This window comes from Lysinibacillus sp. RC46, from assembly GCF_041262385.1.
In the GTDB taxonomy this organism is placed as follows: domain Bacteria; phylum Bacillota; class Bacilli; order Bacillales_A; family Planococcaceae; genus Lysinibacillus.
The window spans coordinates 1-115343 of record NZ_JBGCCF010000002.1; the positions used below are offsets into that span (position 1 = coordinate 1).

The 115343-nt window shown below is 38.1% G+C and carries 108 protein-coding genes, 1 other RNA gene, 2 pseudogenes, 2 riboswitches and 4 other annotated features (1 of these 117 running past the window's edge); of the genes and pseudogenes, 15 read left to right on the forward strand and 96 right to left on the reverse strand.

Annotation, left to right across the window (positions count from 1 at the left end; genetic code table 11):
• Positions 1-806 (forward strand): IS3 family transposase (locus ABH966_RS01910; protein ID WP_370075345.1); only part of this gene is annotated, 806 nt, incomplete at its 5' end.
• 292 nt (positions 807-1098) lie between these two features.
• Here the strand turns inward: ABH966_RS01910 and mtnN are convergent.
• The 15 genes from mtnN to ABH966_RS01985 form a co-directional block, all read right to left on the reverse strand.
• Positions 1099-1791 (reverse strand): 5'-methylthioadenosine/S-adenosylhomocysteine nucleosidase, encoded by a 693-nt coding sequence (gene mtnN, locus ABH966_RS01915; protein WP_370075346.1) that lies wholly within the window; start codon positions 1789-1791, stop codon positions 1099-1101.
• A gap of 61 nt (positions 1792-1852) precedes the next feature.
• A complete protein-coding gene (locus tag ABH966_RS01920; RefSeq protein ID WP_370075347.1) occupies positions 1853-2506 on the reverse strand; it encodes a YrrS family protein in 654 nt (217 codons plus the stop codon).
• Positions 2507-3123: 617 nt separating this feature from the next.
• Complete coding sequence (greA, locus tag ABH966_RS01925) at positions 3124-3612, reverse strand: transcription elongation factor GreA (protein WP_049667741.1); 489 nt, start codon at positions 3610-3612, stop codon at positions 3124-3126.
• Positions 3613-3800: 188 nt separating this feature from the next.
• Positions 3801-4439 carry a uridine kinase gene (gene udk, locus ABH966_RS01930; RefSeq protein ID WP_370075348.1) on the reverse strand — a complete coding sequence of 213 codons (639 nt, stop codon included), beginning with the start codon at positions 4437-4439 and terminating at the stop codon, positions 3801-3803.
• Positions 4439-5719, reverse strand: a complete 1281-nt coding sequence (locus ABH966_RS01935; RefSeq protein ID WP_370075349.1) for a peptidase U32 family protein — start codon at positions 5717-5719, stop codon at positions 4439-4441. Before ABH966_RS01935 ends, udk begins: the two co-directional genes overlap by 1 nt.
• A gap of 14 nt (positions 5720-5733) precedes the next feature.
• Positions 5734-6666, reverse strand: a complete 933-nt coding sequence (locus ABH966_RS01940; RefSeq protein ID WP_370075350.1) for a peptidase U32 family protein — start codon at positions 6664-6666, stop codon at positions 5734-5736.
• 5 nt (positions 6667-6671) lie between these two features.
• Complete coding sequence (locus ABH966_RS01945) at positions 6672-7304, reverse strand: O-methyltransferase (protein ID WP_370075351.1); 633 nt, start codon at positions 7302-7304, stop codon at positions 6672-6674.
• Positions 7305-8049: 745 nt separating this feature from the next.
• The gene (mltG, locus tag ABH966_RS01950) at positions 8050-9177 is read right to left on the reverse strand and encodes an endolytic transglycosylase MltG (RefSeq protein WP_370075352.1); all 1128 of its coding nucleotides are present in this window, start codon (positions 9175-9177) and stop codon (positions 8050-8052) included.
• Positions 9178-9653: 476 nt separating this feature from the next.
• Positions 9654-10841: an acyl-CoA dehydrogenase family protein gene (locus ABH966_RS01955; protein ID WP_370075353.1), complete on the reverse strand. Its 1188-nt coding sequence runs from the start codon at positions 10839-10841 to the stop codon at positions 9654-9656.
• On the reverse strand, positions 10841-12184 hold the full coding sequence (locus ABH966_RS01960; RefSeq protein WP_370075354.1) for an LLM class flavin-dependent oxidoreductase: 1344 nt from the start codon (positions 12182-12184) through the stop codon (positions 10841-10843). Before ABH966_RS01960 ends, ABH966_RS01955 begins: the two co-directional genes overlap by 1 nt.
• 79 nt (positions 12185-12263) lie before the next feature.
• Entirely contained in the window at positions 12264-13100 is an 837-nt protein-coding gene (locus ABH966_RS01965; RefSeq protein ID WP_370075355.1) for a MetQ/NlpA family ABC transporter substrate-binding protein, read from the reverse strand.
• 14 nt (positions 13101-13114) lie between these two features.
• Positions 13115-13768: a methionine ABC transporter permease gene (locus ABH966_RS01970; protein ID WP_049667732.1), complete on the reverse strand. Its 654-nt coding sequence runs from the start codon at positions 13766-13768 to the stop codon at positions 13115-13117.
• On the reverse strand, positions 13710-14789 hold the full coding sequence (locus ABH966_RS01975) for a methionine ABC transporter ATP-binding protein (RefSeq protein WP_370075356.1): 1080 nt from the start codon (positions 14787-14789) through the stop codon (positions 13710-13712). Before ABH966_RS01975 ends, ABH966_RS01970 begins: the two co-directional genes overlap by 59 nt.
• 55 nt (positions 14790-14844) lie before the next feature.
• Complete coding sequence (locus tag ABH966_RS01980) at positions 14845-15654, reverse strand: MetQ/NlpA family ABC transporter substrate-binding protein (RefSeq protein WP_370075357.1); 810 nt, start codon at positions 15652-15654, stop codon at positions 14845-14847.
• Positions 15655-15954: 300 nt separating this feature from the next.
• The gene (locus ABH966_RS01985) at positions 15955-16482 is read right to left on the reverse strand and encodes a DUF1292 domain-containing protein (RefSeq protein WP_370075358.1); all 528 of its coding nucleotides are present in this window, start codon (positions 16480-16482) and stop codon (positions 15955-15957) included.
• Between the two features lie 264 nt (positions 16483-16746).
• On the opposite strand from ABH966_RS01985, the gene ABH966_RS01990 reads away from it, so the two are divergent.
• Positions 16747-16887, forward strand: coding sequence for a hypothetical protein (locus ABH966_RS01990; RefSeq protein WP_370075359.1), 141 nt, complete (start codon positions 16747-16749; stop codon positions 16885-16887).
• Between the two features lie 342 nt (positions 16888-17229).
• On the opposite strand, the gene ABH966_RS01995 is transcribed toward ABH966_RS01990, so the two are convergent.
• From ABH966_RS01995 to ABH966_RS02030, 8 genes are all read right to left on the reverse strand, one after another.
• Positions 17230-17538, reverse strand: coding sequence for a DUF1292 domain-containing protein (locus ABH966_RS01995; protein ID WP_370075360.1), 309 nt, complete (start codon positions 17536-17538; stop codon positions 17230-17232).
• A 19-nt stretch (positions 17539-17557) separates the two neighbouring features.
• Positions 17558-17974 carry a Holliday junction resolvase RuvX gene (gene ruvX, locus ABH966_RS02000; RefSeq protein ID WP_370075361.1) on the reverse strand — a complete coding sequence of 139 codons (417 nt, stop codon included), beginning with the start codon at positions 17972-17974 and terminating at the stop codon, positions 17558-17560.
• 2 nt (positions 17975-17976) lie between these two features.
• Complete coding sequence (locus ABH966_RS02005) at positions 17977-18243, reverse strand: IreB family regulatory phosphoprotein (protein WP_004226839.1); 267 nt, start codon at positions 18241-18243, stop codon at positions 17977-17979.
• 86 nt (positions 18244-18329) lie between these two features.
• Positions 18330-20990 (reverse strand): alanine--tRNA ligase, encoded by a 2661-nt coding sequence (gene alaS / locus ABH966_RS02010; RefSeq protein WP_370075362.1) that lies wholly within the window; start codon positions 20988-20990, stop codon positions 18330-18332.
• Between the two features lie 113 nt (positions 20991-21103).
• Positions 21104-21318: a binding site (T-box leader), on the reverse strand.
• Between the two features lie 89 nt (positions 21319-21407).
• Positions 21408-22361, reverse strand: coding sequence for a magnesium transporter CorA family protein (locus ABH966_RS02015; RefSeq protein WP_370075363.1), 954 nt, complete (start codon positions 22359-22361; stop codon positions 21408-21410).
• Positions 22362-22401: 40 nt separating this feature from the next.
• Positions 22402-23352, reverse strand: a complete 951-nt coding sequence (locus tag ABH966_RS02020; RefSeq protein WP_370075364.1) for a magnesium transporter CorA family protein — start codon at positions 23350-23352, stop codon at positions 22402-22404.
• A 21-nt stretch (positions 23353-23373) separates the two neighbouring features.
• Positions 23374-24297 carry a magnesium transporter CorA family protein gene (locus ABH966_RS02025; protein WP_370075365.1) on the reverse strand — a complete coding sequence of 308 codons (924 nt, stop codon included), beginning with the start codon at positions 24295-24297 and terminating at the stop codon, positions 23374-23376.
• Positions 24298-24550: 253 nt separating this feature from the next.
• A riboswitch (M-box (ykoK) riboswitch) is annotated at positions 24551-24725 on the reverse strand.
• Between the two features lie 60 nt (positions 24726-24785).
• Positions 24786-25031, reverse strand: coding sequence for a hypothetical protein (locus tag ABH966_RS02030; protein ID WP_370075366.1), 246 nt, complete (start codon positions 25029-25031; stop codon positions 24786-24788).
• 451 nt (positions 25032-25482) lie between these two features.
• Positions 25483-25657, forward strand: a riboswitch (M-box (ykoK) riboswitch).
• 368 nt (positions 25658-26025) lie between these two features.
• Between ABH966_RS02030 and ABH966_RS02035 the strand changes: the two genes are divergently transcribed.
• The gene (locus ABH966_RS02035) at positions 26026-26730 is read left to right on the forward strand and encodes an MgtC/SapB family protein (protein ID WP_370075819.1); all 705 of its coding nucleotides are present in this window, start codon (positions 26026-26028) and stop codon (positions 26728-26730) included.
• Positions 26731-26748: 18 nt separating this feature from the next.
• A complete protein-coding gene (locus ABH966_RS02040) occupies positions 26749-27522 on the forward strand; it encodes a magnesium transporter (protein ID WP_370075367.1) in 774 nt (257 codons plus the stop codon).
• 343 nt (positions 27523-27865) lie between these two features.
• On the opposite strand, the gene hpaB is transcribed toward ABH966_RS02040, so the two are convergent.
• On the reverse strand, positions 27866-29302 hold the full coding sequence (gene hpaB, locus ABH966_RS02045; protein WP_370075368.1) for a 4-hydroxyphenylacetate 3-monooxygenase, oxygenase component: 1437 nt from the start codon (positions 29300-29302) through the stop codon (positions 27866-27868).
• 344 nt (positions 29303-29646) lie between these two features.
• Here hpaB and ABH966_RS02050 point away from each other — a divergent pair, with 344 nt between their 5' ends.
• A complete protein-coding gene (locus ABH966_RS02050) occupies positions 29647-29835 on the forward strand; it encodes a hypothetical protein (RefSeq protein ID WP_370075369.1) in 189 nt (62 codons plus the stop codon).
• A gap of 163 nt (positions 29836-29998) precedes the next feature.
• On the opposite strand, the gene ABH966_RS02055 is transcribed toward ABH966_RS02050, so the two are convergent.
• Complete coding sequence (locus ABH966_RS02055; RefSeq protein ID WP_370075370.1) at positions 29999-31807, reverse strand: polysaccharide deacetylase family protein; 1809 nt, start codon at positions 31805-31807, stop codon at positions 29999-30001.
• 38 nt (positions 31808-31845) lie between these two features.
• Positions 31846-34278, reverse strand: coding sequence for an SF1B family DNA helicase RecD2 (recD2, locus tag ABH966_RS02060; RefSeq protein WP_370075371.1), 2433 nt, complete (start codon positions 34276-34278; stop codon positions 31846-31848).
• 563 nt (positions 34279-34841) lie between these two features.
• Here recD2 and hisA point away from each other — a divergent pair.
• From hisA to ABH966_RS02075, 3 genes are all read left to right on the forward strand, one after another.
• Positions 34842-35609 (forward strand): phosphoribosylformimino-5-aminoimidazole carboxamide ribotide isomerase, encoded by a 768-nt coding sequence (gene hisA, locus ABH966_RS02065; RefSeq protein ID WP_370075372.1) that lies wholly within the window; start codon positions 34842-34844, stop codon positions 35607-35609.
• A complete protein-coding gene (locus ABH966_RS02070; RefSeq protein WP_370075373.1) occupies positions 35606-35893 on the forward strand; it encodes a hypothetical protein in 288 nt (95 codons plus the stop codon). Before hisA ends, ABH966_RS02070 begins: the two co-directional genes overlap by 4 nt.
• Positions 35894-36064: 171 nt before the next feature.
• Entirely contained in the window at positions 36065-36808 is a 744-nt protein-coding gene (locus ABH966_RS02075) for a GTP pyrophosphokinase (protein ID WP_370075374.1), read from the forward strand.
• 682 nt (positions 36809-37490) lie between these two features.
• On the opposite strand, the gene ABH966_RS02080 is transcribed toward ABH966_RS02075, so the two are convergent.
• From ABH966_RS02080 to cymR, 4 genes are all read right to left on the reverse strand, one after another.
• Entirely contained in the window at positions 37491-38150 is a 660-nt protein-coding gene (locus ABH966_RS02080) for a tetratricopeptide repeat protein (protein WP_370075375.1), read from the reverse strand.
• An 82-nt stretch (positions 38151-38232) separates the two neighbouring features.
• Complete coding sequence (mnmA, locus tag ABH966_RS02085) at positions 38233-39357, reverse strand: tRNA 2-thiouridine(34) synthase MnmA (protein WP_370075376.1); 1125 nt, start codon at positions 39355-39357, stop codon at positions 38233-38235.
• Positions 39358-39409: 52 nt separating this feature from the next.
• The gene (locus tag ABH966_RS02090) at positions 39410-40558 is read right to left on the reverse strand and encodes a cysteine desulfurase family protein (RefSeq protein WP_370075377.1); all 1149 of its coding nucleotides are present in this window, start codon (positions 40556-40558) and stop codon (positions 39410-39412) included.
• Between the two features lie 79 nt (positions 40559-40637).
• Positions 40638-41057: a cysteine metabolism transcriptional regulator CymR gene (gene cymR / locus ABH966_RS02095; RefSeq protein WP_132356936.1), complete on the reverse strand. Its 420-nt coding sequence runs from the start codon at positions 41055-41057 to the stop codon at positions 40638-40640.
• 196 nt (positions 41058-41253) lie between these two features.
• On the opposite strand from cymR, the gene ABH966_RS02100 reads away from it, so the two are divergent.
• Complete coding sequence (locus ABH966_RS02100; RefSeq protein WP_370075378.1) at positions 41254-42543, forward strand: replication-associated recombination protein A; 1290 nt, start codon at positions 41254-41256, stop codon at positions 42541-42543.
• A gap of 136 nt (positions 42544-42679) precedes the next feature.
• Here the strand turns inward: ABH966_RS02100 and ABH966_RS02105 are convergent, their stop codons facing one another.
• The 18 genes from ABH966_RS02105 to hisS all read right to left on the reverse strand — a co-directional run bounded on the left by ABH966_RS02105 (position 42680) and on the right by hisS (position 60982).
• Entirely contained in the window at positions 42680-43396 is a 717-nt protein-coding gene (locus ABH966_RS02105; RefSeq protein WP_370075379.1) for a hypothetical protein, read from the reverse strand.
• Positions 43397-43796: 400 nt separating this feature from the next.
• Positions 43797-44357 (reverse strand): hypothetical protein, encoded by a 561-nt coding sequence (locus ABH966_RS02110; protein WP_370075380.1) that lies wholly within the window; start codon positions 44355-44357, stop codon positions 43797-43799.
• 170 nt (positions 44358-44527) lie between these two features.
• Positions 44528-44914, reverse strand: a complete 387-nt coding sequence (locus ABH966_RS02115; RefSeq protein ID WP_370075381.1) for a hypothetical protein — start codon at positions 44912-44914, stop codon at positions 44528-44530.
• Positions 44915-45256: 342 nt separating this feature from the next.
• Positions 45257-46018: a tRNA threonylcarbamoyladenosine dehydratase gene (locus ABH966_RS02120; protein ID WP_370075382.1), complete on the reverse strand. Its 762-nt coding sequence runs from the start codon at positions 46016-46018 to the stop codon at positions 45257-45259.
• A gap of 324 nt (positions 46019-46342) precedes the next feature.
• Complete coding sequence (locus ABH966_RS02125; RefSeq protein WP_370075383.1) at positions 46343-47320, reverse strand: N-acetylglucosamine kinase; 978 nt, start codon at positions 47318-47320, stop codon at positions 46343-46345.
• Positions 47321-47477: 157 nt separating this feature from the next.
• Positions 47478-48560: a DUF871 domain-containing protein gene (locus ABH966_RS02130; protein WP_370075384.1), complete on the reverse strand. Its 1083-nt coding sequence runs from the start codon at positions 48558-48560 to the stop codon at positions 47478-47480.
• Positions 48561-48585: 25 nt separating this feature from the next.
• Positions 48586-49914: a PTS sugar transporter subunit IIC gene (locus ABH966_RS02135; RefSeq protein WP_370075385.1), complete on the reverse strand. Its 1329-nt coding sequence runs from the start codon at positions 49912-49914 to the stop codon at positions 48586-48588.
• A 45-nt stretch (positions 49915-49959) separates the two neighbouring features.
• Entirely contained in the window at positions 49960-50280 is a 321-nt protein-coding gene (locus ABH966_RS02140; protein ID WP_049667708.1) for a PTS lactose/cellobiose transporter subunit IIA, read from the reverse strand.
• 13 nt (positions 50281-50293) lie between these two features.
• Complete coding sequence (locus tag ABH966_RS02145) at positions 50294-50605, reverse strand: PTS sugar transporter subunit IIB (RefSeq protein ID WP_370075386.1); 312 nt, start codon at positions 50603-50605, stop codon at positions 50294-50296.
• A gap of 488 nt (positions 50606-51093) precedes the next feature.
• The gene (locus ABH966_RS02150) at positions 51094-52269 is read right to left on the reverse strand and encodes a GNAT family N-acetyltransferase (RefSeq protein ID WP_370075387.1); all 1176 of its coding nucleotides are present in this window, start codon (positions 52267-52269) and stop codon (positions 51094-51096) included.
• Between the two features lie 41 nt (positions 52270-52310).
• Positions 52311-54029, reverse strand: coding sequence for a phosphoenolpyruvate--protein phosphotransferase (ptsP, locus tag ABH966_RS02155; protein ID WP_370075388.1), 1719 nt, complete (start codon positions 54027-54029; stop codon positions 52311-52313).
• Complete coding sequence (locus ABH966_RS02160; protein ID WP_370075389.1) at positions 54023-54292, reverse strand: HPr family phosphocarrier protein; 270 nt, start codon at positions 54290-54292, stop codon at positions 54023-54025. The genes ptsP and ABH966_RS02160 overlap by 7 nt, the downstream gene beginning before the upstream one ends.
• Positions 54293-54309: 17 nt before the next feature.
• Positions 54310-55029 (reverse strand): sugar isomerase domain-containing protein, encoded by a 720-nt coding sequence (locus ABH966_RS02165; protein WP_483308134.1) that lies wholly within the window; start codon positions 55027-55029, stop codon positions 54310-54312.
• Between the two features lie 4 nt (positions 55030-55033).
• Positions 55034-55756 (reverse strand): GntR family transcriptional regulator, encoded by a 723-nt coding sequence (locus ABH966_RS02170; RefSeq protein ID WP_370075821.1) that lies wholly within the window; start codon positions 55754-55756, stop codon positions 55034-55036.
• A gap of 31 nt (positions 55757-55787) precedes the next feature.
• Positions 55788-56945 carry an N-acetylglucosamine-6-phosphate deacetylase gene (gene nagA, locus ABH966_RS02175; RefSeq protein ID WP_370075391.1) on the reverse strand — a complete coding sequence of 386 codons (1158 nt, stop codon included), beginning with the start codon at positions 56943-56945 and terminating at the stop codon, positions 55788-55790.
• Positions 56946-57334: 389 nt separating this feature from the next.
• Positions 57335-57534, reverse strand: a non-coding RNA gene (gene ssrS / locus ABH966_RS02180) — 6S RNA.
• A gap of 139 nt (positions 57535-57673) precedes the next feature.
• Positions 57674-59443, reverse strand: coding sequence for an aspartate--tRNA ligase (aspS, locus tag ABH966_RS02185; protein ID WP_370075392.1), 1770 nt, complete (start codon positions 59441-59443; stop codon positions 57674-57676).
• Positions 59444-59716: 273 nt separating this feature from the next.
• Positions 59717-60982, reverse strand: coding sequence for a histidine--tRNA ligase (gene hisS, locus ABH966_RS02190; protein ID WP_370075393.1), 1266 nt, complete (start codon positions 60980-60982; stop codon positions 59717-59719).
• A 96-nt stretch (positions 60983-61078) separates the two neighbouring features.
• Positions 61079-61321, reverse strand: a binding site (T-box leader).
• Between the two features lie 162 nt (positions 61322-61483).
• Between hisS and ABH966_RS02195 the strand changes: the two genes are divergently transcribed.
• Positions 61484-63073 (forward strand): N-acetylmuramoyl-L-alanine amidase family protein, encoded by a 1590-nt coding sequence (locus ABH966_RS02195; protein ID WP_370075394.1) that lies wholly within the window; start codon positions 61484-61486, stop codon positions 63071-63073.
• Positions 63074-63291: 218 nt separating this feature from the next.
• Here ABH966_RS02195 and ABH966_RS02200 read toward each other — a convergent pair whose 3' ends face one another.
• The 6 genes from ABH966_RS02200 to ABH966_RS02225 form a co-directional block, all read right to left on the reverse strand.
• Positions 63292-63507, reverse strand: coding sequence for a DUF2642 domain-containing protein (locus ABH966_RS02200; protein WP_370075395.1), 216 nt, complete (start codon positions 63505-63507; stop codon positions 63292-63294).
• Positions 63508-63580: 73 nt separating this feature from the next.
• Positions 63581-64021, reverse strand: a complete 441-nt coding sequence (gene dtd / locus ABH966_RS02205) for a D-aminoacyl-tRNA deacylase (RefSeq protein ID WP_370075396.1) — start codon at positions 64019-64021, stop codon at positions 63581-63583.
• A gap of 85 nt (positions 64022-64106) precedes the next feature.
• Complete coding sequence (locus ABH966_RS02210) at positions 64107-66302, reverse strand: RelA/SpoT family protein (protein WP_370075397.1); 2196 nt, start codon at positions 66300-66302, stop codon at positions 64107-64109.
• Positions 66303-66517: 215 nt separating this feature from the next.
• Entirely contained in the window at positions 66518-67426 is a 909-nt protein-coding gene (locus ABH966_RS02215; RefSeq protein WP_370075398.1) for a pseudouridine-5'-phosphate glycosidase, read from the reverse strand.
• Between the two features lie 4 nt (positions 67427-67430).
• Positions 67431-68522: a carbohydrate kinase gene (locus tag ABH966_RS02220; protein WP_370075399.1), complete on the reverse strand. Its 1092-nt coding sequence runs from the start codon at positions 68520-68522 to the stop codon at positions 67431-67433.
• A 636-nt stretch (positions 68523-69158) separates the two neighbouring features.
• Positions 69159-70415, reverse strand: coding sequence for an MFS transporter (locus ABH966_RS02225; RefSeq protein ID WP_370075400.1), 1257 nt, complete (start codon positions 70413-70415; stop codon positions 69159-69161).
• Between the two features lie 217 nt (positions 70416-70632).
• Here ABH966_RS02225 and ABH966_RS02230 point away from each other — a divergent pair, with 217 nt between their 5' ends.
• Positions 70633-71079, forward strand: a complete 447-nt coding sequence (locus ABH966_RS02230) for a MarR family winged helix-turn-helix transcriptional regulator (RefSeq protein ID WP_370075401.1) — start codon at positions 70633-70635, stop codon at positions 71077-71079.
• Between the two features lie 73 nt (positions 71080-71152).
• On the opposite strand, the gene ABH966_RS02235 is transcribed toward ABH966_RS02230, so the two are convergent.
• The 9 genes from ABH966_RS02235 to ABH966_RS02275 all read right to left on the reverse strand — a co-directional run bounded on the left by ABH966_RS02235 (position 71153) and on the right by ABH966_RS02275 (position 80561).
• On the reverse strand, positions 71153-71287 hold the full coding sequence (locus tag ABH966_RS02235) for a hypothetical protein (protein ID WP_370075402.1): 135 nt from the start codon (positions 71285-71287) through the stop codon (positions 71153-71155).
• 201 nt (positions 71288-71488) lie between these two features.
• The gene (locus tag ABH966_RS02240; RefSeq protein ID WP_370075403.1) at positions 71489-72001 is read right to left on the reverse strand and encodes an adenine phosphoribosyltransferase; all 513 of its coding nucleotides are present in this window, start codon (positions 71999-72001) and stop codon (positions 71489-71491) included.
• Between the two features lie 33 nt (positions 72002-72034).
• Positions 72035-74353 carry a single-stranded-DNA-specific exonuclease RecJ gene (recJ, locus tag ABH966_RS02245; protein ID WP_370075404.1) on the reverse strand — a complete coding sequence of 773 codons (2319 nt, stop codon included), beginning with the start codon at positions 74351-74353 and terminating at the stop codon, positions 72035-72037.
• 405 nt (positions 74354-74758) lie between these two features.
• A complete protein-coding gene (gene trpA / locus ABH966_RS02250; protein ID WP_370075405.1) occupies positions 74759-75550 on the reverse strand; it encodes a tryptophan synthase subunit alpha in 792 nt (263 codons plus the stop codon).
• A complete protein-coding gene (gene trpB / locus ABH966_RS02255) occupies positions 75550-76758 on the reverse strand; it encodes a tryptophan synthase subunit beta (RefSeq protein ID WP_370075406.1) in 1209 nt (402 codons plus the stop codon). The genes trpA and trpB overlap by 1 nt, the downstream gene beginning before the upstream one ends.
• Positions 76758-77372: a phosphoribosylanthranilate isomerase gene (locus ABH966_RS02260; protein WP_370075407.1), complete on the reverse strand. Its 615-nt coding sequence runs from the start codon at positions 77370-77372 to the stop codon at positions 76758-76760. The genes trpB and ABH966_RS02260 overlap by 1 nt, the downstream gene beginning before the upstream one ends.
• Positions 77369-78160 (reverse strand): indole-3-glycerol phosphate synthase TrpC, encoded by a 792-nt coding sequence (gene trpC / locus ABH966_RS02265; RefSeq protein WP_370075408.1) that lies wholly within the window; start codon positions 78158-78160, stop codon positions 77369-77371. Before trpC ends, ABH966_RS02260 begins: the two co-directional genes overlap by 4 nt.
• Positions 78157-79188 carry an anthranilate phosphoribosyltransferase gene (gene trpD, locus ABH966_RS02270; protein WP_370075409.1) on the reverse strand — a complete coding sequence of 344 codons (1032 nt, stop codon included), beginning with the start codon at positions 79186-79188 and terminating at the stop codon, positions 78157-78159. Before trpD ends, trpC begins: the two co-directional genes overlap by 4 nt.
• On the reverse strand, positions 79188-80561 hold the full coding sequence (locus tag ABH966_RS02275) for a chorismate-binding protein (RefSeq protein ID WP_370075410.1): 1374 nt from the start codon (positions 80559-80561) through the stop codon (positions 79188-79190). Before ABH966_RS02275 ends, trpD begins: the two co-directional genes overlap by 1 nt.
• Before the next feature lie 344 nt (positions 80562-80905).
• Positions 80906-81250: a binding site (T-box leader), on the reverse strand.
• A gap of 320 nt (positions 81251-81570) precedes the next feature.
• Between ABH966_RS02275 and ABH966_RS02280 the strand changes: the two genes are divergently transcribed.
• The gene (locus ABH966_RS02280) at positions 81571-83259 is read left to right on the forward strand and encodes a methyl-accepting chemotaxis protein (RefSeq protein ID WP_370075411.1); all 1689 of its coding nucleotides are present in this window, start codon (positions 81571-81573) and stop codon (positions 83257-83259) included.
• Between the two features lie 283 nt (positions 83260-83542).
• Here ABH966_RS02280 and secDF read toward each other — a convergent pair whose 3' ends face one another.
• Both secDF and ABH966_RS02290 read right to left on the reverse strand, forming a co-directional pair.
• Positions 83543-85810, reverse strand: a complete 2268-nt coding sequence (gene secDF, locus ABH966_RS02285; protein ID WP_370075412.1) for a protein translocase subunit SecDF — start codon at positions 85808-85810, stop codon at positions 83543-83545.
• 348 nt (positions 85811-86158) lie between these two features.
• Positions 86159-86467, reverse strand: coding sequence for a post-transcriptional regulator (locus tag ABH966_RS02290; protein ID WP_370075413.1), 309 nt, complete (start codon positions 86465-86467; stop codon positions 86159-86161).
• 93 nt (positions 86468-86560) lie between these two features.
• On the opposite strand from ABH966_RS02290, the gene ABH966_RS02295 reads away from it, so the two are divergent.
• On the forward strand, positions 86561-88078 hold the full coding sequence (locus tag ABH966_RS02295) for a putative polysaccharide biosynthesis protein (RefSeq protein WP_370075414.1): 1518 nt from the start codon (positions 86561-86563) through the stop codon (positions 88076-88078).
• On the opposite strand, the gene ABH966_RS02300 is transcribed toward ABH966_RS02295, so the two are convergent.
• The 8 genes from ABH966_RS02300 to ABH966_RS02335 all read right to left on the reverse strand — a co-directional run bounded on the left by ABH966_RS02300 (position 88075) and on the right by ABH966_RS02335 (position 95203).
• Entirely contained in the window at positions 88075-88710 is a 636-nt protein-coding gene (locus ABH966_RS02300; protein WP_370075415.1) for a DUF421 domain-containing protein, read from the reverse strand. The two genes, ABH966_RS02295 and ABH966_RS02300, sit on opposite strands and share 4 nt — an antisense overlap.
• A gap of 149 nt (positions 88711-88859) precedes the next feature.
• A complete protein-coding gene (gene yajC, locus ABH966_RS02305; RefSeq protein ID WP_370075823.1) occupies positions 88860-89120 on the reverse strand; it encodes a preprotein translocase subunit YajC in 261 nt (86 codons plus the stop codon).
• Positions 89121-89293: 173 nt separating this feature from the next.
• Entirely contained in the window at positions 89294-90439 is a 1146-nt protein-coding gene (gene tgt, locus ABH966_RS02310) for a tRNA guanosine(34) transglycosylase Tgt (protein ID WP_370075416.1), read from the reverse strand.
• A 54-nt stretch (positions 90440-90493) separates the two neighbouring features.
• Positions 90494-91537, reverse strand: coding sequence for a tRNA preQ1(34) S-adenosylmethionine ribosyltransferase-isomerase QueA (gene queA / locus ABH966_RS02315; RefSeq protein ID WP_370075417.1), 1044 nt, complete (start codon positions 91535-91537; stop codon positions 90494-90496).
• Between the two features lie 17 nt (positions 91538-91554).
• Positions 91555-92559: a Holliday junction branch migration DNA helicase RuvB gene (gene ruvB, locus ABH966_RS02320; protein ID WP_370075418.1), complete on the reverse strand. Its 1005-nt coding sequence runs from the start codon at positions 92557-92559 to the stop codon at positions 91555-91557.
• Positions 92560-92577: 18 nt separating this feature from the next.
• Positions 92578-93198, reverse strand: coding sequence for a Holliday junction branch migration protein RuvA (gene ruvA, locus ABH966_RS02325; RefSeq protein WP_370075419.1), 621 nt, complete (start codon positions 93196-93198; stop codon positions 92578-92580).
• 114 nt (positions 93199-93312) lie between these two features.
• Positions 93313-94110, reverse strand: a complete 798-nt coding sequence (locus ABH966_RS02330; protein WP_370075420.1) for a phosphotransferase — start codon at positions 94108-94110, stop codon at positions 93313-93315.
• A 70-nt stretch (positions 94111-94180) separates the two neighbouring features.
• On the reverse strand, positions 94181-95203 hold the full coding sequence (locus ABH966_RS02335; RefSeq protein WP_370075421.1) for a LysM peptidoglycan-binding domain-containing protein: 1023 nt from the start codon (positions 95201-95203) through the stop codon (positions 94181-94183).
• A 141-nt stretch (positions 95204-95344) separates the two neighbouring features.
• Between ABH966_RS02335 and ABH966_RS02340 the strand changes: the two genes are divergently transcribed.
• The gene (locus ABH966_RS02340) at positions 95345-95878 is read left to right on the forward strand and encodes a transcription repressor NadR (RefSeq protein WP_370075422.1); all 534 of its coding nucleotides are present in this window, start codon (positions 95345-95347) and stop codon (positions 95876-95878) included.
• A gap of 339 nt (positions 95879-96217) precedes the next feature.
• On the opposite strand, the gene ABH966_RS02345 is transcribed toward ABH966_RS02340, so the two are convergent.
• The gene (locus ABH966_RS02345) at positions 96218-96607 is read right to left on the reverse strand and encodes a thiol-disulfide oxidoreductase DCC family protein (protein WP_370075423.1); all 390 of its coding nucleotides are present in this window, start codon (positions 96605-96607) and stop codon (positions 96218-96220) included.
• 30 nt (positions 96608-96637) lie between these two features.
• Positions 96638-97513 (reverse strand): prephenate dehydratase, encoded by an 876-nt coding sequence (pheA, locus tag ABH966_RS02350; RefSeq protein WP_370075424.1) that lies wholly within the window; start codon positions 97511-97513, stop codon positions 96638-96640.
• 169 nt (positions 97514-97682) lie between these two features.
• On the opposite strand from pheA, the gene ABH966_RS02355 reads away from it, so the two are divergent.
• Positions 97683-97832 carry a hypothetical protein gene (locus ABH966_RS02355; protein WP_370075425.1) on the forward strand — a complete coding sequence of 50 codons (150 nt, stop codon included), beginning with the start codon at positions 97683-97685 and terminating at the stop codon, positions 97830-97832.
• Positions 97833-98094: 262 nt separating this feature from the next.
• Here ABH966_RS02355 and ABH966_RS02360 read toward each other — a convergent pair whose 3' ends face one another.
• From ABH966_RS02360 to ABH966_RS02460, 21 genes and pseudogenes are all read right to left on the reverse strand, one after another.
• The gene (locus ABH966_RS02360) at positions 98095-98550 is read right to left on the reverse strand and encodes an ACT domain-containing protein (protein WP_053484814.1); all 456 of its coding nucleotides are present in this window, start codon (positions 98548-98550) and stop codon (positions 98095-98097) included.
• A 23-nt stretch (positions 98551-98573) separates the two neighbouring features.
• Positions 98574-99863 (reverse strand): GTPase ObgE, encoded by a 1290-nt coding sequence (gene obgE / locus ABH966_RS02365; RefSeq protein ID WP_370075426.1) that lies wholly within the window; start codon positions 99861-99863, stop codon positions 98574-98576.
• Positions 99864-99868: 5 nt separating this feature from the next.
• On the reverse strand, positions 99869-100396 hold the full coding sequence (locus ABH966_RS02370) for a Spo0B domain-containing protein (protein ID WP_370075427.1): 528 nt from the start codon (positions 100394-100396) through the stop codon (positions 99869-99871).
• A gap of 67 nt (positions 100397-100463) precedes the next feature.
• Complete coding sequence (locus ABH966_RS02375) at positions 100464-100745, reverse strand: hypothetical protein (protein ID WP_370075428.1); 282 nt, start codon at positions 100743-100745, stop codon at positions 100464-100466.
• A 39-nt stretch (positions 100746-100784) separates the two neighbouring features.
• The gene (rpmA, locus tag ABH966_RS02380) at positions 100785-101084 is read right to left on the reverse strand and encodes a 50S ribosomal protein L27 (RefSeq protein ID WP_132356986.1); all 300 of its coding nucleotides are present in this window, start codon (positions 101082-101084) and stop codon (positions 100785-100787) included.
• Complete coding sequence (locus ABH966_RS02385) at positions 101081-101437, reverse strand: ribosomal-processing cysteine protease Prp (protein ID WP_132356987.1); 357 nt, start codon at positions 101435-101437, stop codon at positions 101081-101083. Before ABH966_RS02385 ends, rpmA begins: the two co-directional genes overlap by 4 nt.
• Before the next feature lie 16 nt (positions 101438-101453).
• Positions 101454-101762 carry a 50S ribosomal protein L21 gene (gene rplU / locus ABH966_RS02390; protein ID WP_323647589.1) on the reverse strand — a complete coding sequence of 103 codons (309 nt, stop codon included), beginning with the start codon at positions 101760-101762 and terminating at the stop codon, positions 101454-101456.
• Between the two features lie 14 nt (positions 101763-101776).
• Positions 101777-101852 (reverse strand) — a sequence feature (ribosomal protein L21 leader region).
• 45 nt (positions 101853-101897) lie between these two features.
• Positions 101898-102509 carry a zinc metalloprotease gene (locus ABH966_RS02395; protein WP_370075429.1) on the reverse strand — a complete coding sequence of 204 codons (612 nt, stop codon included), beginning with the start codon at positions 102507-102509 and terminating at the stop codon, positions 101898-101900.
• A complete protein-coding gene (locus tag ABH966_RS02400) occupies positions 102499-103053 on the reverse strand; it encodes a peptidoglycan DD-metalloendopeptidase family protein (RefSeq protein ID WP_132356989.1) in 555 nt (184 codons plus the stop codon). The genes ABH966_RS02395 and ABH966_RS02400 overlap by 11 nt, the downstream gene beginning before the upstream one ends.
• Before the next feature lie 93 nt (positions 103054-103146).
• The gene (minD, locus tag ABH966_RS02405) at positions 103147-103944 is read right to left on the reverse strand and encodes a septum site-determining protein MinD (RefSeq protein ID WP_370075430.1); all 798 of its coding nucleotides are present in this window, start codon (positions 103942-103944) and stop codon (positions 103147-103149) included.
• A gap of 1 nt (position 103945) precedes the next feature.
• On the reverse strand, positions 103946-104614 hold the full coding sequence (minC, locus tag ABH966_RS02410; RefSeq protein WP_370075431.1) for a septum site-determining protein MinC: 669 nt from the start codon (positions 104612-104614) through the stop codon (positions 103946-103948).
• Positions 104615-104641: 27 nt separating this feature from the next.
• Positions 104642-105166, reverse strand: coding sequence for a rod shape-determining protein MreD (gene mreD, locus ABH966_RS02415; RefSeq protein WP_370075432.1), 525 nt, complete (start codon positions 105164-105166; stop codon positions 104642-104644).
• Positions 105166-106077 (reverse strand): rod shape-determining protein MreC, encoded by a 912-nt coding sequence (gene mreC / locus ABH966_RS02420; RefSeq protein ID WP_370075433.1) that lies wholly within the window; start codon positions 106075-106077, stop codon positions 105166-105168. Before mreC ends, mreD begins: the two co-directional genes overlap by 1 nt.
• Before the next feature lie 13 nt (positions 106078-106090).
• Complete coding sequence (locus tag ABH966_RS02425) at positions 106091-107110, reverse strand: rod shape-determining protein (protein ID WP_132356994.1); 1020 nt, start codon at positions 107108-107110, stop codon at positions 106091-106093.
• Positions 107111-107977: 867 nt separating this feature from the next.
• Positions 107978-108124, reverse strand: a pseudogene (locus ABH966_RS02430) (JAB domain-containing protein); the annotation flags it as partial.
• Positions 108125-108995: 871 nt separating this feature from the next.
• Positions 108996-109517: pseudogene (radC, locus tag ABH966_RS02435) on the reverse strand (RadC family protein); the annotation flags it as partial.
• 34 nt (positions 109518-109551) lie between these two features.
• Positions 109552-110145: a Maf family protein gene (locus ABH966_RS02440; RefSeq protein ID WP_370075435.1), complete on the reverse strand. Its 594-nt coding sequence runs from the start codon at positions 110143-110145 to the stop codon at positions 109552-109554.
• 99 nt (positions 110146-110244) lie between these two features.
• On the reverse strand, positions 110245-110892 hold the full coding sequence (locus ABH966_RS02445) for a hypothetical protein (protein ID WP_370075436.1): 648 nt from the start codon (positions 110890-110892) through the stop codon (positions 110245-110247).
• A 618-nt stretch (positions 110893-111510) separates the two neighbouring features.
• Entirely contained in the window at positions 111511-112764 is a 1254-nt protein-coding gene (locus tag ABH966_RS02450; protein WP_370075437.1) for a bifunctional folylpolyglutamate synthase/dihydrofolate synthase, read from the reverse strand.
• Entirely contained in the window at positions 112761-114053 is a 1293-nt protein-coding gene (locus ABH966_RS02455) for a bifunctional folylpolyglutamate synthase/dihydrofolate synthase (protein ID WP_370075438.1), read from the reverse strand. Before ABH966_RS02455 ends, ABH966_RS02450 begins: the two co-directional genes overlap by 4 nt.
• Before the next feature lie 269 nt (positions 114054-114322).
• Positions 114323-115343: the end of a valine--tRNA ligase gene (locus ABH966_RS02460; RefSeq protein ID WP_370075439.1), read on the reverse strand. The gene runs 1625 nt beyond the window's last position; only the last 1021 of its 2646 coding nucleotides appear in the window; its start codon lies off the right edge, out of view; it ends in the stop codon at positions 114323-114325.

A 115343-nucleotide genomic window follows, 5' to 3' on the forward strand; every position in this document is an offset into this window, starting at 1 on the left:
GCTACTATCGTTACTTCACAGAAGAGGCAGAAATGAAAAGACAAACACTCCATCAAGCAGATGAGAAAGTCAAAGAAATCATTTTAAAAGCTTTCTATTTCCGTCGACGTCCAAAAGGAGCTCGTCAAATTAAAATGACGTTAGAACAACAGTATCAAATCACCTATAACTTGAAACGTATTCGTCGTATTATGAAGAAGTTTCAAATCGTTTGCCCCATTCGAAAAGCCAATCTATATCGACGAATGGCCAAAGCGACAAAGGAACATCGGACATTACCGAACCTGCTAAACCGCCAATTTAAGCAAGGGGTAGCTGGGAAAGTATTATTAACAGACATCACCTATTTGAGTTATGGAAAAGGTAAACGCGCCTACTTGTCTACAATTAAAGATGCGGAAACCAATGAAATTCTGGCATATGAAGTATCTGATAAAATAACGCTAGATATCGCCCTAAATACACTAAGGAATTTGAAGAAGAATGGTATCAAACTAGCAGAAAATGCATTCATCCACTCGGATCAAGGCTTCCACTATACCAATCCCCAATTCCAAAAGCTTGTAAAGGAAATGGGACTAAATCAATCCATGTCACGTCGAGGTAACTGTTGGGATAACGCTCCTCAAGAATCGTTCTTTGGGCATTTTAAAGATGAAACAGATTTAAAATCATGTGAAACACTAGAAGATGTCATACGAGAAATCAAAAGTTATATGACCTATTACAATCATTATCGGGGTCAATGGAACTTAAAAAAGATGACGCCTGCACAATACAGACTTCATCTTCTTCAAGTTGCCTAGAGCTTTTTTTAAAATGTCCTTTACAAAGGGTACACTTTAATTTTCAATCGCAAGAGAGTTTTTTATTCTGCAGATTCTGATAGTTCTACTGAAATAAGTGTACCGAGTAACATTGTTATAATGACTACACCTGCTGTTAAAAATAGCATTATGAATGCCTCCCATCTAAATATGAAGAGATTTATTTAACATCAGTTTAGCATTAGTGAGACCTTTAAACTGTGATTTTTCTCACACTAAAAGCCACTCATTTTGACTATTTTGTGTAGTTTATTTCACAGATTTTTAGACTTTATAATGATTCGATAGCTTTTAGTACGATTTGTGTGGAATGCTTAGCAGCTACTGGTAAAAACTCATCGAAGCTAAGATTCGATTCTTTTCCAGCAATATCTGATAAAGCACGAATAACAACAAACGGAGTACCAAATTGATAACATACTTGTGCAACAGCAGCTGCTTCCATCTCCACTGCCTTCATTTGTGGGAAATGACGACGAACAGCTTCTACACGAACAGGATCATTCATAAAGGCATCACCTGAGCAAATTAAGCCAATACCATATTGGTGCTCTCCTACAGCCTCTACTGCCTCTTCAGCGACTTTCATAAGTTTTTCATCCGATTTATAAGCTGCTGGCATACCTGCCATCTGCCCCATTTCATAACCGAAAATTGTTACATCTACATCATGATGACGAACTTCATCTGAAATAACAACTGCGCCAACTTCAAGAGTTTCATCATAGCCTCCGGCAGAGCCCGTATTAATGACTACGTCAGGCTTGAATTCATGTAATAGAATAGTAGTTGACATTGCGGCATTTACTTTACCAATACCACTTTTTAATAAAACTACCTCTTTCCCTTTATAAGTTCCTGTTGTATACTCACTGCCTGCGATTGTTGTGCTTTTTGCTTGCTCTAATGATGCTCGTAAAAGCTCTACTTCCTCTTCCATTGCGCCGATTACTGCAATTTTCATCTCTCTGTTACTTCCCTTCTTTATTCAACTCTATTAAAAATAATAAAACGAGTTATTTTCGTCAATAGGCTCCGTTTAATGTATTTAGTTGCTCAAGTTTTACTGGTGTCCAGCCTTCGTTGTCGACCCATTCCATGCTAACACGATACATTTTTGTCTTATCACTCGTTGAAACTGTTGCAATAGCCGAATTAGCGCTACCGTTATTTCCCATACGCCAGATAATCATATTGTCCTTTTCGATGCCTGTAACTGCCGCAACTGTTGCTACCTTCTCAGCCCAGTCTACTGATCCATCATCGTAAGAAGACACATGCTGACCTGTTTGTGTTGTAGGTGTAGGTTCCCAATTTTTATTTGTTATGACCTTGTCAACAATTGGGTTATCTGAAGTAGTTTCAGTAGTAGTGTCCTGTTCAGATGTTTGAGATTCTTCTGTAGGCTCTTCCTTTGCTGGTTTTTCCTCCTGAGCTGATTCATCATTATTTTGCTCTTTAGAAGGCTCTTCCTTCACATCTTTTTTATCGTTCTTCTGCTCTTGTATTGGCTCGTCTTTCTCAGCCTTTCCTGCATCATCCTGCCATTTAAACACAAATGTTGCTGTTATAATAATTAATATCACGACAATACCAATTAAAACATTCAATAGTTTATCTAGCTTTTTATTACGAGATGGCTGCAAATGACGACTGCTTCGAGTTTTTCGTTCACTCATGAAGTCTCCCCCTCTCTAGCCAATATTCTATCAAGTTCAACAGTACTTGCAAAATAATTGTGCTCATATATTTTTTCATAGAGAAAAATATAGACATCTCGACGTATATTCTAATAGATTTTTGTATTATCACCAAAACGTGTGGTTGATTTCCGTTCCGACTGGGCGCTTTGTTGTTGCTGACGCTTCGCTTTCGCACAGAGCAAAGCTTCCTGGGGGCGTCCGATGAGCCGCTTGGGGCAACAGATGTTTTTTTGCGCGAAAGCGTAGTGCTAACGTAGCGGCAGCAGCAGGATGTTGGTCACGAAGGCGTTATAACAGGACGTGATGGTTTTAGCCTTCGTTCCCCTATTGCTAATCCCCAAGGAGCCGCCCAGCCTCCACTCCAATCAACTTATTTACATAGTATACGTTTTAACAAAAGTCCTACAACTTTTGGTGATGAACCAGATTTTTACCATCGATGTAAAAGCTTACATAGAAAGTGTAGATTCAAGAATCCATATCTCATTGGCGTTGTTGTTGCTGTCGCTTCGCTTTGCGCACAGACAATGCTAAATGAAGATAAAAGCAGCTAGCTCTCTTTTGAAAAGATTAGCTAACTGCTTGTACCAAAATTATTTTATTGAAATAATTTTAACTTTCATTTCACCACCAGGTGTTTGAACGACAACCTCTTCGCCTTCAGCACGGCCTAGCAAGCCTTTAGCAATTGGTGATTCATTTGAAATACGGAATTCCATTGGATCTGCCTCAGCCGAACCAACAATTGTATACGATTCCTCATCTGTTGATGGTTTCCCATTAATAACTTCTACAAATGTAACCGTTTTCCCTAGTGATACAACACTGTTGTCTGTTTCGTCCTCAGAAATAATAACTGCGTTACGAATCATAGATTTTAATGTAGAAATTCGACCTTCTAAAAAGGCTTGTTCTTCTTTTGCAGAATCATACTCAGCGTTTTCAGAAAGATCCCCGAAATCACGCGCAATTTTAATACGTTCTACGATTTCCTTACGTGTTTCCGTTTCTAATTTCACTAATTCTTCTTCTAATTTTCTTTTACCTTCAGCTGTCATTGGGTACTGTTTTTCGTTTGCCAAAGTTCTTCACTCCTTGTTTTCGTCAATATAAAAACATAAAACTCGATTAAGTGGCTTAGTAGGATGCACTTAATCGAATTTTATTATTTTTAAACGGTTTCAAATTACTCTTTGACCTAATAGTATGCATGCCTTTCTGAAATATGTACAGATATGCATGTAAATATTGTCAATACCACTCTATCTTATTACAATACGTTGTCGGTTTCAAGGATAGTTTTAATCTTAGTTACCATTAAATCAATCGCAACCTCATTATCCCCGCCCTCTGGAATAATAATATCAGCATAACGTTTCGTCGGTTCAATAAATAGATTATGCATTGGACGCACTGCCGATAAATATTGATCGATTACAGAATCTGTTGTACGTCCGCGCTCTTTAATATCACGCATTATACGACGAATAATACGTAAATCTGAGTCCGTATCTACAAATAATTTAATGTCCATTAAATCACGCAAATCTGCATCTTCTAACACTAAAATACCTTCTAGTATAATAACATCAACAGGCTCTACATGAATAACTTCTTTAGCTCTTGTATGCTGCACATAATCATATACTGGCTTTTCGATTGGTTGACGGACCAATAATTTTTTTATGTGTTCAATTAACAAATCATTATCAAACGCTAACGGATGGTCATAGTTTGTACCTAAACGCTCCTCAAACGTTAAATGACTTTGATCTTTATAATAAAAATCTTGTTCAATTACAACTACTGAATGATCGCGGAAAACATCATAAATAGCACGGGTCACACTCGTTTTTCCCGAGCATGAACCACCAGCGATTCCGATGACGACTGGACGCTTTGCTGCCATTAATTATTCTCCTTTCGCATCATGTTATGTGGTTTTAATGGTGTATCGCATTTAAATTTAACAATTTGTAGTGGATGACGTGCAGCATCTAAGCTATTGCCATCCTCATCCCAAATTTCACCCATTGTAAGACGGAAATTTTCGATTTCTGGTCCAAAGAACTCTACCTCATCACCAGGTTTAAAATAGTTGCGTTGTTGCATTGTAACTATTTTCGTTTCTGGGTCATGCTCTAAAATTAAACCTGCAAACTCATAAGTCGTTTTGCGGCCATGTACACCAAACATTTGCTCCTCGTGGCCAGGGGCATCATGGAAGAATGCTTCAGCAGTATCACGGTTAGCACATTTGTCTAGTTCCTCGAGCCATTCACGTTTAATTTTGAAATTTTCAGGGTCAGCACAATAAGCGTCAATCACTTTGCGGTACACTGAAACAACTGTAGCCACATAATGAATGGATTTCATACGACCTTCTACTTTTAATGAATCAATACCAAGCTCAATCATATGTGGAATTGCTTCAATCAGCTTTAAGTCTTTCGGACTCATTGCAAAAGGTGCATGATTATCATCGAAAAGTGCCTTTTCTTCGCCATCTTCTAGCTCATATAAATCATAGTCCCAGCGGCAAGATTGACAGCAACCACCACGGTTAGAGTCACGAGCAGTCATGTGATTTGAAAGTACACAACGACCAGAATAGGCTATACACATTGCTCCATGAACGAATGCCTCAATTTCAATATCGACTTTTTCCTTCATCAGCTTCATTTCTTCGCCGCCCACTTCACGTGCTAATACTACACGATGTAAGCCTTCTTCTTTCCAATACTGTACTGCCTTCCAGTTCGATAAAGATTGCTGTGTAGAAAGGTGAATTTCAAGCTTTGGTGCAGCTGTACGGCATGTTTCAATGATTAGTGGATCCGCTACAATAATGCCTGTAACACCTGCAGATTCAATATCTTGTAAATATTGCTCTAAGCCGTCCATATTTTCATTATGGGCGAAAATATTTGTCGTAACATATATTTTTGCACCGTATTTATTGGCGAATTCAACACCTTCGCGCATTTCTTCAATTGAGAAGTTATCTGCGTTTGAACGTAGACCGAACTCTCGTCCACCGATAAATACAGCATCTGCTCCATAATGAACTGCTACTTTTAATTTTTCTAAACTACCTGCAGGGGCAAGTAGCTCTGGTTTTTTTGTAATGACACGTTTACCGTCTACAATCTCACGGATTTTGTCATTTTGTTCTAATACTAATGCCATGTTCTTGCCACCTCCTAGTAAACTGTTTCCTTGAAGATAAAGCCAGTATCAAGAGGTCTGATGGCAGGCTGAATATCTTCAATTTTAGCTAATAAATCATCTTTAATATCTTCATACGCATCTTCTGATTCGTCAAAATATGTGTCAATTGCTTGACGATAAGCTTCTGTTACTGTGTTCACATATTCTGGCGTTTGAAGAACACCTTCAATTTTCAATGCATCAATGCCACCTTCGAATAATTCGCCAAGCTCATCAATAATGCACATATCGTTTGGACTGAAAATATGAGTACCATTAGCGTCCTCATAAATTGGATATTTATTATTACGTTCATCATCGTGAATGAACATATTGCGATTTTCCTTACGATTTTCAATTTCCATTACTTTATCTTGATATAAGAAATAATGGCCTAGTAATGGACGTTTTGATTGGAACATACATGTCATTCCATGTACTTGAACCTCAATCTCTACTTCTGTATTTTCTTTAATTTCTAGCACTTCATCTAAAGAAAGTTCACGTGAAAGCACTGCACGAGTTGCCCCGCGTTTTCCCCAATAATTTGCAGTAAACCAGTTCGTTGCAGTCGTTTCCGGATTCCAGTGTAGCGGTATTGTTACACCTTGCTCACGGCGGATGATTAATACTGCTGGATCACCATAAATTAAACGGTCGACACCAATACGTTGCATTTCTTTTAAATATTCGGCAAGCGCATCCAATTTTTCATTATGGAATAACGCATTTACCGCAACATAAACCTTTTTACCCGCTGCATGAATTAGCTTTGTAGCCTCTTCCACTTCACTTACAGAAAATTCTCCTGCTAGGCGCAGACCAAATTGTTGTTCGCCAATGACAAAAGCATCTGCTCCAGCCTGTAAAAGGTCTTTTACATGGTCCACTGATTGCGGTGTAACAAGCAATTCAGGTTTTTTCATAATAGTCACCTCTTCAAACATAATAATAAACCATCACCAACTGGTAAAAATGCACTTGTATAATCAGGGTGCTGCATAATCCATTCGGTGAAGTTTTTTAAATTGCGAATCATTGTACGCTTACGACGCGGAACATCTTTTAAATCCAAATCTGATAAGCCATGCATATACATATTATCGATATACAGAACTCCGCCAGATTTTACAAGAGGCGCATACTTTTCAAAAAAGCGTTGATATTGTCCCTTTGCAGCATCGATAAAAACTGCATCGAAGGTCGTTTGAATTGCTTCATCATTCACTTCTAAGGCGTCACCCTCAATGACTGTAATACGATCTGATACTGTAGAACGTTCAATATAAGCCCTTGCTCTTGTAACACGCTCTGCATCACGTTCGATTGTAACGATTTGCACATTTGGTAAAGCCTCTGCCATTCTTATTGCAGAATAACCAATTGCTGTACCAATCTCTAAAATTTTCGACGGATTTTGAATACGTAGCAGTTGATTTAGTGCATCAATGCCTGAAAGTTGCATAATCGGTACATGATTCTCCTCCGCAAATGCTTCCATTTCTAAAAGCAATTCATTACGTGGTTGAATAAATGATTGTATATATGCATCTGATAATTCCATTTTTTTAGTTCACCCTCATATCAATTATGCCTCGGCATAATTGTGTCTGGAATCGGCTTTGTGTTTAGGCCTGCACGAGGGCCGACACGATGTCGGTCATTTCGGTAATGCCACAGGACGTGGCGCTTTTACCGAGGGCCAACACGATGTTGGTCATTTCGATAATGCCACAGGACGTGGCGCTTTTACCGATGCAGGTCAGTTAGCCGTTATCGCATGGATGCGATGATTTTAGGCTAACATCCTCTAAGAATTCCTTTCCGATTTCCGTGACATCCGCCGGAGGCTTTAACTTCTTTCAGCGGATATTTGTACACAGCTGAAAAGTGACTTAAAATCGCATTCATCTCCCCGCCAATAGAGGCGGGAGACACTTGTACCTGTCGCTTCGCTTTCGCTCATATGACATTTGTAGCTGACGCTTCACTTTCGCTACATAAGACATTTGCTGAAGAAGTTAAAAGGCAACGAGCAATACTCGTTGTCTGTAGTTCATCATTTAGCAACAAAAAGAAAAAGACCAAACGTGATGTCTTGGTACTTCGTCATACAAAAATGAGCAATTGTTTTATAAGCTCCAAACAATTGCCACCACGTATATTATTCCGCATTAACGGACTGATTGAATTTTTTCCATGCGGATAGATTAAAAATCACAATTTATAATAGCACGAAAATAGAAGGAAAGCTATTTTTCTTTCCTTCTATCCACATTATTGCTATTTATTTTTTCTATTTAAAGTACTTACTCTGCTTTTTTTATATATTTATCTACTTTCAGTAAATGTTCATCATACGTTTTCGAGAAGTGGTTGACACCTTTTTTATCCGCTAAGAAGTATTTATAGTCCGTTTTACTTGGATTAAGCACTGCTTCAATCGAAGTTTTCCCTGCACCCGCAATAGGACCTGGTGGTAAGCCTTTATTTTTGTAAGTATTATAGGCATTATCTACTTCTAAATCTTTATATAGGACACGATCTTTATGGGAACCAAGTGCATATAAAACAGTTGGATCTGTTTGTAATGGCATCCCTTGATCGATACGGTTATAGAATACGCTCGCAATCGTTTCTCGATCTGTTTGGGCAGTGGCTTCTCTTTCCAATAATGAAGCAAATGTTAATAATTGATGTACTGACATTTTCTTTTCAGTTAGAGCATCGTTGTAATTTTTCACAACCTTGTTCATTGCTCCTACCATTTCGTCTACAATCGATTCTAATGATGGTTTTTCTTCGAAATAAGAATAAGTTGCAGGGAATAAATAGCCCTCTAAATCATATCGAATATTATCAGCTAAAACCGCATCTGTCACAAGCTCAGGGTATTTAGCCTTCATTTGTTGTACAAACGCATCGCTTGTTACTAAGTCCATAAATTCTTTTTGAGTGTAAGGCGTTTTCTTTTCCACAATATCACCAATTTGTTCAAGTGTTAAACCTTCAGGAATTGTCATTGTAAAGACTGGCGTACGATAAACCTTCCCTGTTTTTAAACTTTCGATTAGCTCATCCAATGTCATTGCTTGTGTTAAATCATAGTTCCCTGCTTGGAACTGGGATTCATTTTTAAATTTAGCATAATATTTAAAAACACGAGCATCTTTAATAACCCCTTTCTTCTCTAATAGAGTTGAAATAGAGCTTAAAGTTGAGCCTATTGGTACTTCAACTGCTATTGTTTTAGTTGCATCTGGATCCACTGGTTTTAAAGCACTCTTCACATAACTATAACCAAGTATACCGACAATCCCTGATATTAGAACAAAAGCAATTGCTACAATAGCAACGATTTTTCTCACAATTTTTACCTCGGATTTTCTTTCTTGCATTTTTGCAAACATTTCTTGTTTTTTCGAACCGTTATTCACGGGTTTCCCCCCTATCACTCCATTATCATACTAGAAATCAACTTTCACGACAAACAGAAATAGAAAATCAGTAAAAATAGATCACTTAAAAATAGATTGCGACAAAAAGATAAATATAATAAATCAAAGTTGATTTACAGTCAACAAACTAAAACAATATAGAAATCTAGATGGATAGGTTGGCAAATTAGGAACGGAAAGCCCTTCAGTAGAAAAGCAAAAATCTGCCAACTATATCGTTAGCAGATTCAATAATATTCTCCTCACGTCAACGGTTGGAAAACTTACTATATCAAAATCAATTTTGCCTCGGCATAAGTGCGTTCAGAATCGGCTTTGTGCTTTTGCCTGCACGAGGGCAGACACGATGTCGGTCACTCAGTCGTGTGTTGTTGTTGCTTTGCTTTGCTTTGATTTGCTTCGCTTTCGCTACAGAAAATAATTGCTGTATGAAATTAAAGTGATCCAAGTGATCCCTATAATTGAAAAGCTTCTTGTTTGACATCGATTAACAAACCCTTTGCAAGCTGTGCAATAACTACATCATCAGCTGGAGGATTAAAACGACTACATTGAACATCTCGAAAAAGTCGCTGTAATTTATTAGCTTTAGATAGACTTCGTCCCCCAACAACTTGCATTGCTTTTGTTACGATGTCAATCGCATTGTTACAAATAACATACTTTGCAATACTAACATCTTCAGAAAGCTGATCCTTAATCGCTGGATTTTGTTCTACTTGCGCTGCAATACTATACAATGTTCGGCGTGCTGTGCGATATAGCACTTCTATTTCACCCATTTTTTGTTGGACATGACTAGCGTGTGCGATTGTATTTTCTAAGCTGTATGAATAGGTATTTTTAGCAAAATCAATTACATAATCCCGAGCTGCACCCGCAACTCCTAAGTAAACAGCTGGAATTTCTAACGAGTAGACGCGACCATCAGCTAAAAAACGATTCACTTCATTTGGACGATGTTTGTATAGCAATGCCTCCTCTGGAACAAACGTTTCATGAAAAATAATGTCATGACTACCCGTTGCCCGCATTCCCATCGCATCCCATGTATTAATAACCTCTACCTGATCATTTTTGGTTATTAAAAATTCCGCTGTTAAATTTTCTTCTTCAATATAGGCGATAATCGTAAATTGTTTTAATATTGGGGCTAAGGAAGCAAAAGCCTTTTCACCTGTAATGATATAGCCTCCAGGCACTTTTTTAGCAATTGTTCCAGGTAAACTTCCACGAGAAATATTTCCCTTCCCTCGCTCGCTATTTATAATATTTAAGAGAGAACCTTCTTTAACTGCTTTATGGCACAATTCCGTAAATATAGGCTCAGGCCATGTCTTCGCCTCACGAACATTTAAAAAAGTTAATAAGTGCCACCCAACAGACAATGCAGTAGAAGCATCTCCTTTTGCTAATTGTTCCTGTACTAATAACATTTCATAAAGGGAAATTTCCTCACCGCCGTATTTTTTTGGCACCGTTAATTTAAAATAGCCAGCTTCCTCTAAAATTTTAAAGTGCTCAAACGGAAACTCTCCACTTTCATCATATTTACCAGCTGTCTCGTCAATTTGTTGTGCCAATTTAGAAGCATATTGAACTAACTGCTGCTCACGTTCATTTCGAATAAAAACATCACTCATCAATGAGTCACCTTGCTTTTAGTAAATCTATTTTGTGGTTTTTTCAGTCCTAAATGTTCCCTAAGTGTGGATCCTGTATATTCTTTACGATAAATACCACGCTCTTGTAAAATTGGCACAACCTTGTTCACAAAATCCTCTAAATCGCGTGGCAATAAAGGAAACTGTAACATAAAGCCATCTGCCGCTTCTTCTGTAATCCAACGTTCCATCTCATCGGCAATTTGCGTTGCTGTCCCAACAAAGGCATCACGCTTTGCAGGGCCAAAAAGGCGCGCATATAATTCACCGACTTTTAAATTTTCTTTTTTGATAATCTCCAAATGCTCATAAAAATGACTTTGAATACTATTGACCTCAGGAAAATCCACTTCGATTGCAGGTGTATCTAACGAGTATTTTGAGAAATCAACATTCCCCATATAACCCGAAACAAATTTTAAGCTCTCATATGGGTCAATCAACGCTTGTAATTCATTATACTTACGAATGGCCTCTTCCTCCGTATCCCCCACAATTGGCGATATCCCTTGTAACACAAGTAACTCCTCATCGGTGCGCCCAAAGAGAGCAAGCTGTGCCTTTAAGTGGCGATAATGCTCCTTGGACTTCCCTATATCGTCCCAATGAACAAAAACGACCTCCGCTGTTCGCGCTGCTAATGTTTGCCCTGGTTTTGAAGCACCAGCCTGCACAATAACAGGCTGACCCTGAACGGAACGTGCAATATTCAACGGACCTTTCACTGATAAATATTTACCTTTAAAAGCGGTCTCATGTACTTTATTGCGATCATAAAAAATATTATGATCACGGTCGTAGACAAAAGCATCGTCCTCCCATGAATCCCATAATGACTGCACTACATCGATGAATTCCTCCGCACGTTCATAGCGATGATCGTGCTCCCAATGCTTGTCACGGCTAAAGTTTAAAGCCGTATGCCCTGTAGCATCTGCTGTTGTCACTAGATTCCAACCGACTCTACCATTACTAATATGATCTACGGACATTAGCTGCCTTGCTAACACATATGGCTCACTATATGTGGTTGATGCAGTTGCCCCAAGTCCGATTTTGGTTGTCGCAGCTGCTAAAGCTGTAATCTGTATAAGAGGATCAAAGCGATTTAAAATATGTGGATGTGATTCATGATTGATCGCTAAACTATCCGCAACAAAAGCAATATCAAACTTGCCCTTTTCAGCAATTTGCGCCGCCTTTTGTAATGCATTAATATCGATGCTTGCATTAACTTTTGCAGACGGATGTTTCCAAGCTGCCACATGCATTCCTGCCCCAATTAAATATAACGCAAGCTTTAACTCCTTTTTCTTAGTCATTTTCTCGTCATCTCCCTTAATATGAATCAATTTCGCTGTCGCACAAATAAACAGAGGCAATAGGCCAATACAGTGTTGATCAATGAAGATAAAAGTCTTTCCATGTAGCTAATTCATCTAATGGCATTTTTATAGGAATATAATTGCCATTAGAAATATCTTTAATGAAATTGGCAGTTTCTTCACGCTGATAGATGTCAACAATTTTTAAAAATGTCTTATTGTCCTTATCTTCAGGCCTTGCCACGATAACATTAATAAATGGCTTCGCCGTTTCATTCTCATGAATAATGGCATCTTTCAATAGTAAGCCTGCTTCGACGGCAACCCCATTATTAATGACCGCAAAATCGGCATCTTCCATAACCCTCGGTGTCGTCGCACCATCTACTGGTAAAATGTTTAATTTTTTCGGATTATCTTTAATTCGGTCCTCTCCACCATTACCATCAAAATTATCCGTAACCGTCAATAAGCCATATTCTTGTAGCAGCAATAAAGCTCTACCCCAGTTAGAAGGATCATTTGGTACAGCAATTTTCGCTCCCTCTTTCATATCATCCAAAGATTTATATTTGTTTGAATATAAGCCTATCGGAGCCATAATTGTTGTGCCAATCGCCTGTAAATCTGTTCTGTTATTTGTATTAAATAAATTTAAGTAAGCGACATGCTGAAACGCATTGATATCAACCTCTCTCTCCGCCAATGCTTGGTTCGGGTCGTATTGTGCTGAGAATGTCACTAAATCGAGGTTAATATCTTCCTTTGCAGCCTGTTCTTTTATATACTCCCATGTTTTCAATTCCGAGCTACGGATACCAACCTTCACAGTATCTTTTTCATCTGCTTTTGCACAAGCAACTAGTAGGAACAGTAATGCAATTAAACTTAATAGATAATTTAGTTTCCTCATATCAAAATTCTCCTTTATGACACTCTGCGTAATTTTCGCTCAAGACTATTTCCAATACTTTGAATGATTTGTACTAGTACTACTAAAATCACCACTGTTACTAAAATCGTTACATTGTCAAAGCGTTGATAGCCGTAAGTAATGGCTACATCACCAAGGCCACCGCCTCCAACTGCCCCTGCCATTGCAGTCGCTCCAATAAGCCCAATTGTTGCAGTCGTGACACTTAATATTAAAGAGGGGAAGGCTTCTGGTAGCAAAAACTTTTGAATAATTTGAAGTGGAGAGGCACCCATCGCCTTCGCTGCTTCAATAATGCCTTCATCCACTTCCAATAATGAATTTTCTATTAATCTTGATATATATGGCCCTATATGCAAGACAAGCGGTACAATAGCAGCTGTTGTTCCTATTGCTGTTCCAACGAGTAAACGTGTAAATGGAATGATAGCAACTAGCAAAATAATGAACGGAATGGAGCGCAGGGTGTTGACGATTGGATTAATGATTGAAAAGATTATTTTATTTTCAAGAATATGCCCTTTTCTCGTCACAACTAAAGTTATCCCTAAAATAAAGCCCAAAATAGCTCCAAAAAATAACGAAATACTAACCATGTACAGCGTATCTAGCACTGCGTCGATAATGATTTGCGAGCTCACCTTCATGTGCAATAACCTCCTCTATTTGAATATCTTTCGTTTGAATAAATTGATGTGCCTTGTCTATTTCTTTATTTGTACCAACTAGTTCAACGATTAAATTACCAAAGGGAATCCCTTGTAGCTCTGTAATATTGCCAAACAGTACATTGACATCGACATCAAATTTTTTCGCTACTTGAGAGACAACTGGTTGCCCAACGTCTACACCTATAAATTTCAGGTTATAAATCTTTTTAGATTGATCTATCGTTTTTAATTGCTCGTAGACAGATTGTGGAATGTCATCTCGAACTACCGATTGTACAAAGCTTTTAGTCGTCTCCTCTTGTGGTGCAGAAAAAATTTCAAGTACATTGCCTGTTTCAATAACTCGTCCGTTTTCCATAACAGCTACACGATTGCAAATATCTCTTATGACTTCCATTTCATGCGTAATCATTAAAATGGTAATGCCATACTCGATATTTACTCGCTTTAGTAGCTTTAATATAGATTTAGTCGTTTGCGGGTCAAGAGCAGACGTCGCCTCATCACATAATAAAATTGTTGGCTTTGTGACAAGTGCACGAGCAATGCCCACTCTCTGCTTTTGTCCACCTGACAGCTCATCGATGTAGCGCTCGGCTTTGTCCTGTAAACCGACAAACGACAAAACCTCCCTTACTTGACCTTCAATGTTTGATTTTTTTACGCCACTTAATACTAAAGGCATCGCAATATTTTCAAAGACAGTCTTTGAACGAAGAAGATTGAAGTGTTGAAAAATCATACCAATATTTTTCTTTTCCTCGCGAAGCTGCTTTTTGTTTAATGTTGTCAGCTCTTTGCCATTCACAAGAACGCGACCAGATGTTGGTTCCTCCAATAAATTCACTGTCCGTATTAATGTACTTTTACCAGCACCGCTAAAGCCGATAACACCAAAAATATCACCCTTTTGAATCGTTAAATTAATGTTATTTAATGCCGTTACAACGGTTGTTCCTACCTGAAATTCCTTTGTCATTTCGATAAATTCAATCATTTCACGTCTACCTCCTTAGCATTTCATTTCGACTACTCTCGACTTTTAAAAGAAGTTAAAATGCTGGAACGACAGCCCCCTTATACTGATCTTCAAAAAAGGTACGCGCCTTTTCGCTTGTCAGCCATTTAACGACTTTTTGAATCGCTGGATCATTTTGTTTTTCTTTTGTCGTCGCAACAATATTGACATATGGCGATTCTGGACCTTCTATAATAAGAGCATCCTTCATAGGGTTGTAGCCCCCTTCTAAGGCGTAGTTCGTATTAATAGCCGCTGCATCTACATCATCTAATGAACGAGTCAATAACTGAGAATCGACACCGATAAATTGAATATTTTTTTCGTTTTTTGTAATATCCTCAACTGTATAATCATTTTCCTTTGTTTTATCTAATTCAATTAGTCCATTATTTTGAAATAGTAGTAAAGCTCGAGAAAAATTGACGACATCATTTGGGACGGAAACTTTTGCATTTTGCGGTATATCATTAATATTTTTAATTTTTTTAGAGTACACACCAAATGGTTCAATATGAATTCCTTTTACACTCACTAAATATAAATGGCTTTCTTTATTCGTTTGTTCTAAAAAGGGAATGTGTTGAAAATAGTTAAAATCTAGTTCACCATCTGCTGTTTGCTGATTTGTTTGAACAGCATCTTTTAAAATAGTAATGTCTAATTTCACACCATCTTTTTCAAGATCCTTTGCTAAATACTCTAGTACTTCAGCGTGTGGCACATTGGCTGCCCCCACCTTTAACGTTACTGTTTCATCTTTGCTCGCTTCCCCTTTGTTTGTGCAACCTACCAGCAAACCTATTATTAATACACCAACTAGTAGTCCCCATATAGTCCTCATTTAATTTCCTCCTTTTCGAATTAATTTACTTGGTTTTAATTTAAAATAAATCTTATCTGTTTACTTATGTTTGGTCAACGCTCGATATTACATTTTATCTGTAAATATTTAAAAATTCAGACAAAACAACAAGTTGAAAATTCCGTTTTGTCTAGAAAAATAACTAAATTAGCTCGAAAATATGCAAATTTAATTTTAGAATAGAATATTTTTACATACGAGATAGAAATATTCTATTAATACTCTACAAGCTACGAAATAAAAAAAATCCGAGTAGCATTTAACCACTCGGAGTTCTAATTATAATTCATTTAATACATCTTCAACAAATGCCCATTCTTCATCTGTTTCAATCGGTAATAATTCATCAATCGTTCCGTCATTTCCAGATACGAATTGTGAAGCAAAAATATCTCGCTCCTCTATTGGCTCGTCCGTTGCCAGAACATAAAGTACATAGGATTTGCCAAATTGTTCTGATGAAAATGTATGAATAACCTCACAGACCTGATCTGCCCCATCCTCATCTGTTATTGTAAATAGTTGCGGCTCTTCTTCAAATTCGTCTAGAAGTGTCAGGACTACCTCATTAATCATTTCCCACTCTGCATCTGTTTCTACAGGCTGTAGATTTGTCATTTCTCCATTGTTATCATCATAATCAAATGTCATAGCAGAAATGTCTCCAGGAATTTCATTACCGCCTTCGTCGATTAACGAAAACAATACATATGATTTTTCATCTGCATCGAAAGTGAAGACAACACGACACTTTTGCTCCTTGCCATTTTCCCCTACTATAAGAAATTCTTGCGTTTCTTCGTTCATATAATTTCCTCCTTAATTAGACTTAATTATGTTTCCAACTTTGATACGAGTCATTTTTTGGGTAACACAAAAATATCATCTTAAATTCATTGGATTCGTCATAGTCTCACATAACCTCACAGCTATATGGCTCAACACCATAACGTATGGTTGATTTCCGTTCCGGCTGGGCGCTTTGTAGCTGACGCTTTGCTTTCGCGCAGATAAAACAATTGTTGCTGTCGCTTCGCTTTCGCACAGAGCAAAGCTTCCTGGGGGCGTCCGATGAGCCGCTTGGGCCAACACGATGTTGGTCACGAAGGCGTTATCACTGGACGTGATGGTTTTAGCCTTTGTTCCTCTATCGCTGATCCCCAAGGAGTCGCCCAGCCTCCACTCCAATCAACTAATATACAGGGTATATAATCAATTATGCCTCAGCATAATTGCGTCCGGAGTCTTTAGGCCAACATGATGTTGGTCACTCAGTCGTTGCCACAGGACGTGGCGTTCTTAGACTGAGTTCCTCTATCTCAGCGGGTTTGGACACCAGCTGAAAAATAACTTAAATACACATTCATTTCACCATCTATATAGGTGGAGACTTCTGTACCTGTCGCTACGCTTTCGATACAAAAAACATTTGAAAGAAGTTAAAAAAATGTCATCCACAACTTTCGGTGATGAAACAGCTTTATTCTTTCTAAAGTAAAAAAGGAACAAGGAGTGCTTGTGCCATCCTTGTTCCACACTTATAAAGAACGATGATTATTCTTCGTCTTCATCCTCTAAAGCGTTTAATACGTCTTCTACCATATCCCACTCTGCTTCAGTTTCGATTGGTGTTAATTCACCATCTTCACCATTTTCAGATGGAACGAATGAAGATACGAAGATTTCTACAGAGCCATCTTCATCTTCTTCTGCGCCTACCATAGAGTAAAATACGTATGATTTGCCAAATTCAGCTGATTCATGTACGTGAATTACTTCACAAAGCTGTTCATTTCCGTTCTCGTCAATCACTGTAATGTGTTGTACATGTAATTCTTCTTCATGGTTATGCTCTTGTGCCATGTAGTTGTCACCTCATCAATTAATTTTTGCTATCCAAGTAGCCTTGTAAAATCATCACAGCAGCCATTTTATCAATGACTTGCTTACGCTTTTTGCGACTCACGTCTGCTTCGATTAGCATACGCTCAGCAGCCATCGTTGTTAAACGCTCATCCCAAAGCTTGACCGGTAGTGAAAATGTTTCTTCTAAAAGCTTTTTATAGTTTTCAGAAGCTTCTCCACGTGGTCCCACCGTATTATTCATGTTTTTCGGATATCCTACAACAAATTCTGTTATAACATACTCCTTCACTAGCTCGGCTATTCGGTCAATGCCGAACTCGCCGTTAGCTTCATCAATTTTTACGGTTTCAATCCCTTGGGCCGTCCACCCTAAAGCATCACTAACAGCAACGCCAACAGTTTTTGACCCAACGTCTAATCCCATAATTCTCATTTCTAGTCCTCGTTGTTCTTTTTAATATAAAACTTAACAAGCTCTTCTAGAATTTCGTCACGCTCAAGCTTGCGAATTAAATTACGAGCATCCTGATGGCGAGGAATATACGCCGGATCACCAGAAAGTAAATAACCGACAATCTGATTGATAGGGTTATATCCCTTTTCCTCTAATGAAGAATGTACTTTCAACATTACCTGCTTGACTTCCTGTTCCATTGATTCTTCTGGAAAATTAAATTTCATAGTTTGATCAAATGAACTCATGACCAGCACCTCGCTTTCAGAAATAAGGAGATGTGCAAAAGCTCATCTCCAATTTCTCTTTATTATAACATGTTTTGGCGTATTAATTAAATGGATTTAACATAATCATACACAGAAAGTAGTGCTTCATCAAGTTTTGACGCTTCTTTCGCACCTGCCATCGCCATATCTGGACGACCGCCACCTTTACCACCACATGCTTCTGCTACCATTTTTACGATATTTCCTGCGTGGTAATTACCACCAACTAAATCTTTTGTTACACCAGCACATAGCATAACTTTTTCGCCATCGACTGCACCAAGAACGATAACAGCTTTAGGCATTTTTGCTTTCAAGTCATCCATCATTTGACGCAGTTGATTATTGTCCTTCGCCTCAACTTTCGTAGATAAAACAGTTACATCCCCAAAAGTTTGCGCTGCGTCCACAATTGCGCCTGCTTGTGCATTCGCGATTTTTTGTGATAATGCCTCATTTTCACGTTGCAAATCTTTGTAGTCGGCTTGTAACGCATGTACTTTTGTCACAAGATCTTTTGAATTTGCTTTTAATAATGCTGCAGCTTCGTTTAATAGAGCTTCTTCCTCTTTTACCGCTTCATAAGCAACTTTACCTGTCACAGCCTCGATACGACGAGTACCTGCACCTATACCACCTTCTGAAACAATTTTGAAGAAGCCAATTTCAGAAGAACGTTTTACGTGAATACCACCGCAAAGCTCAATAGAGTAGTCACCAATTGAAACAACGCGAACGATATCGCCATATTTTTCACCGAATAACGCCATTGCTCCCATAGCTTTCGCTTCATCGATTCCTTTTTCTTCAATAACGACCTCTATATCATCCCACACTTTTTCATTTACAATACGTTCAATTTGTTGTAATTCCTCTTTTGTCACTTGTCCGAAGTGAGAGAAGTCAAAGCGTAAGCGATCAGGTCCTACATATGATCCCGCTTGGCTAACATGGTCGCCCAGTACATCTTTTAGCGCACGTTGCATAATATGTGTTGCTGTATGGTTTTTAATAATTAAATTACGTTCTTCACGGTTAACTACTGCTTTCACTGCATCTTCAACTTGCATTTCGCCAGATTGTACAAGTACAGTATGAAGCGGTTGACCATTTGGAGCTTTTTGTACATCTTTTACAATAGCAGTGAAGCTATCATTTGAAATAACACCGCTATCCGCAATTTGACCACCCATTTCAGCATAGAATGGTGTTTTAGCTAAAATAACTAATGCTTCTTGCCCTTCAGATGCTACCTTTGACACTTGTCCGTTGACAATGATCGCTGCAATTTCTGTATTTGTCGTTAATGTATCATAACCAACAAATTCACTCGCAACCGTCAAGTTTGTTAGTACTTCATTTTGTACTTGCATAGAATCCACATCTTGACGAGCTGCACGTGCGCGTTCACGTTGTTCTTCCATTGCTGCTTCAAAGCCTTCATGATCTACCTTCATGCTTACTTCTTCCGCATACTCTTCAGTTAATTCGATTGGGAAACCATAAGTATCATATAAACGGAATGCATCTGCACCTGGAATATAGTCATGGCCAGCTGCTTTTTGAGCTTCTACTACTTCGTTAAAGATAGCAAGACCACCGTCTAATGTTTCATGGAAGCGAATTTCTTCATTTTTAATAACACGTTGGATAAACTCGCATTTTTCCGTTACTTCTGGGTAGAAATCATTCATGATTTCACCAACAGTTGGTACTAATTCAAACATAAATGGCTTTTCAATGCCGATTTGTTTTGCATAGCGCACTGCACGACGTAGTAAACGACGTAATACATAACCACGACCTTCATTTGAAGGAAGAGCACCATCACCAATGGCAAACGCTACTGTACGAATATGGTCCGCGATAACTTTAAATGGTGTATTGATATCTTCTTCTGAACCGAAGATTTCACTTAACGCTACTTCACCTGGACGTTTGTATTTGCGATTTGCTAATTGCTCGATTTTTTCAATAATAGGCATGAATAAATCAGTATCAAAGTTCGTTGGAACATTTTGAACAACTGATACAATACGCTCAAGACCCATACCAGTATCAATATTTTGTTTTGGAAGCGGCGTATATGTGCCATCAGGATTATGGTTGAATTGAGAGAACACCAAGTTCCAAATTTCAAGATAGCGTTCATTTTCACCACCTGGATACATTTCTGGATCATTTTCATCTGAACCGTATTCTTCCCCACGGTCATAGAAAATTTCTGAGTTAGGACCAGATGGGCCTTCACCGATATCCCAGAAGTTCCCCTCAAGTCGGATTAAACGCTCTTCAGGAATACCAATTTCGTTATGCCAAACGTCATACGCCTCTTGATCTTCAGGATGGATCGTAATAGATAAAAGCTCTGGATCAAAGTCCATCCATTTTTTATCCGTTAAGAATTCCCAAGCGAAATGAATAGCTTCTTTTTTGAAGTAATCCCCAATTGAGAAGTTTCCTAGCATTTCGAAAAATGTATGATGTCGAGCCGTTTTACCTACGTTTTCAATATCATTTGTACGAATTGATTTTTGGGCATTTGTAATACGTGGATTTTCTGGAATGATACGACCATCGAAATATGGTTTAAGTGTTGCAACACCTGAGTTAATCCAAAGTAATGATGGGTCATTGATTGGCACAAGTGGTGCTGATGGTTCATGATGATGACTTTTTTCTTTAAAGAATTCTAAATACATGCGACGAATTTCTACTGCTTTCATTTGAAAAGTTCCTCCCTATATGTTTTGTAAAAATCACGAAATGAATCCGCAAATCAATTTTGCCTTGGCGTAAGCTTTCACGCAGATAAACATAAAAAAGCCCCCATCCCCAAAAAAGGGACGAGGACTTGTGATTTGTCTCGCGGTACCACCCTAGTTGTAAGTAAAAGTATACTTACCTCTTTAGCACTTGTAACGTAAGTGAACGGCAGGGATTAACTGCACTCTGGAGTAGCTTTCGGTACTTGCTATTGTGAGGATTTTTCCAGCCAAGAAATCCCTTTCTTTTACACGCACAAATACGTACTTTTTCCATCATCGTTTTTTACAATTTTCTAACGAGAATTATAAAAAAAATATTTCCTTCTGTCAAATTCGCACTATAATTGCTAATCCTAACTAAGCTCACTTTTTATGCTATCGCGAGAAATAATTTTTTTTGTAAAAAACGAAGGTAGACATTCCTGTTAACAAGACCATTACGACGATTACTACCCAAAATGCATTAGATGCATTTTGATAAGGTAGAGGCACATTCATCCCATAAATACTGGCAATTAACATCGGCACCGATATTATGATTGTAAATGAAGCAAGTAATTTAAGTACTTGACTTACGTTGTTTTGAATTACGTTACCATATGCATCCATAATATTATTTAAATTCGTTTGATTAATTTCCGTCACTTCATATGCTTGATCGATTTCAATAAGCACATCGTCTAAAATACTTGCATCATCATCATCTAATTTGATATTACTACCCTGTAATGTTTTTTGCATCGTAAATTTCATCTGTTTAAGTGATGTTACCATGTATATAAGACTTTCATTCAAGTAAAGTAGTGTGTATAGCTCACTATTACAATATGATTTGGCAAGTTCTTTTTCTGCTAATGTGATTTCCCGTTCAATTGTAGCTAAAAAATGAATATATGCCCGAGCTGTTATGCTTAATATATTTAAAGTGTTGCGCGTTTTCAAATGTGTCTCAAAAAGAGTCATCCCGCCATTAAACAAATCTTTCATGAAAGGCAGCTCTCCATTACATATCGTAATCATATGATTTTTTGTGTGAATAATCCCCAGAGGAATAGTTCGATATTTCACGTCTTGAGAAGAACTCTCGACATCTAACTGATCGTACGGGACATGAATAACCATCAAGACCGCTCCGTTGCGCTCTTCAATTCGCGGGCGTTCTTCGATATCAAGTGAATCAGTTAAAAAATCTCTTGAAACGGCAAGAGCTGCCACTACACGTTCAATTTCACTAGATGTTGGCGCTTCAAGATGAAGCCAACTGTTATATCCAATATTTGATGTTTGCTCAAATTTACCTTCGGAATTACTTTTGTATATTAAAAGCATTTTGCAACATCCTTTCTATCTACGGTATTGTATGAAAATATTAGAAACGTAAAAATTTTGTTTTGTAAAATACGTAGACAAGACCTCCACTGACCCCTAGCATTAGTCCAATAACTACTAAAAACATAATTGGCTGATCTTCATAGGGCAATGGAACGTTCATCGAGAACACACTTCCAATTATTGTCGGAATCATTAGCACAAGCGTAAGAGTAGTCAATATTTTCAAAACGCTATTTAAGTTATTGTGAGTAATTGCCGCGTACGCATCCATTAGATTGCTTAAACTAAGACTACGCATTTCCGTTACTTCCGCTGCTTGTTCAAGATCTACTAATGCATTATGCAGCATCTCCTCATCTTCACTATATAGTTTTATATCTTGTCCTTTGGAAAGGTGTAAAAAAACATTGCGCATAGCTCGTAAAGATGTCGAAAAATATACCAAACTTTTATTAATATGAATCAGACCGAACAACTCTCGGTTATTATGCGATTCTTTTAATTCTTGCTGTAATCGTCCAACCTGCGCTTTTATGCGCTTGAGAATATCAAGATACGATTGAGCAATCGCTTCAAATAGTAGCAATGTTATTCGAGTCTTCATATGCGTTTGAAAAGTTCCATACTTTCCTGAAAATATGTCTCTACATAATGGATTGTCTTGTTTTGTGACAATCACCAAATGATCTTTTACATGGATGATGCCGATTGGTATTGTTCGATAAGGAATCTCTTCGTACAAACGCTCCTCATTCATCGCCACGGGGGAATTGAGAATGATGCCCATTGACGAATCATCCTTTTCAATCCGAGGCCGTTCATTGATATCTAAAGAATCACGAATAAAATTTTCCGAAATATTAAGTTTGTTTGAAATTTGAGATATTTCAGCATCTGTCGGATCCACAAGATAAAGCAACGTGTTGTGAACAATATTAGATACCTGCTGTAATTGACCTATTGAATTACTTTGATATATTGTAAGCATCTTTTCTCCTCGCTTTCTCTACTAAAATAGTCGTTTTTTGTAAAACACCCAACCTGTTAACACGCTAATGACTATAGAGAGGGACATAAGTACTAATAATGCGTATTCTTCATCCTGCCTTGGCAACGGGAAATTCATCCCATATATCGTTGCGACCATCGTCGGAAACGTCAAGATAATCGTAAATGCAGTTAAAACTTTCACTACAATACTAAGGTTAATTTCAATCACCGCAGAATATGCGTCCATCATGCTGCTCAAATTTTCATTGTAAATTTTTGATGTATCAAGAGCTTGTTGCATCTCATTAAGAGTGACTTGTAGCCGTTTTTCATCTTCTTTATTCATTTCTAGTACTCTTGAAAATTTCCCCATCATCACAAGATTGACTTTTAGTGCCTTTATGAAATAAACAAGGCTCTTATTAATATTGAGTAAAGTATACACTTCACTGTTCTTGATTGATTTTTGTATTATTTTTTCAGATACAATAACTTTTTGATTAAGATCATCAAGGCATCGTAAACAATAACGAGCCGCAACAAGCAATAACTGTAAAATAAAAGATACGTTTATATGATTATTCTTATCGAGAATTTTGCTAAATTCCTGTAAAATTGGATGACTAACGCGACAAACTATTACAATTACTTCACTTGTTTGAATAATACCGATTGGAATTGTCCTATATGGTATAGTTTCATCATTTGGCATTTTTAAGGGTACATTGACAATCAGCAATGAATTATTTCCACTTTTTTCAATTCTTGATCGTTCATCAATATCAAGGGAGTCACTGATAAAGTCAGTTGGTTCTCCAAGGCGATTAGCAACATACTGTATATCCTCTTCTGATGGTTCAATAAGATATACACAGCTACCTTGAACGATCTTAGGCTGTTCTTCCAGTAGCCCTTCTTTGCTTCTTTTATAGATTTTAAGCATTGAATCGTCCTCCTAATCTGCTGAATTAAAACAGATTTAAGTTTTTTACTCCTACTATCTCCATCGGTCGGACTCGGACTCGGACTCTCCATTTTGACCCCCTCCTTTCTAAAAATGAACTCTTTTACCCCTGCTAAAAGGATTTAATCGATATGGCATTATGCAATAAGGATCTTTTTGGAAATTAAAAAACCCTCTAGGAGTCCTAGAGGGTATAAAAAGTGCACAAAAATAAGCAGCACAAAAAAGCACTTTCGATTCCCCCTAGTCGAGTTTTAGCACTATACACCGTAAAGAGACGAATTTATCTCTTAGCCACCTTATGAAAAGCCTTAATCCGGCAATTCCTGTTCTACCCATGGGCATCTTTCGATATTTCTGGGCAGTGGCCTATGTTTGTATAGGAGCCTCACCTAACGAGGTTTTATTTAATTTCACCGCAATCGTAAGCCGTATTTTTTAATTTGTCAAGAGTAAAAAAATATTTTTTAGGTTTTTTTATTACGAATTTCCGCATGAAATGAGAAATAAACAGAGTAGTCTTCAACAAAATTTTTGCGGTTGTTTACGAAGAAATTTTTCTCTATTAAACTATTTCTCTGTTCTTTTAAGCTGTTTATTTCAAGTGAAAAATTGATAAGAAACTTTAGTAAATATTCCGGTAGACTTTGCTCCGCAACGAAAACAGAGCGACAAAAAGCACTTGCCTCTCTCCAATCTCTATGTACTTTCATAGGCACTTTCTTTTTAATCAAGAATAGATTTTTTGTTCAGCAGTTTTAACACAAAAAAACATACACAGACTTAACAACAGTTACAGAAGCTATCGATACAAATTTATTAATTTTTAATTCAAAAAACCACTTCCCTAAGATTGGATTTGAAGTCCTTTGTTAGCATAAAAATAAGCCACATCAACAACGGTTAGGCATATATGTTGTAAAAAAATTTATTGGAACGGAGATTGGATAAGAGGCTAAAGGCATTCCTTCCTGTGGTACGCCTTCGTGGCCAATATCATTTCACCCCAAGCTGCTCATCGTCCCCCCAGACGTTACGGAAATCCTCCCACTTTATGATGATACGTCGAAAATACACTATTCCCCTGATACCATTTTAAGATTTTAATTTTTGAAACAGTTATTGACAACCAAAATTATTCGGAGTACAATTCACCTGAAAACAATAAATCCTCGTTAGGTGAGGCTCCTATGTAAACATAGGCCACTGCCCAGAAATATCGAAAGATACCCATGGGTAGAACAGGAATTGCCGAATTAAGGCTTTTCATAAGGTGGCTAAGAAATGATGTCATTTCTTTACGGTGCATAGTGCTAAAACTCGATTAAGGGGAATCGAACGTACTTTTTTATTTTTTCGTGCGCTTTTCATCCCCTCTAAATCGTTAGAGGGGTTTTTATTTTATTTGACTATAAAAGGGGGAACATGTGATGGATAGTTATTCGATATGGCATTTCATATTTTTAAATAATTCGAATATGGTAAAAGGCAGCGTTTTTGCGTTCAGTCCGCATATGTCCCTTTCTTCAAAAATCCAATTATGAATTTTTTCGCAAATTGGCGTTTACCAAGATAGGTTTATTTGATGTGTACGTCGAACAAGATACATTCTAAGCAAGAAGCTCCCTTTTTACGGGAGCTTTTTTATATTATTTTTATTTTAGTGGCATTCTATAAAAAGAACTGAAGAGGTGATTGACGATGATAATGACAGTAGAAATGATAATCAAGTTAAGCCTAGCTTTACTATTCGGATTATTGATTGGGATTGATAGACAGATTAAACAAAAACAACTTGGCATGAGACCTAGTATGGTCATCTGTATTGCCAGCTGTTTATTAACAATTGTCTCCATAGAAGCATTCGGAAAATTTGGAGGTGCCAATCATCCGAATATGGATCCGATGAGACTTGCTGCGCAGATTGTAAGTGGAGTTGGTTTCATTGGTGCTGGTGTTATTTTACGAAGAAGTAACGAGGTGATTTCTGGTCTTACTTCCGCTGCGCTAATCTGGTCAGCTTCTGCCCTTGGAATTTCTATCGGGGCGGGGTTTTATATAGAGGCAACATGTGCTGTTATCCTTTTGATAGTGGCAGTCAACATTGTGCCCTTTTTCATTAAAACATTAGGTCTATCAACACTTAACCGACAGGATATTTCATTAAAAATTATCGTGGAATCGAATTATCGTATGACAGAATTAATTAAAATGATTAAGCATAGTGGGCAAAATGGATCTTCAAAAAAATATGAATATAAAATTCGGCACTTCAAGCTTAAAGATATTGATAACGATCACCAATTAATTGACTTAGTTCTTTCGGTACCAGAAGATCAATATACGACGGAGATTTATTATTATGTTAAAAAGATTGATCACGTCCTGAGTGTCGAAATTGAGAATTTGTAATAGAAAGGAGCGTCAATAATGATTAGACTACATCAATATAAATATAAAGAAGAGTACACATACTACATGTTGCAATCTTTAAAGTCTGGAAAAAAAGATTCTTTTCGAAAGGATTTTCTAGATTTACACCCTATGGATCAAGCAACATTTTTTATAGAACTTAGTGAGGAAAGACGTTTCACGATTTATTCTTTTTTAACTCCTTGTGAATTTGGAGAAATTTTTAGCGAGCTAGAACCATCTATGCAGAAAAAATGTATTATAGAGCTTGACCGTCGATTTGCAGTGGAGATGTTAAATGAATTACCTCCAGATGACGCCACAGATTTCTTGGGACTACTATCATATAAAGAAGCCGATTTTTATTTGGAACGTATGGAAAAAGATGAAGCCGATGATATTAAGCAATTACTTCAATATAAAAAAGGGTCAGTCGGAGCCTTGATGACAACAGACGTAGTAATAGTTGCAAAAGATGACTTAGTAATTGATGTGTTTGAACGCCTAAAGCATAGTGAAGGAGATGCAGAAACTTTTTATTACTTATATGTAACAGATACCAATAAACAATTGCTTGGAGTCGTATCATTACGAGAGCTAATAATTTCCCCACCAGAGTGTCGAATGGGTGAAATTATGAACTCTGGGATCATTTCAGTGTCTGCCCATACAAATCAGTCCGAGGTAACCCAAATCATACGTAAATATGGTCTTTTAGCAGTCCCTGTTGTAACAGAGAATTATGAACTGCTTGGAATCGTTACTTTTGATGATGCGCTGACTTATCTATAAAGATAGTGATATTTTCACAGCAATTATACTCAATGAGAAGTAATTGTATCAATTATACCTCGGATAAATGCGTCCGGAATCGACTTTGTGCTTAGGTCTGTAAATATTTTTTTGCGCGAGAGCGGAGCAGCAGCGGCAACAACATGACGTTGGTCACTCAGCCTTGTGTTGTTGCTGCCGCTGCGCTTTCGCACAGATAAATTGCCACAGGACGTAGCGTTCATAGACTGAGTTCCTCTATTTCAGCGGATGTTTTTTGTACCGAAAGCGCAGCGGCAGGTACAGATGTTTGGACACCCGCTGAAAGAAGTTAAATTAATTTTAAACAGTTACTTCCTCAAAACTAATTATTATTTTTCAAAAAGTTTTCTACCCGATTAACTAATTCTTCCCTATTATAAGAATTATAAAGCGCGCTGGCTAAACGAACTGGGTCTCCAAAGAAAAAGCGCTCATACAGTGTTTGTCTTGTACCAAAGCTGCTCATCGTTAAATCCCAAGCTAGACGGAATTTTTTGACGCGCTCCTTTCCACCATCCTGAAAAGACTGTAAATAATGCTCAAGGTCGCCGTCATCCGCAGTAAATGCTTTTTCACTTGGAATGGACATTAATCCGCTTGCGCCAAGTAACTGGATAATTTCTGTAAAGGTCGGATATACTTTAGGGAACATCTGAATAGCTACTTGTACTGTTGGGAGATCAGGTCTTATAAAACCAAATTCATCTATTTTTGCTTCTACTTCAGACTTTAACAGTAAGGCCTTCATCGTTTCTAATGTCACGATGATATCCACGACCTTTTGCTGCACATGTTGATATCCGCCGATATTTATCGTATCTACAATTGACTGTACAACACCTAAGACAAATTCTGTTTTGGCAATTTGACGTGTTAGAACTTGATGTAAACCATATGTTTGAAAACCACTTACGTTCAAAAAGTTATTGGCAACTTCCACATTCTCATAATAAAAGACGCGTTCCCACGGCACTACAACATTATCAAACACAACGATTGCATCCATTTCCTCGTAACGACTACTTAATGGATAATCAAAAACCGATTCCCCTCCGACAAATGATTGCCTACATAAAAACTTTAAACCTTTTGTATTACTTGGGATAGAGAAAGCAAAGCCTTTTCCTTCATCAAAACCATTTGTTGATATAACAAGGAGTTCATCTGTAATTCCTCCCTGTGTCGCTAGTAATCTCGCACCTTTAATTACTAACCCTTCGCTCGTTTTATCTACAATTTTAGCAGCAATTGTAACATCTTCATCTTCAAAATAAAACTTTTGACGGTTTACTTGTGGCTCGATAAATGTATGTGTCATCGTCAAATCGTTCTCACGAGCATACTCATAAAATCTTAATAAATGCTGAGGGAAACAATTTGGCTTATCTTTCAAATATTCTGCTACGGATGCTAGAGCCATTAATGTCGTATTCATGTAATCTGGGCTTCTCCCCATAAGGCCATTATTGGATAATGCCCACTCTCGTATTGCATTACGTCTTTTCACGAGATCATCGACTGTCACCGCTTGAAGGAAAGACATACCTACACGCTTATTACTTGTTGGTGAAACATATGTCATCTTTTCAAGCAATGCCTCTTCATTTTGTAAATCAAAAAGCCTTGCCTGACTCTGCATTACTCCCTTAAATGCTGGATGCTCCGACACCTTCCCTGTGACAACTTTCCCATCAATCGAAATATAAGTTTGTAAAGCGTCAATACGGTCAATATATTGTTTTCCTGTAATTACTGGCATACAGTCACCCCTAAACGTTACAAATGTTTTTATACTTGATTAGTATATGATTTTTCCCAATATTAGGTTCCGGATACGCCAACTGTATTATAGCAAACCCTATTTTTTCTTAACTGTATTACTTTTTAAATACAGTTTAAAGCCTGCAATTATTGCACGATTTTTCAGTTACTTTAGATAAAAACGGTTTCAATTAGCACTTTTTTAACGAGTTCAATTTTGCGACATATTCACAAAAAAGTCATTTTCGACTAGTACAGAATTGCTAGATTTTTTGTATATGCAGGTGTAAGATAGCTTCGTAACCAAAACAAAATACATCTTTTTATTAAGGGAGAATATATATGAATAAACAAATCGTCTCGTACGTGGCGGAAATGGAAGCTGCTTTAATGAATAAAATGGAGGATCATAATGAAGAGAATCTTTTATTTTCTATTGCTTCAGATATGATTGCCAAAGAAAAAGATCAATTTAAAAATGTTTGCCAAGCATATGAAGTCGTTAAACATCACCTAGTTGGCATCCATTAAAAATCAATAATGCCTCGGTATAATTGCGTCCGGAATCAGTTTCAGTGAATGTTTTTTGTACCGAAAACACGCGACAGGTACAGATGTTTGGACACCCGTTGAAAGAAGTTAAAAAAAATCGCACAAAAAACCCGATCAATTCGATTTGATCGGGTTTTTTATTTTACTTCGTGTACGGAAGAACCATTTTTTGGAAATTGTCAAATGTTGTATTTTGATGAGTTGCTAAGCGTTTAATTTGATATACATCATCGTACGGATTGTTATAGCCAACCTTCGTTGAAAATGCCATTGTGAATCCAGCTTCCTTTACAGCATTAATGTTATTCGAATTATATTGCCCAAACGGATAAGCAAAAGCCTTAGCATTCGGAATAATTGCTATACTACGCTGTAAATCCTGAACAACCTCACGGTAAGGGATTAGAAGCATTTTGCCTTTATTTCCTTCTAAAACATGTAAATTGTAAGTGTGTGATTCAAACGCAAAAACATCTTGCATATTTGTTATATCCTGACGTGAAAGGGGCTGTAAATCATTATAATTAAAAATTTGCCCATCTTTCGCACTTTCATTACGGGACGTAATTAAAAATTGTGTAGCTTTAAAGCCATTGTTTTTAAGTACAGGATACGCATATTCACGTGTCGACAATAGACCATCATCAAAAGTCAAAACAATTGAATAGGCAGGCAGTGTAATTTCATTGCGCATGAAACGCCATAATTCATCTACAGTAATGGCTTCGTAGTTTTTACTTTTTAAATACTGCATTTCTTTTGTAAATTGAACATCTGTCACCGTAGTACTTAAATTTTTGAAACGCCCAAGCTCATGCTCTTTTAATATATGATGATACATCATTACAGGGACGCCACGATCAATCGCTACTTTAGAGCTATGGATATAACCTTCACGACCACCAAGTACTGTTACGTACCAAGCTCCCTCTTTCCGCAATATCGGATAACGGCGATTTGTATCTAGCTTAGCAAATGGTTGTAATGTTGTTGTTTTGGTATCATAAATCTCACTGTTTGCAGAAACAGGGATGAAATACTCATTTTTCATGGCATTGTCCTTACCAACATTTTTATATGAAGGCGTATTTAAAAATTTCATCTTTGATTTTTCTGCATAAACATATGATTTCCCCCAACGAACTTGAACATATGTTGGGTCCATTGAATCTACAACCTCTAGCTGTTGGCCTTTCATTAACGTAGCAATAGCCATCTCTTTATCACGGCGAAAATCATACAGAATTACGTTTTCTAACGCCTCTATATAGCCATTTTGTTTACTAGGAGGAGTTGTAGTTGGTTTTTCAACAGGCTTTGAGGTATTTGTATTTGTATTTGGATTTGTATTTGTATTTGTTGAATTTTGACCTTTTTCTTTTTCTACAAAATTACTATGTACAAATCCTAAGCGTCCGTTCACAGCAATTCCATACCAATTACCCATTCCGCTATATATAGGGAAGCGAACTCCCTCTGACAATGTAGCAAATTGAACAAGTTTATTGCCAGTATTATCGTAAATCGGTGCAACCTTTGTTGCGACTATATAATCAGTTATTTTAGCAACAGTTGGGACTGTGTTTTTATAAGTTGTTGCTGGAACAACGGTTGTATAACGTTTTTCAACATAACCATAATAACCACCCCAACGGATTTGCCACCAATTGGCTCCATAATCTTTTGTTACTTCAAAAGTTTGCCCTGCTGATAATGTCCCCACCTGCACTAGTGAGCCTGAACGATTATCAAAGACAGTTGCTTCCTCATTCACTTGGATGACAGTATTTTTTGCATATGCTTTTTCTGCAAAAGGTATTAGCATCATGAATAGAAGCAATAATAATAAGCGTTTCACTTTATTCACCTCAAAAAAATTTTTATTATCTTTTACTTCAATCATTAGACGATTTTCCAACCAATAAAAGTTTATTGGTTGAATTAATTTCATAAATCATATTTTCCTTCAGAACCCTTGATACTAAAGGATCACTTATCTAAATAATCATACGGCGAGACACCATCCATTCCAATCAATGGATGGATATATGGTTCTGTTTCTACCGTTAGTTTGAAATCAATGGATTGTTTTTCATTTTTTAATTCTTCGTTTAATGGAATCGTTTCTACTTCTACAATTTCCTCTGCAATTTCCATTGGATTGAGTCTTGCACGTAAAGACGTAAAGCGCTGTAAATCATCCGTACGCTGTAAGCCATCTGCTAGCACATCAGGCTCGCCACATAGAATTAAGAAATTTTTAGCACGCGTAATACCTGTATATAACAAATTACGACGCAGCATCTTAGAATAACCTCGTACAACCGGCATAATAACTGTTTGGAACTCAGAGCCTTGCGATTTATGAATAGAACAACAGTAGGCAAGTGTCAATTGATTAAGATCACTTCGTTGATAAGTTACTTCAATACCGTCGAATGATACAACAAGCAAATCTTGTTTCTCAATTGTTTCCTTTGCCTTAATAATGCTAATTACCTCACCCATATCACCATTAAAAACGTTGCTTTCTGGTTGATTGACAAGCTGTAAAACTTTGTCCTTTATGCGATATGTGACATCACCAAAAACGAGCTCTTTTCTAGTACCAGTATCGTTTGGATTAATAAGTTCTTGAATCATTTTATTTAAATTATCTATTCCCGCTGGACCTTTGTACATGGGTGCTAACACTTGGATATTACGAATTTCTTGACCTTTCACAACCGCACTTTTCACAACCTGTGTGACAACGCTTGCTACCTGATCTGAGGAGGCTTTTATAAATGAACGGTCAGTTGTTTTTAATGTTAGGTCATTTGTGATATTACCACGTTTAATTTGATGAGCAAGTTCAATAATTGTTGAGCCTTCAGCTTGTCGATAAACATCTGTCAATTCCACAGTAGGTATTTGCCCAGAAGCCAACAAATCTTTTAACACCTGTCCTGGTCCTACTGGTGGAAGTTGATCTTGATCTCCTACAAAAACGACTTGTACATCCTCATGTAAGGATTTTAATAGTTGATGCGCGAGCCAAGTATCGACCATCGACATTTCGTCTACAATAATGAGTTTCCCTGTTACCTCACGCTCAGTTTCTTCCTCTTTTTCCTGACCTGTAAAGCCTAGCAATCGATGAATTGTCATTGCTGGAAGTTCTGTCGATTCCGAGAGGCGCTTGGCAGCACGTCCTGTTGGAGCACATAAAATAATCGGAAAGGGTTCTTCTTTTTGTGCATATTCCTTCGGGTTCAATGATAGTCCGTGTAGCTTTGCATACACTTCTACTACACCCCGAACAACAGTTGTTTTACCTGTCCCAGGTCCACCAGTTAAAATCATAACGGCGGAATTTAGTGCTTGTTCAATCGCATTCGCTTGCGTTTCAGCATACGTGACATTAAGAAACTCTTCTGTTTCACCAATCACTTTTCGTATTTCGTCCTTACTAAAATGTTCAGCCTTATTGTTACGTTCGATTAAAGCTAATATTTTTGATGCAATTCCTACTTCTGAAAAATATAGGGATGGTAAATATAGTCTTGTTTCTTCCCCACAAATTTTACTTTCCTCGCGCAATTCGATGCAAGCTTTAGAAATGATTTCAAAGGGAATTTCCTCTCGTTGGCTTTGCTCAAGCATATCTTTTACTAGTGGTAAAACATTTTCTGCATCTAAATACACATGACCATCCGATAAAGCTGCTGTATTTAGAGTATGTAAAATCGCCGCCTTAATACGGTCTGGATGATTGCCAGTAATCCCTAATTTTGCACCTAGCTCGTCTGCACGAAAGAAACCAACACCCTCTACATCTTCAATCAGACGGTATGGATTTTCAGTTAATAATTCAACAGCCTCTGTTCGATATGTTTGGTAAATTTTCATGCCGAGCTGTGGTCCGAAACCCCATTCATTAAGTTGAATCATCACTCGTTCTAAGCCTAAATTTTGTTCAATTGTACGATGGATAACCTCTTTTTTTTCAGCAGATAAACGAGGCACAGCATCAAGAGCATTTGGGTCCTCTAAAATAAGACGCAACGCATTTGCTCCTAATTTCTCTACGATTGTTTCAGCAGTTTTTTTTCCGATTCCAACAAACAAATCACTCGATAAGTAATGAATAATTCCTTGCTCTGTTGCTGGCACTTCCTTGGTAAATGTCTCAATTTGAAATTGCACACCATATTTTGGATGCTGTTTCAATACACCAGTAAAACGATATTGTTCATCCATCTGTAACGGCGGAAAATATCCAACAACTATTATTTCCTTATCTTCGTACTGTAAGTTGGTCTCTTGAATTTTCACACGAACTATCGAATACATATTTTGTGCATTATGGAAGATAGAGACAATCGGGCGTCCGAGTATAAAAAATTTATTTAGTTCAAATAAATCAAGGTTCTCTGCCATTCTCGGTTCGTCCTTTCGTGTTCATTTCAACCATTATATTTTACCACACCATAATGTGTAAAATCGCTTAAAAAGAGAATTCAATAAATTTTATTCCATTTTAATCAATTATGCCTATGTATAATTCCGTGACATCCGCCAGAGGCTTTAGGCCAACAAATATTTTTTGTGCGAAAGCGTAGCGACAACAACAACAACAACAACAACAACAACAACAACAACACGATATTGCTCACTTAGGTATTTTCACAAGATGTGAAGTTCTAAACCTGAGTTCATCTATTTCAACGAGGCAACACCAGCTGTAAAGAGATTAAAACCCGTATTTCACCACTTATAGAGGTGGGAGACTTCTGTTAGCAGACATCGCTACAAGAATATTTGTAACAGCCGTTTCACTTTTCGCTACAGTAAACATTTGTAGCTGTCGCGTTGCTTTTGCTACATAAAATAATTGCTGAAAGAAGTTGAAATTAGTGTGATAAATAACATTTCACGGTTTTTATCAACCTTTCCATGCTATGATAAAGGTGAATTTGTCGCACGGAAGGATTGTGAAACTATTGGAATTTAGACCTTGCATTGATTTACACGATGGCAAAGTAAAACAAATTGTTGGCAGCACACTAGGTCATAAAAATCAAGAAGTTATCGAGAACTTTATTTCAAATCATGACTCTAGTTATTATGCAAAAATGTTTGCCCATGATCAATTAACAGGTGGTCACGTCATTATGCTAGGTGATGGAAACGAAGAAGCCGCATTAGCAGCATTAGCAGCATATCCTCAAGGGTTGCAGGTTGGTGGCGGCATCACCACGGAAAATGCAAAAAAGTATATTGATGCGGGAGCTACCCATGTTATTGTCACATCATTTATTTTCTATGATGGCAAGCTCCATTTAGATCGACTAAAGCAACTAGTACAGATTATTGGTAAACAACATCTTGTTATCGATTTAAGCTGCCGTCTGCGCGATGGAAAATGGTTTGTTGTTACTGATAAATGGACAAAGTTTAGTGATTTTGAAGTAAATGCTGAGTCTATTGCATTTATCGAAAATTTCTGTGATGAACTACTTATTCACGCTGTTGATGTGGAAGGAAAAAAAGGTGGTATGCAGGAAAGCTTAGTGCATGATTTAGCCACTTGGACAACAATTCCAACAACATATGCTGGCGGAGTTCGTTCTTTGGACGACTTGAAGAATTTTAAAAAAATCGCAAATGGTAAACTTCATGTTACAATCGGTAGCGCTCTTTCAATTTTCGGTGGAGATTTACCTTATACAGACGTGGTGAATTATTGCAAAAAAGGCGGGTTATTGTGAAGTTAATATATAAGGATTATGTTTTTCCTTTTCAAGAAACAAATTTAGAACGGATTATAGATGGCAAATATTTTAAGGTAAATACAAAAGACAACTCTCTTTCGTTGCATATACAGCTAGATGATGAACAAATGCTACTTGAGTTTTCAAAATCTTTAAAGACAACATGCGGCTTCTTATGTGATCAAGAAACAGAGCCTTATATTGGTATTTATGTCGATTTACAAATATTTGTTGATGAATTTAATAAACGATACAACCTAAATGCCGAAATTGTCGTTTAATTACTAAGGGGACTCGACACCCCTTTTTTTATTTTTACAAAATAAATTTATGAAACAAGAATATTATACATAGATTCGGAGCCCTTATTTCTATTTAGTAGCTATTTTTGTTAAGCTAATATTGAATATTAAATAATTTAGTTACTACTAAAAGAAAGGATTTTATGAAGTATGAAAAATGAACTTGAAGCAACTACTATACAAACTTTACAAACAGAATTAACACGCTTCTTTTTAGTCTATAAATTTGCCTTGCAGGAAATTGAAACGAAAATAACTATTTTACAAGAAGAGTTTAAGCTAATCCATGAATATAACCCGATAGAGCATTTATCCACTCGCGTAAAATCACCGAAAAGTATATTATTAAAGGTCAAGAAAAAGAACCTTGAGCCATCTATTGAAGCGATTCGTGAAGATATTCGTGATATTGCAGGTGTTCGAATCACTTGCTCCTTTGTTGAAGATATATATAAAGTGAGTGCGATGCTGCAGGCACAAAATGATATTGAAGTTGTGGATGTAAAGGATTATATTGCATATCCAAAGGGAAATGGCTATCAAAGCTTGCATCTTATTATAAAAATTCCTATTTTTATGTCCGATCGTATGGAGAAGGTATATGTCGAAATTCAAATTCGTACAATTGCAATGGATTTCTGGGCCAGCCTTGAACATAAAATCTATTATAAATACAACAAGGAAGTACCTGAACATATCCGTTTTGAATTGAAGGAGGCTGCTATTCAAGTAGCTGAGCTGGATCGAAAAATGGAGCGGCTTAATAAAGAAATCAATATTTTAAAAGCGAACGAAACAGAATCATCAATTTTAGAAACTACTCCAATTGCACATTTAGCACAATATATATATCAACTACCATTTGATAATCCTTCAGATGATGATGTAGACTAAAATAACTAAGGATGCTGAACTAGTTTCGGCATCCTTTTAGTTTGTTGAAAAACTATTACATTAGTAAATTAAACTCCCATTTAAATAAAGTATTACACTTCGGCAAAACGAGGGGTTGATTTCCGTTCCGGCTGGGCGCTTTGTTGTTGCTGTCGCTACGCTTTCGCACAGATAAAACAATTGCTGACGCTTCGCTTTCGCACAGAGCAGAGCTTCAGAGCTTCCTGGGGGCGTCCGATGAGCCGCTTCGCTTCGCTCCAGGGTCTCGGGCCAACACAATGTTGGTCACGAAGGCGTTATCACAGGACGTGATGGTTTTAGCCTTCGTTCCTCTATTACTGATCCCCAAGGAGTCGCCCAGCCTCCACTCCAATCAACCAATTCACCTAGCTTGTATTATTTAGCATAGGATGTTATTTATAATAATAATACTTTTGCTGAGGAGTTGTTGATTTTTCACGGAGAGTGGCGACTCCTGCGGGATGAGCTTGCGCTGAAAGCCCCGTAGGAACGTAGTGACGAGGAGATTGAAGCCAAGCCCGCGGAAAGCGCCAACTCGGAGTGAAAATAAACCTTTGCTTATTGATACACTTTAATATATTTTTGTTCTCTTGTAGACAATTTGAAAGGATGCCAACATAATTTTGGCATCCTTTCAGTGTTTGTGAGCTTTTATATTATTTTAGTTAAATCGCTGAGCAATCATATCATAAATATAACGTGCTTGGTCGTATTCTGGCTGTAATGTAAAGGCTTGTTTTAGGTGGTACATAGCATCTTCTGTTTGTTCAGTTGATACCGCATATAGTACACCTAAATTATAATGTGCATCTGCGTTATTCCAGTCCTGTTCGATCAAATAGTCTAATTCCTTTTTACCTTCTTCGAACATTTCTAGCGCACATAGCACGATGGCATATGCTAGACGAATTTGTGCGTCTTCTGGTGCAAGCTCTGTAGCTCGTTGTAAATATGGCAGTGCAAGCTTCGGATTTTCCATTCGCTCAAAACATTTGCCCATCATATAATACACATCTGCGCCTTCAATTTTATGTTTTAGTGCTTGCTCATAAAGCTTTGCTGCTTCCGCATATCGTTCTGCATTATAATATAAATTTGCTAAACCATAATAAGCAGTTGCCGCCGTTTCATCAACTGTGATTGCTTTTTGAAAAAAACGCTCTGCACGTTCAGTATCCTCTAAGACCGCTAAAAGATTTCCGAAGTTCACATAACCAATTGGGTTTTCAGGCTCTGCTTCAATTGCTTGTGTGAAAAGTTGTGCAGCATCCTCGTAGCGCTTTTCTTGAAACGCTTGAATGCCCTGCTTGTTAAAATCCATTGTTTTTCCTCATCTCTATGTAGCGAAAGACTGCCTAAACTCTATACGCTTTAGGAAAGAGTATGAGCAATCTTTTCGCAAATCAACCTACATATGTTAGTTTTTCATTATTTTTAAAGACTTCGTCGATTGTACCGCCACCTAAACATTCTTCACCGTCGTATAGTACCACAGCTTGTCCAGGTGTAATCGCACGTACTGGCTCAGCAAACGTAATATGTGTACGTCCATCCTCTAAAATTTCCACTTCTACTGGTGTATCTGTTTGACGATAACGGAATTTTGCTGTGCATGAAAATTTCCCGGGCAATTTTTTTGTCGAAGTATAGCTCATTTTCACAGCAGTCAGTGAAGTTGAAAATAGCGAATCATTATTGAAGCCTTGTCCAACTAGTAACACATTACGCTCTAAATCTTTCCCTAACACGAACCAAGGTTCACCGTCGCCACCAATTCCAAGACCATGACGTTGACCAAGGGTATAGTACATTAATCCGTCATGTTGACCCATTACAACACCATCCATTGTCTCCATCTTACCAGGTTGCGCCGGTAAATATTGACTTAAAAATTCTTTGAAATTACGCTCTCCAATAAAGCAAATTCCTGTTGAATCTTTTTTCTTCGCTGTTGCTAACCCAGCTTCCTCCGCAATTTTACGGACTTCTTTTTTCTCAATATGTCCAATTGGGAACATTACATGCGACAATTGTTCCTGTGATAATTGGTTTAAGAAATAAGTTTGATCTTTATTATTGTCAATGCCTCGAAGCATTTTAACTTCGCCATCGCTACTACGATCAACTCGAGCATAGTGACCTGTCGCTAAATAATCAGCTCCAAGATCCATCGCATGCTCTAAAAACGCTTTAAATTTAATTTCCTTATTACACATAACATCAGGATTTGGCGTACGTCCTGCTTTATACTCTTCTAAAAAGTATGTGAAAACCTTATCCCAATATTGCTTTTCAAAATTCACTGCATAGTATGGAATCCCGATTTGATTACATACTTTAATCACATCATCATAGTCTTCTGTAGCTGTACAAACGCCATTTTCGTCTGTATCATCCCAGTTTTTCATAAATATCCCGATTACTTCATATCCTTGTTGTTTTAGCAAATATGCAGCAACCGAAGAATCTACCCCACCCGACATGCCGACTACAACACGAATTTGTGAGGGGTCACGTGTTTCTTTCATATTGGTCACCTTTTCTTTTATTCAAATTCCATTAAATGTATATTTTTAACAATTATTTTTTTGCCAGTCTTTTTACAATCGCCGCTGTTTTTTCAGCTGCATGTTGTACATCATCTTCTGTTAAACCTTGACCGAAGCTAAAGCGGATCGAGTTACGTAATTCTTCTGCCTCTTGTCCAAACATCGCAACTAAAACGTGTGATGGGTCAATGGAACCAGCAGTACAAGCAGAACCACTCGATACACAAATACCCGCCATATCAAGATTTACTAGGAATGACTCTACTTCCATACAAGAAAAACTTACATTTAAAACGTGTGGGAGCGTATTGTCTAAATCTCCATTCATATGAAAAGCTAGATTTTCTTTCGTGAAAACATCCAGCATAATTTGCTTAAAGCGATTGTATAGCACGCGCTTTTCTTCTCGCAACTCATTTGCAATTTGCACTGCAGTCGCAAAACCAATCACTGCAGGAACATTTTCAGTACCTGCACGACGTTTTTTCTCGTGTGCTCCCCCTAATGCATAACTAGTGAATGGTGTTCCTGTTTTTTGGTATAGGAAACCAATACCTTTAGGGCCATTAATCTTATGTGCTGAAACACTTAGTAAATCAACATGTAGATCAGTAACATTAATTGACTCTAAACCATATGCCTGAACAGCATCTGTATGGAAAATAGCCTTATGTTCACGTAACAAGTCACCAATTTCAGCAATCGGTTGAATCGAACCAACTTCATTATTGCCGTACATAATCGTTACTAAAATTGTATCCTCTCTTAATGCATTTCGCACATCTTCTACAGAAACACGTCCATTCCCATCAACTGGCAAATATGTCACATCAAAGCCATCTCGCTCAAGCTTTTCACAAGTATGTAACACCGCGTGATGTTCAATTTGTGTGGTAATGATATGCTTCCCTTCAGCAGCCCGTGCATAAACAGTGCCAAAAATAGCCGTATTATCCGCCTCTGTTCCACCACTTGTTATAATAATTTCTCCAGGTTCAGCACCAATTGATTGGGCAAGTATTTCACGTGCATTATCTAAATATTTACGTGCCTCTCGACCTATCCCATGAATACTTGATGCATTCCCATAAACCTGTTGCATTGCTGTAGTCATAGCGTCTATTACTTTGTCATTCATTGGTGATGACGCTGCATGATCGAGATAAATATATGAATTCATGTTGAAAACTCCTTTGTACGAAAAGCGCTAAAGACTCATCTCCCTTCCTCAGGATAGAGAGATGTGCTTTAGCCTAATTTTAAATATAGAACATATAGCCTTCCGCTACATTTTCCTCAGTATATTGAGCTAAATCCTCAATCGTCGTTGTATCTAATACATTTTTCACAGCATCACGAATACGGAGCCATAACTCTCGCTGAGGTGCCTCTTCATTTTCAATACCTTCTACAGGTTGAATTGGACCCTCTAACACGCTAATAACATTAGCTGCTGAAATTTCACTTGGTGGATTTGCTAGCATATACCCACCATATGCACCGCGTACACTTTTCACTAAGCCTGAATTACGTAATGGTGACACTAACTGCTCTAAGTATGCCTCAGAAAGATCCTTTTCAGCAGCAATTTTGCGTAGCGGAATAGGTCCTTCTCCATAATGCTTTGCTAATTCAATCATAATCGTTAGACCATAACGGCCCTTTGTAGAAATTTTCATTTTATCACCCTCAAATAGTCTAGTCAAAAATACTACCAACAGTATATCATAATCTCCTCTCGAAGAACTCGGAAATACTCTCGGAAGGTTATGATATACTATTAATTGCGCTTTAGTATAGTTAGGCAAAATATTGTGTAACGCTTCATTCTAAGCACAAAAAATCATTGAAAACAGTTGAAAGGGGGAATTTTTAATGCATAATGAACCACTCGCTTTTCGCATGCGTCCTTTAACCCTTGATGAAATTGTAGGACACCAAGATTTTATCGGTCCTAACACCGCTCTTTATAAAATGATTCAAAATGAACATGTTCCATCCATGCTGCTATACGGTGAGCCAGGTATCGGCAAAACGTCAATAGCGAATGCCATATCAGGAAGCTCGAAGCTCCCCTTTTTCGCACTTAATGCTACTCGTGCTGGTAAAAAGGACGTCGAGGATATTGTACAGGAAGCTAGAATCTCAGGAAAAGTCCTTCTTTTTTTGGATGAGATTCATCGTTTTAATAAATTACAGCAGGATGCTTTGTTGCCACATGTTGAAAACGGCTCCATCGTGTTAATTGGAGCTACAACGGAAAATCCGTACCATGATGTCAATCCCGCTATCCGCTCACGTTGTGGAGAAATATATCAACTAAAACGTTTAACGAAAGAAAATATAATCGAGCTTATAAAAAAAGCACTTTCTGATGAAAGGCGCGGGCTTGGTAAATATCACTTTGTATTAACAGATCATCAAATTAATCAAATTGCTGAAGCAGCTAATGGTGACGCACGGAAGGCATTAACTTTGCTTGAATCAATTTATTATGCTAGTGATGAAGTAGACGGTCAAACAATCGCTGCTGATCATATCATTGAGCATCTTGTAGGCAGAATTGGCGTTTATGGTGATAAAAAAGGATCCAATTTTTATAATTTGCTATCTGCATTACAAAAATCAGTTCGTGGAAGTGATACGAATGCAGCAATGTATTATTTAGCTCATTTATTGGAAACAGGTGATTTAGTAGCTGTTAGTCGACGCTTACTTGTCATGGCTTATGAAGATATAGGCCTTGCCAACCCTGAAGTAGGACCGCATATGCTTGCGGCTGTGCAAGCGGCAGAGCGTTTAGGGCTACCAGAGGCGCGTATTCCGCTTGCAAGTGCTGTTATTGAAATGTGCCTTGCATCCAAATCTAATTCTGCAATTGGTGCGATTGATGCCGCCATTGCCAGCATTCATGCGGGAAAAACAGGCGATATTCCACATCATCTACGCGATGCTCACTATGAAGGGGCAAAAGATTTAGGTCATGTAGGCTATCAATATCCCCACAATAGCCCTATCGGAACATTTGGTGGATGGGTAGACCAGCAATATTTACCGGATGAGCTTGTAGGCACAGAATATTATAAACCTGTTATTGCGGGTGAAGAAAAACGAATGGCAGGAATCTATGAAAAGCTTAAATCTTTTCATAAGGATAAAAAGTAATAAGGTTACTGAAAAACATATAATAATGTTTTTCATGAAAATAGGGCACTTCAATCGCACTTCAATTTTAACAAGAAGCGCCTTATTTTTTTATCTTATTACTTTCTCTAAAAAAACAGGACAGACTGCTAAACAATCATCCTGTAAAGATTGCCTTATTTGTTGTATAGCGTGTTTTGTAAAATTGGTTAAATGCATCTTCTACATTTTTCATCGATGGCAGTCTCGTCGTTTCTTTCTCCTCTTTGTCCTTTTCGATATCATGTAAATAATGAAGAAAATTGTAGGTTTGATAAAGTAGACTAGCAAATTCCTGGGTGTTCTCCCGTACTTCAGAACGTATTGCTTTTACAGCAATTGCTTGACCAATTGATTGCTCCCTTGATGGAGAGGATTGATCATCTATATTATCATCAGTTGTTCTATATAATAATTTTAATGACTCATAAACTTCCTTGTTATCACTAAAACGTTCCTTTATCCACCGTAAGACAAATTGTAATAGGACAATGGCATAAATAAGTGACAAACACTCATCTCCAAAAGATTTTTTCGACAAACGTTTAAAGGAATCGTCTTGTGTCACAAGTTCGAATATGATTAAACGAATTGGATACAGGAGCGCATGTCCACTGTTGATATATAATTTTTCTCGATCTTTATACATAGCGAACCAGAAATCCCTTACTAATGAGATAGATTTTCTTGTCGAGAGGGCTAATTGGCATTGGGTAAGCTCATGTTCAGGTGTTTCTTGTATTAACTGTCGAAATAGAAGTTCCCCATCCTCACTTACTAATAAGAGCGGTTTTTCTAATTTCGCCAAATCGATTTCGATACCGTTTACTAACATTGAACGGCCCCTTTCCTATAAATTCATACAGCATGGAATAAACCTTCATCACCACCATAACGTATGGTTAATTTCCGTTACTATTGATACTGAGCCATAAAGCTTGCAAATAGATTTGCAATTTTTAACTATATTTCGACAAAAATTTATAAATACCTTTTAAGAAAAAAGTCCTTTTTTTATTTTCGCACAACAAAATTTTAACACTACAATAACGGACTTCACGGTCTTCTCACTATAATCTATTAACATTCACAAAAAAATCTGCAATACTTTAAGAACTTGAAACCCAATCACCCTCACAAAGCAGAGTACTGTAAGGATTGGTGGATCAACCTCAAAAAGTAAGCAGATTCTAGTTGTTATATTATTTTAAAAAAATGATTCAATCACTCTTAAATTATTTCGTCATTTCATTATCAACAAATACTTTAAATTGTTGTAAGCATTGTTTGATTGAACCTTTTTGTTCAAGCACCGCATTTCGTAATGATGATGTTTTCTCTTCATCCCCTACTACTTCACGATAAAGTGCAAAAATTGCTACTAATAATTGTTCATTCTCTTCCTGGTCAATGCTAGGTAAAGAATAGGCAGCAATCGTTAATAATTGCTCAACTTTTTCGGGTGTTTTTTGTAACTCATTGGTTGAATAATACGTTGATGCCGCTAAAAAGTAACACAGCTTTGCACAGCAATCTATAAACAAATGCCAATATGTATTGGCACTTGGTAATTCACCCGCTCTATTGTCTAAATACTCTTTATAAAATGTTGTAGCTTGTGTATATAAAGGATTTAGTTCTCTCATAGCCTTTGGATAATTATTAGATGTATCCAAATAGTCAAATACAATATCATTCATTTTCTCTTGAAGTTTTACAATGTCTAAATGATCACGAATTACTTGAATTTCCATTTTCCCACTCTCCCATGTTGTCATTTGTTTTCTAAACGTCATTCCTACTCCCCTAGGCAGTCCTGCACATCCAAACAAACTTTTTTATTATCTATTGGAATTATTAAAATTATAGCAATAAACCAAATAGAGAAGTGGGTACATGAAAAAAATAAGGCAATTTAGTGAATTAATAGCATTTTTAGCACCTTATGCGAACAATTTTGGTAGAATTATATTCTTTGTACATAATCAGCAAATAAAGATTGCTCTTTCGTTCGATCAACTATTTCTATAATACTTCCTTGAGCATATTTTTTTATTCTTTTTTGTGGCATATAAAAATAGGCAGTATTTGTAATTAACCACTCGCTAAGCGTTAATTCATTACCTGGCTGTTGATTTGTCAATATACGTTTATGTCGAAGTATATCCGCCATTTTATAAAAACCATCTGATAGCTCGTAGGCCGAAACATCAAAATTAAAAATAGGGCTAACAACTTGTCCAACATCAAAAATGTGAATTGTTTGCCCTTCTTCATCAATAGCTAATTCTACTGTACTAATTTCATCGAATAGATTTAAGCCTCTATATTCCATTTGATAGATTTGCCCCATAATAAAACGCCTCCTTTTGTAGGTTCTACAGCAAATGTTGGAGGAGTCGTAATATAAAGCCGTCCAAACATCTCAAATTGTATAGATACCCTAGCAAATATCGTAGATCCCTTTTTTTACAACGCTCCTATTGTAGCATAGAAAAAGCAGCTGTCTTCAATTGAGACAGCTACTTCCATAAAATGGCCCATCACCATTACTAAGGGTGATTTCGTTCCACTTTTATTTTATCGAGAAATTATTTGAGTTTATCGATAGATATTGTTAATTTATCGATGAAAGTTTTGAATTTATCGACTAACTTTTTATATTTATCGACATAACAGATTTTTCGAGGTTGTATTAACCTTGTACACGTGTAATTTTTACATCTTTTAAGATTGTATTCACTACCCAGCTGGCAGCGATTAAGCCTGCCACTGAGGGAACAAAGGCATTGGAAGATGGAGGCATTTTTGCTTTACGGATAGCTGCATCCGGTTTTCCGACATGCTCTACAACATCTGGACGAACAACAATAGGACTCTCATCTGAGAACACAACCGTTACTCCTTTATGAATACCATCCTTACGTAATTTTGTACGGATTACTTTAGCCAATGGGTCCGTATGCGTTTTAGAAATATCTGCAATTTTGAACCGTGTTGGATCCATTTTATTGGCTGCACCCATGCTAGATATCATTGGAATTTTACGCTTTAAACATTCCTTCATAATATGAATTTTATACATCACTGTATCACTTGCATCAATGACATAATCTATGCCTTGCGCGAAAAATTCCTCATATGTTTCCTCTGTGTAAAACATATGCATATCGATTACTTCACATTCTGGATTAATATCAGCAATACGCTCTTTCATGACACCTGACTTAGATTGTCCGACCGTTGAAAGATAGGCAACTAATTGACGATTCACATTCGTAATATCAACATTATCCTTATCTACCAAAATAATGCGGCCAATACCACTTCGCGCACATGCCTCAGCTGCAAATGAACCTACACCGCCTACACCAAGAATGGCTACCGTTGTATTTTTTAATTTTTCGAGTCCCTCTGTTCCTATTGCGAGCTCATTACGTGAAAATTGATGTAACATCCTTACACTCTCCGTCTATTGAATTTTTAGCACGCTTTAATGGGCAGTAATTTACATTGCCCGTTAAAGCCCGATTGGTGATCAGCGTTGGATAAAGCACCCAGCTAATCACTTTATTAGTAAACCTAGTTAAATACTAAGATAAAATCAAACTTATCTTACATTTTATCACGATATTCATCAAGTAAAAATTATAACTAAAAAAATTAAGTATTCCTAATCAAATACTTTTTAAGTATGTAAAGTTTGAATTGAGCCCATAAAAATCTATAAAAAATTTAGGCAATTGAATAAATCATAATCCAATTGCCTTTAGTCTCATCACTATAATTCCTGTTCATAATTTTCGGAGAAACATTCCACAAAATCTGAGCCGAGCTGAGCGTTTATTTGCTTGAAAGCTGCAATTACCGCCCCGCCGATTGGTTGTAAAACTGGTGCCATAAATTGCAATGGTATCTCGTCAGCCTGTGCGAATTGCTGTAATTTCGGTAAAAAATATGCTTCATTATTAAAAACGCCACCCACTAATACAACAGGTACTTTCCCTTCCTCCCAAGTCATATGAGCGTAACATGCTTTAATCGCCACATAATATTTCTTACTTGCATCCTCAATGATTTTAATAGCAACAGGATCACCTTTTTCTGCCACGTCAAAAACATATTTACTTAACGGTGCAATCACTGTCCGAGGATGCTCTTCTCCATATATACGCTCTATTAATTGTGGTACATTTTCTACAGAAAAATAACGTAATACTACATCTGTCAATGCTGTCGGGTCTCCTCGCCCATCATAGCTTTGAAAAATAGCCTTCAGCACTTGAACACCTAAATCATAGCCACTGCCTTCATCATCAAAAAGATAACCCCAGCCCCCAACTCTATGAAAATGTTGCTCACGATCGTAGCCCATCGTAATAGCGCCTGTCCCTGCAATTTGCACAATACCAGCCTGCCCAAGTGTGCCTGCATAAAGTGCAATTAGAGCATCATTATCAACAATCACAGGTGCTGTTTTAGGAACGTATTGACGTACTATCGATTCTACAACTTCCTCTGCCTGTAGCTCCTTAACTCCAGCCATGCCAGCAAAACAACTATCTATAGCTGCAAATACTTGCAGATTTTGTTGTTGCAAATTTTGTAGTATATCATGAATTGTTGACTTAAAAAATTGAATACCCATAGCTGTTGGGTTACTGCGAGTCGTTACTACTTTAGCATAAACATTGCCCAGTTCATCACAAATCACTGCTGACGTTTTCGTTCCCCCACCGTCAATCGCTAATACATACATATCTTTACTCCTTTCATCTAGATTTTGCCTTAGCTTGGCTGTCGCTATAGCAATCACTTGGAGCTGCCGCTTCGCTTTCGCTCAGAAAATATCTGCTTACTAAAGATAAAAAGGGATTAAGCACTATCTACTAATGGCTTAATCCCTTCTTCTGTAATCATTTCGTAAAGCCAAATGATGCCCAAGGCTGAATATGTGCTAATAAAAATTGCTCTTCTACTACTACTCTTGCCACAACATTTGTTGATCCGGCATTCGGCATCTCCTTTAAAACAATTTGGAGCTCACCTTTATAACGTACATCTAAATTATTATCGATTGTCACATCGCCCAATGTTAATGGGTGGCTATCATGTACAGGGAAGTCACCATTTTTATATTTAACACGAGATTGCGTACTACGGATCACATAATCCGAAACATCGCCACGATTAAAATGTGGCTCCTTAAAAAGGATGGCTTCTTCTAAAATAGACGTTTCAATAGACTGCTCAACTTTCAGCTCTAGCTTATGGCGATTTAATTGACCTAACGCACGTATTTCTTCCTCAGAAGCATACATATTGCCGATAATGCAATCATCTATTAAACCAGTGTGCCATAAATCCTTTGCTTGCACAGTAATTGGCAGATGACGATGCTCTTCTAATGTAGGTAATCCATGCTCGGTTTCTTCCCAAGGTCCGAACATAGCATGCTGTGATGAAATCATGGCTGCTGTACGAATATGATTTGCTTTAAATTGTTGAGATGTTTGTAAAAAATGTTGACGTGATAAACCTGTGAAACGTCTCGGATAAAAATTATGGCAGCCAATAATATTATCTTTATTCGGTTGATAGGATAATATATTTTCTACATATTTAGTACCGTTACTAATATTTAATTCTATTTTTAAATTACTTGCATCGAGCGACATAAACGCTTCTTCCTGACCAGAAAAGCCCATATCTAAGCGCAATGCCGCTAAATGATAATGCTCCTTAAAGTAACCGATATCTTTATACGTTAAGTCTAAATCTTCAAAAACAGCTGGGGCAATATCAGCTGAAATTTCAAAGTCAAGCTGCTGCGCAAATTTATTGATTTGTTGTAATTTTTGTCGTTCCTGATCATTATTTAATGACATAAGACATGTAAATATTCGATCAAAACCATTGTCATGAGCGAGCTGAACATATCGCTTCATATCGTCTAGTGTACTATGCTGAGGATATAGTGAAATCCCTAATCTTTTCAATTTAAATACCTCCGTTAGCTCACAATTACACTTCTACTTTTTGACTCTCTAATTTTGTAACATGCTGATCTTTTTGAGACTCTGCTTCAGCAGCCCGTAGTTCATTCTGCTTTGCCATGCGGTTTGCCATTGATAAGAATGGTAGGTAAATACATATCGCAACTACGATTAAGACGATACTGAGCACAGCACCACGCCATGATTGCGTTACCAAGAGACCATTAAGTATTGGAGGCGTATTCCATGGAACTGCAATCGTTGCTGCAGGTACTAATCCCCATTTCGTTGCAAAAAAGGCGATTGTGACATTAACCATTGGCGTTAAGATAAAAGGCATAAATAAAATCGGATTAAGCACAATTGGTAAACCGAACAGTAACGGTTCATTAATGTTAAATAGTCCTGGCGCTGCTGATAGCTTACCGACCGTATTATACTGCTTATTCTTTCTTGCAATGATGAATATAGCAATAATTAAGGCAATTGTTGTACCTGAACCACCCATATTGATAAAAGCATCAAAGAATGGTTTATTAATGATATAAGGCGCAGCTTTTCCAGCTGAAATAGCTGCAACGTTAGCATCTATTGCTTGTAAGTTAATAGATTGCATAAATGGCTCAATAATATTTGCACCATGAATACCGAAAGACCATAAGAAGGTTGGAATAAACGCTAAAATAAGACCTGCTACCCATGTATTTGTTAATCCCATAAACGGCTCTTGAATCGATGAATAAAACGTTCCAATAATATCTGGAATATTAAATCCGGCTGAAACGATTGTACGTACTAATGCTAGTAAGCCAATCGTAATAATCGCTGGTAGTAATGCAGCAAATGATTTTGAAACAGCAGCTGGCACACCAGCTGGCATTTTAATTAACAGCTTAGGGTTCCCAGATAAACGTGAGAATATTTCTGCAGAAATCAAAGCTGCAATGAGCGCAACAAATATTCCTCCAGTACCCGTTGTTAACCCTGTTAAACCACCTTCTCCAAACGTGCCAAATGTCATATAACTCGCAAGACCTATAACACCACCAGATAACGCATCCTTGTCATAGCTTTTTGTCAAATGGTAGGCTACGGAAAAGGCTAATAACAGAGAGATGATTCCAAATGTCGCTCCCCAAACATTGCCGCCCCACTGTGTCCAAGTTTCATGCTTCCAGATGGCATCGAGCGCATTTTGATAGAATTTGATAGGCAAAGTATTAACAAGAATCGCAAGTGACCCAACAATTGTCAATGGCATGATTGTAATAAATCCATCTCGAATGGCAACTAAATGACGCTGATTCCCTACTCTAGCTGCGACTGGCACAAATTTTTCTTCTAAAAAACGGAACATTTCACACACTCCCTTTACTTTTTATTGTGACATCAAGGCTTGATGCTATTCCCCTTTGATTCGTTCATACAACTCAATCATTTCAGTTGCTAAATCACGAAACGTAATGGCATTCATTAAATGATCCTGCGCGTGAATTAACAGCATTGACACTTCTACTTTTTCTCCCCTTGCTTCTTGTGAAAGTAGAGCCGTCTGAGAATGATGCGCTTCAATCAATGCATCGTTAGCTAACTGTATTTTTTCCTTCGCTTCCTGAATCTGACCATTTTTCGCTAGCTGGATAGCCTCCATACATTCACTTCTCGTATTACCACTGTGCACAATCAGTCCCATAATAGATTCCATCAAAACTGTTTCTTCCATTGTCGCTGCCCCCTTAACCAATCAACTGTAACGCTTGCTTTAAAACATTTTCGCCATTCATCATGCCGTAATCCGCCATGTTAATGACTTCAATCGGAAAATTCATTGCCTTGTATTTTTTTTCATATGTCCCTTTTAAGTAACGGACTTGAGGACCCAATAGCATCACATCCGCCATTTTAGTAGCTAATACTTTGTCAACCTCACCTTCAGCAATCGCATAAATATCTGCCTCAATGTTTTGATCTTGTGCGGCTTTTTGCATCTTTGACACTAGCAAACTAGTACTCATTCCCGCTACGCACACTAGCATAATGTTTTTCATAAAAACACTCCTTTTCATGATTAAGTTCGTCTTTTTAACTTTTATTTTTATGATTTTTCAACTATGAAATCGCTTTCTTATGATGAGAATAGCATCAATTGGTATATACCACAATATACTTTTTACACCATTTCCTCCCTTGTGGAGAGACTTTAAAAATTGGGCTATAACTCTGTTACAGACTACAGAATGGATTCACCTAACTGGTATAGTCCAGAAAAAAGTTCAAAAAAATTTAATTTTTCAGAATCAACTACATTCATATCCACTTTTCACCACATGACACGACATCGATACATCAATTATACTTCGGCATAATTGCGTCTCGAGGCTTTTGGCCAACAAATGTTTTTTGCGCAAAAGCGTAGTGTTAGCGTAGCGTAGTAGCACGATGTTGGTCACCCTTGTTGCTGTCGCTACGCTTTCAGCACAAAAGACATATGTTACTGACGCTTAACTTTCGCTACAAAAACATTTGCTGAAAGAAGTTAAAAGTATTCATAGAATGCTGGTTTATTAGAGGGTAACGCTTGCTGCCATCGATCTATAATGTCATCAGCCATTTCTTCATTTGCATACAAGGCAGCATCCTTTACAGAAAGATAGCCTACCATCATCGCTGAAAAAAGATTGATTGGTAATGTTAACATATGCACATTTGGGATAGAATTTGTCTCAATTATCGAGACATCTCCACTTTTATTTATTTTATATGCGTGCTCATTCCAACTACAAAATGGATCTTCAATTTGAATATATAACGGCTCCTGAATATCGCCCCACGGATAATGTTGCATGAACATCAAAGCATCTACTATTCTTACCATCACATCTTGAACGACTTCCTTTTTAAACTGTGGTTCTTTAAAATAAAAGCCAAATTGATGATCGTTAGAAGTAACTCCTTTAATGTTACTTACACTCGCAGCATGAGACGTGATAAAACGCCAAATCGCTTGTTCTGCTGGTAAATCTTCAGCTATAAAATCATGAATCTCAAACGTTCCATCCTGAATGATATAGCGAATATAACCCGCAATTTTATCTTCCTTAAAATATGCCGCAAAATGACTATCAGGCATCCTTCTTTCTATCCTTTTCCACCAAGCATCATCTCGCAGCATACTCCCATTACTAAAAATCGATTGTGCATTATGAAAATCCTTAATTGCCTGAAAAAGATAATGATCTGGCCATTCAAAGCTCATACGTTTTACTACGTCCAGCTGCTTTCCGAAAGAAGGAAACAGCAATTGCGGAATGGTATAACATAACTTCTCAAAAAATAATTCCCAGCCAAAGTAACGATAAAAGGATACGGAGAATGGTGCTAACACAGAAGTGCTCTGCCCATTTTCTCGCATTTTCTTCAGTGCCTCGGTCATAAGCTTTTTGATAATACCTTGTTGCCGATATTCAGGATATGTTGCAACAAAGCTAATTCCACCCATCTTGTAATTTTCACCATGAATTGTCATATTAAGTGGCAATATTAATAGCTGTCCAACTACTTTATGTTCATCGTAAGCACCTAATGTTGTGCTATGCTCAATCCAATAGTGAAAATCATCGCGTCGCGCACCCGTATACTTATTAGGAAAACAATAATCTCTTAATTGATGTACCTGTAAATAATCTTTTGGAGGGATTATTTTTATTTCCATACGCTAGAGCACCCCTTTCAGGTACTGAATATTCGTACAATTCAAGATAAACTTAATAGATTATTTTTCACATATTCCTCGACTTCTGAGGCCGTGGATAATAGTAAGATGCGCTCATTATGTGGTGTTAGCTGTTGTTTAGAAAGCTTAGCGAGATGTGCACGAGTCTTTAAAATAGAGGAAGCACTCATGGAAAACTCATTTAATCCAAATCCCAGTAAAATCGGTAACGCTATTTCATCTGCAGCCATTTCACCACACATACCTACCCATTTTCCATGATGCTGTGCTGCATCAATGACATTTTTTATAAGTCTTAAAACAGCAGGATGATACGGTTGATATAAATAAGAAACATTTTCGTTCATGCGATCCGCTGCTAACGTGTATTGGATTAAATCATTTGTACCAATTGAGAAAAAATCTACTTCCTTTGCAAATACATCTGCAATGATCGCTGCCGACGGAATTTCAATCATCATCCCCACTTCTAGTGTTTCAGATATAAGATATCCATCACTCTTCAAACTTTGTTTTTCTTCAAGCAATATTGCCTTCGCCATTTTAAATTCATCCAATGTAGCAATCATCGGAAACATAATTTTTAAATTGCCGTAAGCGCTTGATTTTAGTAATGCGCGAATCTGTACACGAAACATTTCTTGTTGGGTTAAACTAATTCGAATTGCTCGATAGCCAAGAAAAGGGTTCATCTCTTCAGCAAGTTTTAAATATGGTAGATTTTTATCGCCACCAATATCTAATGTCCGAACAATCGTTGGCTTGCCTTGCATTTTCTCAAGTACGCTTTTATATGCTTGAAACTGCTCCTCCTCAGTTGGTAGCTCCTGTCGTTCCATATATAAAAACTCTGTACGAAACAAGCCAATACCATCTCCACCAGCATTAATGACCATATCCGCATCTTCAGGGTTTCCTATATTCCCTGCAATTTCTACTGAAAATCCATCCGCACTCAAACTTGGTAATGAACGATATCGAAGAAGTTCTTCCTTCTCTTCATTGTGTAAACGTTGTTGCTGCAAATAAAAGCTAGTTATTTCCGATGAAGCGTTGACAAAAATCTTGCCATTTGTCCCATCTAAAACAATTGATGCTCCATGTTGAATACCTTCCGTGGCATTTTTCGTCCCAACTACTGCTGGAATCTCTAACGTTCTTGCGAGAATAGCAGAATGAGATGTTTTGCCACCAATATCCGTTATAAACCCTTTTACATACGTTGTATCTAACATCGCAGTCATGGACGGTGTTAAGTCTTTAGCAACGATAATAACTTCAGAGGTTAAACGATTCATATCCACCATTTCAACCCCTAATAAATGGGCTAATACCCGTTTAGATACATCTCGAATATCTGCGACTCGCTCCTGCATATAGACATTATCTAGCCCTTCAAACATTGCAATGAACATATTCGATACTTTATCTAATGCAAATTCAGCATTCACCCCAGATTGAATTTTCGCTTCAATAGACGTAAGCATTTCAGGATCCTCTAGCACTAATAGATGTGCCTCGAAAATAGCCGCCTTTTCAGCACCAAATTTCTCCTGAGCTATTTCATGAATTTCTTGAAGTTCCGCTTTCGTTTTAACAATAGCCGCCTTGAACCTTTCTAGTTCAGCATGTACATCAGTAATCTTAACTTCTTCAAAAGTTAGATCTGGTTCCTTTAAACAATACGCATTTGCAAAGGCGATGCCTCGAGAAACAGCAATTCCTTGTATTTCTAACATTCCTCACCAATTCCTTTTGAAACCATAACTTCTGTTATTGTTTCAAAAAGCTTCTCGGCATCAGATCCCTCTGCTGAAATTTCTACAATGCTTCCAGGTGCTACCCCTTGTGACATAACGCCCATAATTGATTTTAAATTGACCGATTTCTCTTTATACGTTAACTGAACGTCACACTCAAACGGTGTTACAGCCGTTACAAGTAATGCTGCCGGTCTAGCATGTAGTCCCTCTGGCGCTGTTATTTTATACATTTTCTTCATCGATATCCCTCCGCATGTCATTTAAAGTTAATACGATGTTGATAATTGGTAATCATAGCCTCATTATGAGACAAATCAGAGTCAACATTATTACTTTTAAAAACTGGTAATATTTCGTCAGATAAAGCCATGTTCTCAATGATTTCACTGAATAATGCATTTAAAATAAATGAGCCAATCACTGTAGAGGATGGTGCATACTGTATTTCATGGTGATGCAGCAAACCATCTCCTATTGGTATATGCGTATCGATCACTACATCTACTACATCCTCTAATCGCTGTCCACTTTGATGACGGGTCGGTTGTTCGCAATAAGCAAGAGATTGCAAAGACATGACCAACACTCCTGTTTCTTTCGCTAAAAAGGCCACATCTAACGGTGCTTGATTTCTTCCGGATGTAGAAATAACAATGCAAATATCATTTTCATGAAAATCAAAATGATATTTATACCGTTCAATGATAGTCGGGTCCTTCTCGTTTTTAGATGATGTCATTGCTCCTGCATGTAAAGTTAAAGGTTCAATAATGATAGGACGAACAGGTACAAGTCCTCCCGCACGATAAAATGCGTCCTGTGCTAAAAGATGAGAATGTCCACAACCAAATAATTGGACAATTCCTCCGCATTGAAGCCTTTGGACAATTAATTGTGCGGCCTCTTTTATTTGGGCATATTCTTGCTCTCTCACGACCTGCATTAACTTTTGAATTTCTAAAAAATATGCATCCATAGGATCACCTTTTAATTTCACTAATGAATTTGTATCGATCAGCTCGATAAGTACTTCGCACAAGCTCGAACGGAACTCCATCAGATAAATAACTTGTACGTTTAATAATTAACACAGGCGCAGTATGATTAATTTGCAAAAATTTACTATCTTCTTTTGGAACAATAGCTGCCTCCATTTGCTGAATAGCATTTCCAATTTTTTGATGGAATTTTGCTTCGATTAACGCATACAATGACCCCATTATTTTCTTTTCATCTAATTCTGGATATACTTTCACGGGAATATACGTTCTTTCGATTGCCATTGGCTTGGAATCTGCACTACGGATTCGAACAACGAAGAATACCTCTTCGCTCGGCTCTATCATTAAATCTCTAGCAATATCAATTGGTGGTACGATTTTTTCAAAGCGTAAAACTTTACTGCTTGGTTCCATTCCTCTAGCCCGCATATCCTCTGTGAAACTTGTTAATCCTTTTAGCGGTTGTTCTAATTTTGGATTAGCGACATATGTACCTTTCCCTTTTTCACGATACAGTAAACCGCTATTGACTAAATTTGTGATTGATTGACGAACAGTCATTCTACTAACATCAAACTGCGTAGAAAGCTCTCGTTCTGAAGGTATATTTTCTCCAATTCTGTATTCTTCTATATAAATACGTTGTTTAATGATCTCTTCTATTTGTATATAGATAGGTATATGAGAATTTTTATCTAACAAGTGTTGCACCATCCTTATCGCCTCTTTACTTTCACTTCTCAAATACAACTTTACCCCGACAAATAGTTTTTTGTACATTTAAATGTTCATCTAGTAATACAAAATCTGCATCATATCCTTCTGCAATACGACCTTTAGTTGCAAGCTGTAATTGTTTAGCAGCATTCGTAGAGGACATTGCGACAATTTCCTGCAATGAGCAATCGGTAACTGCTTTCATATTTTTTACTGCCTGCTCCATCGTTAGCACACTACCCGCTAAAGCCCCATTAGATAAATGAGCCCCATCCTTAGAAACATGAACGGTTTGACCACCTAAATCATAATTACCATAATGTAAGCCTTTTGCCCGCATCGCATCTGTAATTAAGATAATACCATTCGCTCCTTTTATTCGATATGCTAGCTTTACAGCTTGAGGATGGCTATGCACGAAATCAGCTATAATTTCAGTCTTCACCTGATCTTCTAAAAGCACTGCACCAACGACACCTGGTTGGCGATGATGGAAAGGGCGCATTTGGTTATATAAATGTGTAGCCTGCCTTACTCCCAATGCTATTGCCTTATCCACTTCCTCAATTGATGCGTCAGAATGGCCAATGGAAGCAATAACATTTAAATCTTTTAGCGCTTCAATAAACGTAAAGCCTCCCTCTACCTCAGGTGCAATTGTGACTTGTTTAATGCGTTGCTTACTTATGTTCTGCCAGGATGTAAATTGCTCAGCAGACGGTAAAATAATGTATTCTATTGGCTGAGCACCTGCCCGTTTTTTCGATACATATGGCCCCTCTACATGTATCCCTAATAAGCTTGCCTCATCATCATTATTTTCAAATTGAGCAACGTTGGATAAAGCGCTTTCAATTGCTTCTATAGATTGCGTCATTGTAGTAGCAAGGAAGCCCGTAACGCCTTCTTGTACTAAAGAACGCGCCATTTGATGTAATGCTAATTGTGTAGCATCCATCACATCATGCCCAGCAGAGCCATGTATGTGCATATCAATATAGCCAGGTAGTAGTAGCCAATTTTTATTTTTGCCATCTATATAGCATTCGGCCTGATCAGATAGGTTATGACTTATTTTAATAATCCTACCATTATCAATGAATAAGTCACCCTTAATCGGTGCCTCATCATGATTGACTATCGTAACATTGGAAATTAAAAGTGTATTCTTCAATAGATCACCCCCTAATCATTTTTTGAGGAGCTTTGCTGAAGTTAACAAGCTATCATTTAATTTGGTATAGTTGTCTATACCAATTATATGACACTTTTACAAAAATAAAAAGTATTTTTTATATTTTCTAATTTTTTCACTAAATCATCATCACGTGGGGTTGATCTCCGTTCCGGCTGGGCACTTTGCCGCTGACGCTTCGCTTTCGCGCAGAGCATAGCTTCCTGGGGGCGTCCAGCCTTCTTTTTAAGCCAAGAATCATCGTCATTTCTCCTCTACAAATAACTATTATAAATCTTGCTATGCAGTTGTCTTTTTGAATAACCATTTATTCGCACTAAAAAAGGAGCTAATTTTATGCTCCTCTTTGTGGTTATTTACTATGTATGACGAATCCCGATTGTGCCGTTATGCCAAGAAACATTCGTTTTGAACCCGCAATTCGCAGGGGGGTGCCTGCTTTGCAGCTTTAAACGTCCCGCTCCGCATGGGGCTTGTTTGCGACTACAAAATGAAGGCTCCCGATTCTAATGTGTTCGGTCAAAACTGTTAAGTAGAGCTAGCAATTAGACAAACACATCAGGATTCGTATTACAGTTATAATAACACGATATTTCTGACAATTCAAACTATTTTCTTTAAAAAAATCTTCATTCTTTCGAAAACGCAAAAAATACCTAGATTCTCAACAAATTTTGCTAGAGAATCCAGGTATTTAGGAGTATTAATTATCTTTTAAATGTTTTAATTGCTAAATTTAACTCATTCAATTGTTCTAGAGAAACTTCACTTGGTGCATTCGTTAATAAGCAGCTTGCACTTGCTGTTTTCGGGAATGCAATTGTGTCACGTAAGTTAGTGCGGCCTGCAAGTAGCATTACGAAGCGGTCAAGACCAAATGCAAGACCTCCATGTGGTGGTACTCCGTATTCAAATGCTTCTAATAAGTAGCCAAATTGAGCTCTTGCTTCTTCTTCTGTGAAACCAAGTAAATTAAACATTTTTTCTTGTAATTCACGTTCATAAATACGTAGCGAACCTCCACCAAGCTCATATCCGTTTAATACGATATCGTATGCTTGCGCGCGGACAGCTGAAGGATCAGTTTCCATTAACGGAATATCTTCGTCAAATGGACTTGTGAATGGATGGTGCGCTGCATAATAGCGACCGTCTTCTTCAGAGTACTCTAATAATGGCCAATCTGTGATCCATAGGAATGCAAATTCTGATTCGTCGATTAAGCCCAAATCTTGACCTAATTTCGTACGAAGTGCACCTAAAGATGCTGCTACAACAGACGCTTTATCAGCAACGAATACTAAAATATCGCCCACTTCAGCTTTCATACGTTCGATTAATGAAGCTGCTAATGCTTCGTCAAAGAATTTTGCAATCGGTCCGTTTAAGCCTTCTTCCGTTACTTTTAACCAAGCCAGACCTTTTGCTCCATAAATACCAACGAATTTTGTTAGCTCGTCCATGTCTTTACGAGAGTATTTGTCTGCCGCACCTTTAATGTTGATACTCTTTACTTGCTTACCTTGTGCTACTGTATCAGCAAACACTTTGAAATTACAGCCATCAAAAATATCATTTAAAGCAACTAGCTCTAAGCCGAAACGTACATCAGGTTTATCTGAGCCGTAACGATCCATAGCTTCTTGATATTTCATACGTTGGAATGGTGCAGGGATATCAATGCCTTTTACTTCTTTCATAACTGCTTGGATTAAGCGTTCGTTCATTTCAATAATTTCTTCTTGCGTTAAAAAGCTTGTTTCAATATCAACTTGTGTAAACTCTGGTTGACGGTCAGCACGTAAGTCTTCATCACGGAAACAACGTGCGATTTGGAAGTATTTTTCGAAACCAGACACCATTAATAATTGCTTAAATAGCTGAGGTGATTGTGGTAGTGCATAAAATTCGCCTTCATGAACACGTGATGGTACTAAATAGTCACGAGCTCCTTCTGGAGATGATTTTGTTAAAATTGGCGTCTCTACTTCTAAGAAGCCTTCGTTTTGTAAGAAGTTACGAATTGTACGAGTAACGTCTGAACGCATTTTAAATGTGTCAAACATAACAGGACGACGCAGGTCAAGATAACGATATTTTAAACGCAAATCTTCAGATACATCAGTACGATCTTCGATTTGGAATGGTGTTGTTTTTGCCGTATTAATAACGACTAATTTTGTTGCTTCTACTTCAATTTTGCCGTTTGGTACATTTGGGTTGATTTGATCTTCTGCACGAAGAATAACTGTCCCCTCTACTTCAATTACGTACTCACTACGCACTTTATCGGCTAGAGCATGTGCTTCTGCAACATCAGGGCTAAACACTACCTGAGTGATTCCAGTACGGTCACGTAAATCAATGAAGATTAAACCGCCTAAGTCGCGACGACGTTGTACCCAACCTTTTAATACGACTTTTTCGCCTTTTAATACTTCTGAAAGTTCATTACTAGCATGTGTTCTTGTTGCCATTATTTAATTCCTCCAAAATTTATTTGGCTCATCTCCATAACTTTGGGTTGATTTATCCACTTGACATACGTTTTCACAAAATGTCATCCCCAACTTTCGTTGATGAACCGTTTATTTTACTTATGTAGCATACCGTTCCTACTAGTAGTGAATGGATGCCAAGGAAAATTAGCAGTTCATTAGATGAATTATCTGTCCAAATGACGTAGATATTTGAATTGGACAGATAATCCTGTATTGATCTATAAACGATTTATATTTTAACAGATTCGCTTATTGTTTTAATAGGTAGTTCACTAATTCCGAGAACGCTACTTTTTGTTGTTCACCTGATTCCATATGTTTAACAGTAGCTACTTGCTCTTCAAGTTCCGTTTCGCCTAAAACAATCGTATATTTCGCACCTAAACGGTCTGCTGATTTCATTTGAGCTTTCATTTTGCGATCTAAATAATCCATCTCTGCAGAAATGCCCTTAGCACGGAAGGTACTTGTTAATTCTACAGTTTTTAGCTTCGCTTCTTCGCCCATAGCGATCATATAAACATCGAGTCCCGATGCTGTGTCTAATTCAACACCTTCAGCTTCAAGTGCAAGCAACAGACGCTCAATACTTAATGCGAAACCAATACCTGGTACTTCTGGTCCACCAATTTCTTGCACAAGGCCATTATAGCGACCCCCACCACAAAGTGTAGTAATTGATCCAAATCCTGAAGCCGTTGACATAATTTCAAAAGTCGTATGATTGTAATAATCAAGACCTCTTACAAGATTTGGATCGACCTCATACGAAATTCCCAGTGTATCTAAGTACGTTTTAACTTGAGCGAAATATGCTGCTGACTCCTCAGTTAGGAAATCAGTTAATGCAGGTGCAGATTGCATTAATGGGTGCTCGCGGTCTACCTTACAGTCTAAAATACGTAGTGGGTTTTTTTGCAAACGATTTTGGCAGTCTGAACAAAACTCATGAATATGTGGTTCGAAATGTTGTAGCAGTGCTGTACGGTGTGTATCACGTGTATCTTTGTCACCAAGTGAGTTAATGACTAATTTTAAATCTTTTAAACCTGCTGATTCATAGACATCCATTGCTAGTGCAATAACTTCTGCATCAATGGCTGGATCAGCTGAACCAATTGCTTCTACTCCAAATTGAACAAATTGACGGTAGCGCCCTGCTTGTTGACGTTCATAACGGAACATTGGTCCTAAATATGAAAGCTTTACTGGTTGATCAGGTGCACCAAACATTTTATGCTCAACATAAGCACGAACTACACCAGCTGTATTCTCCGGACGTAATGTTAACGAACGGCCACCGCGATCTTCAAATGTATACATTTCTTTTTGAACAACATCTGTTGTTTCACCGACACCACGTGCAAATAAATCTGTTTGCTCAAAAATTGGTGTACGAATTTCATTGTAGCGATAGACACGACAGATATCACGGATAACCGCTTCTATCTTTTGCCATTTTTCTGATTGACCAGGCAAAATATCTTGTGTCCCTCGTGGCACTTTAAAACTCATAGAAAAACCTCCTTTATTAATTGCTTATGAGCAAGCTGTCTTCTGGACTTCTCTTATTTTTTGTCCACTAAAAAAGCCCTCGCCTCCTTGCGTTATGCAAGGGACGAGAGCTGTACAAGCTTCCGCGGTTCCACCCTAGTTGACGCATCAAATACATGCGTCCTCCTCCAAATCGGATAACGGCCGATTCCGTTTTTTCCTACTAAGCGTTACCTTTTCAGAAAAAAGCCTCTCAAGTGTTGTTCACAATATACATTTTTGTAGGAAAGATTTCAGCCTAGGTCTTTCCCTCTCTTCTCCAATAGAGGTATATGCTACTCGCTTGGTCATAAGCGGTTAATCATTTTTTGATTACCCTTTATGTTAGTCACAACAAAAGGCAATGTCAACTGTTTTTATTTTTTTTACAATACATTCGATAAAATAACAAATTCCATTACCTTTTTCCCACGAATTCTATTACTAAAGCATGGTAAAATAGCACAAGATAGGAGGAGTCTGATGAGGACAAAACTTTTAAATATTAGTATCATCTTCGTACTAGTGCTAATAATTGCGATTCCAAATATGAATAATATTCAAAGAGCACTAGCAGACACCAGTGATTTAAAAGTAACTGGAACGATTCTTCATTTACGTGAGGGACCTGGACTGTCTTATCCAATCATTACAACATTAGATGAGGGTGATTCGCTAACTTCTATTAGTCGTGAAGGTGACTGGATTCAAGTAAAAGCAGGCAATTACGAAGGTTGGGTAGCATCTTGGCTAACAACTTCAATAAACGATAAACAAACGGTTGATCAAACGTTGATATCACAAGTTGATCGTCTAAATATTCGTACTGAACCTGACATATCTTCAGCAGTTCTAGGACAATTATCAATAGGCAGCCAATCTAAACTTATTGAAAAAAATGGTGAATGGGCAAAAATAGATTGGAACGGACTAGTTGGGTGGGTATCTACTGACTATGTTACAATCAATGACCTACCTGAAAAAAAGGTTAAGGCTGAGGCTGATGAACCTAAAGTTGAAGTATCTACTACAAAAAAAACCAACAAAGATACAACATTTACAGTTTTAGTAGATGCACTTAATGTGCGCCAAAATCCCGACTTAAATGCTAAAAAAATAGGAACAGCTTCAAATGGACAAGCCTTTAAAGTGCTGGCTCAAGAGCATAACTGGGTAAAAATTCAATATAACGATAATAAAGCAGGTTGGGTTTATAGCTTTTATGGTACTTTTTCAAATAAAGGAAAAACGACATCAAAATCTGCTTCTTCTTCCTCAGAGCTTGAATCTGTCACAATCATTTATAATGGGACAAACCTACGGACAGATGCATCAACGACTGCTGATGTTGTTGTACGTGTAGATGCCGGTGAAACCTACCCTATTGTAGGCGCTAAAAATGACTTTTATGAAATACAAGTAGATGACAAAACTGCATTTGTGGCGAACTGGGTCGTTACTACTACTTCGTCGAGCAAAACAACTACTGCTATAAAAAAAGATAAATCTACACCACGCAAGAAAGGCACTTTAAATGGGCTAACAATTGTCGTAGATGCTGGACATGGCGGTAATGATCACGGCACTACCGGACAACGTGGAACAAATGAGAAGGAAATTACATTGAAAACAGCTTCTCTTCTAGCTTCAAAGTTGAGTGCTGCTGGAGCAAATGTTGTCATGACAAGAGAATCAGATGAATATGTTGCACTCCGTAAACGCGTCTCAATTGCGCACCAGTATGAGGCAGATGCTTTTATCAGTATTCATTATGATGCAACAGACGATAGCTCCGTTAATGGCTTCACCTCATATTATATGAACAGTAATCAACAAGGTCTTGCAGAGGCAATAAATAATGGACTTTCCAATAAAATCGATTTAAAGAATCGTGGTACCCAACAAGGAAATTATTTAGTTCTACGAGAAAATCGTCAACAAGCTGCACTCATTGAGCTAGGCTACTTAAGTAATGGTAGTGAGGAACGTGTTATTACAAACGCTAAATTCCGTGAACAAGCTACTCTCGGTATCTACCAAGGTATTTTAAAATACTTTAACGAAGATCGATAAAGTGAAACTTGTATCAGCGGAGATTATTAATAAGCTGCAAAGGAAAGTAGAATTGTACTTCCCTTGCAGCTTATTTATTTTGTTTTAAATGACTCTTTGTTATAGACGTTATAAGTTATGGTGTTTGCCTTTCAGTACTCACTGTCAAATATTATGTACACTCAAACGAAAAAAGGCCTCCAACTCACATTACATGAGTATAGAGGTCCTTTATGCGCTTATTTTTTCATTGTTGCTAGCGTAACCCATACAATCTCCTTCATACTAATGAAAAATGGCGTATGGCTAACCTCTAAAACAATATCATCAGGTAATACAGAGATTAATTTTCCTTGCTGAATATTTTTCTTAGTTTGCACTACAATTGCCTGACCAATCATCATGTTAAGAGTCTCGTATAAATATGGATTTGATATGCTTCCTACCTGCGTCATCTTTAATACACTTCCTTCCTACAAAACTAACCATACTATTTAATGTATGAAGGAATCATAGGAAATGTACCAATTATTTAGACTCAAGAAGTATTGTAATAGGGCCATCATTTGTCAGTGCAACATCCATCATTGCACCAAATATTCCTGTTTCCACATGTAAACCGTGTTCACGTAAGGAATTATTAAAAGCCTCCCATAACGGTTCCGCAACTTCTGGTCTTGCTGCACTTGTAAAACTTGGACGATTCCCCTTTTTTGCATCTCCATACAATGTAAATTGTGAAACGGATAGAATAGCCCCTCCATGCTCTAAAATGGAATGATTCATTTTTCCATCAGCATCTTCCCAAAGGCGGAGATTCGCTACTTTTTTCGCTAAATATTCAACATCCTCCTGCGTATCCCCGTGTGTAATGCCAACCAGAAGAACATAACCGCTATCAATAGCACCCGTTACTTTTCCGTCAACCGTAACAGAGGCTGCTTTACTACGTTGTAAAACTACTTTCATTTTTTAAAACCTCAATTCTCCTATTGTATGCACCAGAAGTTCCATTTTCGGTACATAACAAAGTTGCTACTGCCTAACATCCCAATTAGTTAATAACACGTTGTACTGAATATATATCAGGTGTTTGCTTAATACGTTCCACTACTTTATGCAAATGCGAAATATTTGAAATCGAAATCGTTAAATGAATCGTTGCCATTTTATCACGATCTGCACGACCACTCACTGCTAAAATATTCGTTTTCGTTTCGCTAACAATTTGCATGATTTCATTTAAAATTCCTGGTCTATCGAAGGCCGAAACTTCAATATCGACAGGGTATTCTTTTTTTTCTGGAGTAAGTCCATGTTCCCATTCAACTTCTATTAAGCGCTCCTGCTCATCATCAACTTGAATATTTGGACAGTCCGCACGGTGCACTGAAACACCTCTTCCTTTCGTAATGAAGCCTACAATTTCATCTCCAGGAACTGGCGTACAACAACGTGAAAGTCGAATAAGCATATTGTCGATATCTTTTACGATAACACCCGATTCCGTACGTTTTTGCGGAATAGGGTTTTTCATTTTTTGTTCAATTTTCTCTAGCGCTTCTTCCTGTTCACGCTCTTTGCGACGTTTTTCCGCTAGACGATTAACAACTTGCTGAGCTGTAATTCCATTCATGCCAACAGCTGCATATAAATCTTCTTCATTTGTATAGTTGAATTTTTCGCATACTCGCTTCAAATTGTCCGCTGACATTGTTTCTTTTACGTCAAAACCTTGTGCGCGGATTTCCTTTTCTATCATCTCTTTACCTTTGATGATATTTTCCTCACGAAGATGACGTTTGAAAAACTGCTTTATTTTATTTTTCGCCTGTGAGGATTGGGCAATTTTTAGCCAATCGCGACTCGGACCAAATGATTGCTTAGACGTTAAAATTTCAATAATATCTCCCGTTTTTAACGGTGTATCAAGTGGCACCATTTTACCATTGATTTTCGCGCCAATTGTACGATTCCCAACTTCTGAATGCACACGATATGCGAAGTCGATCGGTACAGAGCCTGCTGGTAATTCAATGACATCTCCTTCAGGTGTGAATACATAGACCATATCAGAGAATAAATCAAATTTTAAAGATTCCATAAATTCTTCAGCATTAGAAGATTCGTTTTGGAATTCTAAAATTTCTCGGAACCACGTTAATTTTTGGTCGACATTTTGTTTTTCATTATCAACTTTTTTACCTTCTTTATACGCCCAATGCGCTGCAATCCCGTACTCGGCAATTTTATGCATTTCCTTCGTACGAATTTGAACTTCTAATGGGTCACCATAAGGACCAATTACTGTTGTATGCAGGGATTGATATAGGTTTTGTTTTGGCATCGCAATATAATCTTTAAAACGTCCAGGCATTGGCTTCCATAATGTATGCACAATCCCAAGCACGGCATAGCAATCTTTAATACTATCGACAAGTACACGAATGGCTAATAAATCATAAATCTCGTTGAATTGTTTCTTTTGTAACACCATTTTACGATAAATACTGTAAATATGTTTTGGGCGACCATATATATCTGCTTCAATTTCAACATCTGTAAGCTGTGACTTCATCTCACCCATTACATTATCTAAATAGGCCTCACGCTCATCACGTTTTTTCTTCATAAGACTGACAATGCGATAATATTGCTGTGGATTTAAATAACGAAGTGCTGTATCCTCAAGCTCCCATTTAACAGTCGAAATCCCAAGACGATGCGCGAGTGGTGCAAAAATTTCAAGCGTTTCTTTAGAAATACGGCGTTGTTTTTCTGCAGGTAAATGCTTTAACGTGCGCATATTATGTAGACGGTCTGCCAGTTTAATCAAAATGACACGAATATCCTGCGCCATAGCTACAAACATTTTTCGATGATTTTCTGCTTGCTGCGCTTCTTTAGATAAATATTTAATTTTCCCCAGCTTTGTTACACCATCTACAAGCATCGCAACCTCTTCGCCGAATTCACGAACCAAATCGTCGCGCGTAAAATCCGTATCCTCGACAACATCATGTAAAAAACCAGCTGCAACTGTTTCAGGATCCATTTGTAATTCAGCTAAAATTCCAGCTACTTGCACAGGGTGAATAATATACGGTTCACCTGAGCTTCGGAATTGCTCAATATGGGCATCCCTTGCTAATTCATATGCTTTTTTCACGAATGCGACATTTTCATCATTCATGTAGGATTTGACTAACTCAAAAACGTCCTCGGGAGTCAAAATTTGCTCTTTCGCCATAACATGTCCACCTTGCTCGTCAAATTTTTCAGATTAGATATAAACTTAATTGTATAAAATTTTATGGGCTATTGTAAAGTAACTGTGTCATTTTGTTTAGTTATTCTCGTGAACAATGTGAAAAATGGAAAAATATTCTCCTGAATGAATAAAAAGACCCTTTGCGAATGCAATATTTCGCAAAGAGTCTCTCTTATCGTATCATAGTTGTCGGCTTATTTATTATACGCTACAGCAATTTTTGTACCAACTACTGCATTATTTTTTACTAATGCAATATTGGCAACAAGGCTTTTACCTTCTGTTAATTCTTTCACTTTTCCAAGTAAGAATGGTGTCACGTTTTTACCTTGAATACCGTTTTCTTCTGCTTCTACTAGAGCTTTTTCAATGATTTCAGTAATGAATGAATGCTCAAGCGCGTCAGACTCTGGAATTGGGTTAGCAATAACAGCTCCGCCTTTTAAGCCTAATTGCCATTTTGCACGTAGCATTTCGGCCACTTCCTCTGGTGTATCAATCTTGAAGTTGACATCAAAACCACTTTGACGTGTATAGAATGCTGGTAGTTCATCTGTACCATATCCAACGACTGGCACACCTTTTGTTTCAAGATATTCTAAAGTTAAACCAATATCTAAAATAGACTTAGCGCCCGCACAAATTACGGCAACATTTGTTTGTGCTAGTTCTTCTAAATCTGCTGAAATATCCATTGTTGTTTCAGCACCACGGTGTACCCCGCCGATACCACCAGTTACAAAAATTTCAATACCAGCTAGCTCAGCACAAATCATTGTTGCAGCTACAGTTGTAGCTCCTAATTTTTTTGATGCTAAAAGATAGCCTAAGTCGCGACGAGATGCTTTTGCTACACCTTGTGCATTACCGAACATTTCAAGTTCTTCATCTGATAAACCAATTTTAATTTTACCGTCGATTAAAGCAATTGTTGCTGGCACTCCACCATTATCACGAACAATTTGTTCCACTTCACGTGCTGTTTGTACATTTTGTGGATATGGCATTCCGTGAGAAATAATTGTTGATTCTAATGCTACGATTGGTAAGCCTTTTGCTTGTCCTGCTTTTACTTCTTCTGATAATACGATGAATTCTTTCATGTTGTTATTCCTCCATTTCATTGTTTAACAAATCAACTGATAGCTCAGGTCTTACGGTATATGGAGATGCAAGTGTATTTTTGGCATTCGTTAAGCCTGCATCAATACATGTTGCAAATGATTGCCCAGTAAGCCAGCTATGGATTACAGCACTGACAAAGGCGTCTCCTGCACCTGTTACATCTTCAATTTTTTCTACAGCTTTAGCTGTAAAATGACTTGGCTTCGTTGTAGTGGAAGCTGCATACACACCCTTGCTACCCGCTGTAATAATTACATGTTCAGCACCTAATGTAAGAAGTTGCTGTAAAGCCTTTTCGTAGTGTGCTGAGTTTTCGATTTTATGACCTACAATCGTCTCAGCTTCATCTGTGTTACAAATAAACCATGTTACCCCTTGTAACGTATCCGGTAATCGATTCATTTTGGGCGAAGATACCGGTACGATAACAAATGGAATGTCACGGGCAATCGCAACCTGCTGTATGTAAGCAACTGTTTCTTTTGGACAGTTTAAGTCCATAATAAAGCAGCCCGCATTCATCAGCATTGCCTCATGTTTTTTTAGCAAACTTGGCAATAAAAGATCATATACTTCCATATTTGCTACTGCTAGTGCTAGCTCGCCCTGCTCATCCATAACCGCAGTATAGGAACCCGTCGAAGCGTCAGGTAGCTGCTCCACATAACGTAAATTCATAAATGGCTCTGAAGCTTCTTGGATCACTTGCCAATCAGCATCTTTGCCGGCAGTAGTCAGCAATGTTACTTGATGATTTAATCTACCTAAATTTTCAGCAATGTTTCGGCCAACACCACCTACACTAAATGAAGAGCTAGCAGGATTAGAAGTACCGAATTGGACATTCCCTTTTACATGAAATTTTCGGTCAAGATTGGCTCCACCGATACAAATAATTTCATTTTCCTCAGGCAAAATATATGCACGACCTACAATTTTCCCTTGCTTCGTTAAGCTCGACACTAAATTAGCAAGGACTGGTCGAGATAGCTTCATCTTATCTGCCATCTCTTGCTGAGACATAAACGGATTCTGGCGAATTAATGCAAGGACCGCCTGTTCTCTTTCATTCATAGCATCACCTTTTATTATATTTGTTTACATTATAAACTTTTGTTTGGTTGATGTCAAAAAATTTTTTAATAAAAAAAGTTGAAACCGATATGATACTGGCTTCAACTTTTTGTTGTGATAACTATTGCTTCAATGAAATTAAGGTGTCGTGTTAAATAAAGTATGGCTTTTCGGTATAACGAGGGGGGTGATTTCCGTTCCAACTGGGCGCTTTCCTGTGGGCGCCCAATGAGCCGCTTCACTTCGCTTCAGGGTCTCATCTGCGTGAAAGCGATAGCGGCGGAAATTCAGGGTTTTGCGGCGTTCTTTACTTGGTAGGCGGCGCAATTTCGGGGGTTTGCGGCGTTCTTTGCTTGGTTAGCGGAGCAATTTCGGGGGTTTGCGGCGTTCTTTGCTTGGTTAGCGGCGCAATTTCGGGGGTTTGCGGCGTTCTTTGCTTGGTTAGCGGCGCAACTTACACTTTTAGCGGCGAATTCCAATATAACCTGGACAAATATTTTCTGTGCGAAAGCGTAGCGCAGCAACAACAAATTCGGAGGAACGGCTCACTGCTGTAAAATGCCAATCGTTGATAAAATTTTAAGAAACGACGATAGCAACAAGAGTCTCACCTTAAGCAAAGCGAGTAGCTAATTATCAAGTATTGGCATGATAAGGTGTTTGTTTTTTCACGATGATGACAAATAAACTTGCCAATGCACAGAACATCCCAGCAAGGAAAAAGGCCCAAGTATATGAATTGAAAAACTTATAGATGAGGCCTCCACCAAAGGCAGCAACTGCAGCTCCTGCTTGATGAGATGCGAAAATCCACCCATAAATAATGCCACTTTTATTTGTACCAAAAATTTGTCTAGAAATACTGATCGTTGGAGGTACTGTTGCAATCCAATCTAATCCATAAAATATTGTAAAGATTGTCAGTAAAGTGAACGACCCTTGCATTAATGCATATGGAAGTAAAAGGAGAGACGTTCCTCTTAAAAGGTAATACCAAAACAATAACCATCGATTATCAAAACGATCAGACAGCCACCCTGATAAAGTAGTGCCTACAAGATTAAACACTCCCATAAAAGAAAGAAAGGATGCAGCGGTTACGAAAGGGACACCAAAGCTAATACAGTATGAAACAAAATGAGTACCCACTAATCCACTAGTTGAAAGTCCACAAATAAAAAAACTTCCCGCTAATAACCAAAATTCTTTCTTCTTTATTGCCTCAAATAAACCATTAAAAGCATTACTAATCGGATTTTTCTTATGATCCTCTTGTTGCATTTCTAAATCTTCTTCCATTCCATAAGGAAGAATCCCAATATCCTGTGGCTTATTTTTAATAAATATTGAAATAGTGATGAACATAACAATACTTAAAATGAGAATTAATCCAATCGCCCATCGCCAAGAATAATGTTCAATAATAATCGCCAATAAGGGTAAGAGAATTAACTGCCCTGTTGCAGTACTCGCCGTTAAAATCCCAACTGCCAACCCTCTACTTTTCACAAACCAATGATTGGCTACATACGGACTTAACACCGTTAAAAAAAGACTTGCTCCTAAACCAATAATACCGCCCCATATAACGATTAACTGCCATGATTGAGTCATGAAAAGCGTAAGCATCATGCCAATGAATAATGTAGCCATCGCACCTAGCATCATTTTCTTTAAACCCGCTATTTCTAGTAATGCCGCCATAAAAGGACCCGAAAAACCATATAAAAATAGACTCACTGCAAAAGCTAAGGCAATTAAAGATCGATCCCAATTAAATTCTTTTTCAAAGGAGTCTATAAATACCCCTGATGATGACATTGTAATCCCTGCAACAATAATTGAGAAAAAGGTTACGACTAAAATAAACCAGCTATAATGAATACGTTTCATCTTGACACCTTCATTTCTTAAAAAAATTTTTAAAAGATTGCAGCTCAATACATGTATATGCATATATTACTGGAGTAAATGCCTTTCGGAAACATGTATATACATATATAATCTTAGTAATCACTTTTATTACTGTCAAGAAACATTTTCCAACTTAACAAAATAAATCAATAGGGCTACTATAATATTGAACCAACTCGAAAAGGGGTACGGAGCAATGAATAATATAGATTACACACAAATATGTGTATGTGCAAACCTTCGAAAAAAAACACGAGTCGTGACACAATTGTATGATAAATTACTACAGCCCACTGGCTTAAAAGTTACTCAATACTCAATGCTAGCAAATATCGATCATCAACAATCAGTTTCCATAAGTCGACTAGGTGAAATTTTGCTACTCGATCAAACAACCATTACACGTAATATTAACTTGTTAAAGCAAAATGGCTATGTAGATTTAACAAGAGATCCGCAAGATGCTCGAGCAAAGGTCATTACACTAACTGATAAAGGGGTTAAAAAATTAAACGAGGCTGCTCCAATTTGGCAAGATATCCAAGAAAGAATTATCAATGATATTGGCATAGAGAAGTACGAGGATTTTTATGAAACATTGAAAACTATGCAAAAAATAATTCAATCTTATGATGAAGAATAAATAAACGAACCTAAACAAAAGAATCCATTTTGAAAATGATTGATCAAAATGGATTCTTAAAGTTGTTGTAGAACTAATATGCCAATGAAATTAAAGTGCCAATTAAGTATAGTTCTTCGGCAAAACGTGGGGTTGCATGAATCACTACACCTGCTGGATTACCACCTAATTTTGTTTCTGTAAAAGCATCAATTACATAATATGACAAAGCTAACTCTCCCTTACTTTTAAATTTATAAATTTTTAATACTTACTATATCTATTAATCTCTTTATAAATAAAAAAACGCCACAAAATGTGACGCTTTTCATATTATTGTATGACTCGTCTGCAAAACGAGGGGTTGATTTCCGTTCCGGCTGGGCGCTTTCCTAGGGGCGTCCAGCCTTCACTCTAATCAACTAAAACATTAATATTCAATAAGTGTTTTTATGTTTAAGTCGCCAATTTTTGCACGACCATTCAGCTCTTTTAACTCGATTAGGAAGGCACAGCCAACAACTTGACCACCTAGTTGTTCAACTAAACGCACTGTCGCTTCAACTGTACCACCAGTCGCAAGTAAGTCATCACAGATTAATACTTTTTGACCTGGTTTAATCGCATCTTTATGCATTGTTAGTGTATCTTTACCGTATTCAAGACCGTAGTCAGCACTGATCACTTCACGTGGTAATTTTCCTGGCTTACGAACAGGCGCAAAACCTATTTCAAGCGCATAAGCAACTGGACATCCGATAATGAAGCCACGAGCCTCAGGACCTACCACAATTTCAGCACCTAATTCTTTTGCGTAACTTACAATTTGGTCTGTTGCATATTTGTATGCAGCACCGTTATCCATAATTGTTGTAATATCTTTGAAGCTAATGCCCTCTTTCGGCCAGTTTTCAACCGTTGTTACGTATTGCTTTAAATCCATGTTATTGCTCCTCCTACGAAACTTATTCGTATATTAATGTAATCGTTCATCAAACCATTGTTTTAATTCTATATAAGGGGCATATACTAGCTTCTGCTCCATTTCAATCTGTTCTGAACGCTGTTTGTAAGACGGTGCCTCTGTAAGTGCCTGTTTTGGTGCATTCACGTTGACAGTCGTCAGTCCACTCTCCATTTTAACAAAATCAAGTTCAAAAAACACCTGTGTCATAAATTTTAATGCATCTAACGGCCAACCTGTATGTTTAGCTAATTCAGCCAAATGCATATTTAATGGAAAGGCAGGGCGATTTTTCAAAAACTTATAATACCAGGAGAATTGCTCACGTGTAGGCAATCCATTGAAGTACTGAGAATCAGGCATGTAAAAATGTGCATATATACGGGAAGGAGCTGTTTTCCGTAAGACATTTTCTAACATTTGAACATTTTGTGGCAAATCCAGTAGGACGATATAATTGCTTTGTTCTACATTTGAAAGCGTAGGATCTACTGCTAGGATTGGTACACCAATTAGCGACTGGTAATAGGTAATCGTCTCTGAACGGAAGGCGATAAATGTTGCCTCCTCTTTTGGGACCGTATTTAACCAGCGGGATGTTTGGCGAATACCACGAATATCAAATAATTGCCATTCAGTCGTTTGGACATCTTCTATCATAAATTGTGCTTTTTTACGTCCTTGCCATTCGTTAATTTGTAAATCCCCTGTAAATGAAACTTTAATTCCATATGTTAATTCGTCGTGTAGATGTCCTTTATTAAATCCAACACTATCTAATTTTTCATAGCCATCCGTCAATTCTATTTTTATATGATTTTCCGCTGCTCCAATTTTCCGCATGGAGGATATCTCCACATCTTCGAGCACATAAACAGGCTTCGGAAAATCAGTACCATATGGACCAAGCGTTGAAATCTCTTCAATGGCATCTGCTGAAATTTCATTCATTTTTAGTGGTATATCAATATTGAGTACAGGTGTCAATTGCTCTTCTGATAAACATGCTCTCGCTTGAGCATCTAAGCGTGATCTTAATTCACCCACATGCTCAATAGATAATGTCATCCCCGCTGCCATAGGGTGCCCACCAAAATGAGGTAATATGTCTCTATTTTTCGCTAATTCATTATATAAATGGAACCCTTCTATACTACGGGCTGAACCTTTAGCTGTTCCTTTTTCATGGTCTAGTGAAAGTACAATTGTTGGACGATAATAAAGCTCGACAAGACGAGATGCGACAATTCCTACTACTCCAGCATTCCAGCCTTCACCAGCAATAACTAAAACGAGTGACTCCCCAACCTTTTTATCTGATTCAATGAGAGCAATGGCCTCATCTGTAATACTTTTTACGATATCTTTGCGCTCACTATTACACGTATTAAGCTGTTTCGCTATTGCTATTGCCTTAGCATTATCCTCAGCCATTAATAGCTCTACACCTGGCGCCGCTTCTCCTAGACGACCAACAGCATTTAAGCGCGGTCCAAAGTAAAAACCGATTGTTTCTTCGCTAATTTTAGCTTGCTCTGCGCTGGCTACTTCACACATTGCTTGTACCCAAGGGCTGAGTGAACGGCGCATTTCTTCTATTCCTCGTTTTACTAGGTAGCGATTTTCATCAACTAATGGTACTAAATCCGCTACTGTTCCAATAGCTACATATTCAAATAGCTGCGTTGGCAGTTCTCCATATAGAGCATGTGCTAACTTAAAAGCTACCCCTACACCTGCAAGCTCGCCAAATGGATAATGTCCTTCTGGTATACGAGGATGTAAAATAATATCGGCAGGTGGTAATTCATCGCCTGGTTCATGGTGATCTGTAACGATAACATCCATACCTAGTTCCTTCGCGACACGAATCGGTTCAATGCCTGAAATACCATTATCAACTGTTATAATTAGCTGAACACCCTCGTCATGTGCTTCACGAAATAGCACCTCATTCGGTCCATAGCCATGAATAAAACGATTCGGTATTTTAAACGATACATCGGCACCTAGATCAAGCAACACATTCAGCATTACTGTCGTGCTTGAGACACCATCCGCGTCGTAATCGCCAAATACAAGGATTTTCTCTCCGTTTTCAAGCGCATGCTCTATACGTGCCACAGCTTCTGCCATACCATGCATTAAAAACGGATCATGGATACTTGCTTCTGTCATATTTAATAAGCTCTCTGCGTCAGCAGTTGTTTCGCAGCCTCGAGCTGCTAAAATTTTCGCTGCAATCGCAGAAAGTTGTAGGTCATTTTGTAATGTTTGGACAAGCTTAGCGTCTGGGTGCTCTACCTGCCATCTCTTTTTCGATAGAATCATCTTTTCACTTCCTTACGTAGGCTATTATACAGAAAATCTAGCCTATCCGCACTATTTGTCAGAATGATAGTTTTATCCATTAGATTTTCAATTCAATCCGTTGGTTTTACTAAACTACTCGAAGGATAGAAGTCAGAGTGACAGATAGAAGAGTCAAAGTCGTGGTTAGAACCGTCAGAGTCGTTGTTAGAAGAACCGAAGTCGTCGATAGAACCGTCAAAGCCTTGGGTAGAACCTCAAAGTCATGGATAGAGCCGCCAAATTCATGGGTAGAACCTCAAAGTCGTGGATAGAGCCGCCAAATTCATGGATAGAACCGCCAAATTCGTGGATAGAGCCACCAAAGTCGCGGATGGAACCGTCAAAGCCTTGGATACCAGTCTCAAAAGAAAAAAGCCTACTCCATTAAAGAGTAGACTTCTGAAATACACCTTTTGAAGCAAATACTAATGCTTCAACCTTATCTAAATCACCTTCATGCAATGCTGTCACGATCGCACTACCAACGATTACGCCATCACTAAGTGCCCCCATGCTAACCACTTGCTCGGGTGTTGAAATTCCAAAGCCAGCTAGTACTGGTATTTGACTTGCTTCACGTAAGCGAGCAAAATGATCATGTAAATCATTTGCAAAGCTTGTGCGAGCCCCTGTGATTCCATTGACTGTCACAGCATAAACGAAGCCTTGACTAGCAGCCGCGATACGTGCAATTCGCTCTGGAGGACTTGTTAACGATACAAGTTGAACGATGTCGATACCTTGAGGATTTAATGTGTCACGTAAAACGGCACTTTCTTCAAGTGGTACATCAGGAACGATTAATCCTTTAACGCCCCCCGCTACACAAGCCTTCGCGAAAGACTCTAACCCAAAAGCTAAAACAGGATTAAAATAAGTCATAACAACTAACGGAACTTGAATTTCTTCTTTAAATGAAGCTAATGCTTCTAGCACTTTACGTAATGTCACACCTTCTGCTAAAGCCCGTTCACCTGCTTGCTCTATCGTAGGCCCATCTGCTACAGGATCCGTGAACGGTATCCCAACTTCAATGGCCGTTACACCCATTTGCTGTAACTTCAGGATCGTTGGCTTCAAAGTTTCCAGTCCTCCATCGCCCGCCATAATATATGGTATAAATGCTTTATTACCAGCGATCTTCGTTTGTTCAATTGCCTGCTGTAGTGTTGTCATTACATTTCTCCTCCTAATGCTTTACGAACAGTATGAACATCTTTATCTCCTCGGCCGGATAAGCACACAACAATGATGTCATCTGTAGACATTGTCTTCGCAAGTTTTGCTGTATAGGCAATGGCATGAGAGCTTTCTAGCGCAGGTAGTATACCTTCTGTTCTACACAGTAACTGCAAACCCTCAAGTGCTTCACTATCTGTAATCGCATCAAATGTAACACGCCCAATATCATGTAAATAACAATGCTCCGGGCCCTTCCCTGGATAATCTAAACCAGCTGAAATAGAATGTGCCTCTTGCACAAAGCCATTTTCATCTTGTAATAAATACATGTATGCACCGTGTAAAACGCCTAGTTGTCCACCAGCGATTGCTGCTGCATGCTTTCCTGTCTCAATGCCACTGCCTGCAGCCTCTACTCCGTATAGCGCTACAGTTTCATCGTCGACAAAAGGATGGAACATACCGATTGCATTACTACCTCCACCTATACAAGCAACGACTGCATCTGGTAAACGCCCTTCCTTAGCTAAAATCTGTTCTCTAGTTTCAACGCCAATTACACGCTGGAAATCCCTAACGATTTTTGGGAATGGATGTGGTCCTAAAGCTGAGCCTAAAATATAATGAGTATCTTCAACATTTGTCACCCAGTAGCGCAGTGCTGCATTGACAGCATCCTTCAATGTTTTTGAACCTGTTTCTACAGACTCCACTTTTGTACCGAGTAACTCCATGCGAAAGACATTCAATTGTTGACGTTCTATATCCTCCGCTCCCATAAATACAACACATTCAAGATTCAATAATGCGCATGCAGTTGCCGTTGCCACCCCGTGCTGCCCTGCACCTGTTTCTGCCACTATTTTCTTTTTGCCCATTCGTTTTGCAAGAAGCGCTTGACCAATCGCATTATTAATCTTATGGGCTCCAGTATGATTTAAATCTTCACGTTTTAAATAAATCTTCGCGCCGCCTAGCTCTTTTGTTAAATTTTCTGCATAATACAATGGCGTCTCACGGCCAACGTATTGTTGTAAATAATAGGCCAATTCCTCAGTAAATGTTTGATCATTCATTGCCTCATCATAGGCCGCCTCTAATTCCAACAAAGCTGTCATTAATGTTTCCGGAACAAATTGTCCACCAAATTTCCCATAACGCCCTTCCTTTGTCGGTACACTATTTGCAATTGAATTTACCATTATACTCTTCCCTTCTTCACTGCCTGTATAAATGCGTTTATTTTTACTATGTCTTTTACACCGTCTGTCTCTACGCCACTCGATACATCTACCATAAATGGCGACACAAGTGATACTGCTTCTTCAATATTTTCAACTTGCAAACCACCTGCTAAAATTAGCTTTTCTCGTGGAATCCCTACCATCTCTAAGAGGGTCCAATCAAACGTGTGACCACTGCCACCTTTAAAATCTGTCCCTGGTGCATCAAATAAGTAATAGTCTACATCATAGTTAGCAGCAGCCTGAACATCTTCAATACCTCTTACGGATAAAGCTTTAATGGCTGGATAACCTTGCTGACGAATAAACTCCGGAGATTCTTCCCCATGATATTGCACATAATCTAATGGCACGCTTTCTACCGCTGTACGTAATTCCGCTGCGCTTGGATTAACAAAAACACCGATTTTTAAAACGCCCTCTGGCACATGTTTGGCTAATTGCTGTGCCTGTTCAACCGTCACTCGTCGTTTACTTGGTGCAAAGACAAAACCAATTACATCCGCTCCTGCCTCTACCGCTGCCTGCACATGCTGTTGTTCCTTCAGTCCACAAATTTTTACCTTCGTCATACAGATGCCCCCACCTTATTGACCTGTAAACTTTTTAGCGCAGTACCTGCATCACCACTGCGCATTAATGACTCACCTACAAGAACGCCACTAGCCCCCATGGCTGCCACTACTTTAGCGTCTTCTTGCGTCCAAATCCCACTTTCACTTATTAATACTTTCTCTCCTTCGAACGGAAAAGCTTCTGCAATTTCACGTGTCCGTTCCAGACTCACCTCAAAGGTACGTAAATCACGGTTATTGACGCCAATTAGCTTGGCCCCCACTGCAATAGCACGTTCAAGCTCCTCTAAATCATGCACCTCCACTAAGACTTCTAGATTTAAGCCTGTTGCATAGCTATATAGATCGCGTAATGCCTCATCTGTTAACGCGGCTACAATTAGTAAAATAATAGATGCACCTGATGCCTTTGCAAATCGAATTTGCACACGATCGATCATAAAGTCCTTACAAAGAAGTGGCGTTTGAACAGCATTTGCAACTGCAGCTAAATCATCAAAGGAGCCTTTAAAAAACTTTTTATCTGTTAAAACAGAAATGGCCGCTGCTCCAGCTTCTGCATATTTTTTTGCCTGCGCCACTGGATCTGCCCCTTCTGCGATAAGTCCCTTTGAAGGGGAAGCACGCTTCATTTCAGAAATAACCTGTAATGTTTCAGCTTTTCTCAATCGTTCAAATAATGACGGACGCAGATTTTCTGTAAAATTAGCTAACGGGTCGGGCTGTTCAAGTAAAGCACTAACTTCTATCTTTTTTTGTTCAAGAATTTTATTTAAGATATTCATTGTTGGACCTCCACTCTTTTAATATGCTCACTATAAGCGACAACTGCCTCTAATTTTTGAAGGGCACGACCGCTAAAAATACTATCCTTCGCCATTTCTACACCTTCTTTAACAGTTTCAGAAATTCCATAGCTGAACAACCCAATACCAGCATTCAATAAAACCGTGTCAAAGTAAGCACTTTGTTCACCAGCTAATAATTTACGCATAATAGCGGCATTTTCATCTGCATTGCCTCCACGAATGGCCTCTATTGGTGCATAGCTAAGACCCGCATCCTCTGGAGTTAAAGAAAAAGGAATCAAGTCTCCTTTATCTACTAAGACAAAAGTATTTTGGCCAGCTAATGACGCCTCGTCTAAACTTAGTGGCCCAGAAACGACCATTGCACGTTCACGCCCGAGCATTTGTAATACCGAAGCATACTCCATGACAAAATTCGGACGGTTAATGCCGGTAAATTGCGTCGATAAAGGCACTGGATTCGTAAGTGGACCGACAAGATTAAATATAGTTGGCTTGCCTAGTGCCCGACGTACCTCGCCGATTCGCTTTAATTTTGGATGCACATTTGGAGCATATAAAAAGGCTATTCCTTCTTTCTCTAACAGCTCAACAGTTTGCTCAATGGAAATATTCGTATGAATACCGAGTGCTTCCAAAACATCAGAGCTTCCGGATGCCGAAGAAATTTTGCGATTCCCGTGCTTCGCCATTTTGACACCTGCCCCTGCTAACACAAAGGCGCAAGCCGTACTTATATTAAATGTATTAAGACCATCACCACCGGTTCCGCAATTATCCATATAGATCCCAGCTTTTGCTGGTACGTCTAGTGCAAAGGAACGCATAACGGTAGCTAATGCCGCTACTTCATGTGCTGTTTCACCTTTAACAGATAATGCTGTTAAAAAGCTTGCAATTTCTTCCTTCGGTGTGTCATCTTGGAACATCCATTTTGCTGCCTTTAGCATTTCCTCATACATTAAATGCTCTCGTTGTTGTATTTTTTGACGAATACCATCCATTAATGTGGACCTCCTTCTTTTTCAAGTAGCTGTAAAAATTCCTGTTGGTCCTCTTCTATTTGTTTTAAACTTTCATCGACATTTGTGTATTTGGTCACCGTTACAGTTGTTTGCAGATGCATCGTTTCATTTTCTATGACAATGGATTTCCCTGTTAAAGCAAAATCAAGATGACCGTTAAAACCAATAAATCCAAGAGCTCCTCTAAATATCTCCGTAACTTGATTAGATTTCCCAAAATAGTCCCTTACCTGTTCTTTTGGCATACTTGCTGATGCAAAAGGTGGTAACGTCGCAGCTAATACATCCAGTGCATGGAGCATCGGTAATATTTGCCCTTCGACTCTCGATGCCATGTGTAATGCATGCTTTGAGCGTTCAATTCTCATCGCCTCAATGACTTGAATGGAATCTCGGAAGCACACAGACTGTAACTCTTGTCGCACGGCAGAAACAAGTACAGCATGCGACTTCCTAATATTTGTGTTTTCATAGAGCTTTCGTTCATGTTCTAAATCTTCACCTTTTGTGGAACCTCTTGGATATGTCCCCTCTGTTGGTGTTGCAATCACACGCTCACCTTTTACACGAATTAGGCTTTCAGGAGATGTTCCTAAAACAACATGATCCTCAAACTCTACATAATACATATACGGAGCAGGATGTTTTTTACGCAATTGACGATATAAAGCGAAAGCATCTCCTTGTAAATTTGCTAAAAAACACTTTGATAAAACGACTCTTGTAATATCTTCATCTAAAATAGCTTTGATAGATGTAAGAGAATTTGCAAATTGTTCATTCGTAGACGATTCAAAAGGTTCATAGCTACAAGTTGTATCCTCATCCTCCCTACCGTTTAAAAGTTGCTCTGCCAACTCTTCTAAATTTGGTTCTTTTTTTTCTGCATCGATATTTGTATGAATCAAAGTAACCTCATCTGTTACATGATCAAACACAATGACCGTCTCATACACATGGAAATGCACATCTGGGAGCTGCACTTTATCCTGAGCAGTTGATAAAATCGTTGTTGCATCATGACCAATATAACCAACAGCTCCTCCTGAAAACGGGAATTGTGTCGTATTGGATATACGCGGCATTAATCTTTTCAATAAAACAAACATATCGCCCTTATGTGTATAGGTGTTTCCAGTCTTATATGAATATTCCTGAATCTCCTCTCCATAGCCTTTATACGTTTTTCTTGGATTAGCACCAATAAAAGAAAAACGTCCTGCTCCCTCATGCTGTGCTGAACTCTCAAGTAAAAATTTACGCTTCCCTTGTAGGCGTCTAAAAATTAAAATCGGTGTTAAAGAATCAGCATTAATGGTTTTCATTTTTGTTCTTGAACTCGTCGATTGCATAATTACCAAGCTCCTTTTCTTATAAATTCACTAACGTTTAACTAAAAAATGTATAGCACCTGAATCGACTTTTATTGAATAAAGTTGAATAAAAAGGATCATCATCATAGCGTAGGGTTGATTTCCGTTCCGGCTGGGCTCTTTGCCACTGACGCACAGATAAAACATTTGCTGCTGGCGCTTCGCTTTCGCACAGAGCAAAGCTTCCTGGGGGCGTCCTTCTTTTTTTGACCTAACCACCGCCGATAATGTCTACAAATTTATTAGTAATATCTTCGGAGCATTCATCCCATGCAAATAGAAGCAATAAAAAAAGTCCTCTGCAAATAGGATTTTTCCTAATTGCAGAGGACGATCATGACCGCGTTGCCACCTCATATTAGAGCATATTTGCTCTCCCTTATGTGCTCAAACTTAGTTCGTCAGTAAAATTGACATATCTTTTTAATTAATGTAAAAAGATTTGTCTAAATCGAAGCACCCCCTATAACGTGGGGAATCCGTTCGCTATTATCAATTCCGCCTTGGCGTAATAACATCCGGCGTTCAGTAGGTGTTTGTATACCCACTGGATGAAGATAATTAGCGACTCTCATAAGTCCATTCACATAAGCTACAAATCAGTTCGCACCAGCCACTGACTCTCTAAATTGCACACTTACGCTACTACTCTTATTCAACAATTTCTCAGCTATTCTCATCTAAACTCAGCTCATCTGTTCTAAGGCTGACCTCGCTCCCGAGACCAACTACCTTGTATCGAACAAAAAAGTTAGCCTTATTTTATGCCAAGCTATGAAAATTGTCAATCAATTCAGAGAAAAAGGAAAATGTTGAAAGGACTTTTGAAATTATATAATAGGAAAAATCACCTTCTATCTGCACCAGTAAAAGGGAATTAAACTACCTACTTTTGAGAATTTATCAAGTATTGACCTTGTAAAAATATCAAGTTATAGTAAATTTAGACCATTGATTCTCTAATACATTAAAGAAGGTAGGAACGAATATGTCCGTTCGAAAAAAACTAAATATAGGTTTTATTTCACTCACTTGTTTACTTTTAATATCAAGTATTATTGCATTTTTTCAATTTAAGTCGGTGGAAGGAGATATAGTAGAGGTACTTGATCACAGAATCGTGCAAATTGAATTAACAGAGGAAATACAGCAACAGCTTGCCTCACAGGGGCTTTTTTTACGTTCCTATATTCTGAATATTAAGGATGAGACGACAAAATCAAATTTAGAACGTTATGAAAAACAATTACCAGAAACAATCCAAGAACTTTCAGGCATTGTTCGTTCCGATTACACAAAAAATATTATGAAGCAAGTAACCGAATTACAGCAAGATTTACTAACAAGTTCTGATAAAGCAGTGCAAGCATTTAATAGTGGAAATACAGATTTAGCTTTATCATACATAAATGGAGAAGTTACAAAAAGCAACAAAGAAATTTACACACTGACAAATGATTTATTAAACTATCATGATGAACAGCTGCAAAAGGTTAAAAGTAGTGTTGTCCAAACAGTTGCACAAGCTATTATTATTTCTATTGCCTTACTTGTTTTAAGTGCAATTGTTGGTTTATATTTTATGTATTTTGTAAAACGCTCCATCATTCAACCGCTTCATAAAGTGATTAATGCAGCCGATACGTTAGCACACGGTGACTTAACGATTGCTCAGCTTGAACATAACTCAAAAGATGAGATTGGTACACTTGCCAATGCAGTGAATGCGTTAAAACAGAATTTATCTGTACTACTTAAAAATATTCAGGACAACGCGACACAATTATCTGCCGCTTCTGAAGAGCTTTCCGCTAGCACTGTGGAAGTGACAACAACTTCAAGCGACATCTCACATCGAGTACAAGACACGTCAAACCATCTAACTTCATCTGCTAGTGCCTCTCAACAAAGTGCTCTAGCTATGGATGAAACAGCTGCTGGTGTACAACGAATTGCTGAGGCTACTCAAAATTTGCATCACAATGCTATAAATATGACACAGCTTGCTAATACCGGGGGGGAAACTATTACGACTGCCAAGGAGCAGATGGATACAATTTCTGAGTCAACTACACGAATTGCCGATTTAACGCAAAAGCTAAGTAAGCAATCTGAAGAAATCGGGCAAATTACAAAAGTAATTACGGCTATTACTGAACAAACAAATTTACTGGCGCTCAATGCTGCCATCGAAGCAGCACGAGCTGGTGAGCACGGCAAAGGCTTCGCGGTTGTAGCAGATGAAGTACGAAAGCTTGCTGAAGAATCCAAGCAATCTGCTGGCCAAATTGTCGCCCTTACAAATGAAATTCAAACGGATACAAAAAACGTTGCCACTGCTGTGCATGAAGGATTAGTATCTGTGCAGGATGGTGTAGCAAAAATTCATGAGGCCGGTGATGCATTCGATTCTATTACAGAGTCTGTGCAAACATTTACTGACCAAATTGAAGATATCTCAGCCACTTCGGAACAAATCTCAGCTAGTGCTGAAGAAGTAGCTGCCTCTGTAACAGAAATTGCAAATGGTGCGAGTATTTCAGCGAGCAACTCACAAATCATTGCTGAAGCAGTAGAAGAGCAAGCTGCAACAATGCAGCAGGTGAATGAGGTAGCTGAGGAATTAAGCAATAACGCTCAGCAACTCCAAGCATTACTTCTGCAATTTAAACTTTAACTTCTTTCAACAATTGTTTTGGTAGCGAAAGCGAAGCGTCAGCTACAATTGTTTTATGTAACGTAAGTGAAACGGCAGTTACAATTATTTCCTGCCGCTACGCTTTCGGTACAAATAGACATTTATTGAAAAAGTTATAGTCTCCGTACGCAATTATGCCGAGGCATAATTGATTATATGAAACAAAAAGAATCTGCTACTTTCCAAAGAAAGCAAGCAGATTCTTTTCTTTATAAAAAAACAGGGAAAGAAATGTTTCCTTTCCCTGTTTTAAAGACTTATGTTAAACAGTAGGCTCGTCAGTACCCCATTGTTTTTTCTCTTTTTTGTGTATTTGACCATCTGATTTTTTCATTTCACGAACTTTAAGTGAATACCAGATTTGTGCAGCAATACAAATTGAAGAATACATACCTGTGATTAAACCGATTAATAACGCGATTGAGAAGTTTTGAATCGACGGTGCACCTAAAATAAGAAGTGACACTGTCACGATAATAACCGTTAACACTGTGTTAACAGATCGACCCATCGTTTGACGTAGTGATTTGTTCACGATATCCGCTAACACTTCACGGTCTTTAATCGTATCATATCGATCTAAGTTTTCACGCATCCGGTCAAACGTAACGATCGTATCATTAATAGAATAACCGACAATCGTCAGTACAGCTGCAATAAACGTAATATCAACTTCTAAGCGCATGAAACTAAATACAGCAACAATTAAGAATACGTCATGTAGTAACGAGACAATCGCCCCAACACCCATGCGCCATTCGAAACGAACCGCTACATAGATAATGATACCGATAGCCGCAAGTGATAATGCTTTTACAGCATTTTTTACAAGCTCTTTACCGACAGTTGGTGACACTGTACTTACGCCAGGTTCATGACCATATTTTTTGCCAGCTTCTTTTTTGAATTTTAAAATTTCTGCTTGCGATAGGTCATGTTTGTAACGGATAACCGCAGAGTTACTCTTTTCACCTGTCAAAACGATATCTTCAGATGAGAAGCCAATACTATCTAGATATTTAGATACTTCTTCTTTATTCAACGTTTGCTCCGCCTCAATTTGCACACGAGTACCACTTAAAAAATCAATACCAAGGTTTAGACGGAATATACCAAGAACCACTAAACCAGCTACTAGAATAGCTAATGAGAATGTATAGAATTTCTTACGGTTGTGTACAAAGTCAAAACGATCAAATTTCGTTGATAAATCTAATGTACCAATATTTTCATCTAAGCTATGCTGTTTAGATTTTGCAATACCAAACCATGCTGGATTGTTGAAATAGCCACTATTTGCAAGTAAAGCTAATAGTACACGAGAACCCCAAACAGCTGTTACGAAGCTTAGTAAAATACTAATAATTAATGTTGTTGCAAATCCTTTAACAGAGCTTGTCCCCCATTGGAATAATACAGCAGCAGCTAATAATGTAGTTAGCTGTGCATCGATAATTGCTGATAAAGACTCCTTCGAGCCAATCTGGAATGCTTGTTTAACCGAATAACCTACTCGTAGCTCTTCACGAATACGCTCCGCTGCTAAAATATTCGCATCAACGGCCATCCCTATACCGAGCACGATAGCTGCAATACCTGGCAGTGTTAATACCGCGTTAATCCAGCCAAATACAACTAGTACTAGGAACGTGAAAATAGCAAGTGTAATGATGGAAATAAAGCCAGGTAAACGATAGTAGAATAGCATAAATAAGAAAATTATTACTACGCCTACAACACCTGCGAAAATTGTACTTTTCAGTGCTTGGTCACCAAATTGTGCACCAACTGAAGTAGAATAAATTTCTTTAAGCTTTACAGGAAGTGCCCCAGCATCTAAAATACCTGCTAAATTTTTTGTTTCTTCAACTGTGAAATTCCCGCTAATCATTACATCCGTTGTATTTAATGTTTGGTTAACAGTTGCTGCAGATGCATAACGAGGCTTCGCTTTTTGTGATTCAGCTTTATATGAATCAACACCATCTTCAAAGTCTAACCATACAACGAGTAAATTTTGACCTGCTGGTTTAGCGGCAATTTTACTAGTTATATCAGCAAATTTCTTTGCATCTTTTAATGTTAGGGAAACAATTGGACGGTTTTGTTGGTCAAAGGAATCCTTAGCGCCACCTGGCTTTAAGTCATTACCATCCAGCAATATATTGTCATCGACATCACGGAATGTTAAATTCGCAGTAGTAGACAATAATTTACGTGCTGATTCTTGGTCTTCGACACCCGCTAATTGTACACGAATACGATTTTTGTCTTCAACCTGAATGCTCGGTTCACTTACCCCGATAGCATTTACACGTTCACCAAGAGCTGTTGCTGTTGCCGACAAAACACCCGGTGTAATTTCTTCTCCCTTGTGTAATTCTGTCACCTCATAAAGAACCTCAAACCCGCCTTGTAAGTCAAGACCTAGCTTAATGTCCTTTAAGACGCCGCTTACAGTCGTACCAATGGTTGCTGTAAAAATAACCAATAGTAATACGAATGCAACTATACGACTTTTTAGTTTCATTTATAAATCCTCCTCGAATTGGTGTAAGGCAATTCCTTACACTACAAACAAGTATAATAGCAAGTCCTTTTGAAACGTTTATTCCTCCTTTTCCTTTAGAATAATGTTGCCTGTGCTTCAAAAAGATTGCTCTACTTATTTCAATCGTTCATAACGCGCAAATTTATCCCTGTATTTGAATAGGTGTATTCCTCCAGATTTAGAAAAGAATTATTAGGAGGTATTTGAATAAATATACTTATACAAATAAAAAAAGCGCAACACACTCATTATGAAACACGTTGCGCTTGGTGTCAATTCAACACTTTTAGTATTCTTTTATTATTTGACAAATTTCACACATTCTTCTTAAGTTTTAACCGGACCAAGTAGCATTTTTAACTCTTCCGTATTCAATTCTGTAAACCATTCATTGCTTTGTAAAAATTCTACTTGATTAAATGATACGATATCAGATGGTGATACTGAAAAAATAGTGGAGATAATTTCATGTAAACGTAATTGTTCAATATTTTTTTTGCGCCATTTTTTTTCTATACAGAAGCGCCATAGTTCTTCTGCTGTAATCGCATCATATTGAAAATGTTTAAACTCTTCTATCTTACTATCAATTGCAGGACGAATTTTTTCAAATAGTTGCTCATACTGCATACTCATTTTGAATCATCTCCAATCAAAGTTGTATCGTAAGACATGTCTGCATACAAATAGTGTAAATGAATTTTTGTGGCTTGAGAAGGGACGGATGGCATGAGTTCTTTTGTACGGGGTACACTATTTTTAATGTTCGTGATTTTTTTATCAAAACTCTTTGGCTTCTTTTATAGAATGCAATTTATGCGTATCGCTGGTGAAGAGGCAGTCGGCATTTATATGACCGTCTATCCGGCGTTCATTTTCTTCATCTCACTCATTCAACTTGGACTACCTATCGCTGTGGCAAAAATTGTAGCAGAGTTACTAGCAAAGAACAAACGCGAAGGCATCTATGGTGTTATGCGTACGGCTATACTTTGGTCATTTATTGGAATGATCATCTTTATGCCGATTGTTGCACTTACTATACCATATATCTCGACTACACTTTTACATAATGAACAAACAACAATTACGCTTTGGATTGCACTCTTTGCTGTACCAGTGTCAGTTGGTTCTGGCTTATTGCGCGCTTATTTACAGGGTATTGCGAAAATTACACCAACAGCTTGGGCTCAAATGATTGAGCAAATTATCCGCATTACCTTCATCACATTTACACTGCCTTTTGTGGCTGCCTATGATAACGCTGCCGTTACAGCAGCCTCTGCTATGGGTATTACGCTTCTAGCTGAAGTCGTTGCTTTCTTGTATTTGTGGATGCATTATATTGTCTCAAAGAAAAAATTATTGACACAAAAAAACAAAATTGAGGCTTATCCTTCCTCTCCGATGTTACGGATTGCCCTTCCTTCTGCAGGAAGCAAGCTATTTGGATCTTTTACTTGGTTTTTAGAGCCTATCATTTTTTTAAAGGCTTTAACAATGGCAGGATTAACAGCCTCCGCTGCAACAATTTTATATGGGGTTATTTCAGGTGTACTAGTCCCCCTATTATTATTCCCGGCTTTTGTGTCTGCAGCACTTTCGATCGTTCTTATACCAGCTGTTAGTGATGCCGTTGCACGTCAGCACATACCGCTCCTACAGGAACGTATTTCTGTATCATTGCGACTTTCATCATTAGTGGGCTGTGTTGCTGCTACGTACTTTTTCGTTCATGGAGACGACTTAGCTATGAAGCTCTTTCACTTACAAGAAAATCGTGGATATGTGAAAATATTGGCCCCTATTTTTTATTTTTATTATATACAAAGTCCATTGCACTCTATATTACAAGCAATCGGTGAGGCTCGTGCAGCAATGATGAACTCCATTTATGGTGGTCTTGGTAAACTCTTTGTCATGTTCGTACTTGCTTCTCAGCCTGGGATACAGGAAAAAGGTGCCGTTGTAGCAATTGGCTTTGGCGTTTTATTAACTTCATTTTTGCATATCGCAACAGTAAGACAGCGCAAAAATTTACGTGCTGGCTTTAGAATGTTTGTCGTGCCATATAGCTGCTTTATTGCTGTTTGTGTTACTCAGTATTTCCTGATGCAAATAATGCCACTGCCTTTTATTTTAAGTAGCTGTGTAACGTTGTTTTTACTATTTACTTTCTTATTATTTACCAATCAGTTGCGCATAACTGATTTGCGCTACCTTCGTAAGCTGGCCAAGAAAGTTTAAGATTCTTTCAGCTGGATATGAAGCCGATCTTCTTCCCAAACACAAAAAAATACTATGTTACTATCCGTAATATTATTTTTAGCAAGCTCTGCTATTAACCAATCAGTATCTTTATGCAAGACCTGTAAATGCCTATCCTGAATATCACCGTCGATAATCAGTGGGTAAACAAATGCCTTTTCATCTTTTTGGTATACAGACAGATTGCCCGAGGGCTCTAGATAAGCATAAGCAATATCTGTAACGGAAGCATTTCCGTTTTCGCGTAATTGTTGACACAAATCATCTAAATTATAGCGTTGCTTGCGCATTTCACTTTCTAAAATGACACCATCTCTTATCAGTAATACTGGATCACCATCAACTAGATCACGGAATTTTTTACTTTTGAGTGAAATATATGCAGTTGTTATTTGTATGAAAAACAATATGATGATTGGTAAAATCACACTAAATAAAGGACTTTCGAAATCATCAAGTGCAAACGCAGCAACCTCAGCCATTAAAATGGATACAACTAAATCTATTACAGATAATTCGCCGACCTCACGTTTACCCATTAAACGAAAAATTATTAGGATAAACACATATAAAAAGCATGTTCTAAAAATAATCGTTAAATATTCTTCCATACAGTCACCCCCATAATATAAGGTGACCGTGTACGTTACTTTTTATACAAAAAAAGCCTTGTCAAAAATGAATTCTGCATTTTGACAAAGCTATTTATATGGTGTAAGGCGTTGTCCACTAATGTTGGACAACGCCTTTAAAATCAATTTTAGTCATTGTTAACTCGTCCGATTGCCTGACGATCAAATTTTACGCGCACATTGTCTGCGATTTTTAATGTTATAGTTGTGTCCTCAATTGAGTCAATCTCACCATGTAAACCACCGATTGTAATAACTTTATCTCCACGTTGCAAATTACCCTGCATATTTTGTGTTTCCTGCTGTCTCTTTTTGGCAGGGCGGATTAAAATAAACCACATTGCAACGAACATGATTAAAATCATGATTAAGCCAGAATATTGTTCCATCATTCTTGCCCCCTTTCTAATTCTCACTTTTTTAGTATAGACTATTCCACCCTAAAAAAGCGACGGACAAGCCCATTTTTTTTCTATATTACTAATATTTTTTCTAAGATAGACATTTTTTTGCTAGAAATATTCACATTTCACACAAATTTACATGATTTTTTTACTAAATATTAGAAGTTCTTTGCGTTTGGTCCATTAAAGCCATATTTCTCGAAAAATTCTTCTCGGAAATCACCAAGACGGTCCTCGCGTATTGCCTCACGTACTTGTTCCATTAGCTTCAATAGGAAGTGTAAGTTATGGTAAGTCGTTAAACGGATACCAAACGTTTCTTCCGTACGAATTAGATGGCGGATATAGGCGCGTGAATAGTTTTTACATGTATAGCAATCACAATTCGGATCAATTGGTCCGAAATCACGTGCATATTTTGCATTTTTAACAACTAAACGACCTTCAGATGTCATTAATGTGCCATTACGGGCAATACGTGTTGGTAATACACAGTCAAACATATCAATACCACGAATAGCACCATCAATTAATGAGTCAGGTGAACCGACACCCATTAAATAACGTGGTTTATTCGTTGGCATTAATGGTGTTGTAAACTCTAACACTCGGTTCATAACATCCTTAGGCTCACCAACAGATAGTCCTCCAATTGCATAACCAGGGAAATCTAGCTCTACTAATGCTTCTGCAGAACGACGGCGTAACTCCTCGTATTCTCCCCCTTGAATGATACCGAATAGACCTTGGTCTTCTGGACGTTTATGTGCCTCTTTACAACGTTTAGCCCAACGAGTTGTACGGTCTACCGATTGCAGCATATAGTCATATGTCGCAGGGTAAGGTGGACATTCATCAAAAGCCATCATAATATCTGAGCCTAAATCATTTTGAATTTCCATCGCCTTTTCTGGACTTAAAAACAATTTGTCCCCATTCAAGTGATTGCGGAAATGAACCCCTTCTTCTTCGATTTTACGGAATTGACTAAGTGAGAATACTTGGAAACCACCTGAATCTGTTAGAATCGGGCGATCCCAGTTCATAAATTTATGCAAGCCACCTGCTTCTTTAACAATATCATTACCTGGTCGTAGCCATAAATGATACGTATTTGACAGAATAATACCTGCATTCATGTCCTTTAATTCCTCAGGTGACATTGTTTTAACAGTTGCTTGTGTACCAACAGGCATAAAAGCTGGCGTTTCAAAAGAGCCATGTGGTGTATGGACGATGCCAAGGCGTGCTCCTGTTTGCTTACAAGTATGAAGTAGCTCATAACGAATTGCTGGTTGTGTCATATTATAAAAATCCCTCTCTTATCTAAAGTAAAAACAGTACTCCGATTTTTATCTTTATTCTCCTTTTGGACGAATAAACATAGCATCACCAAAGCTAAAGAAACGATATTTTTCTTCTACAGCTTGATGATATGCACTTAAAATTGTTTCTTTTGTTGCAAGCGTACTAACAAGCATTACTAGGGTAGACTTTGGTAAATGGAAGTTTGTGATTAAACCATCTACAACAGTAAATTCATATCCCGGATAAATGAAAATAGACGTCCAACCTTGTTCTGCTCGCACTTCGCCTTCATATTTAGAGCCGATAGTTTCTAATGTACGTGTAGAGGTTGTACCAACTGCAATCACTTTTCCACCATTACTCTTCACTCTATTTATGATAGATGCGGTTTCTTCCGTTACACTATAAAATTCTGAATGCATTTCGTGATTTTCAATTGAATCTACACTTACAGGACGGAAAGTTCCAAGTCCCACATGTAAAGTGATAAATACAACTTCGACCCCTTTTGCTTTTACTTGCTCAAGTAATTCTTCTGTAAAATGCAAGCCAGCAGTCGGTGCTGCAGCTGAGCCACGCTCTTTTGCATAAACGGTTTGGTAACGATCCTTGTCCTCTAATTTTTCACGAATATATGGAGGTAGTGGCATCTCACCAAGTTGCTCTAAAATTTCATAAAAAATCCCATTATATTTAAACTCAAATGTACGCCCACCATGATCAAGCTCTCCTGTACAAGTAGCTGTCAGTAAGCCATCTCCAAATGTTACAACTGTGCCGACTTTTACACGTTTAGCTGGTTTAACAAGTGTTTCCCATTCATCCGTACCTGCCATTTGCTTTAATAGCAGTACTTCTATATGAGCACCAGTTTCTTCTTTAACGCCCATTAAACGCGCTGGTAAGACTCTTGTATCATTTAACACAAGGCAGTCTCCCGCTTGTAGCTCATCTAAAATATGAGCAAAATGATGATGCTCTACATTTTGTGAGCCTGGCGTCACTACCATTAAACGACTAGCTGTTCGGTCCAAAAGTGGTGTTTGTGCAATAAGCTCTTCTGGCAATTCAAAATCAAAATCTTCTACACGCATGAAAATACTTCCTTCTTCTAGGTTTGTTGGGGATACTCATATCCAAAATGTTCGTAGGCTGAATGTGTTGCCACACGTCCACGTGGCGTACGTTGTATAAAGCCAATTTGCATCAAATATGGCTCATATACATCTTCAATCGTTACGCGTTCCTCGCCTATAGATGCTGCCAGCGTATCTAAGCCTACAGGGCCACCACGGAAGCGCTCAATCATATTGGTCACAAGTTTATGGTCAATATGGTCAAGTCCTCTAGGATCGACTTGTAATAGCTCAAGCGCTTGCTTAGCAAGTCCCTCCGTTATCATACCATCTCCGATCACCTGTGCATAATCTCGCACTCGTTTTAGCAAACGGTTAGCAATACGGGGTGTACCACGTGAGCGTGTCGCCATTTCAAGTGCTGCTACTTGCTCAATCTCAACATCAAATAAATGCGCACTACGTACAACAATTTCTGCAAGTGACGTATTATCATAATACTCCAACCTCAATAACACGCCAAAGCGATCCCTTAAAGGTGCTGATAATGCGCCAGCTCTTGTTGTGGCACCAACGAGTGTAAATGGCGGTAAATCTAGTCGTACAGAACGCGCTTCAGGGCCCTTACCAACGACAATATCTAAACAAAAATCCTCCATCGCAGGATAAAGCACCTCTTCTATTGCACGAGGCAGGCGATGTATTTCATCGATAAATAGCACATCCCCTGGTTCCAGTGAGCTTAAAATAGCTGCTAAATCTCCAGGGCGTTCAATCGCAGGGCCGCTAGTCATGCGCACATTGACATTCATTTCATTAGCAATAACAGCAGCTAATGTAGTTTTACCAAGTCCAGGCGGTCCATATAACAGCACATGATCTAAACTTTCCTGACGAAGCTTTGCCGCTTCAATGAAAATTTGTAAATTCTCCTTTACCTTATGTTGACCAATGTATTGTGCTAATCTTTGTGGCCGTAAAGATAATTCAAACTGTTCATCATAGCTACCTGCCTCACTAGCAATCATACGTTCAGACATGTACTTCCCCCCCTTTCACTATTTTAACTTTAATAGCAATTGTAAAGCTTGTTTCATAAATGCATCTGTTGTTTCAAGCTTGTCGTTTTCTTCGAGCTGTGGACGTATTTTTTCCAATTCTTTTTCAGAATAACCAAGTGCCATTAAGGCAAGAATAGCTTCTTCAAGCTCATGTTTATATGGATTCACACCAAATAACGGTAGCTCATCTTCTGTACTTGGCAGCTCAATTGTCTCCAACAATCCGCCAAGTTTACCTTTTAAATCTAGAATCATTTGACGTGCCGTTTTCTTACCCACACCAGGAAACTTTACTAAAAACGATTCATCTTCTCGTTCAATGGCACTGATAACCTGTTGCGGATTCCCAGTAGCTAAAATAGCAAGTGCACCCTTCGGTCCAATTCCTGATACTAAAATAAGTTTACGAAACAGCTCTCGTTGGTCTAAACTTGGAAAGCCATATAACACTTGTGCATCCTCACGTACATGCAAGTGAACAAAAATTTGTTGTTCAAGGGCCGATGTCCGGAACGCAAATGGATTTGGTGTATTAAGCTGCCAGCCAATCCCTTGCTGTTCAAGGACGATATACTCCGGAGTTATACGCTTTACTTGTCCTTTTAAATAATCATACATTCTATAATCCCTCACAATCATCGTCTTCGATTATAGCATATTACGAACGAATGCTCGACTATAAAAAATAACACAAGTAGTCGTTCACATACAAAAATGACCGCCAAAAGACGGTCATTTCTTTATCATTTTATCAATATCGTACCACAGTTTTGGCCAATATGTGAGAGCCCGTTTTGTAAATGGCACTAAATAATCTAAAAATACCAGCTGTTGATTTAATGGTAAATCCGCTGCAAAAAGCCATTCACGTAATAGCTCATTTGGATATTTTAAACGATGTAGCTTTCTTTTATCTAATCGTTTCAACTCTGGTAGCTCAGCAAATATTTTACCAAGGTCATAATCTACGGCAGGCAATACACGATGTAACCATAAAATGTATTCATCATCTGCTTCCCCAAGGTGAGCCAAATCAAAATCAATTAAACGTAATTCCCCATCTGAGCACCATAAAAAATTATGATGGACGACATCTCCATGTAAAAGCGTTGTTTCTTTTTCAGGTACATCTTCCTGAGCGATTAGCTGTAACGATTTCTCACTATAATGTAAAATTTGATTGATTTCTTCCTTTGTTAAAAATGCACGAAATTCATTCCATCTGCTTTTAAAACGCATATGGCGCATTTGCCATTTTAAAAGCTGTGAATAGGTGTGCAAACCTGGCACCCGCTGCCAAGCAATTTTTTTATTTGTATCATGTAATGTATTTAATAGCTTTAGTGATTCCTTTCGATCCTTTTTATATGCAAAATTAGCACTATGACTTCCTTCTTGCCAATCTTGCACGATTAAATACTCATCTTCACTTTTCATTAAAGGTAAGATCAACGAGGGCTCCAGATGTCCAAGTCGGCGATGAATAACCCTTACCTTTTCTGCTATTTCTATCTGCTTTGCTCGTTTCACAAAATAATTTTTGGATTGATATTTATACTTCCAAATATTAGGCTTTACTTCTTCGATAATATACGCTTTTTCACCATCGATAAGGCGTCATCCCGCCTGGAGAAAAGTGCGGTGACATCCATGGTCCTACCGAAGCATGTGGCATATGGCAATGTGAAGGACACGGCATTGGGCATGGTGGTGGACATGGCGGCGGACAACAACATGGGTCCATTTGCCAAGTCGGCATCATGACTGGTTGTGCGTGACAACCACATGGCTGTTCCATTTCCGGCATCATTTCCGGCATTGGCTGATATTCTGGATTCATAGGGAAGAATGGAGATGTACTAGATTCTAAGAACTCCTCCGCCCCAGCAACTTTTTCACAACCCATTTCACATGATGGTTGCTCTGGCATTGTATAAGCCTCAACTTGCGGTTCCATTGGCATTGGCATTGGCATTGGCATCGGCCAATACATATGATGATGCACTGGCTGATGGCAGCTTGCACAATGTGGTACTGCTGGCATTTGTGGCATTTGTGGCATGATAAAAATCGGTTGTGGCATTGGTGCTGGTGGTTGCGCCATCGGTTGGGCTACAGGCTGTGGTGGTGGTTGAATTTGAATTGGAGATACAGTTTGTTCTACACTTGGCATGACAACGTTTTGATTCCAGCTAAGCTCAACAGGCGCTGGCTGAGGCATCGGCATTGGCATTGGATAAGGAATTGGAATCATCTGCGGTTCTGGCATTGGTGGTGGTGGTACAACAATTGGTGGTGGCGTTGGTCTTTGAACCTCTTTTTCTTTAACGTGCCTTGTAGGTGACTCCTTGTGCATATGTTCTTTATGCATGTGCTCCTTATGCCCCTCTTTATGGGATTCTCTATGTCCCCCCTCTCTATGCATTCCCCAATCTGTTTCTCGATGATGTTCTCTATGTGGTTCTTTGTGTATTTTTTCAGGTAGGATAATTTCCATGCCCGGTACAATATAATCTGGATTAGCAAGATGGGCATTAAGCCGCTTTAAATCTTCAAACGAAATTCCGTACTCTTTCGCAATCTTCCACAACGTGTCTCCCTTTTGGACAATATGAATACGCAATTTTTTCCTCCCTTCCTCTCTTCGTATCATATGTTCAATGTTTCATTTGGATACAAAAATTTCACGCATGTTGGAAATGCTTCATGGTACACTAGTTTTAAGGAAAACTGCTTCCTTTATTACAAGCAGAGGTGATCTCTTATGAAAAAAATGTTAGGCGAAGAACGCCGACTGCAACTCCTAGCACAACTTAAAAAAAGTACAGCACCTATAACGGGGACGGACCTAGCTAAATTCGCTAATGTTTCTAGACAAGTCATTGTCAATGATATGACATTATTAAAGGCTAGAAATGAACCTATTATTGCAACTAGCCAAGGATATCTTTATATGCATCAGGAACAATTACAACAAACTGTTGAACGTACAATTCCTTGCTTCCACTCTGCTGAGGATGCAGAAGATGAACTTATAACAATAGTTGATTGCGGTGGTACAGTAAAAAATGTTATCGTTGAACACCCAATTTACGGGGAAATTACCGCATCCATTATGGTTTCTAACCGTCATGAGGTAAAAAAATTTATTCAACGCGTCAATGAAACACAGGCAAGTTATTTATCCGAACTAACAGGTGGTACACATCTTCATGTTATTTCTGCTCCTTCTGTTGACATTTTAGATTTAATTGAACTTACTTTGCAAAAAAAGAGCTATTTAGTTGTAGATCAATAATGTAACAAATTTTTATTGAATTTAAATGATTAACTTGAATTATCATTTAATTTTTATGAAGCTTATTTCATTTGTTCCATATTCATATTGAACTTACTATTGCAATTTCAACCAAAAGAGCTATCCACTTGGATAGCTCTTTTGTATGTCAATGAAATTAAGATATTAAAGTATGGCTCTGCGGCAAAATGAGGGGGGATTTCCGTCCGCTGAAACAGGAAGTGAGTAGCATGAAACGGAAATCATCCTCATTTAAAGCTCCAACATTCACAAAGAATTTCTTGGCCATTTTGTTTTTCAATACTATGAGCTATCCACTTTAATTGGATAGCTTCAAAGCTAGAGAAATCTATTTCGTTGTGAAGGTGTTGGCAATAAACATACTTCTTTTCGTCCAAAAAGACGATATCTATTTTTTGCAAATAACCGATACATTGTATTTCGTATAGATGGAGGAATCATGATCAAAATATAACAAACAGGCCAAAAACTATCTAATCTCCTACAGATTTTAAGTGCTGCCGTGGATTCAAAATATACCTTTCCCTGTTCAATTAATATGACACTATCAATATTTTCTGGTACTTCGTATTGTGCAAGTAATGCCTGCCCAGCTTCACTTTGAATGGACGCGAATTGAAAATACGCTGCTTGATCATATTTGATAATAAATTGCACACTGCTATCACAAAAATTGCACACTCCGTCAAATAATATAATGCCGCCCATACTGATTCCTCCTCGTCAAGACGAAATTGATTACTCGTCTGATGTTCGATAAGTAAAGTATGTACCAAGTGATTTCACCTTGCAACCAAGTGCAGCTAGTTCTTCCATAGCTCCACGCATCATAGGCTCCTTTTCATCTGCTAAAACATCAATCATAAAGAAATAATCACCTAAGCCTGTTTTTAATGGTCGTGATTCGATTTTACTTAAATTTAATTGTCGCCATGCAAATACTGATAATACTTGATGTAATGCCCCTGAACGGTCCGTTGGTAATGTAATCATGAAAGTTGTCTTCGCTTGTCCATCAGATAATTCTTGCGGCAATCGTCTATTTTGCTTTGATAATACGAAGAAGCGTGTATGGTTAAAATGGAAATCATGAATATCAGGTTGAACGATTTCTAAGCCATATTTAACTGCCGCCGCTGCATTTCCAACTGCCGCAATGCACTCGTTTGGATTTTCGGATACAAATTTTGCCGCTGCTGCTGTTGATGTTGTTTGATGTAACGGAGCATGGCTGAAGCGATAAAATAAATATTTATGACATTGGGCTAGAGCATGTGGATGTGAATAAACTCCTACGATTGACTCCCAATTGTCCTTCTGCTCTTTATTTACCATTAAATGCTGCTGTATTTTTAACTGAAGCTCACCTGTAACATATAAGGTCGCCTCATGAAATAAATAATCAAGCGTTAACGATACAGATCCTTCTAAAGCATTTTCCAGTGGTACAACTGCTAAATCTACCTTCCCCTTTGCTACCGCTTCAATACATTCTGGAATTGTAGAACAAGGGACAAGCCACTCATTCGGAAAGGTTGCCTTTGTTGCTAAGTATGTAAATGATGCCTCAGGTCCTAAATATCCTATTCGTTTTTCCCATTGTTGCTCTGTCATTACATGTACCTCCTTAACTACAACTTGTAGCTTTTGATTTTATATTTAAATGGCTCATCACCATAACGTGGGGTTGATTTCCGTGCCGACTGCGCGCTTTGTTGTTGCTGTCGCTTCGCTTTCGCACAGAGCAGAGCTCCGATGAGCCGCTTGGGGCAACAGATGTTTTTTGCGCGAAAGCGTAGTGCTAACGAAGCGTCAGCAGCAGGATGTTGGTCACGAAGGCGTTATCACAGGACGTGATGTTCTTAGCCTTCGTTCCTCTATTGCTGATCCCCAAGGAGTCGCGCAGTCTCAACTTCTCCCTAAATTTCACTAATGAAAAAATTCGGAATTTTCAATCCGTGAAATTCACTTTATATTTCTACATCAAATGTTAGGCAAAGGCATAATGTGAAGCTTTCCAAAATGCTCCGGCGATTGCCGCACCTCTTAAATCAAATTATAGAATTTTTTGTGATAGTCTTTATTTTTTGTTATAGAATAAGGAGCTGTCCCATGAAGTGATCATTTCATCACATGGGACTGCTCCTTTTGAGCTTATTTACATTCTGTCAAAAATTCAAACTTGCTGTCAGTCATTACAATGCACCAGAACTAATTACTTCCGCTGACTCTACAAAATCTAAACGTTTAAGTTGCTGTATTAAATCATCCAGTTCACATGTCATACTAGTGACATCTAACGATAATGTAACATTCGCACGTCCTTGAATCGGTATTGTTTGATGGATAGTCAGTACATTGCAATGCGTAATTGTCACTGTTTCTAAAAGCTTTGCAAGTGTTCCTTTACGGTCCTGAAGCTGTAAAAAGACTGTTAAAATGCGTTCCTGCACAATTGAATGAAAAGGAAATACAGCATCCCGATATTTGTAAAACGCACTACGCGATAAATCCACCTGCTTTACCGCATCCCAAATGGAAGATACCGAACCACTTGAAAGTAAGTGTTTCGCCTCCAAAGTTTTTTGCATAGCATCCGTTAAAACATCTTCACGAACTAAATAATATCGCTGATTCGCAACATTCTTCATACGCTTCCCCCTAAAACCTATTCTTAGTCGACAAATTCAAATTCGAATTCCAATAAGCGTACAATATCACCATTTTGTGCACCACGTTCACGTAATGCTTCATCGACGCCCATACCACGTAATTGGCGTGCAAAACGACGTACACCGTCCTCGCGGCTGAAGTCTGTCATTTTGAAGATACGCTCAATCGCATATCCACCAAGAATGAATGTACCATCAGGATCACGAGAGATTTCGATTGAATCTGCTTCAGATTGGTGTTTGTAAAGTACCGTTGCATCTGATTCTTCATCTAGATCGTCGAATAATGGGAATTCAGGAGTCACTTCCAGTAAGTCGGCAATTTCAAATAATACCGGCTTTAAACCTTGGCGAGAAACCGCTGATACTGGGAAGATTTTCGCATCTTCGCCCACTTTTTCACGGAAAATTTCTAAGTTTTCCTCTGCATCTGGCATGTCCATTTTATTTGCCACAATAATTTGTGGACGTTCTGTTAAACGAAGATTATATTGTTTTAGCTCATCATTGATTGTTAAGTAATCTTCATAAGGATTGCGCCCTTCCATACCCGACATATCAATTACATGTACGATAACACGTGTACGTTCAATATGACGGAGGAATTGGTGACCTAGACCAACACCTTCGTGCGCACCTTCGATTAAACCTGGTAAATCTGCCATTGCAAAGCTACGATGATCATCCGTTTCAACCATTCCTAAGTTCGGTACGATTGTAGTGAAATGATAAGCACCTATTTTTGGCTTTGCCGCAGAAACAACAGATAATAATGTTGATTTACCTACACTTGGGAAGCCAACTAATCCTACATCTGCTAGTACTTTCAACTCTAATATAACATTTAATTCTTGTCCTGGCTCACCTTTTTCAGAAAGTTCTGGAGCAGGATTGGCTGGTGTTGCAAAGCGGGAATTCCCGCGGCCACCGCGACCAGCTTTTGCGATAATCGCTTGTTGACCATGCTCGACTAAATCCGCAATAACAACGCCTGTTTCTTCGTTCATTACAACCGTGCCCGGTGGTACTTTAACGATTAAATCATCTGCACGTTTACCATGCATCCCTTTACTCATACCATGCTCACCACGGTCAGCCTTGAAGTGGCGTTTGTAGCGGAAATCCATTAACGTTCGCAGACCTTCTTCAACTTGAAAGACAACATTCCCGCCGTGACCACCATCGCCACCAGCTGGACCACCATTCGGTACAAATTTTTCACGACGGAAGGCTACCATTCCATCCCCACCGTCGCCACCTTTTACATAAATCTTGACGTGATCGACAAACATTTAATTCACTCCCTGCTTGCACTCAATACATATATCCAAGACGCATTTGTCTCTTCCACTGTTTGAATGTCTAATTGTTTCAAACCTTTTTCGGTGAATGCATCAGCACTCCATAGCCCATTTAACGTGAATGTCACGGCAAATGTATGATCGTCAACACGTACATCGAGCACTAATCTCTGCTCTGTAAATGGATCTAATGTATCATAAACATGCATAACTGTTTTGTTTAAGTAATCTACAACTTCCGAATCAACTGTATTTGTGACAGACATTTTTATGTCACCGCTAAGCTTCATTGGTAATGAAGGATAGCGCCAACCTGCTGTTTGCAGCCATTCGATTGTTTGCGGTAATTGTAGACGATTAAGGATAGAAAGTACTTGTAATTGTTCTGAATAATTTTGAATAAGTTTTTTTGATTCATCAATTCTACCTAAATCTAAATTCATGCGAATAAGCTGAAGCTGATTCACATAATCATGATTTGCAAAACGTATTACTTCACTAATGGTTAGTGATTGATTGTTCATCCCATTCACTCCAATAAAGTTATCCTTACTAGTATAACAAGTTTTGCTGTATTTTTCCCTTAATTCTTCAATCAATTATGCCGAGGCATAATTGTTGCTGTCGCTTCGCTTTCGCACAGATAAAACCTTGTTGCTGTCGCTTCGCTTTCGCACAGATAAAACCTTGTTGCTGTCGCTTCGCTTTCGCACAGATAAAACCGTGTTTCTGTCTCTTCACTTTCGCTACGAAAACACTTGTAGCTGACGCTTTGCTTTCGCTACCAAAACCATTTGTAACTGACGTTTCACTTACGTTACATAAAACATTTTGCTGAAAGAAATTGAAATTTAGCCAAAAAAAGGACTGCAATAAATGCAGTCCTCCGCTTTATGTTATCTTTTTAAAAGATTAAGCTTCTTGTGATGCTGGGTATACAGATACTTGTTTGCGATCGCGACCTAAGCGTTCGAATTTAACAACGCCGTCAACTTTAGCAAATAGTGTATCGTCACCACCACGACCTACGTTTGTACCAGGGTAAATTTTTGTACCGCGTTGACGGTAAAGAATTGAACCACCAGTTACGAATTGGCCATCAGCACGTTTAGCACCAAGGCGTTTTGACTCAGAGTCACGTCCGTTTTTAGTAGAACCTACACCTTTTTTCGATGCGAAAAATTGTAAGTCTAAAGTTAATAATAATTTCATTCCGTTCCACCTCCTACTTGGTTGTAGTTGATTTGGATGTATTGTCCGTAATTTTGCACCATCGAATACACTTGGGCAGTCATTACTTGGACAATTAACTGTAGTTTCGCATCAATCTCAGGCTCTAATTCTGATGGTAAGTTTACCTTAAGATAGCCTCCACCTTCAGCAGCTTGTTCGATTTCTGGCTGTAATTGTAATAGTGCATAAATAGCATTTACTGTACCAATGGCAATTGTAGATGCTCCAGCACATACTAAATCCTTACCAGATTCATCGTATTCTGCATGTCCTGAAAATTCAAATGCTGACACATGTCTATTTTCATCGTGATGAATCGTAACTTGTATCATTCGCTACACCTCACAATTAAGCGTTGATAGCTTCAACAACTAATTTTGTGTAAGGTTGACGGTGACCTTGTTTACGACGGTAGTTCTTTTTAGCTTTCAATTTGAAAACAACGATTTTTTTCGCACGGCCTTCTTTAACAACTTTAGCTGTTACAGTAGCGCCTTCTACGAATGGAGCTCCAACTTTAACGTTTTCGCCACCAACGAATAAAACTTTATCGAAAGTTACAACCTCGTCAGCTTCTACACCTAATTTTTCAATATAGATTTCTTGACCAGCTTCTACTTTGATTTGTTTACCACCAGTTTCAATAATTGCGTACATTTTACTGCACCTCCTCTTAGACTCAGACTCGCCTGTTTATAAAGGTGATCCTAGGATACTTAAACCTTTCCAGTGCGGTTGCAGTAGCACAGGTGCTACAAACAATAACATTAAAATATTACCACAAGATTTTTTTTAAGTCAATCTATTCATTACATATTTCTCGAATGCTAAACGATATTTTCGATACTTCCATTCCTTTAACGCTTGAAGCCATATAAATAAACATAAAATTGCTAAAAAAATAGATTGTGGGAGGTAACATAAAGTTACCATGAATAGTATAAAGGCGATTATAAGAGAAAACCAGTAATAATATTCAAACGCACGAACACTTGGAGTGAATAAAAATAAGCATGCTAAAAATATTCTACCACCGTCCAACGGAATAATCGGTAAAACATTGATTGCTAATAGCACAAGTTGCACATTAATAAATTTAGTAGCAAGCAGTTCTGGCATAAAAAAAGCGAGGCCAATCCCCAATATTGTAGCGATTGGTCCCCCTAAGGCAATCCAAAGGAGTGACGTTGCAGGCACAACCGCTGGATTTTCAAATTCTATTTCCCCTCCGTAAGGTGTAATAACGCATGATTTCACCTTAACACCACAAAGCATTGCCGTTAACAAATGACCAGCTTCATGCCATAATAACGAAGATAAAATAATGGCGTAATAAGCAATTTGACCAGTAAAAATCATTAAAAATACGAGAGGGATACATAGAAGATGCAGTTTAATTTTCATTGGACGCCGCTGTTTCAAGCCATTGTACAATCTGCTCTAAGCTATATTGTGTTTTATCTTTTTCAATCGAAATATAGAGTTGTCCCGCCTCTTTCATGCCGATTAAATCGTTTGCCTGCACCGTTGTATATGGAAGTTGTGCTAAACTATCCAGCATCCCATAGGATACTGTTGTACCATCGTCATAGCTTATTGTCATTGTTTTACCGGTATATTTAGTATGGCCGGTAAAAACGACAAGACCATTCTTTCCAGCATAAACCGGCAGGCCCATGTCATATTGCAATAAAAAACCTTCCTTAAAAACTTGCGCATTGGCAAATGATAATAGTTCAGTTTGCCCAACATCACTCGAAACTAAAATTGTTGTATCTTCTTTATTTAGCCAACTTTGCCCGAGCTCACTTAAGTAGGTTAAATCTGCTGATGTTGTAACAAGTTTTCTCACAGGTGTTTCCAATACACCTTGATCCTCTAAACGTATTACAAGCATAATTGCAGCCACAAGCAGTATCGTGACCAACCATTTCCATTTTTTAAACAAGCCCTCATCCTTTTTTCACACTATATGAGATTGCATGTCCATTCATGCACAAGAAAAAAACCTTCTCGTACAAATGCACGAAAAGGCTGATGATTATTTAGAAAATAACGCTTTTAGTTTTGAAAATACACCTCTATGCTCATCTTCAATTGCCATAAGTGGCACAGACTCGCCAAGAATTCGACGGGCAATATTACGATAGCCTAGAGATGCTTTATTAGTAGGATCCATTACTACCGGTTCACCTTTATTGGATGATGAAATAACTCCTTCATTATCTACGATGATCCCTAATAAATCGATAGACAAATGTGTTGTAATTTCATTAACATCCAACGTATCACCGCTTTTCATCATATGCTGGCGAATGCGGTTAATAATTAGTTTAGGTGCAGTAATTTCTTCCTGTTCGAGCAAGCCAATAATTCGATCTGCATCACGCACGGCAGAGATTTCTGGCGTTGTTACAACAATTGCATGATCTGCACCAGCAACAGCATTGCGATAGCCTTGTTCAATACCCGCTGGACAGTCTATTAAAACATAGTCATAGTCCCTTTTTAATTCTTCTACTAAGCTCTTCATCTGCTCAGGTTTAACAGCATTTTTATCTGTCGTTTGAGCAGCAGGTAATAAAAATAGTTTCTCATCTACTCGTTTATCTTTTATTAACGCTTGATGAATCTTACAGCGTCCTTCAACAACGTCTACTAAATCATAAATAATCCGATTCTCAAGACCTAAAATTACGTCCAAATTACGAAGTCCAATATCAGTATCTACTAAACATACTTTCTTACCTTGTAGAGCCAATGCAGTCCCCAGGTTAGCCGTTGTCGTTGTTTTTCCGACACCGCCTTTACCTGAAGTTATGACGATCGCTTCTCCCACACTAGCTACCTCCCTTAGACACATTTAATAATGGTCGAATATTTTTTAACGCGTTTATTTGATCGTACGTAATGCGCCCATCATAGCCAATAAATGCACAAGTCATCTCTTCATGTTTAATAGCTTTTACATGCTCGTCCGACATTGCCTGAACCTGATCAGCAATCATAATATGTGTGGCTTCAAAAAGAGATGCTGCAATGATTGCCTCCTTATTACCATGAACGCCAGCATGCGCAATTCCCTTGAGTTTACCTAGGACATACACATTGCCACCCGCTTCTACACGTCCGTTCGGATTGACATTCCCTACGATAATAATATCTCCTGACGAACGCAGAACTTGACCCGATCTGACCACACCAATATATGTATCTTGTTGACTTTCAATCCTTTTCTGGTTGCTTTCATGGACAGTCAGTACTTCACTTTGCACCTTTGAAACAATTAGTTGCTCTGTTTCCTGAACAATTTTAATAAGCTCTTTGATTTGTTCATCAGAACAGTATCGATAGCCCAAATATAATTGTACATCTACTTTACTATCGATACCGCTTTCTGACACTTTCTTTTTAAGCTCTTCTACTAAATCGACATATGCACATTGATCGTCTAAATGAAGAACAAATCCATCCTTTGTCCCCTTCATATTAACTAACTGTTTTTTCATGAATGCCTCACCCCACGTTGCTCTTTATTAAGAAACTTCACGTGCTCTCTGTAAGACACGCGCATTTATTAGATACTTAAAGGCCCAACCAAGAATCATTAAAAATAGTGCATTAGCAATGATCGTTGGCAGCAGTCGTGAACGTAAGAAATCCGATAATGGGATCGTTGTAAAGTCGATAAGATAGAAGAATTGATAGAGTATAAATTCTAAAATTGCTACTAAAACAACCGAAATCGTCGTTGTCACAACTAAGTGCTGATGAATAACTTTCACAATAGACCCTGCTAAAAAACAAATAAGCGGAAACAGTACTGAATATAATCCAATAATATCAATGTAAAACACATCATACAAGACACCAAAAAAAAGTCCATACATTACCGCTCGCTGACGGCTGTAATAGATGGAAATAAATATTAAATATAAGATTAAAAATCTCGGAACTAAATAAAAGATTTGCCCTTTCACTTCAATCGGTGAAAACATAGCAAACTCTGGTTCTACCAAAAATAGTAAAACTGCCACAGAGGGGATGAGAAACCGAACCATTATTCCGCCTCCTCTTTACCCTTTTGTGGATGTGTTAAATCCTCGTTCGATGTATTACCATCAGATCCGTCTATTACAGTAGCGGAACGTTTAGCAATAACAACATAGTCTAAAATTGAAAAATCAGCAGATGGTTTTACATAAGCCATTTTTGTTAAGCCAAAATCATCTGTACTTACTTCAGTTATTTCTCCGATTGGCACATTTTTAGGGAAAATACCGCCAAGTCCTGATGAAACGACTTGCTGACCCTTTTTAACTGTTAAACTTGAATCGATTCGCTTCATGATGAGTTCATTACGCTCTTTATCATAGCCCTCGATTAAACCGTATGCTTGTTTATCTCCTTGAACCATCGCAGAAACACGATAGTTTGGATTATTTGTATATAAAAGCTCTACCTCAGAGGTGAAAGGTGTCACTAAAGTAACTTTACCGACTAAACCTTTTGCTGTCATAACTGCCATATTTTTTTCTACACCGTGTGAAGATCCTTTATCTAAAATGATCTTTTCTTCCCACTGGTCAGGATTTCTAGCAATAACTGTGGCATGAATCGGATCATAAGCTTTTAAGCTTTCCGATTTGTCCGTAAGCTCTTGAAACTTTTTAATATCAGCTTTCAAGTCGGATGCCTCAGCTTGTACGGCTGCAAATTCATCTAAGCGTGCTTTTAAACGTTTATTTTCTTCGTACGTGTTTAAGAGGGAATCAATACTATTAAAAACACCAGTAATATAATTCGCCGGCTTCGCAACAATAGATTGTGCGACGCCGACAGTGTCTTTAATAATTTGCTCTGGTAAAGTTGCATTCGTCCGTTCACGTAATGAGAAGCTAATCAATGCCACAAGAAAAACCATGCCCACGAGTAGCAAAATTAATTTCTTATTGAAAAAAAAATGTGGCATTGCCTAAACCTCCTTACCCTTTAACTTGTTGTTGACGAATTAAATCAATATGTTCTAGAGCCTTACCTGTACCAATAGCAACACAGTCCAGTGGATCTTCTGCGATAAATACTGGCATATTAGTTTCTTGGCTAATAACTTTGTCTAAATTCGTTAATAGCGCACCACCACCTGTTAGTACAATTCCGCGTTCCATTACGTCTGCAGATAATTCAGGAGGTGTTTGTTCTAGAGTTTTTCGAACACCATCAATAATAGATGCTACCGCTTCACGTAAAGATTCAGAAATCTCCTGTGAAGAAATTTCGATCGTTTTTGGTAAACCTGTTAAAAGGTCGCGTCCTCTAATTTCCATTCTTTCTTCTGGACCCTCAGCCAATGCTGTACCAATTTCCATTTTTACTGCTTCCGCAGTACGTTCACCAATTGTTAAGTTATATGATTTACGAATATACGAAATGATGGATTGGTCCATTGCATCCCCGCCAACACGCACGGATTCACTTGTTACAATACCACCTAATGAAATAACCGCTACCTCTGTTGTACCACCACCGATATCAACGACCATTGACCCTGTTGGATCCCATACTGGTAAGTTCGAACCGATTGCTGCTGCAAATGGCTCTTCAATTGTAAATGCTTCTTTAGCACCTGCTTGGCGAGCAGCATCAATAACCGCACGTTGTTCAACCGATGTAATACCATAAGGCACACAAATCATAACATTCGGTTTTTTCCAGTTACCGCCAGAATTTTTACAAGCTTCTTTTAAATAGTATTCTATCATTGCTGTAGTAATATCAAAATCAGCAATAACGCCATCTTTCATAGGACGGATTGCTACGATTGACCCAGGTGTACGACCAATCATATTTTTTGCATCATTACCAACTGCAACAATATCTCCCGTTTTTGTATTTTTCGCTACAACTGAAGGCTCGCGTAAAACGATTCCCTTCCCTTTAATAAACACTAATGTATTCGCTGTGCCAAGGTCGATCCCGACATCTTTACTTCCTAATCCAAACAATTTGTGTACTCCCTTTCTATTTAAGCCATACTTTCGTTGACATCAACTACACCCAGGCGTATTTACGCCCCAAGCCTCTATCTTCATTCACTCAGTGTTAGACACCTACTGAAAAAAAACTACACACTCATTTATCTCACACCTGTTGGAGTAAGAGTCTTTTTCTGAACAAAAATAAAATCATACCGTTCATTATAACGGAAAAACGCAAGAATTTGTAGTGCCACATACCTCTTCTCGCGGAAAAGATACTATTTTAATTCCCACCCAAACAAAAATAGTACGTATAGATTAGCATATAATTTTTATTCTTGTAAGACAACGTGTAATAGGCTACCAATTTTTGTGAATATTATAGACATTTTTCTACGAGTACAATAACGTTTTCTAAAAAAAAAGGTTCGCTTTTATTTTTGGCTTTTCGCAAAAAGATACAAAATATTTATTTATCAATTATGCCTTGGCATAATTACGTCCGGAATCGACTTTGTTCTTGCACAAAGCACTCCTTTCCGATTCCGTGACATCCGCCGGAGGCTTTGGGCCAACGTGATGTTGGTCACTCAGTCGTTGCCACAGGACGTGGCGTACTTAGACTGAGTTCCTCTATTTCAGCGGGTGTTTGGACACACTCTGAAAAGTAACTTAAATTCGCATTCATCTCACCACCTATAGAAGTAGGTGACTTCTGCTGAAAGAAGTTAAAATAATAAAGCGATTTGATTCTTCACTAAATTTTGGAAACAAAGAACACTGTAAGGCTTCCCGAAATGATTCGGCAACTGCTTTACAATTCTAAATCGTGTAAATCTCGCATAACCCCCCTAAATTTTCCATCAAAAAAACTCTGCAAAATTTATTGCAGAGTTAAAAGTATCCTTTTTCTTTCAAACTAATGAACTGATGATCACCGATGATAAGATGATCTATTAAATCTATGCCTATAATATAACCAGCCTCTAAAATTCTTCTCGTCACTTCTATATCCTCTTCACTAGGTGTTGGAACTCCGCTAGATAGCAATAGGTAAGGCTTTGAAGTAATCTCTACCTTTTCCCCTGCTCCACACCGTGCATGCAACTTTCATCGCACACGGCATTCCATCGTTTGCCTTCTATTTCATTTATCTCAATCTACTAAGTTTTCGCTCAAGGTCTATCACGCTCCAATCATGGCTCGTGACCTTTTTAGTCATCCTAGAATCCTTGAAATGATTGAGTTGAAATAGTTTAGACGAAACGACTTGAGGCTATTGTTCCATTTCCATTACAGAAACTTCATTACTCCTGCCTCTACTCTCACTATCATAAAAGGAAGTTATAGATACATTCCTTTCCTTCCTAACACTTCATCGAGTGTGTACTCTTCATGTTGATAGCTTTCCACGTTCCCTTAACCCTATCAATACTTAACTTAGGTGCTAGCTCTTGCCTGGCGTCCTCTCCATCGCCTGTAACGATGCATGGAGCTTTCGAAACCACCATACTTACTCGCCCACGGAAACGCACTTGAATTCTCATCAAGTCTACTCATTTCTAAATAGTCACACTTACAGACATTTCGTTCGCTAGTTCGTCAGTGTTTTACCACATTCTCACCATATTAAGTTTTAATGACTCCCGACCTATCCGTTACACCAACTACCTCTAGTTAGCTTTCGGTTATCAATTAGATTGGCACTACGGTAACATTCAGCCGACTTCACCGAGCTTCACACCTTATTCTTATACACATTCGAATAACGCATGTCGGAGTATTAGAGTAGGCGTTTCAAGGCGTTACCCTATCATTCCACCTATCGAGTGAAGAGTTCACGACTCTCTTACTTGTCAACTTGACGTTCGGACAGCATGCGCAACCTTTTCAGTTACGAACGTGTCGCACGGTGATTGTGTGCACAAATAATAGAAGCCGCAGATCTTTTTACAGCTTCGCGATATATCTCCCTAGGATGAACAATCGAAGCATTTAGACTGCCTATAAAAATCGTCTGTCTATGAATAATTTGATTTTTTACGTTTAAAAAAAGAACTACAAAATGCTCCTGATTCAGTGAGGTCATATCAGGCATTAAATAGGCAGCTGCATCTTCCGGTGAACGAATCGTATATTTTTCATCGTTATATTTCTGTGCGAGACGTCTACCGAGTTCAATTGCCGCTAATAATTGAATGGCTTTGACCTCACCAATCCCTCTAATAGCAACCATTTCTTCTATTGTTGCATGTTTCAAATGATGTAAACGTTCAAAAACGCTTAGTACGCGATTTGCAAGTACAAGAACAGACTCTTCTTTAGTGCCTGTTCTTAGTAAAATAGCTAGCAGCTCCTGATTCGATAAACTCATAGCTCCTTGTCTCCGTAGTCTTTCACGAGGTCGATCCTCTATATTAACGTCTCGTATCATCGTCCTTGGTAAAACATCATTTGGCAAAAAAGCCTCACTCCTTTGCAAATTGGATAATATTGAGTGCTACCAATTGCGTAAACAACGCTGCAAGTGGTAAGCCGACAACATTGTTATAATCTCCTTCAATTCGTTTTACTAGAAGAGTTCCAGCAGTTTGAATACCATAACCACCTGCTTTATCAAATGGATCTCCCGAATCTACGTATGCTTCGATGAGCTCCTTCGATAAATGATGAAAAACAACATTTGTCTCTTCGACGAATGTAGTTTCATTACCGTTAGGCTCAATAATGGCAACAGCTGTCATGACCGCATGACGCTTACCTGATAAGCGCAATAAGTGAGAAATTGCTTCCTCACGATTTTTAGGTTTATGGAGTAGCTCATCATCATAAACAACAATAGTATCTGCTCCAATAATCGTGGCCTTTGGAGCTTTTTTCGCCACATCACGTGTTTTTAATAGAGCTACACCTTTTACATAATCTTGCATTGTAGTTGCCTGGACGCTTGTCTCTTCTACTTCACTAGTTATTATGTCAAATGGAAGTGATAGCATAGCAAGCAATTCTTTTCGTCGTGGTGAAGCTGAAGCAAGCACTAGCTTGTGATTTGTTTTAAACATTATCTGACCATTCCTCCTTATTAGTTATCATAACGGAGAAATTGGGATTTGAAAATTTTCTAAAAATCAAGATAATGCTAATTTCACTATCTTTTGTGTTTAAAATTTCACTTGAAGACAAGCATTTTTCGATTTGTAATGGGCAAAAACTTGTAAGCGAACAATACTGATATCGGTTGAAATAGACGAGGCAGCCGCTCCAATAGATTGCCAATCAGCAGGCAACGTAGAATCCTTCGAATTATCTTTAAAATTTAATTTTGTTGCATTTTTGTCAGCTAGCACAGATGGAAGTTCTGCAATCGTTGCCTCCTTACAACTGTCACCGCTTAAAGTAAATGCTTTTTTAAATGTTGCAGGATCTTTTAAAAAGACAAGCTGACTTTCATCTGTAACCATACTTGTCCAAACATAAAATTTTCCGTCAACCTCGACAACGGCACTTTCTTTTAATGAAGGATGTTCAGATACAAACGAGCTTGCACTTTCATAATTTGAATAGACCCCTGCTTGACTTGCAAAAAACATAGGTCCGTTCGTTGCTCCTCCAGCTGTTGGAATTGTTTCTCCGGATGAATTACCATTATTACTTTTAGTGGCTACCTCAGTGCTATCGTTTTTTAAAGAAAATTTAGTACTTGCTTGAAGAATACCTAAAAAAAGGGCTACACCAAAAAGTCCAACTATTCCTCCAATAATCATCGCTCGAAATACTTGTTTTTTCATCACATGACTGACAATTTTCATTCGACCATCACCTCTTTCTTTAACATATCAAAGTCAATTTAGACAAGACGAGATTGTTACAATTTGATATATAAGTATATGTATAAAAGAATGTGTAAATGCTAATTTACTACATTTTGATTTAATAGTTATTTTCGATGTTTCACTTCAAAAATAACTATTTTTGCAACGAAAGTTTTACTATAAACAAAAGGGATCAAGCGTGTTTATTAACCATTTTTATCCACTCCAATTAATTTGAAGGCTCTGATTTCCGCTACGGGCTACTCGCTTTGTCGCTGACGCTTCGGTTTCGCGCAGAGCAAGGCTTCCTGCGGGCGAGCGTCGAGCCGCTTCCTCCGCTGCGCTCCGTGCAGGGTCTCGTCTGTCTCGCTTTCCCGCGGGAGTCGAGTAGCCCTACGCTACAATCAGTTAAAATGGGCATACATTAGCAAAATATCAACAAAAAAATCCTTTAACAGCCAATAAAAACCTATATTTCCCTAATCAACACGCCTGAAAAAAGATCAAAGAACAATTTTACTCAAATAGTCCATCGTATAAATTATTTTTCACACTAAATAAAAAAAATCAGGACTCATTTTTATGAGTACCTGATTTTGTTCGTTCAACTAAATGCTAACTATTTTTTAATCTACTACGTACTTCCGTTAATAAATACAGCGAACCCGATACAATCGTTCTCGATTTGTTTTCTGACTGTAGTTTTAAAAATTGCACATAATCTTCTAAAACTGTTTTACGAGAGGCGTTCGACAGCTCAAGCATGTTGTGAGCAGCCATCGCACGGGGATTATTGAAATCAACAAAGTAAAAACTATCACTTACCTGCTCGAATTGCTGCAAAATCTCTTTTACAGCCTTATCAGCAAGAATACCCATTACAAAAGTAATCTGCTCACCTGGGAACTCTTGCTTAATCGTTTCTATTAATTTCTCAGCACTCGCTGGATTATGCGCACCGTCTAAAAAAATATAAGGCATAATTTCTTCAAAACGTCCTAAAATGGTTGCGTTTTTCACAGCTTTTTGAACAGCTTCTTTACTAACTTGTAACTGTAATGAGTTCGCCACTTCAAAAAAAGCTGTAATAGCTAGAGCCATATTATTTGCCTGATGAGCTCCCTTCATTGTGCGTGTAAGCTTTGTTATATGGAAGTCATTGTCGTTAAGCATATAGCTCTCTCCATCATTCTCTCGTTCTACATAAAATTGATGATTTAGTTCAAGAACGGATGAATGTTTTTTTTGAGCTTCCTGATAGACTATATTCTTCGCTTCTAACGGTAGATCCCCGATAATAACTGGACGATACGGCTTAATAATTCCTGCTTTATGATGGGCAATACTTTCAATCGTATTTCCTAAAAAATTCGTATGCTCTAATGCGATACTCGGTATGATTGACACAATTGGTGTAACCACATTCGTACTATCAAGTAACCCCCCCATACCTGCTTCAATAAGGGCGATATCTACATCACTAGCAACAAAGTGTAAAAATGTTGCAACCGTTAAAAGTTCGAAATCTGTTAGTCTCCCACTTAGTCCAGCTGCCTGCATTTGTTGAAATACATGATTCATTTCCGCTTCTGTAATAGCTTGACCCTCTACTTGAATTTGGTCATGTACGTCCACAATACAAGGAGACATAAATTTACCAACACGTAAACCATGTTCTTTGGCGATAGATTCTAGAAATGTAAGTGTCGAGCCTTTACCGTTAGTCCCTGCTAAATGCACGACTTGCAATTTGTTTTCTGGATTACCTACTCGTGCCAATGCCTCTTCAATCGCAGTTAGACCAGGTTTAATAACATCATCACTCTGAACATTCCACTTTTCTTTGTAACTATTCAATTTTGGGATCATCGTTGTTCCCCCTGTAGCCATTGTCGTATTTCAGCTATAAAATACAATGAGCCTGTAATGACGATAACATCTTCATCATTTCTTTGATGCAGCATCGTTTGAACCATTTCACGGCAATTCGCATTATACATTTTGTTCGTGTTTGTAGATAATGCAGCTAATTGATCAGCAGGCATAGCATTCGGTAGCTCAATTTGTGTAAACGCAATTGATGTAGCAATACTATCCATTAAAGCAATACTTTTCGCATGATCTTTATCCGATAATGCTGCATATATAAATCGATAGTTTTGGCGTGGATAAACCGTTTTTAGTGTTTGAATTAGTGCGGCAGTTCCTTCAGAATTATGTGCTCCGTCTAATATAATATTGTCAGGTAATTGCTCAAAACGGCCTGCCCACTGAGCTTTAGCCAAAGCTTGACGAATTGATTCATCTGAAATGTCAATGGCTTCATTCTCTCTTAACGTTAGGATTGCTGTAATCGCAAGGCTTGCATTATTTATTTGATGCGGACCAGCCATTTTTAATGGAACAGCCACCATCTCCACATTTGCTTTTCGGTAATTAAAGTGCTGTATATTAGTACCTTGTTCAATGTTTTCAACCGTAAAGTCCTTCCCTAAAACAAGACATGGGGCATGACGCTCATTTGCTACCTCTTCGATAACAGTAAGTGCCTCCTCACTTTTAACACCCACTACAACAGGTATATTTTCTTTAATAATGCCAGCCTTCTCAAACGCTACCTTTGCTAATGTATCTCCTAAAAACGCAGTATGTTCTAGTGAAATCGTTGTAATAATTGAAATTAGGGGCGTAATGACATTCGTAGCGTCTAAACGTCCACCAAGTCCCGTTTCAATCAGCGCAATATCCACTTCTTCATCCGCAAAATGTTGGAACATAATAAGTGTTACAACTTCAAAAAAGCTCGGAAAGTCACCTTCATAATGTGTCTCAATAATCTCAGCAATTTTATTCATATAGTGTAAAAATTGTTCATCAGAAATTTGATTTCCATTAATAGTCATACGTTCATTAACACGCTCTAAATGGGGTGAAGTAAAGGCGCCTACTTTATAGCCAGCATGCTGTAACATTTCTCTTAGAGCATTCACTGTTGACCCTTTTCCATTTGAGCCTGCTAAATGGATAGCGCGCAGCCTATCCTGCGGGTTATTAAGAAGTACCAATACCTCTCGCATTAATACGAGCGGTGCACGCTTATGATCAATTGCCTTTAACGTAAAAATAAAATCTGTACATTCTTTCATCGTTTTAAACAAAAGAAACACTCCCTCTTACTACAATATCTCTATTTTAGTATAAGTAGCGCCCAATACACATACATTTCGAAAAAAACTCTTGTACTTTGAATGAAAGCTAAAAAAAACACTTTTAAAAGCGAGAATCCGTGTATTTTTAAGTTGATTTCATACTCTTGCAGTTGTTGTGCACCATAATGTTCCCAACTAAATATTTTCACCTAAAACAACACATATGTTTTGTTGCATTAAAAAACAGCGGATGACTTTCGCCATCCGCTGTCTCAATCTTACATATTTTTCAGTTCTTCTAAACGTTTTAATACAACCGCATGTTTACTTTCGTAATCGGCTAATTTTTCACGTTCTGCATTAACTAATGCTTCTGGCGCTTTGGACACGAATTTCTCATTCGATAACTTACCAGTTACTAGTTTGACTTCTTTTGCCCATTTCTCTAATTCTTTTTCAAGACGAGCAATTTCTTCTTCTAGATTAATAAGTCCAACAAGCGGTAGGAATAGCTCAGCTCCAGTAACTACTGCTGTCATTGACTGACCAGGAGCTTCTAAACTTTCTCCAATTGTTAGCGTTTCTGGATTACAGAATTTTTCTAAATATGCTTTATTGGCTTCAAGTACTGTAGCCGTTGCAGCATCCTTCGCTGAAATGTATAGCGGCACTTTTTTGCTCATAGGTGTATTTACTTCCGCACGAATATTACGTACTGAACGTATAATATCCATTAGGAGCTTCATATTATCCGCTTCCTCAGCAAAATGAAGATCCGTACGTACAGTTGGCCATGCTGCCACTGTAATTGATTCACCTTCATGAGGTAAGTGCTGCCAGATTTCTTCTGTAATGAACGGCATGAATGGATGTAATAGACGCATAGTTTGATCTAAAACGTAAGCTAAAATAGAACGAGTTGTTTTCTTAGCTGCTTCGTCATCACCGTATAACGGTAATTTCGCCATTTCAATATACCAAGAACAGAAATCATCCCAAATAAAGTTATATAGCTCGCGGCCAACTTCGCCAAATTCGTAGCGTTCTGCAAGAGATGTTACACGTTCAATTGTTTCATTTAAGCGAGTTAGAATCCATTTATCGGCAACTGATTTTTCACCAGTTAAGTCGATTTCATCAAATGTCATACCTTCCATGTTCATTAAAGCAAAACGAGAGGCATTCCAAATTTTGTTAGAGAAGTTCCAAATTGCTTCTACTTTTTCAGTTGTATAGCGTAAATCCTGACCAGGTGAAGATCCAGTAGCTAAGAAGTAACGTAATGAATCGGCACCGTAT

Coding starts and splice junctions, on each gene's coding strand:
- tgt (WP_370075416.1), bottom strand. CDS start 90,439: ATGACACAACCAGCAATTCGTTATGAGCTACTTCATACTTGTAAGCAA.
- hisS (WP_370075393.1), bottom strand. CDS start 60,982: ATGAGTTTTAAAGTGCCACGAGGGACACAAGATATTTTGCCTGGTCAA.
- hpaB (WP_370075368.1), bottom strand. CDS start 29,302: ATGCCAGTAATTACAGGAAAACAATATATTGACCGTATTGACGCTTTA.
- ruvA (WP_370075419.1), bottom strand. CDS start 93,198: ATGTATGATTATTTAAAAGGACAAGTAAAGCGTATAACTCCGGAGTAT.
- ABH966_RS02200 (WP_370075395.1), bottom strand. CDS start 63,507: ATGACGCAGGTAGGAAGCATATCAAATCCATATTTATACGAGACTCTT.
- ABH966_RS01990 (WP_370075359.1), top strand. CDS start 16,747: ATGAGCCGCTTGGGCCAACACGATGTTGGTCACGAAGGCGTTATCACT.
- trpD (WP_370075409.1), bottom strand. CDS start 79,188: ATGGATGGTATTCGTCAAAAAATACAACAACGAGAGCATTTAATGTAT.
- mnmA (WP_370075376.1), bottom strand. CDS start 39,357: ATGAAAGAAACACGTGACCCCTCACAAATTCGTGTTGTAGTCGGCATG.
- ABH966_RS02210 (WP_370075397.1), bottom strand. CDS start 66,302: ATGGCGAAAGAGCAAATTTTGACTCCCGAGGACGTTTTTGAGTTAGTC.
- pheA (WP_370075424.1), bottom strand. CDS start 97,513: ATGACAGAGCAACAATGGGAAAAACGAATAGGATATTTAGGACCTGAG.
- ABH966_RS02035 (WP_370075819.1), top strand. CDS start 26,026: ATGACAGTAGAAATGATAATCAAGTTAAGCCTAGCTTTACTATTCGGA.
- ABH966_RS02030 (WP_370075366.1), bottom strand. CDS start 25,031: ATGAAAGTACATAGAGATTGGAGAGAGGCAAGTGCTTTTTGTCGCTCT.
- udk (WP_370075348.1), bottom strand. CDS start 4,439: ATGGCAGCAAAGCGTCCAGTCGTCATCGGAATCGCTGGTGGTTCATGC.
- ABH966_RS02275 (WP_370075410.1), bottom strand. CDS start 80,561: ATGCAATCGACGAGTTCAAGAACAAAAATGAAAACCATTAATGCTGAT.
- ABH966_RS02300 (WP_370075415.1), bottom strand. CDS start 88,710: ATGGAAGAATATTTAACGATTATTTTTAGAACATGCTTTTTATATGTG.
- ABH966_RS02295 (WP_370075414.1), top strand. CDS start 86,561: ATGAGTTCTTTTGTACGGGGTACACTATTTTTAATGTTCGTGATTTTT.
- ABH966_RS02215 (WP_370075398.1), bottom strand. CDS start 67,426: ATGAAAGAATTCATCGTATTATCAGAAGAAGTAAAAGCAGGACAAGCA.
- trpA (WP_370075405.1), bottom strand. CDS start 75,550: ATGACAACACTACAGCAGGCAATTGAACAAACGAAGATCGCTGGTAAT.
- queA (WP_370075417.1), bottom strand. CDS start 91,537: ATGCGTGTAGAAGATTTTGATTTTGAATTGCCAGAAGAGCTTATTGCA.
- ABH966_RS02290 (WP_370075413.1), bottom strand. CDS start 86,467: ATGAGTATGCAGTATGAGCAACTATTTGAAAAAATTCGTCCTGCAATT.
- ABH966_RS02075 (WP_370075374.1), top strand. CDS start 36,065: ATGAAAAATGAACTTGAAGCAACTACTATACAAACTTTACAAACAGAA.
- ABH966_RS02015 (WP_370075363.1), bottom strand. CDS start 22,361: ATGCTTTTAATATACAAAAGTAATTCCGAAGGTAAATTTGAGCAAACA.
- dtd (WP_370075396.1), bottom strand. CDS start 64,021: ATGAAAGTAGTTTTACAACGTAGTAAAGCAGCCTCTGTTACGGTTGAC.
- ABH966_RS02105 (WP_370075379.1), bottom strand. CDS start 43,396: ATGTTAGTAAACGGTATCGAAATCGATTTGGCGAAATTAGAAAAACCG.
- ABH966_RS02260 (WP_370075407.1), bottom strand. CDS start 77,372: ATGACGAAGGTAAAAATTTGTGGACTGAAGGAACAACAGCATGTGCAG.
- ABH966_RS02100 (WP_370075378.1), top strand. CDS start 41,254: ATGCATAATGAACCACTCGCTTTTCGCATGCGTCCTTTAACCCTTGAT.
- ABH966_RS02020 (WP_370075364.1), bottom strand. CDS start 23,352: ATGCTTACAATATATCAAAGTAATTCAATAGGTCAATTACAGCAGGTA.
- mreD (WP_370075432.1), bottom strand. CDS start 105,166: ATGGTTCGGTTTCTCATCCCCTCTGTGGCAGTTTTACTATTTTTGGTA.
- ABH966_RS02340 (WP_370075422.1), top strand. CDS start 95,345: ATGAAAAAAATGTTAGGCGAAGAACGCCGACTGCAACTCCTAGCACAA.
- ruvX (WP_370075361.1), bottom strand. CDS start 17,974: ATGAGAATTATGGGATTAGACGTTGGGTCAAAAACTGTTGGCGTTGCT.
- ABH966_RS02440 (WP_370075435.1), bottom strand. CDS start 110,145: ATGTTTAAAACAAATCACAAGCTAGTGCTTGCTTCAGCTTCACCACGA.
- alaS (WP_370075362.1), bottom strand. CDS start 20,990: ATGAAAGCAGTAGAAATTCGTCGCATGTATTTAGAATTCTTTAAAGAA.
- ABH966_RS02220 (WP_370075399.1), bottom strand. CDS start 68,522: ATGAATGAAAGAGAACAGGCGGTCCTTGCATTAATTCGCCAGAATCCG.
- ABH966_RS02445 (WP_370075436.1), bottom strand. CDS start 110,892: ATGAAAATTGTCAGTCATGTGATGAAAAAACAAGTATTTCGAGCGATG.
- ABH966_RS01980 (WP_370075357.1), bottom strand. CDS start 15,654: ATGAGGACTATATGGGGACTACTAGTTGGTGTATTAATAATAGGTTTG.
- ABH966_RS01970 (WP_049667732.1), bottom strand. CDS start 13,768: ATGAAGGTGAGCTCGCAAATCATTATCGACGCAGTGCTAGATACGCTG.
- recD2 (WP_370075371.1), bottom strand. CDS start 34,278: ATGGCAGAGAACCTTGATTTATTTGAACTAAATAAATTTTTTATACTC.
- ABH966_RS01955 (WP_370075353.1), bottom strand. CDS start 10,841: ATGAGTGATGTTTTTATTCGAAATGAACGTGAGCAGCAGTTAGTTCAA.
- ABH966_RS02370 (WP_370075427.1), bottom strand. CDS start 100,396: ATGAACAATCAATCACTAACCATTAGTGAAGTAATACGTTTTGCAAAT.
- ptsP (WP_370075388.1), bottom strand. CDS start 54,029: ATGTTAGAAATACAAGGAATTGCTGTTTCTCGAGGCATCGCCTTTGCA.
- ABH966_RS02125 (WP_370075383.1), bottom strand. CDS start 47,320: ATGTATGTATTAGCGATTGACGGTGGGGGAACGAAAACGTCAGCAGTG.
- ABH966_RS01935 (WP_370075349.1), bottom strand. CDS start 5,719: ATGGCATTAGTATTAGAACAAAATGACAAAATCCGTGAGATTGTAGAC.
- ABH966_RS02050 (WP_370075369.1), top strand. CDS start 29,647: ATGAATAAACAAATCGTCTCGTACGTGGCGGAAATGGAAGCTGCTTTA.
- ABH966_RS02450 (WP_370075437.1), bottom strand. CDS start 112,764: ATGATCCCAAAATTGAATAGTTACAAAGAAAAGTGGAATGTTCAGAGT.
- trpB (WP_370075406.1), bottom strand. CDS start 76,758: ATGGTAAATTCAATTGCAAATAGTGTACCGACAAAGGAAGGGCGTTAT.
- ABH966_RS01965 (WP_370075355.1), bottom strand. CDS start 13,100: ATGAGGAAACTAAATTATCTATTAAGTTTAATTGCATTACTGTTCCTA.
- ABH966_RS02385 (WP_132356987.1), bottom strand. CDS start 101,437: ATGATACAAGTTACGATTCATCACGATGAAAATAGACATGTGTCAGCA.
- ABH966_RS02195 (WP_370075394.1), top strand. CDS start 61,484: ATGAGGACAAAACTTTTAAATATTAGTATCATCTTCGTACTAGTGCTA.
- ABH966_RS02115 (WP_370075381.1), bottom strand. CDS start 44,914: ATGGGGCAAATCTATCAAATGGAATATAGAGGCTTAAATCTATTCGAT.
- ABH966_RS01920 (WP_370075347.1), bottom strand. CDS start 2,506: ATGAGTGAACGAAAAACTCGAAGCAGTCGTCATTTGCAGCCATCTCGT.
- obgE (WP_370075426.1), bottom strand. CDS start 99,863: ATGTTTGTCGATCACGTCAAGATTTATGTAAAAGGTGGCGACGGTGGG.
- ABH966_RS02225 (WP_370075400.1), bottom strand. CDS start 70,415: ATGAAACGTATTCATTATAGCTGGTTTATTTTAGTCGTAACCTTTTTC.
- ABH966_RS01945 (WP_370075351.1), bottom strand. CDS start 7,304: ATGGAATTATCAGATGCATATATACAATCATTTATTCAACCACGTAAT.
- ABH966_RS02055 (WP_370075370.1), bottom strand. CDS start 31,807: ATGAAATTAATTCAACCAATAAACTTTTATTGGTTGGAAAATCGTCTA.
- ABH966_RS01995 (WP_370075360.1), bottom strand. CDS start 17,538: ATGGCACAAGAGCATAACCATGAAGAAGAATTACATGTACAACACATT.
- ruvB (WP_370075418.1), bottom strand. CDS start 92,559: ATGTCTGAACGTATGATTGCTAGTGAGGCAGGTAGCTATGATGAACAG.
- ABH966_RS02165 (WP_483308134.1), bottom strand. CDS start 55,029: ATGGATGCATATTTTTTAGAAATTCAAAAGTTAATGCAGGTCGTGAGA.
- ABH966_RS01940 (WP_370075350.1), bottom strand. CDS start 6,666: ATGAAAAAACCTGAATTGCTTGTTACACCGCAATCAGTGGACCATGTA.
- ABH966_RS01985 (WP_370075358.1), bottom strand. CDS start 16,482: ATGAACGAAGAAACGCAAGAATTTCTTATAGTAGGGGAAAATGGCAAG.
- minC (WP_370075431.1), bottom strand. CDS start 104,614: ATGAAAAAACAGTTAGTTAATATGAAGGGGACAAAGGATGGATTTGTT.
- ABH966_RS01960 (WP_370075354.1), bottom strand. CDS start 12,184: ATGACTAAGAAAAAGGAGTTAAAGCTTGCGTTATATTTAATTGGGGCA.
- ABH966_RS02150 (WP_370075387.1), bottom strand. CDS start 52,269: ATGGAAATAAAAATAATCCCTCCAAAAGATTATTTACAGGTACATCAA.
- mreC (WP_370075433.1), bottom strand. CDS start 106,077: ATGCCACATTTTTTTTTCAATAAGAAATTAATTTTGCTACTCGTGGGC.
- secDF (WP_370075412.1), bottom strand. CDS start 85,810: ATGAAACTAAAAAGTCGTATAGTTGCATTCGTATTACTATTGGTTATT.
- trpC (WP_370075408.1), bottom strand. CDS start 78,160: ATGAATATCTTAAATAAAATTCTTGAACAAAAAAAGATAGAAGTTAGT.
- cymR (WP_132356936.1), bottom strand. CDS start 41,057: ATGAAAATTTCTACAAAGGGCCGTTATGGTCTAACGATTATGATTGAA.
- ABH966_RS02140 (WP_049667708.1), bottom strand. CDS start 50,280: ATGGAAGAAACAGTTTTGATGGAATCTATTATGGGACTGATTGTGCAC.
- ABH966_RS02345 (WP_370075423.1), bottom strand. CDS start 96,607: ATGGGCGGCATTATATTATTTGACGGAGTGTGCAATTTTTGTGATAGC.
- mtnN (WP_370075346.1), bottom strand. CDS start 1,791: ATGAAAATTGCAGTAATCGGCGCAATGGAAGAGGAAGTAGAGCTTTTA.
- ABH966_RS02110 (WP_370075380.1), bottom strand. CDS start 44,357: ATGACGTTTAGAAAACAAATGACAACATGGGAGAGTGGGAAAATGGAA.
- ABH966_RS02145 (WP_370075386.1), bottom strand. CDS start 50,605: ATGAAAAACATTATGCTAGTGTGCGTAGCGGGAATGAGTACTAGTTTG.
- ABH966_RS02360 (WP_053484814.1), bottom strand. CDS start 98,550: ATGAAGAATGTTGCGAATCAGCGATATTATTTAGTTCGTGAAGATGTT.
- ABH966_RS02025 (WP_370075365.1), bottom strand. CDS start 24,297: ATGCTTAAAATCTATAAAAGAAGCAAAGAAGGGCTACTGGAAGAACAG.
- recJ (WP_370075404.1), bottom strand. CDS start 74,353: ATGATTCTATCGAAAAAGAGATGGCAGGTAGAGCACCCAGACGCTAAG.
- yajC (WP_370075823.1), bottom strand. CDS start 89,120: ATGGAACAATATTCTGGCTTAATCATGATTTTAATCATGTTCGTTGCA.
- aspS (WP_370075392.1), bottom strand. CDS start 59,443: ATGGCAACAAGAACACATGCTAGTAATGAACTTTCAGAAGTATTAAAA.
- ABH966_RS02120 (WP_370075382.1), bottom strand. CDS start 46,018: ATGTTACATCAATTTTCACGTAATGAGCTCGCAATAGGAACAGAGGGA.
- ABH966_RS02090 (WP_370075377.1), bottom strand. CDS start 40,558: ATGAATTCATATATTTATCTCGATCATGCAGCGTCATCACCAATGAAT.
- ABH966_RS02160 (WP_370075389.1), bottom strand. CDS start 54,292: ATGAAGAAAATGTATAAAATAACAGCGCCAGAGGGACTACATGCTAGA.
- ABH966_RS02395 (WP_370075429.1), bottom strand. CDS start 102,509: ATGAAAATTAAACTGCATCTTCTATGTATCCCTCTCGTATTTTTAATG.
- rpmA (WP_132356986.1), bottom strand. CDS start 101,084: ATGAAATTATTATTAACTTTAGACTTACAATTTTTCGCATCGAAAAAA.
- ABH966_RS02230 (WP_370075401.1), top strand. CDS start 70,633: ATGAATAATATAGATTACACACAAATATGTGTATGTGCAAACCTTCGA.
- ABH966_RS02040 (WP_370075367.1), top strand. CDS start 26,749: ATGATTAGACTACATCAATATAAATATAAAGAAGAGTACACATACTAC.
- ABH966_RS02240 (WP_370075403.1), bottom strand. CDS start 72,001: ATGGATTTAAAGCAATACGTAACAACGGTTGAAAACTGGCCGAAAGAG.
- ABH966_RS02080 (WP_370075375.1), bottom strand. CDS start 38,150: ATGGATTTTAACAAGCAGGGCATTCAAGCGTTTCAAGAAAAGCGCTAC.
- ABH966_RS02005 (WP_004226839.1), bottom strand. CDS start 18,243: ATGAGTTCATTTGATCAAACTATGAAATTTAATTTTCCAGAAGAATCA.
- ABH966_RS01975 (WP_370075356.1), bottom strand. CDS start 14,789: ATGATTGAATTTATCGAAATGACAAAGGAATTTCAGGTAGGAACAACC.
- ABH966_RS02135 (WP_370075385.1), bottom strand. CDS start 49,914: ATGTTCCGTTTTTTAGAAGAAAAATTTGTGCCAGTCGCAGCTAGAGTA.
- rplU (WP_323647589.1), bottom strand. CDS start 101,762: ATGTACGCAATTATTGAAACTGGTGGTAAACAAATCAAAGTAGAAGCT.
- ABH966_RS02280 (WP_370075411.1), top strand. CDS start 81,571: ATGTCCGTTCGAAAAAAACTAAATATAGGTTTTATTTCACTCACTTGT.